This window comes from Micromonospora mirobrigensis, from assembly GCF_900091555.1.
In the GTDB taxonomy this organism is placed as follows: Bacteria; Actinomycetota; Actinomycetes; order Mycobacteriales; family Micromonosporaceae; genus Micromonospora; species Micromonospora mirobrigensis.
Genome location: NZ_FMCX01000008.1, coordinates 1 through 115343, shown reverse-complemented (window position 1 = coordinate 115343; position 115343 = coordinate 1). Strand labels below are relative to the sequence as shown.

At 74.4% G+C, this 115343-nt stretch carries 100 protein-coding genes and 3 pseudogenes (1 of these 103 running past the window's edge); 51 read left to right on the top strand and 52 right to left on the bottom strand.

Translation table 11 applies throughout. From position 1 onward, the window contains the following. Together GA0070564_RS23915 and GA0070564_RS23910 are read left to right on the top strand one after the other, a co-directional pair. Positions 1-1205 carry the 3' portion of a DUF58 domain-containing protein gene (locus GA0070564_RS23915; protein ID WP_091613163.1) on the top strand. 94 nt of this gene lie to the left of the window's left edge, so only the last 1205 of its 1299 coding nucleotides appear in the window; its start codon lies beyond the left edge, outside the window; its stop codon occupies positions 1203-1205. 16 nt (positions 1206-1221) lie between these two features. After that, the gene (locus tag GA0070564_RS23910; RefSeq protein ID WP_091613160.1) at positions 1222-3690 is read left to right on the top strand and encodes a transglutaminase TgpA family protein; all 2469 of its coding nucleotides are present in this window, start codon (positions 1222-1224) and stop codon (positions 3688-3690) included. A gap of 339 nt (positions 3691-4029) precedes the next feature. On the opposite strand, the gene GA0070564_RS23905 is transcribed toward GA0070564_RS23910, so the two are convergent. From GA0070564_RS23905 to GA0070564_RS23855, 12 genes and pseudogenes are all read right to left on the bottom strand, one after another. Further along, positions 4030-4425 carry a DUF3040 domain-containing protein gene (locus GA0070564_RS23905; protein WP_091613155.1) on the bottom strand — a complete coding sequence of 132 codons (396 nt, stop codon included), beginning with the start codon at positions 4423-4425 and terminating at the stop codon, positions 4030-4032. A 116-nt stretch (positions 4426-4541) separates the two neighbouring features. Beyond that, entirely contained in the window at positions 4542-5801 is a 1260-nt protein-coding gene (locus tag GA0070564_RS23900) for a DNA polymerase IV (RefSeq protein WP_091613150.1), read from the bottom strand. A gap of 37 nt (positions 5802-5838) precedes the next feature. Further along, the gene (locus GA0070564_RS23895; protein WP_091613146.1) at positions 5839-7002 is read right to left on the bottom strand and encodes an alkaline phosphatase family protein; all 1164 of its coding nucleotides are present in this window, start codon (positions 7000-7002) and stop codon (positions 5839-5841) included. Next, complete coding sequence (locus tag GA0070564_RS23890; protein WP_176730813.1) at positions 6999-7748, bottom strand: methyltransferase domain-containing protein; 750 nt, start codon at positions 7746-7748, stop codon at positions 6999-7001. The genes GA0070564_RS23895 and GA0070564_RS23890 overlap by 4 nt, the downstream gene beginning before the upstream one ends. A 9-nt stretch (positions 7749-7757) precedes the next feature. Next, entirely contained in the window at positions 7758-8681 is a 924-nt protein-coding gene (locus tag GA0070564_RS23885) for a carbohydrate ABC transporter permease (RefSeq protein ID WP_091613138.1), read from the bottom strand. Next, positions 8678-8854 carry a hypothetical protein gene (locus GA0070564_RS29485; RefSeq protein ID WP_176730812.1) on the bottom strand — a complete coding sequence of 59 codons (177 nt, stop codon included), beginning with the start codon at positions 8852-8854 and terminating at the stop codon, positions 8678-8680. Before GA0070564_RS29485 ends, GA0070564_RS23885 begins: the two co-directional genes overlap by 4 nt. After that, positions 8851-9801, bottom strand: coding sequence for a carbohydrate ABC transporter permease (locus GA0070564_RS23880; RefSeq protein WP_245670197.1), 951 nt, complete (start codon positions 9799-9801; stop codon positions 8851-8853). The genes GA0070564_RS29485 and GA0070564_RS23880 overlap by 4 nt, the downstream gene beginning before the upstream one ends. Before the next feature lie 8 nt (positions 9802-9809). Further along, entirely contained in the window at positions 9810-11162 is a 1353-nt protein-coding gene (locus GA0070564_RS23875) for an extracellular solute-binding protein (RefSeq protein ID WP_091613135.1), read from the bottom strand. A 114-nt stretch (positions 11163-11276) separates the two neighbouring features. Next, entirely contained in the window at positions 11277-14651 is a 3375-nt protein-coding gene (locus GA0070564_RS23870; RefSeq protein WP_091613132.1) for an error-prone DNA polymerase, read from the bottom strand. Positions 14652-14672: 21 nt separating this feature from the next. Continuing rightward, positions 14673-16235 carry a DNA polymerase Y family protein gene (locus GA0070564_RS23865; RefSeq protein ID WP_091613127.1) on the bottom strand — a complete coding sequence of 521 codons (1563 nt, stop codon included), beginning with the start codon at positions 16233-16235 and terminating at the stop codon, positions 14673-14675. Next, positions 16224-16972: pseudogene (locus GA0070564_RS23860) on the bottom strand (hypothetical protein); the annotation flags it as partial. The gene GA0070564_RS23865 and the pseudogene GA0070564_RS23860, both read right to left, overlap by 12 nt. Positions 16973-17117: 145 nt before the next feature. Next, positions 17118-17567 carry an SAV_6107 family HEPN domain-containing protein gene (locus GA0070564_RS23855; protein WP_088972379.1) on the bottom strand — a complete coding sequence of 150 codons (450 nt, stop codon included), beginning with the start codon at positions 17565-17567 and terminating at the stop codon, positions 17118-17120. A gap of 520 nt (positions 17568-18087) precedes the next feature. Here GA0070564_RS23855 and GA0070564_RS23850 point away from each other — a divergent pair. From GA0070564_RS23850 to GA0070564_RS23810, 9 genes are all read left to right on the top strand, one after another. Further along, a complete protein-coding gene (locus tag GA0070564_RS23850; protein ID WP_091613119.1) occupies positions 18088-19485 on the top strand; it encodes a ferredoxin reductase family protein in 1398 nt (465 codons plus the stop codon). Between the two features lie 20 nt (positions 19486-19505). Further along, a complete protein-coding gene (locus GA0070564_RS23845) occupies positions 19506-20021 on the top strand; it encodes an FMN-binding protein (protein WP_091613114.1) in 516 nt (171 codons plus the stop codon). A gap of 7 nt (positions 20022-20028) precedes the next feature. Continuing rightward, the gene (locus GA0070564_RS23840) at positions 20029-20835 is read left to right on the top strand and encodes an FAD:protein FMN transferase (protein WP_091613110.1); all 807 of its coding nucleotides are present in this window, start codon (positions 20029-20031) and stop codon (positions 20833-20835) included. A gap of 482 nt (positions 20836-21317) precedes the next feature. Then, a complete protein-coding gene (locus GA0070564_RS23835) occupies positions 21318-21806 on the top strand; it encodes a YbaK/EbsC family protein (RefSeq protein WP_091613636.1) in 489 nt (162 codons plus the stop codon). Continuing rightward, positions 21803-22552, top strand: coding sequence for a monooxygenase (locus tag GA0070564_RS23830; RefSeq protein ID WP_091613106.1), 750 nt, complete (start codon positions 21803-21805; stop codon positions 22550-22552). Before GA0070564_RS23835 ends, GA0070564_RS23830 begins: the two co-directional genes overlap by 4 nt. Then, positions 22549-23124, top strand: a complete 576-nt coding sequence (locus GA0070564_RS23825; protein ID WP_091613102.1) for a GNAT family N-acetyltransferase — start codon at positions 22549-22551, stop codon at positions 23122-23124. Before GA0070564_RS23830 ends, GA0070564_RS23825 begins: the two co-directional genes overlap by 4 nt. Then, a complete protein-coding gene (locus GA0070564_RS23820; protein ID WP_091613633.1) occupies positions 23124-23957 on the top strand; it encodes a carotenoid biosynthesis protein in 834 nt (277 codons plus the stop codon). The genes GA0070564_RS23825 and GA0070564_RS23820 overlap by 1 nt, the downstream gene beginning before the upstream one ends. Next, positions 23954-25081: a glycosyltransferase family 2 protein gene (locus GA0070564_RS23815; RefSeq protein ID WP_091613098.1), complete on the top strand. Its 1128-nt coding sequence runs from the start codon at positions 23954-23956 to the stop codon at positions 25079-25081. Before GA0070564_RS23820 ends, GA0070564_RS23815 begins: the two co-directional genes overlap by 4 nt. A 10-nt stretch (positions 25082-25091) precedes the next feature. Then, positions 25092-26579 carry a phytoene desaturase family protein gene (locus GA0070564_RS23810; protein WP_091613095.1) on the top strand — a complete coding sequence of 496 codons (1488 nt, stop codon included), beginning with the start codon at positions 25092-25094 and terminating at the stop codon, positions 26577-26579. Between the two features lie 65 nt (positions 26580-26644). On the opposite strand, the gene GA0070564_RS23805 is transcribed toward GA0070564_RS23810, so the two are convergent. Both GA0070564_RS23805 and metF read right to left on the bottom strand, forming a co-directional pair. Further along, on the bottom strand, positions 26645-27334 hold the full coding sequence (locus GA0070564_RS23805) for a CDP-alcohol phosphatidyltransferase family protein (RefSeq protein WP_091613092.1): 690 nt from the start codon (positions 27332-27334) through the stop codon (positions 26645-26647). A gap of 43 nt (positions 27335-27377) precedes the next feature. Continuing rightward, a complete protein-coding gene (gene metF, locus GA0070564_RS23800) occupies positions 27378-28295 on the bottom strand; it encodes a methylenetetrahydrofolate reductase [NAD(P)H] (RefSeq protein ID WP_091613089.1) in 918 nt (305 codons plus the stop codon). Between the two features lie 238 nt (positions 28296-28533). Here metF and GA0070564_RS23795 point away from each other — a divergent pair, with 238 nt between their 5' ends. The 6 genes from GA0070564_RS23795 (at position 28534) to GA0070564_RS23770 (ending at position 34297) form a co-directional block, all read left to right on the top strand. Further along, the gene (locus GA0070564_RS23795; RefSeq protein WP_091613084.1) at positions 28534-29874 is read left to right on the top strand and encodes an NsdA family TPR-like regulatory protein; all 1341 of its coding nucleotides are present in this window, start codon (positions 28534-28536) and stop codon (positions 29872-29874) included. 34 nt (positions 29875-29908) lie between these two features. Beyond that, on the top strand, positions 29909-30991 hold the full coding sequence (locus GA0070564_RS23790) for a polyprenyl synthetase family protein (RefSeq protein ID WP_091613079.1): 1083 nt from the start codon (positions 29909-29911) through the stop codon (positions 30989-30991). A gap of 123 nt (positions 30992-31114) precedes the next feature. Continuing rightward, positions 31115-31840, top strand: coding sequence for an ABC transporter ATP-binding protein (locus GA0070564_RS23785; RefSeq protein ID WP_091613074.1), 726 nt, complete (start codon positions 31115-31117; stop codon positions 31838-31840). Continuing rightward, the gene (locus tag GA0070564_RS23780; RefSeq protein ID WP_091613070.1) at positions 31840-32568 is read left to right on the top strand and encodes an ABC transporter permease; all 729 of its coding nucleotides are present in this window, start codon (positions 31840-31842) and stop codon (positions 32566-32568) included. The genes GA0070564_RS23785 and GA0070564_RS23780 overlap by 1 nt, the downstream gene beginning before the upstream one ends. Positions 32569-32588: 20 nt before the next feature. Next, entirely contained in the window at positions 32589-33695 is a 1107-nt protein-coding gene (locus GA0070564_RS23775; RefSeq protein WP_218104992.1) for a sensor histidine kinase, read from the top strand. After that, positions 33692-34297: a response regulator transcription factor gene (locus tag GA0070564_RS23770; protein WP_091613062.1), complete on the top strand. Its 606-nt coding sequence runs from the start codon at positions 33692-33694 to the stop codon at positions 34295-34297. The genes GA0070564_RS23775 and GA0070564_RS23770 overlap by 4 nt, the downstream gene beginning before the upstream one ends. Here the strand turns inward: GA0070564_RS23770 and GA0070564_RS23765 are convergent. Beyond that, a complete protein-coding gene (locus GA0070564_RS23765) occupies positions 34294-34680 on the bottom strand; it encodes an Rv2175c family DNA-binding protein (RefSeq protein WP_091613057.1) in 387 nt (128 codons plus the stop codon). The two genes, GA0070564_RS23770 and GA0070564_RS23765, sit on opposite strands and share 4 nt — an antisense overlap. 142 nt (positions 34681-34822) lie before the next feature. Between GA0070564_RS23765 and pknB the strand changes: the two genes are divergently transcribed. Both pknB and GA0070564_RS23755 read left to right on the top strand, forming a co-directional pair. Further along, the gene (pknB, locus tag GA0070564_RS23760; protein ID WP_091613052.1) at positions 34823-36796 is read left to right on the top strand and encodes a Stk1 family PASTA domain-containing Ser/Thr kinase; all 1974 of its coding nucleotides are present in this window, start codon (positions 34823-34825) and stop codon (positions 36794-36796) included. Further along, on the top strand, positions 36787-37677 hold the full coding sequence (locus GA0070564_RS23755) for a deoxyribonuclease IV (protein WP_091613048.1): 891 nt from the start codon (positions 36787-36789) through the stop codon (positions 37675-37677). Before pknB ends, GA0070564_RS23755 begins: the two co-directional genes overlap by 10 nt. A 132-nt stretch (positions 37678-37809) precedes the next feature. Here GA0070564_RS23755 and GA0070564_RS23750 read toward each other — a convergent pair whose 3' ends face one another. Both GA0070564_RS23750 and GA0070564_RS23745 read right to left on the bottom strand, forming a co-directional pair. Next, a complete protein-coding gene (locus tag GA0070564_RS23750) occupies positions 37810-38829 on the bottom strand; it encodes a threonine aldolase family protein (RefSeq protein ID WP_091613630.1) in 1020 nt (339 codons plus the stop codon). Between the two features lie 31 nt (positions 38830-38860). After that, positions 38861-40267 carry a class II 3-deoxy-7-phosphoheptulonate synthase gene (locus GA0070564_RS23745; protein WP_091613044.1) on the bottom strand — a complete coding sequence of 469 codons (1407 nt, stop codon included), beginning with the start codon at positions 40265-40267 and terminating at the stop codon, positions 38861-38863. A gap of 148 nt (positions 40268-40415) precedes the next feature. Here GA0070564_RS23745 and GA0070564_RS30000 point away from each other — a divergent pair, with 148 nt between their 5' ends. Together GA0070564_RS30000 and GA0070564_RS23735 are read left to right on the top strand one after the other, a co-directional pair. Then, the gene (locus GA0070564_RS30000; protein WP_091613040.1) at positions 40416-41336 is read left to right on the top strand and encodes a lytic polysaccharide monooxygenase; all 921 of its coding nucleotides are present in this window, start codon (positions 40416-40418) and stop codon (positions 41334-41336) included. A 142-nt stretch (positions 41337-41478) separates the two neighbouring features. Beyond that, positions 41479-42444, top strand: coding sequence for an AraC-like ligand-binding domain-containing protein (locus tag GA0070564_RS23735; RefSeq protein WP_218104991.1), 966 nt, complete (start codon positions 41479-41481; stop codon positions 42442-42444). A gap of 70 nt (positions 42445-42514) precedes the next feature. Here the strand turns inward: GA0070564_RS23735 and GA0070564_RS23730 are convergent, their stop codons facing one another. Continuing rightward, positions 42515-44164, bottom strand: a complete 1650-nt coding sequence (locus GA0070564_RS23730; RefSeq protein ID WP_091613032.1) for a glycosyl hydrolase family 18 protein — start codon at positions 44162-44164, stop codon at positions 42515-42517. 165 nt (positions 44165-44329) lie between these two features. On the opposite strand from GA0070564_RS23730, the gene GA0070564_RS23725 reads away from it, so the two are divergent. Beyond that, a complete protein-coding gene (locus GA0070564_RS23725) occupies positions 44330-44818 on the top strand; it encodes a glutathione peroxidase (RefSeq protein WP_091613029.1) in 489 nt (162 codons plus the stop codon). 62 nt (positions 44819-44880) lie between these two features. Here the strand turns inward: GA0070564_RS23725 and GA0070564_RS23720 are convergent, their stop codons facing one another. Next, positions 44881-47157 carry a glycoside hydrolase family 44 protein gene (locus tag GA0070564_RS23720; RefSeq protein WP_091613026.1) on the bottom strand — a complete coding sequence of 759 codons (2277 nt, stop codon included), beginning with the start codon at positions 47155-47157 and terminating at the stop codon, positions 44881-44883. A gap of 134 nt (positions 47158-47291) precedes the next feature. Next, positions 47292-48095 (bottom strand): SGNH/GDSL hydrolase family protein, encoded by an 804-nt coding sequence (locus GA0070564_RS23715; protein WP_091613022.1) that lies wholly within the window; start codon positions 48093-48095, stop codon positions 47292-47294. Positions 48096-48369: 274 nt separating this feature from the next. Between GA0070564_RS23715 and GA0070564_RS23710 the strand changes: the two genes are divergently transcribed. From GA0070564_RS23710 to GA0070564_RS23700, 3 genes are read left to right on the top strand one after another with little or no spacing between them, the layout of a single operon-like run. Continuing rightward, on the top strand, positions 48370-49230 hold the full coding sequence (locus tag GA0070564_RS23710; RefSeq protein ID WP_091613018.1) for a DUF4397 domain-containing protein: 861 nt from the start codon (positions 48370-48372) through the stop codon (positions 49228-49230). Further along, positions 49227-49928 (top strand): class F sortase, encoded by a 702-nt coding sequence (locus tag GA0070564_RS23705; RefSeq protein ID WP_245670194.1) that lies wholly within the window; start codon positions 49227-49229, stop codon positions 49926-49928. Before GA0070564_RS23710 ends, GA0070564_RS23705 begins: the two co-directional genes overlap by 4 nt. A 51-nt stretch (positions 49929-49979) precedes the next feature. Continuing rightward, entirely contained in the window at positions 49980-50927 is a 948-nt protein-coding gene (locus GA0070564_RS23700; protein ID WP_176730811.1) for a threonine ammonia-lyase, read from the top strand. A gap of 61 nt (positions 50928-50988) precedes the next feature. On the opposite strand, the gene GA0070564_RS23695 is transcribed toward GA0070564_RS23700, so the two are convergent. From GA0070564_RS23695 to GA0070564_RS23675, 5 genes are all read right to left on the bottom strand, one after another. Beyond that, positions 50989-51339, bottom strand: a complete 351-nt coding sequence (locus GA0070564_RS23695; RefSeq protein ID WP_091613010.1) for a DUF2203 domain-containing protein — start codon at positions 51337-51339, stop codon at positions 50989-50991. A 376-nt stretch (positions 51340-51715) separates the two neighbouring features. After that, positions 51716-52534, bottom strand: a complete 819-nt coding sequence (gene proC, locus GA0070564_RS23690; RefSeq protein ID WP_091613006.1) for a pyrroline-5-carboxylate reductase — start codon at positions 52532-52534, stop codon at positions 51716-51718. A gap of 71 nt (positions 52535-52605) precedes the next feature. Then, positions 52606-53634: a 6-phosphofructokinase gene (locus GA0070564_RS23685; RefSeq protein ID WP_088973899.1), complete on the bottom strand. Its 1029-nt coding sequence runs from the start codon at positions 53632-53634 to the stop codon at positions 52606-52608. Between the two features lie 177 nt (positions 53635-53811). Further along, the gene (locus GA0070564_RS23680; protein ID WP_091613003.1) at positions 53812-54315 is read right to left on the bottom strand and encodes a pyridoxamine 5'-phosphate oxidase family protein; all 504 of its coding nucleotides are present in this window, start codon (positions 54313-54315) and stop codon (positions 53812-53814) included. Positions 54316-54394: 79 nt separating this feature from the next. Further along, positions 54395-54892: a polyadenylate-specific 3'-exoribonuclease AS gene (locus GA0070564_RS23675; RefSeq protein ID WP_091613001.1), complete on the bottom strand. Its 498-nt coding sequence runs from the start codon at positions 54890-54892 to the stop codon at positions 54395-54397. A 265-nt stretch (positions 54893-55157) separates the two neighbouring features. On the opposite strand from GA0070564_RS23675, the gene GA0070564_RS23670 reads away from it, so the two are divergent. Continuing rightward, entirely contained in the window at positions 55158-55850 is a 693-nt protein-coding gene (locus tag GA0070564_RS23670) for a Crp/Fnr family transcriptional regulator (RefSeq protein ID WP_088972405.1), read from the top strand. A gap of 65 nt (positions 55851-55915) precedes the next feature. Here the strand turns inward: GA0070564_RS23670 and GA0070564_RS23665 are convergent, their stop codons facing one another. Next, positions 55916-56125 carry a hypothetical protein gene (locus GA0070564_RS23665; RefSeq protein WP_091612999.1) on the bottom strand — a complete coding sequence of 70 codons (210 nt, stop codon included), beginning with the start codon at positions 56123-56125 and terminating at the stop codon, positions 55916-55918. A gap of 150 nt (positions 56126-56275) precedes the next feature. Between GA0070564_RS23665 and GA0070564_RS23660 the strand changes: the two genes are divergently transcribed. Then, a complete protein-coding gene (locus tag GA0070564_RS23660; protein ID WP_091612996.1) occupies positions 56276-59881 on the top strand; it encodes an ATP-binding protein in 3606 nt (1201 codons plus the stop codon). Between the two features lie 31 nt (positions 59882-59912). Here the strand turns inward: GA0070564_RS23660 and GA0070564_RS23655 are convergent, their stop codons facing one another. Continuing rightward, entirely contained in the window at positions 59913-60614 is a 702-nt protein-coding gene (locus GA0070564_RS23655) for a lysophospholipid acyltransferase family protein (protein WP_091612993.1), read from the bottom strand. A 251-nt stretch (positions 60615-60865) separates the two neighbouring features. On the opposite strand from GA0070564_RS23655, the gene GA0070564_RS23650 reads away from it, so the two are divergent. Both GA0070564_RS23650 and GA0070564_RS23645 read left to right on the top strand, forming a co-directional pair. Continuing rightward, positions 60866-61708: a DUF308 domain-containing protein gene (locus GA0070564_RS23650; RefSeq protein ID WP_091612989.1), complete on the top strand. Its 843-nt coding sequence runs from the start codon at positions 60866-60868 to the stop codon at positions 61706-61708. Positions 61709-61868: 160 nt separating this feature from the next. Beyond that, complete coding sequence (locus GA0070564_RS23645) at positions 61869-63284, top strand: alpha,alpha-trehalose-phosphate synthase (UDP-forming) (protein WP_091613624.1); 1416 nt, start codon at positions 61869-61871, stop codon at positions 63282-63284. 30 nt (positions 63285-63314) lie between these two features. Here the strand turns inward: GA0070564_RS23645 and GA0070564_RS23640 are convergent, their stop codons facing one another. From GA0070564_RS23640 to GA0070564_RS23615, 6 genes are all read right to left on the bottom strand, one after another. Continuing rightward, positions 63315-64133 carry an alpha/beta hydrolase gene (locus GA0070564_RS23640; protein WP_091612986.1) on the bottom strand — a complete coding sequence of 273 codons (819 nt, stop codon included), beginning with the start codon at positions 64131-64133 and terminating at the stop codon, positions 63315-63317. Continuing rightward, complete coding sequence (locus GA0070564_RS23635; protein ID WP_091612982.1) at positions 64130-65536, bottom strand: flavin-containing monooxygenase; 1407 nt, start codon at positions 65534-65536, stop codon at positions 64130-64132. The genes GA0070564_RS23640 and GA0070564_RS23635 overlap by 4 nt, the downstream gene beginning before the upstream one ends. A 500-nt stretch (positions 65537-66036) precedes the next feature. After that, positions 66037-66738: an endonuclease/exonuclease/phosphatase family protein gene (locus tag GA0070564_RS23630; RefSeq protein WP_091612977.1), complete on the bottom strand. Its 702-nt coding sequence runs from the start codon at positions 66736-66738 to the stop codon at positions 66037-66039. Positions 66739-66748: 10 nt separating this feature from the next. Next, positions 66749-67705, bottom strand: coding sequence for an ROK family glucokinase (locus tag GA0070564_RS23625; RefSeq protein WP_176730810.1), 957 nt, complete (start codon positions 67703-67705; stop codon positions 66749-66751). Between the two features lie 64 nt (positions 67706-67769). Next, positions 67770-68531, bottom strand: a complete 762-nt coding sequence (locus GA0070564_RS23620) for a hypothetical protein (RefSeq protein ID WP_091613619.1) — start codon at positions 68529-68531, stop codon at positions 67770-67772. Positions 68532-68574: 43 nt separating this feature from the next. After that, positions 68575-69030 (bottom strand): SRPBCC family protein, encoded by a 456-nt coding sequence (locus GA0070564_RS23615; RefSeq protein ID WP_091612970.1) that lies wholly within the window; start codon positions 69028-69030, stop codon positions 68575-68577. Between the two features lie 173 nt (positions 69031-69203). Here GA0070564_RS23615 and GA0070564_RS23610 point away from each other — a divergent pair, with 173 nt between their 5' ends. The 7 genes and pseudogenes from GA0070564_RS23610 to GA0070564_RS29020 form a co-directional block, all read left to right on the top strand. Further along, the gene (locus GA0070564_RS23610; protein WP_091613615.1) at positions 69204-71012 is read left to right on the top strand and encodes an AMP-dependent synthetase/ligase; all 1809 of its coding nucleotides are present in this window, start codon (positions 69204-69206) and stop codon (positions 71010-71012) included. A gap of 14 nt (positions 71013-71026) precedes the next feature. Next, positions 71027-72721, top strand: a complete 1695-nt coding sequence (locus GA0070564_RS23605) for a sensor histidine kinase (protein ID WP_091612966.1) — start codon at positions 71027-71029, stop codon at positions 72719-72721. A gap of 7 nt (positions 72722-72728) precedes the next feature. Next, on the top strand, positions 72729-73397 hold the full coding sequence (locus GA0070564_RS23600) for a response regulator transcription factor (RefSeq protein ID WP_088972416.1): 669 nt from the start codon (positions 72729-72731) through the stop codon (positions 73395-73397). 203 nt (positions 73398-73600) lie between these two features. Continuing rightward, positions 73601-74410 (top strand): SAM-dependent methyltransferase, encoded by an 810-nt coding sequence (locus GA0070564_RS23595; RefSeq protein ID WP_091612963.1) that lies wholly within the window; start codon positions 73601-73603, stop codon positions 74408-74410. 86 nt (positions 74411-74496) lie between these two features. Next, positions 74497-76176: a putative bifunctional diguanylate cyclase/phosphodiesterase gene (locus GA0070564_RS23590; RefSeq protein WP_091613611.1), complete on the top strand. Its 1680-nt coding sequence runs from the start codon at positions 74497-74499 to the stop codon at positions 76174-76176. Positions 76177-76338: 162 nt separating this feature from the next. Next, the gene (locus GA0070564_RS23585) at positions 76339-76896 is read left to right on the top strand and encodes a hypothetical protein (protein ID WP_218104990.1); all 558 of its coding nucleotides are present in this window, start codon (positions 76339-76341) and stop codon (positions 76894-76896) included. Positions 76897-77017: 121 nt separating this feature from the next. Then, positions 77018-77179, top strand: a pseudogene (locus GA0070564_RS29020) (MMPL family transporter); the annotation flags it as partial. A gap of 406 nt (positions 77180-77585) precedes the next feature. Here the strand turns inward: GA0070564_RS29020 and GA0070564_RS23580 are convergent. From GA0070564_RS23580 to GA0070564_RS23565, 4 genes are all read right to left on the bottom strand, one after another. Next, entirely contained in the window at positions 77586-78710 is a 1125-nt protein-coding gene (locus GA0070564_RS23580; RefSeq protein ID WP_091612955.1) for a glycosyltransferase family 4 protein, read from the bottom strand. Continuing rightward, positions 78707-79966 carry a M48 family metallopeptidase gene (locus GA0070564_RS23575; RefSeq protein WP_091612952.1) on the bottom strand — a complete coding sequence of 420 codons (1260 nt, stop codon included), beginning with the start codon at positions 79964-79966 and terminating at the stop codon, positions 78707-78709. The genes GA0070564_RS23580 and GA0070564_RS23575 overlap by 4 nt, the downstream gene beginning before the upstream one ends. Before the next feature lie 298 nt (positions 79967-80264). Further along, positions 80265-80489, bottom strand: coding sequence for a hypothetical protein (locus GA0070564_RS23570; RefSeq protein ID WP_425412526.1), 225 nt, complete (start codon positions 80487-80489; stop codon positions 80265-80267). Between the two features lie 309 nt (positions 80490-80798). Continuing rightward, on the bottom strand, positions 80799-82244 hold the full coding sequence (locus GA0070564_RS23565) for an NYN domain-containing protein (RefSeq protein ID WP_091612948.1): 1446 nt from the start codon (positions 82242-82244) through the stop codon (positions 80799-80801). A gap of 127 nt (positions 82245-82371) precedes the next feature. Between GA0070564_RS23565 and GA0070564_RS23560 the strand changes: the two genes are divergently transcribed. The 5 genes from GA0070564_RS23560 to GA0070564_RS23540 all read left to right on the top strand — a co-directional run bounded on the left by GA0070564_RS23560 (position 82372) and on the right by GA0070564_RS23540 (position 87807). Continuing rightward, positions 82372-84126, top strand: a complete 1755-nt coding sequence (locus tag GA0070564_RS23560; protein ID WP_091613605.1) for a DEDD exonuclease domain-containing protein — start codon at positions 82372-82374, stop codon at positions 84124-84126. 129 nt (positions 84127-84255) lie between these two features. Continuing rightward, positions 84256-86046, top strand: a complete 1791-nt coding sequence (locus GA0070564_RS23555) for a RelA/SpoT family protein (RefSeq protein ID WP_091613600.1) — start codon at positions 84256-84258, stop codon at positions 86044-86046. A 53-nt stretch (positions 86047-86099) separates the two neighbouring features. Further along, positions 86100-86636: an NUDIX hydrolase gene (locus tag GA0070564_RS23550; RefSeq protein WP_091612945.1), complete on the top strand. Its 537-nt coding sequence runs from the start codon at positions 86100-86102 to the stop codon at positions 86634-86636. Further along, on the top strand, positions 86633-87523 hold the full coding sequence (locus GA0070564_RS23545; protein WP_091612942.1) for a nucleotidyltransferase family protein: 891 nt from the start codon (positions 86633-86635) through the stop codon (positions 87521-87523). The genes GA0070564_RS23550 and GA0070564_RS23545 overlap by 4 nt, the downstream gene beginning before the upstream one ends. Next, entirely contained in the window at positions 87520-87807 is a 288-nt protein-coding gene (locus tag GA0070564_RS23540; protein WP_088972423.1) for an Lrp/AsnC family transcriptional regulator, read from the top strand. Before GA0070564_RS23545 ends, GA0070564_RS23540 begins: the two co-directional genes overlap by 4 nt. 69 nt (positions 87808-87876) lie before the next feature. Here the strand turns inward: GA0070564_RS23540 and GA0070564_RS23535 are convergent, their stop codons facing one another. The 5 genes from GA0070564_RS23535 to ctaE form a co-directional block, all read right to left on the bottom strand. Then, complete coding sequence (locus tag GA0070564_RS23535) at positions 87877-88548, bottom strand: DUF4142 domain-containing protein (protein WP_091612938.1); 672 nt, start codon at positions 88546-88548, stop codon at positions 87877-87879. Positions 88549-88730: 182 nt separating this feature from the next. Continuing rightward, on the bottom strand, positions 88731-90353 hold the full coding sequence (qcrB, locus tag GA0070564_RS23530; protein WP_091612935.1) for a cytochrome bc1 complex cytochrome b subunit: 1623 nt from the start codon (positions 90351-90353) through the stop codon (positions 88731-88733). Continuing rightward, a complete protein-coding gene (gene qcrA / locus GA0070564_RS23525; RefSeq protein WP_091612932.1) occupies positions 90350-91438 on the bottom strand; it encodes a cytochrome bc1 complex Rieske iron-sulfur subunit in 1089 nt (362 codons plus the stop codon). The genes qcrB and qcrA overlap by 4 nt, the downstream gene beginning before the upstream one ends. 67 nt (positions 91439-91505) lie before the next feature. Continuing rightward, the gene (gene qcrC, locus GA0070564_RS23520; RefSeq protein ID WP_088972428.1) at positions 91506-92342 is read right to left on the bottom strand and encodes a cytochrome bc1 complex diheme cytochrome c subunit; all 837 of its coding nucleotides are present in this window, start codon (positions 92340-92342) and stop codon (positions 91506-91508) included. A 73-nt stretch (positions 92343-92415) separates the two neighbouring features. Then, positions 92416-93015 (bottom strand): aa3-type cytochrome oxidase subunit III, encoded by a 600-nt coding sequence (ctaE, locus tag GA0070564_RS23515; protein WP_091612927.1) that lies wholly within the window; start codon positions 93013-93015, stop codon positions 92416-92418. 108 nt (positions 93016-93123) lie between these two features. Here ctaE and GA0070564_RS23510 point away from each other — a divergent pair, with 108 nt between their 5' ends. From GA0070564_RS23510 to GA0070564_RS23495, 4 genes are all read left to right on the top strand, one after another. Further along, positions 93124-94107 carry a cytochrome c oxidase assembly protein gene (locus GA0070564_RS23510; protein WP_091612924.1) on the top strand — a complete coding sequence of 328 codons (984 nt, stop codon included), beginning with the start codon at positions 93124-93126 and terminating at the stop codon, positions 94105-94107. Between the two features lie 154 nt (positions 94108-94261). Further along, a complete protein-coding gene (locus GA0070564_RS23505; protein WP_091612919.1) occupies positions 94262-94657 on the top strand; it encodes a helix-turn-helix domain-containing protein in 396 nt (131 codons plus the stop codon). A 103-nt stretch (positions 94658-94760) separates the two neighbouring features. After that, complete coding sequence (gene trpD / locus GA0070564_RS23500) at positions 94761-95807, top strand: anthranilate phosphoribosyltransferase (RefSeq protein ID WP_091612915.1); 1047 nt, start codon at positions 94761-94763, stop codon at positions 95805-95807. Between the two features lie 193 nt (positions 95808-96000). Continuing rightward, positions 96001-96213: a hypothetical protein gene (locus GA0070564_RS23495; RefSeq protein WP_091612911.1), complete on the top strand. Its 213-nt coding sequence runs from the start codon at positions 96001-96003 to the stop codon at positions 96211-96213. Between the two features lie 572 nt (positions 96214-96785). Here the strand turns inward: GA0070564_RS23495 and GA0070564_RS23490 are convergent. Together GA0070564_RS23490 and ctaC are read right to left on the bottom strand one after the other, a co-directional pair. Next, a complete protein-coding gene (locus GA0070564_RS23490; protein WP_091612908.1) occupies positions 96786-97211 on the bottom strand; it encodes a cytochrome c oxidase subunit 4 in 426 nt (141 codons plus the stop codon). A 10-nt stretch (positions 97212-97221) separates the two neighbouring features. Then, the gene (gene ctaC, locus GA0070564_RS23485; RefSeq protein ID WP_091612905.1) at positions 97222-98175 is read right to left on the bottom strand and encodes an aa3-type cytochrome oxidase subunit II; all 954 of its coding nucleotides are present in this window, start codon (positions 98173-98175) and stop codon (positions 97222-97224) included. 171 nt (positions 98176-98346) lie between these two features. Here ctaC and GA0070564_RS23480 point away from each other — a divergent pair, with 171 nt between their 5' ends. Next, a complete protein-coding gene (locus GA0070564_RS23480; RefSeq protein WP_091612901.1) occupies positions 98347-99498 on the top strand; it encodes a cysteine desulfurase family protein in 1152 nt (383 codons plus the stop codon). A 26-nt stretch (positions 99499-99524) separates the two neighbouring features. Continuing rightward, complete coding sequence (locus GA0070564_RS23475) at positions 99525-99740, top strand: sulfurtransferase TusA family protein (RefSeq protein ID WP_091613595.1); 216 nt, start codon at positions 99525-99527, stop codon at positions 99738-99740. A gap of 109 nt (positions 99741-99849) precedes the next feature. On the opposite strand, the gene GA0070564_RS23470 is transcribed toward GA0070564_RS23475, so the two are convergent. From GA0070564_RS23470 to GA0070564_RS23455, 4 genes are all read right to left on the bottom strand, one after another. Then, on the bottom strand, positions 99850-100389 hold the full coding sequence (locus GA0070564_RS23470; RefSeq protein ID WP_091612897.1) for a P-loop nucleotide/nucleoside kinase family protein: 540 nt from the start codon (positions 100387-100389) through the stop codon (positions 99850-99852). Continuing rightward, on the bottom strand, positions 100386-101363 hold the full coding sequence (locus GA0070564_RS23465; RefSeq protein ID WP_091612894.1) for a carbohydrate kinase family protein: 978 nt from the start codon (positions 101361-101363) through the stop codon (positions 100386-100388). The genes GA0070564_RS23470 and GA0070564_RS23465 overlap by 4 nt, the downstream gene beginning before the upstream one ends. 221 nt (positions 101364-101584) lie before the next feature. Then, entirely contained in the window at positions 101585-101953 is a 369-nt protein-coding gene (gene erpA / locus GA0070564_RS23460) for an iron-sulfur cluster insertion protein ErpA (RefSeq protein WP_088972440.1), read from the bottom strand. A 138-nt stretch (positions 101954-102091) separates the two neighbouring features. After that, positions 102092-103228: a glycerate kinase family protein gene (locus tag GA0070564_RS23455; protein ID WP_091613590.1), complete on the bottom strand. Its 1137-nt coding sequence runs from the start codon at positions 103226-103228 to the stop codon at positions 102092-102094. A gap of 67 nt (positions 103229-103295) precedes the next feature. Here GA0070564_RS23455 and nadA point away from each other — a divergent pair, with 67 nt between their 5' ends. From nadA to GA0070564_RS23440, 3 genes are all read left to right on the top strand, one after another. Beyond that, a complete protein-coding gene (nadA, locus tag GA0070564_RS23450) occupies positions 103296-104495 on the top strand; it encodes a quinolinate synthase NadA (protein WP_091613586.1) in 1200 nt (399 codons plus the stop codon). A 212-nt stretch (positions 104496-104707) separates the two neighbouring features. Beyond that, the gene (murA, locus tag GA0070564_RS23445; RefSeq protein ID WP_091612891.1) at positions 104708-106063 is read left to right on the top strand and encodes a UDP-N-acetylglucosamine 1-carboxyvinyltransferase; all 1356 of its coding nucleotides are present in this window, start codon (positions 104708-104710) and stop codon (positions 106061-106063) included. Positions 106064-106249: 186 nt separating this feature from the next. Further along, a complete protein-coding gene (locus GA0070564_RS23440; protein WP_245670184.1) occupies positions 106250-106846 on the top strand; it encodes a DUF3043 domain-containing protein in 597 nt (198 codons plus the stop codon). An 85-nt stretch (positions 106847-106931) separates the two neighbouring features. Here the strand turns inward: GA0070564_RS23440 and GA0070564_RS23435 are convergent, their stop codons facing one another. From GA0070564_RS23435 to GA0070564_RS23425, 3 genes are read right to left on the bottom strand one after another with little or no spacing between them, the layout of a single operon-like run. Beyond that, complete coding sequence (locus tag GA0070564_RS23435; protein ID WP_091612883.1) at positions 106932-107912, bottom strand: ABC transporter ATP-binding protein; 981 nt, start codon at positions 107910-107912, stop codon at positions 106932-106934. Continuing rightward, entirely contained in the window at positions 107909-108745 is an 837-nt protein-coding gene (locus GA0070564_RS23430; RefSeq protein ID WP_245670183.1) for an ABC transporter permease, read from the bottom strand. The genes GA0070564_RS23435 and GA0070564_RS23430 overlap by 4 nt, the downstream gene beginning before the upstream one ends. Beyond that, complete coding sequence (locus tag GA0070564_RS23425; RefSeq protein ID WP_091613580.1) at positions 108738-109589, bottom strand: ABC transporter permease; 852 nt, start codon at positions 109587-109589, stop codon at positions 108738-108740. The genes GA0070564_RS23430 and GA0070564_RS23425 overlap by 8 nt, the downstream gene beginning before the upstream one ends. Positions 109590-109774: 185 nt before the next feature. On the opposite strand from GA0070564_RS23425, the gene GA0070564_RS29995 reads away from it, so the two are divergent. Then, positions 109775-114958, top strand: coding sequence for a WG repeat-containing protein (locus GA0070564_RS29995; RefSeq protein WP_245670182.1), 5184 nt, complete (start codon positions 109775-109777; stop codon positions 114956-114958). A 76-nt stretch (positions 114959-115034) separates the two neighbouring features. Here GA0070564_RS29995 and GA0070564_RS29480 read toward each other — a convergent pair. Further along, positions 115035-115343, bottom strand: a pseudogene (locus tag GA0070564_RS29480) (IS701 family transposase); the annotation flags it as partial.

The following is a 115343-nucleotide window of genomic DNA, read 5'->3' as shown; positions in this document are numbered from 1 at the left end:
AGGACCTGCTGCGGGTGGCCGTCCTGCTCGCGGTGCTGCCGCTGCTGGCCGCGGCGTACGTCGGGCGCAGCCGCTACAAGCTTGCCTGCAACCGGTCCCTGGAGCCGCACCGGGCGCCGGTGGGCGCGAGCTCCCGGATCGTGCTGCGCCTGCAGAACCTGTCCCGGTTGCCCACCGGGACGCTGCTGCTGGAGGACCGGCTGCCCTACGCGCTGGGCAGCCGCCCCCGGGTGGTGCTGGAACGGCTCGGCGCGCACCAGGCGAGCTCGGTGGCGTACACGGTCCGCGCGGACGTGCGCGGCCGCTACGAGGTGGGCCCGCTGGTGGTCCGGATGACCGACCCGTTCGGGCTCTGCGAGCTGTCCCGGGCCTTCCCCAGCATCGACCGGCTGACGGTGATCCCGCAGGTCGCCGCGCTGCCGTCGGTGCGGCTCCCCGGGGAGTACGCGGGCAGCGGCGACAGCCGGGCCCGGTCGGTGGCGGTGCACGGCGAGGACGACGCGGCCACCCGGGAGTACCGCCGGGGCGACGACCTGCGCCGGGTGCACTGGAAGTCCACCGCGCGCACCGGCGAGCTGATGGTGCGCCGGGAGGAGCAGCCCTGGGAGAGCCGGGCCACGGTCGTGCTGGACACCCGTGCGTACGGGCACCGGGGCGAGGGGCCGACGGCCAGCTTCGAGTGGGCCGTGTCGGCCGCGGCGAGCGTCGCGGTGCACCTGCGTCAGGCCGGCTACAAGCTGCGGCTGGTGACCGGGGCGGGCGCGGACGTGGACGCCAGCGAGGGCGCCGGTGACGGACTGATCCTGGACCACCTGGCCGACGTCCGGCTGGACAAGCGGGGCGAGTTGAGCAGCCTGGTGCAGCAGGTCCGCCAGCGCGCCGACGGTGGCCTGATCATCGCCCTGCTCGGCACGTTGAGCACGGCCGAGGCCGAGTTGTTGGCGAGCCTGCGGGGCAACGGCGCGACCTGTGTCGCGTTCCTGCTGGACAGCTCGACCTGGCTGAACCTGCCGACCAAGGCGCGGGCCGAGGCCGAGCACGCGCACGGCAGCGCGGCACTGGCCCTGATGCAGAGCGGCTGGCGGGTGATCAGCGTCGAGCACGGCGCCCGGCTGCCCGTGCTCTGGCCGCAGGCGGGACGCGGGTCGCAGGGTTTCGCGATGCGGGCGGCGATGGCCGAGACGGTAGCCGGTGGGATGCGATGACGTCGGGAGTGAGTTCATGATCGGGCAACGCAGCCTCGGATTCGTGGCGGCGGCAGCGACCCTGCTCGCGGCGGCCCCGCTGTCGGCGATCTTCCAACGCTGGACCTGGCTGATCCAGGCAGCCGTCGCGGTCACCGTGGTGGCCGGCGTCGCCGCGCTGGCCCGGATGCTCCGGGTGCCGCTCTGGGGGCAGATCCTCGGCATGCTGGCCGGCCTGCTGCTCGCGCTGACCTGGATCTTCCCGGGCGGCACGGAGCTGCTCGCCTTCCTGCCCACCCCGGCCACCATCGACCACTTCGGTGACCTGATGGCCGCGTCGGTGCAGGACATGCGGTCGTACGGCGTCAAGGTGCCGGACACCGACCCGCTGCTCTTCGTCACCGTGCTCGGGGTCGGCGGCGTGGCGATCGTGGTGGACGTGCTGGCGGTCGGGCTGCGCCGCCCGGCGCTGGCCGGGCTGCCGATGCTGGCGATCTACTCGGTGCCGGTGGCGGTCTACGTGGACAGCGTCCCCGCCGTGCCGTTCGCGATCGGCGCTGCGGGCTACCTGTGGCTGCTGCTCACCGACAACGTCGACCGGGTCCGCCGGTTCGGCCGCCGGTTCACCGGCGAGGGCCGCGACATCGACGTGTGGGAGTCCTCCCCGCTGGCCGCCGCCGGCCGCCGCCTGGCGGTGGTGGGTGTCGCGCTGGCCGTGGCCCTGCCGCTGGCGGTACCGGGGTTGAGCGGCGGCCTGCTCAACTCGTTGAACTCGGGCAACGGCACCGGCACCGGCCGGCCCGGACAGGGCGGCTCACCGAGCCGGATCGACCTCTTCGCGGCGCTCAGCGGGCAGTTGAACCAGTCCGAGACGACCGACATGGTCAAGGTGACCACCAACGAGCCGGAGCCGTTCTACCTGCGCTACGCGGTCGCCGACGATCTGCGGCCCAACGGTTTCCAGGTCCGCCAGCCCAACGGGCAGCCGGCCAACCGGAGGCTGCCGGACCCCACCGCGGAGCCCGGCCAGGGGGTGCAGCAGCGCAAGTACCGGGCCTCGGTGGAGGTCAAGAACCTCAACATGCCGTTCCTGCCCAGCTACGCCGAGCCGATCCGGATCGAGGACCTCAGCGGCGCCTGGCTGTACGACCGGGGGCAGCAGGTCCTCTTCTCCAACCGGGACAACTCCCGGGGCAAGAAGTACTCCTTCGACTACGTCCGCTCGATCTACAGCGAGGAGGCGCTGCGCCGGGCCCAACCGCTGGCGGCCGACAACCCGATCAAGCAGCAGCAGACCCAGGCCCCGGCCGTACGCGCGGTCGACCTGCTGGTCCGCAGGTTGGTGGAGGACAAGAACACCCAGTACGACAAGGTGCGCGGGATCTACGACTACTTCTCGGTGAAGAACGGCTTCAGCTACTCCAAGACCACCGAGGGCGGCAACAGCGACGAGATCACCAACTTCCTCACCAACAAGGTGGGCTACTGCCAGCAGTACGCCGTCGCCATGGCCTGGCTGGTGCGGGCCGCCGGCATCCCGGCCCGGGTGGCGTTCGGCTTCACCAACGGCAGCAACTCCTCCGGCGGCACCTACGTGCTGACCAACCGCAACCTGCACGCCTGGACCGAGGTCTACTTCGACGGGTTCGGCTGGGTCCCGTTCGACGCCACCCCCGCGTACGCGGTGCAGGGCTCGACCCGGTCGGCGTGGGCGCCGGACACCGACGCCCCGGACCCGGTCTCCCCCTCCGCCGGCAGCAGCGCGGCGCCGGGCCCCGCCGACCCCTCGCCCGGCGCGGCGGGGCGAGACAACAGCGACACGGATACCGACAACGGATTCAGCGGGAGCGCCGGCGGGCCGACGCGGGAGGCGCCGGTCTGGCCGTGGTGGACCGCCGGCATCCTGGCCCTGCTGGCCCTGCTCGCCCTGCCGGCGCTGCGCCGGATGGCGCTGCGTCGACGGCGTAGTGGCGGTCGGGCGGCCCGTCCGGTGGTGACCACCACCGCCGCCGGTCCGGCGGCGCCCGGCAGCGGCCCGATGGTGGTGGTCGAGGCGGACCCGGACCGGGCCCGGGCCGACGCCCATGCCGCCTGGGACGAGCTGCTGGACACCCTCGTCGACTACCGGGTCCTCGTCGACCGGACGGAGACCCCGCGGGCCACCGCCGACCGGCTGGTCCGCGACGAGTTGGGCGGGGACACCCAGGCCGACGGGGCGGTACGTCTGCTCGGCCGCGCCGAGGAACGGGCCCGGTACGCGCGTCAGCCGCTCACCGGTGAGGAGCTGCACCCGGCGCTGCGCGCCGTCCGTGGCGAACTGGCATCGCGGGCCGACCGGCGTACCCGGCTGATGGCCGCCGTGCTACCGCCGTCGGTGCTCCAGCGGTGGCGGACCCGCTTCACCGACCGGTCGTCCGGCCTGGTGTCGACGGTCAGCCTGGGCCGTTACCGGCTGGCCCGTCGGTTCAACCCGCGCCGGCTGCTGGCCGACCGGGCCGCCCGCTGACCCTCCCGTCACCCGGGTTCCTCGCAGTCCGGGTCCGTGGTGAGCTGGGGCCGTGGCTGAGCTGGGGCCGGCGGCAACATCGGTGAAGATGCTGCCTCGCGGCGTTCCGAGGCAGCATCTTCACCGAAGTTGTGCGGATCTCCCGGGCATCGACGTGTTCGGGACCTCGCGGCGGGATCACCTCGGCGCAGGTGGTCGGGCGGGCACGGTGCAGGGCGCACCCGGGATGCCTCAGTCCGCCGGCCGACCGATCCGGCCACCAGCCGAGGCACGGGCCCGGCCTGGGGATTCCGGCCGGGCTACGGTCCGGGGCGGCTCAGCCCCTGGGTCCTGGGCGGGTCAGCGGTGCCCCTCCGGGCGCTGTCGCCAGCGGTCCTCCAGCCGGTCAAGGAACGACGACCGCCGACCGCTGCGGCCACGCGGGCGCCGACGGCTGGTCGTGCCGCCCACCACGTGCAGGTCGGGCGACTGAGCCCGGCGTTGCGACTGCACCGCGTAACCCAGCGCGGCCAACATCACGACGAAGCCCGCCACCGCCAGGGGCGGCGTCTTGATCACCGCGCCGTAGACCAACAGGGCCAGGCCGACGATCACCACACCGGCAGCGACGAGCAGGCGACGCCGCGCGTGGAAGCGCGGATCGCTGGCGCGCACGGCCGAGGCGAATTTGGGGTCCTCGGCAAGCGACCGCTCGATCTGCTCGAACAGCCGCTGCTCGTGCTCCGAGAGCGGCACGGCACTCCTCCCCGGTCACGCTTGGTCGGCCCGGACGGGCCAACAGACCGTGGCAGCCAACCGGCTGCTTACCCGCAAGTCTACGAGGGGGGTCGCGCGTCGGAAAGCGGGACGACCTATGGCCGGGGTGGATTTTCATTTCGTCGATGATCACGGCGCCCCAACAGACTGGCCGGTCCTATGACGGATCGCCCGAATCGGGCAGCCGCGGCGTCCGCGGCGGCCTCCGCCTCCCGCCAGCCGCGCTCGGGTGCGCCCAGCGTGAGCTGCCGGGGCGTCTCGGCCACCCCGGTCAGCCCTTCGACGCGTACGCCGACGAGCCGGATCCGCTCGCCGGGGTCGAGGGCGGTGAAAAGCGCCCACGCGGTGTCGAAGATCTCCCGGGCCACGTCTGTCGGGGTTCCGACGGTGCGGGACCGGTTGACGGTGCGGAAGTCGGTCAGCCGGACCTTCAGGGTGACCGTCCGGCCGACCTGACCGGCCCCGCGCAGGCGTACGCCCACCTTCTCGCTGAGCGCCAGCAGGGACCGGCGGATCTCCACCGGGTCGGCGACGTCGGCGTCGAAGGTGACCTCGGCGCCGATCGACTTCTCCACGTGTTCCGGGGTGACCGCCCGGGGATCCCGGCCCCACGCCAGCTCGTGCAGGTGACCGGCGCCCGCGTCGCCGACCGCCCGGCGGAGCATGCCGTACGGCGCCTCGGCGAGGTCGCCGATGGTGGCCAGGCCCAGCCGGCGCAACGACTCGGCGGACCGCTCACCCACCCCCCACAGGGCGTCGACCGGCAGCGGGTGCAGGAACTCGAGCACCCGGTCGGCGGGGACCACCAGCAGACCGTCCGGCTTGGCCCGGGTGGAGCCGAGCTTGGCGACGAACTTGCTCGGGGCCACCCCGACCGAGCAGGTGATCCGCTGCTCCTCGGCGACCCGTCGACGGATCAGCCGGGCGATCTGCGCGGGCGGACCGAAGAGGCGCCGGGCGCCGGCCACGTCGAGGAACGCCTCGTCCAGGGAGAGCGGCTCGACCAGCGGGGTGACGTCCCGGAAGATCTGCATCACCGCCCGGGACGCGGCCGTGTACTGCGAGAAGTCGGGCGGCAGGTAGACCGCGTGCGGGCAGAGCGACCGGGCCCGCGCGGTCGGCATGGCGCTGCGGACGCCGTACCGCCGGGCCTCGTAGCTGGCGGAGCTGACCACGCCGCGCGGCCCGACGCCGCCCACCACCACCGGCCGGCCGCGCAGCTCGGGCCGGCGACGGACCTCGACCGAGGCGAAGAAGGCGTCCATGTCGACGTGCAGGATCGGGCTGCTCGAGTCGTCGGCGTCCGGCCCGAAGCGCGGATCACCACCGCGCGGCAACGACTGGCTCCGACCCATCCCCGCAGGCTAGCCCCCGGGTCCGACACCCCGGGAGTCAGCCGCGGACGACCAGCAGCGGAATGGTCATCTCGGCCGCCGTGTCCGCGCCGTGGTACGCCACCAGCCGCGCCTCGACCGGGTTCTCCGACCGGCTGGCCACCACGGCGGCGGTCCCCTGGCAGACGACCACCACGTCGCCGATGCGGCGCAGGTGCTCCTCGGGCACCGGCCCGAACCAGCCGGTGGCCACCGCCTCGTCGCGGGTGAGCACCCGCGCGGCCCCGCCCAGCACCGTCGCCCAGGCGGCCACCACGTCGTCCACCGCGCCCGGCTCGGCATGCAGGTAGCGGACCCGGGGCTCGCCGGCGACCACCCGCACCCCGGCCCGCAGCCGCGGGTCGGTGTCCAGGTCGAAGCGGTCGTCCCGGGGCACGTTCAGCTGCCCGTGGTCGGCGGTGACCAGCAGCGCCGCGTCCGACGGCAGGCCGTCGACCAGCCGGGCCAGCAGCCGGTCCACCTCTGTCGCGGCCAGCCGCCACGGCGCCGAGTCGACGCCGCTGAGGTGCCCGTGCCGGTCCAGGTCCGGGTGGTAGCCGGAGACCAGGGTGGGTCCGGCCCCGGCGGCCAGCGCGGTGAGCATCCGGGTCGCCAGCTCGTCGACGTCCGCGGCGCCGCGGTAGTCGCCGCCCCGGTTGGCGGCGAGGGTCAGCCCGCTGCCGGCGTGCTCCGGGCGGCTGACCACGGTCACCGCCACCCCGGCGGCCCGGGCCTGCTCGAACCGGGTGGCCACCGGCTGCCAGCGCAGCGGCTCCGGGTCGCCGGCCCACTCGATGTGGCTGAGCACCTGGTCCGTGCCGGGCACCCGCACCCGGAACCCGAGCACCCCGTGCACGCCGGGCGCCCGGCCGGTGCCGAGGGTGACCAGGCTGGTCGGGGTGGTCGACGGGAACCCCGAGGTCAGCGGCCGGCCGACGGTGGCGGCCAGGCCGGCCAGCGTCGGGGCGTACCGGGCGGCGGTGGGGATCTGGTACCAGCCGAGCCCGTCGACCAGCAGCACCGCGACCCGGCGTACGCCGTCCAGACGCGGCGCCAGGCCGAGCGGGTCGGCGACGCCGGGGACACCGAGCACCGCGAGCGCGCTGGGCAGCACGTCGGCGAGGCTGCCGCCGTCGTACGCGGGCGCCACCCGGGCCAGCGGGTCCACCGGCGGGGCGGTCATGCCGGGCGGCGGGCGAACAGGTGCAGCTGGGCGGCGAGGTCCCGGTACGGCGGCCGGGCGGCCAGCGCCCGCTCCAGCTCCACCAGGGCGGCCGGCTGGCCGTCGGCGACGGCGGCGGGCAGCAGGTCGGCGAGGACGCGTACCCCGTGGATCTCCTCGACGGTGAGCCCGGCGGCGGTGAGCAGCGCCGTGGCGCCGTCGGCGTCGTAGCGGCGGCGCAGGGTGTCCCGCGGCCCGGCGGCGCCGGCCGGGTCGGCGGCCAGCGCGGCGGCGGTGTCCAGGTGGCCGTTCATCGCCCGGCCGAGCACGGCGGCGGCCCGACCGGCGACCAGGACGCTGGCCGCCCCGCCCGGGCGCAGGGCGGCGGCCAGCGCGGCCACCACCGGCGCCGGGTCGTCCACCACCTCCAGCACGGAGTGGCAGAGCACCAGGTCGACGGCGGCCGGCTCGACCAGGCCGCCGAGCGCGTCACCGTCGCCCTGCACCGCGCGTACCCGGTCGGCGACGCCGGCCTCGGCGGCCCGGCGGGTCAGCGCGGCCAGCGCGTCGGGGCTGGCGTCGACCACCGTGACCTGGTGGCCGGCCTCGGCCAGCGGCACCGCGAAGCCGCCGGTGCCGCCGCCCACGTCGAGCACGGTGAGCCGCTCGCCGGCCCGGCGGTCCAGCTCGGCCGCCAGGACCGCCCAGATGACGGCGGTACGGGGGGTCAGCGTTCGGGTCTGCTCCACGCCGCCGAGCCTAGTCACCCGCGCCACTCAGCCCTTGCGGCCGGTGGTGGCGATGCCCTCGACGAAGTGCCGCTGGGCGAGGAAGAACAAGATGATCATGGGTACGGTGGCGATCACGCTGCCGGCCAGCACGATCTCCCACTGCTGCTCGCCGCCGTAGCCGAACCGGTCCAGCACCACCTTCAGCCCGCGCGGCAGCGTGTAGAGCTGCTCGTTGCGCAGGTAGATCAGCGGCTTGAGCAGGTCCGTCCAGCTGGCCTTGAACTCGAAGACGAAGGCGACCAGCAGGGCGGGGCGGATCAGCGGGAAGGCCATCCGCCAGAACAGCTGCGGATAGCTCGCGCCGTCCACCCGGGCCGCCTCGAAGTACTCCCGGGGCAGCGAGAGCAGGAACTGCCGGAGCAGGAAGATGTAGAACGCCGAACCGAACAGGTTGCCCGCCCAGAGCGGCACCTGGGTGTCGGTCAGGCCGAGCTTCGACCAGATGAGGTAAGTCGGGATCATGGTGACCGCGAACGGCAGCATCATGGTGGCCAGCACCAGCCCGAAGAGCAGGTTGCGCCCCGGGAAGCGGAAGTACGCGAACCCGAACGCCACCCAGGCGCTGGAGAGGGTCACCGCCGCCGCGGCGGCCACCCCGACCACCACGCTGTTCAGCAGCCAGGTGACCAGCGGCACCGAGTCCCAGGCCCGGGCGTAGTTCTCCGGGGAGAACGGCACCGGCAGGAAGCCCGGGGCGAAGACGTACTCGCGGGGGCGCAGGGACGCCGCGATCAGCCAGACGAACGGCAGCAGGAAGACCACCGCGGCGCCGAGCAGCGCCACCAGGAAGAGCACCCGCTGCCAGCGCGGCCGCCGCCCGTCCTCCACCGGCGGCCGGCGCGGCGGGGCGGAGGCCGGCTCCGGCGCGGAGACCGGCGAGGCCACGCCGCGCTCGACCGCCGCGGTCACGACTCGGCCCCGCCCGGCGCCTCGTCCTCCGCCCGCGACCGCCGGGCGTTGGCCACCGGCCCGTCGGTCACCTCGTGCTCCCGCGGCTCGGTGTGGTGCGTCGGCAGCCAGCCGGCGCCCAACCGGGTACGTCGCGAGTTGGCCACCCCGTTGTGGCCGTAGATCCCCGTCACTGGTCCTCCCCCTCGTAGTACACGAACCTGTTGCTGAGCTTCACCTGCACCAGCGTGATCAACAATATGATCAGGAACAGCACCCAGGCCATCGCCGAGGCGAAGCCCATGTGCAGGAACTGGAACGCCTCCTGGAACAGATGGATGACGTAGAACGACGCCGCGTCGCTGTTGAACCGGTTCTGCGTCTCCCGGTTGCCGAAATACATGGTGTAGACCTCGGTGAACATCTGCAGCGACGCGATCGTGTTGACGATCAGCGTGAAGAAGAGCGATCCCGAGATCATCGGCAGGGTGACGTGACGGAACCGGGCCCACGCGCCGGCCCCGTCGAGGTCGGCGGCCTCGTAGAGGTCGCGGGGCACGTTCTGCAGCGCGGCGAGGTAGATGATGACCGTCGAGCCGAGGCTCCACAGGCTCATCAGGACGATCCCGGGCATCACCCAGGTCGGATCGGTGGTCCAGCTTGGGCCCTCGATCCCGAACAGCGCCAGCCCGCGGTTGATCAGCCCGTCCTGGGTGTTGAGCAGCAGCAGGAACAGGATGCCGACGGCCACCGCCGGGGTCATCACCGGCAGGTAGAACACCGTCCGGAAGAAACCCTGGAGGCGGCCGACCCGCTTGAGCAGCAGGGCCAGGCCGAGCGAGATGGCCATCACCAGCGGCACGTGCAGCGCCGTGTAGTAGACCGTGTTGCCGAGGCTGCGGGCCACCTGCGGGTCGGCCATCAGCTCCCGGTAGTTGTCCAGCCCGGTGAAGCGCGGCGCGTTGATCACGTCGTACTCGGTGAAGCTGAGCCACAGGCTGGCGATCATCGGGCCGGCGTAGAAGACCAGGAACCCGACGATCCACGGCGCCAGGAAGAGGTACGCCCAGCGCGCCTCCCGCCGGGCCAGCGGCGTACGACGCCGCCGGCCCGGTGCGGGGGTGCTCACGGTGGTGGCCACGGCCGCTGCTACTTCGCGGCCTTGTCCAGCGCGGCGGTCGCCTCCTGCTGGGCCCGGCGCAGCGCCGCCTCCGGCTGTTCCTGCCCGGCCAACACCCGGTTCACCGCGTCGTACCACGCCTTGTCGAACTCGGCGCCGGCCGGCGAGGCCGGCATCGCGAACCCGGCCTCCTGCACGGAGCGGATGGTGGCCACCGCGTCGTCGAAGCGCTTGTTGCCGGTCGGCTGGTAGAGCTCGTCGAAGATCTTCTTGTCCGCCTCGGCGTTGCCGGTGTAGACGCCGGTGAACGGCTGGCCGGCGGCCTTACGGGCCTCGGCACGCGCCTTCGCGGCGGCGAACCAGGTGTCGGTGGCGGTCATCGTCTTGACGAAGGCGCAGGCCGCGTCGGGGTTCTTCGCCCCCTTGGTGATCACCCAGGCCTGCCCGGAGGACATGGTCAGCGGCTTGCCCTGCCGGTCGACGAAGGGCTTGACCACCAACTCGGCCTTGGGGCTGTTCTTGGCGGCCTGGTTGAGGAACCACTCCTCCATCGGCCAGGCGACGATCTGGTTCGTCGCCAGCGGGTTCTTGGCGCCGAAGAAGTCGAAGGTGTCCCGGAAGGACTTGAACTTTCCGAAGCCGCCCTGGTCGGAGATGAGCTTGACGCCGGTGGTCAGCGCCTCGACCACCTTGGGGTCGTCCAGGTTGGCCTTCGTGCCGTCGGCGGAGATCATGTCCGCGCCGTTGGCCTTGGCCCACATCGGCAGGAACTCGGGGATCTTCGGGTCGATGCCGATCCGGGAGAGCCGGCCGCCGGTGACCTTCGCCAGCCGGGCGTTGAGCGCCGGCAGCGCCGCCCAGTTCGACAGGTCCACCTGGTCGGCGGTGAGCCTGGCCTGCCTGAGCAGCGCCTCGTTCAGGTAGACGACCCGTACGCTGCTGAACTCGGGGATGGCGTACACGGTGCCGTCCAGGGTGACCTGGTCCTTCGCCGCCGGACGGTACTGGCCCATGTCGATGTTCTGCTGCTTGACGCAGTCGGTCATCGGCTGGATGGAGCCGCGCTTGGCGTACGTGCCGACCAGCTTGCGGTCCATGTAGACCAGGTCCGGCGGATTGCCCGAGGCGACCGCCGAGAGGAACTGCTGCTCGTCGAAGGCACCCTCGGTGATCTTCAGGTCGACGTCCGGGTCGGCCTTCTTGAAGGCGTCCACCCGGGTGGTGGCGATCTCGTCGGAGAGGCCGAAGCCCATGGTGGTCAGGGCGCCCTTGCCCGTGCCCCCACCGCCGGCGCTGTCGCCGCCGCCGCCCACTCCCCCGCACCCGCTGACCGCCAGGGTGAGCACCCCGGCGAGCGCGGTCACCCGCAGTGTCCGTGACATGGCACCTCCCGTGAACGCCCGGGCAACTCTGCCCGAGCGACCTGCACATCTCCGGTTGTCCGGTTCTTCAAACGTCGAGTGAGATATTCGCGTTCCCGGCGCCTGGTGCGGCGGTCAGCGGAAGTCCCGGGAGGCCGGGGTGACCGGTGGGTCGATCGCGTCGAGCCGGTCGGCGGTCAGGCTGGTCACCCCCTCGTGCCGCTGCAACCGGCCGCGTACCACCAGCGCCGCGCTGGTCCGGGCCACCCGCCGGTAGCGCTGCCACAACCCCGGCGAGCAGGTGACGTTGAGCATCCCCGTCTCGTCCTCCAGGTTGAGGAAGGTCACCCCGCCCGCGGTCGCCGGCCGCTGCCGGTGGGTGACGATCCCGCCGACCCGGATCCGCTGCCCCGGCTCCACCCGGCCCAGCCGGGCGATCGGCACCGCGCCCAGCGTGTCCAGGCGGTCGCGGATGAACCGGGCCGGATGGCTCTCCGGGGACAGGCCGGTGGCCCACACGTCGGCCTGGAGCCGGTCCACCGCCTCCATGCCGGGCAGCGTCGGCGCGGCCGCGCCGGTCACCGTGCCCGGTAACCGGCCCGGCCGATCCTGGGCCGCGGCGCCGGCGGCCCAGAGCGCCTGCCGCCGGGTCAGCCCGAAACAGGCGAAGGCGTCCGCGGTGGCCAGCGCCTCCAGCTGCCCGGCGGTCAGCCCGACCCGCCGGGCCAGGTCCGGCAGGTCGGCGTACGGGCCGTGGGCCGCCCGCTCCGCCTCGATCCGCTCGGCCACGTCGTCGCCGAGGGTACGCACGCCGCCCAGCCCCAATCGGACCGCCGGACCGCCCAGCCCCCAGGCGTGCGGCGGCTCCCCGGGCCCGCTGCCCCACCGGGTCTGCGGGGTCGACTCCAGCACCGCCTTCGCGCCGCTGGCGTTGATGTCCGGCCGGCGTACCTCGACGCCGTGCCGGCGGGCGTCGTCGACCAGGGTCTGCGGCGAGTAGAAGCCCATTGGCTGGGCGTTGAGCAGGGCGGCCAGGAACGGGGCCGGGTGGTAGCGCTTGAGCCAGGAGCTGGCGTACACCAGGTAGGCGAAGCTCATCGCGTGGCTCTCCGGGAAGCCGTAGCTGGCGAACGCGGTGAGCTTGCGGTAGACGTCGTCGGCCAGCTCCCCGGTGATGCCCCGCTCGGCCATCCCGGCGTAGAGCCGGTCGGCGATCTGCGCCATCCGCTCCACCGAGCGCTTCGCCCCCATCGCCCGGCGCAGCTGGTCGGCCCCGGCCGCGTCGAAGCCGGCCAGGTCGATGGCGAGCTGCATCAGCTGCTCCTGGAACAGCGGCACGCCGAGGGTCTTCTCCAGCGCGTTGCGCATCAGCGGGTGCGCGTACGTCACCGGCTCCTGGCCGTTCTTGCGCCGGATGAACGGGTGCACCGAGCCGCCCTGGATCGGGCCGGGCCGGATCAGCGCCACCTCCACCACCAGGTCGTAGAACTCGCGGGGCTTGAGCCGGGGCAGGGTGGCCATCTGGGCCCGGCTCTCCACCTGGAACACCCCGACCGAGTCGGCCCGGCAGAGCATGTCGTAGACCTCCGGGTCGTCCAGGGTCATGTCACCCAGGTCGAGGGTCTCGCCGATCATGTCGTAGCCGTAGTGCAGGGCCGAGAGCATGCCGAGGCCGAGCAGGTCGAACTTGACCAGCCCGACGGCGGCGCAGTCGTCCTTGTCCCACTGGAGCACGCTGCGGCCGGGCATCCGCCCCCACTCCACCGGGCAGACCTCGATCACCGGCCGGTCGCAGATCACCATGCCGCCGGAGTGGATGCCCAGGTGCCGGGGGAACGTCTGGAGCTCGTTGGCGTACGCCACCACCTGCTCGGGGATGTCCTCGACGTCGACCGCGGCGACCGAGCCCCACCGGTCGATCTGCTTGCTCCAGGCGTCCTGCTGACCGGGTGAGAAGCCGAACGCCTTCGCCACGTCCCGCACCGCCGACCGGGGCCGGTAGGAGATGACGTTGGCCACCTGGGCGGTGTGCTCCCGGCCGTAGCGGGCGTAGACGTGCTGGATCACCTCCTCTCGACGGTCGGACTCGATGTCCACGTCGATGTCGGGCGGCCCGTCCCGCTCGGGGGCGAGGAAGCGTTCGAAGAGCAGCCGGTGCCGGACCGCGTCCACGTTGGTGATCCGCAGCGCGTAGCAGACCGCCGAGTTGGCCGCCGAGCCCCGCCCCTGGCAGTAGATGTCCTGCTCGCGGCAGAAGCTGACCAGGTCGTAGACCACCAGGAAGTAGCCGGGGAAACCCAGCTCGTCGATCATCCGCAGCTCGTGCTCCAGCTGCGCGTACGCCTCCGGGTGCGCCTCGGGCGGGCCGTACCGCTCGTGGGCGCCGGCCATCGTCAGGTGGCGCAGCCAGCTCATCTCGGTGTGCCCGGCCGGCACCGGGTACGCCGGCAGCTGCGGCGCGACCAGCTGGAGGTCGAAGGCGAGCCCCGCGCCGAACTCGGCGGCCCGGGCCACCGCCCCCGGGTACGCGGCGAACCGGGCCGCCATCTCCGCGCCGCTGCGCAGGTGGGCGGTGGCGGCGGCGGGCAGCCAGCCGTCGATCTCGTCGAGGCTGCGGCGGGCCCGCACCGCGGCCACGGTGGTGGCCAGCCGGCGCCGGCCCGGGGTGGCGTAGTGCACGTTGTTGGTGGCCACGGTGGGCAGCCCGGCGGTGGCGGCCAGCTCGGCGAGGGCGTCGTTGCGGTCGGCGTCGACCGGGTTGCCGTGGTCGGTCAGCTCCACCGCCACCGTGTCGGCGCCGAAGAGCGCGGTGAGCCGGTCCAGCTCGCGGGCCGCCGCGTCGACCCCCTCGGTGAGCAGGGCTGCCGGCACGTGCCCCTTGCGGCAGCCGGTGAGCACCAGCACGTGGTCGCGCAGTTCGGCGGCGACCTCCTCCAGTTCCCCGTAGACCGGGCGGCCCTTCTCCCCACCGCGCAGCTGGGCCCGGGAGATGGTGGCGGCGAGCCGGGCGTACCCCTCGTGGCCGTGGGCGAGCACCAGCAGGTGCGCGCCGTGCGGGTCGGGTTCGCCGTTCTGCGGGCCGGGCAGCCCGAGGGAGAGCTCCGCGCCGAAGACCGTCGGCAGGTGCAGCGCGCGGGCCGCCTCGGCGAAGCGGACCACCCCGTAGAAGCCGTCGTGGTCGGTGACGGCGAGCGCGGTGAGCCCCAGCCGGGCGGCCTCCTCGGCCAGTTCCTCCGGGTGGCTGGCCCCGTCGAGGAAGCTGAAGTTGGTGTGCGCGTGCAACTCGGCGTAGGGCACGGCGGCGTCGGTTCGGGGCAGCTCGGGCGGCTCGTAGTGCTGCCGCTTGCGGCTCCAGGCCGGCGAGTCGCCGCCGTCGGCGTCGACCGCGAGCGGGTCCACCACGTGCAGGTGCCGCTCGCCCCGCCCCTTCGCGCCCCGGCCCGCCGGCCCGCCGCCGGAGAGCACCTGTTCCAGCTCCGACCAGGGCATCTTCGGGTTGTGGAAGCTCACCCGGCCGCTCCCCAGCGGTGCTCAGTCATAGATCGCCTCCACCAGCCACCGGCCGCCCTCGACGGCGAGCAGCAGGGCGGTGCCGTCGGCGAGGCTGACCTGGAACCGGGCCCGGCGGCGGGCCTCGGCCGGGGCCCACCAGCGCTCGTCCACCGGCCACGGGCCGGCCCACCCGACGATCTCGGCCGGCCGGCCGGTGTCGACGGTCAGCCGCGCGGGCGCGGCGCTCACCGCCAGCCGGGCGGTGACCACGACCGGCTCGCCGGCGGCGTCGTGCACGGTGGCCGACAGCGGGCTGGGCAGCACCACGGCCGGCGCGGGCGGCGGGATCCGGCCCGGCCACGGCGGCTGTCCGGGTCGGGCGGGCAGCCGTTCGTCGCCCCACGGGACCAACCGGGTCTGGTCGGCCGGGGACCGGCCGCCGCCGAGCACGGCGGTGACCACCGCCTCCGGCCCGAGGATGCCCTGCACCCGGCTCAACGCCCGGTGCGCCCGCTCCCGCTCCTCGCCGGCCTCCCCCCAGAGCCCGGCCTGCAACCCGGCCTGGGCGAGCACCCCGTCGGGGACCAGGCGCAGCCGGATGATCCCGGCCGTCGGCCGGGCCGCACGGGCGCCGCCGGCCCGGCCGTTGCTGCCGGAGAGCCAGCCGTCGAGCTGCCAGCGGACCCGGTCGGCGATCGCCGCGACGGTCAGCAGCCCGTCGTGCCGCCAGACCCGGTGCAGTTCCTGGCCGTGCGCGGTGACCGCCTCGATGCCGAGCCGGGTGCAGGCCAGGCCGTGCCCGGCCAGCCGCTCGTGCAGCCGCTCGGCCAGCGCCCGGGCGGCGAACGCCGCCGCGTCGACCCGGTCGATCGGCTCGTCGTGGTCGGCGGTCACCGCCAGGTCGACCGGGGGCTGCCGGACCGCGAGCGGCCGGTGGTCCCGCCCCGCGGCGAGCCGGTGGGCCAGGGCCCCGTCGAAGCCGAACCGGGCCAGCACGTCGCCCGCCGGCAACGCCGCGAAGTCGGCCAGGGTGCGTACGCCGAGCCGGCGCAGCAGGTCGGTCAGGGCCGGCCGGCCGAGCGCCTCCACCGGCAGGCCGGCCAGGAACGCGGGCGACCCGCCCGGCGGCACCACCCGCCCGGTACGCGCGGCCAGCCCGGCGGCGAAGACCCCGTCGGCGATCCCGACCTGGCTCTCCACCGCGCACGCCTGGGCGACCTGCTCGATGATCCGTTCGGCGGCCGCCTCCTCGCCGCCGAGGTAGCGGGCGGGGCCCCGGGCCGCCAGCGCGCAGGCGCCGGGGCGGACCACCTCGACCCCGGCGGCCACCTCCTCGACCGCGGCGACCACCGGCTCGAACGCCCGGGCGTCCCGGCCGGGATCGTGGTCGACCACGGTCAGCCGGGGGCAGCGCCCCTGCGCCTCCCGTCGGCGCAGCCCTCGACGCACCCCCTCGGCGCGGGCCTGTTCCGAGCAGGCCACCACCCGGTTGGCGTGCAGCACGGCCACCGGCCCGGTGGCCGGCACCCCGTCGACGATCTCGGCGGCGATGACCGGCCAGTCCGGGCACCAGAGCAGCAGGGTGCGTACCGGCGTGGTCACGCGGAGTCGACCAGGGTGAGCGCGCCCCGGCGGGACGGGACCGCCCGGGGCGGGGCGGGCGCGCCGGCGGACCGGGGGACGACCCGGGTCAGCGTGTCCCCGGGCAGCCAGACCTTGATCTCCTTGGGCCGGGCGGCCGCGCCGCGGCCCCGGGCCGACACGGTGACCTCGCGGCGGCGCAGCCGCCCCCGGCCCGCTCCGAGCCCCTCCCAGACCCCCCGGACCACCTGGAGGGTGACGTCCGCGCCGTCCCACCGCCCGTACGGGACGAGGACGCTGCCCCGCTGTCGGGCCCGGGCGGCCAGCCGGGTGGCCACCGACGCGGAGACGCTCGCCGGCACGGCGGTGACCACCACGTCCACCCCGTCGATCAGCGCGGCGACCACGGTCGACCATTCGGGGCCGGGGTTGGGCACCAGGGCGAGCCGGTCCAGGGCGATGCCGGCCTCGGCGGCCGCCCCGGCGCCGAAGGTCGGCACCCCCACCACGGCGCACCACGAACCGGCGCGGGATGCCTCGGCGAGCAGCGCCAGCACCAGCGAGGTGCCGCCGCTGCGCCGGGGCTGGCCGGTGGCCACCGCGACGGTGCTGCCCCGGCGCAGTCCCCGGTTGGGCAGCAGCCCGGTCAGCTCGGGCGCGACCGGCAGCACCCGGTGGCCGCCCGCCGGATCGGGTGCGCTCGCCGGACGCACCAGACCGGCCAGTGCGGCGGAACCGACAACCATGCGGCCCGCCATCGGACCAACCCCCCGTCGTGTGACCCCGGGGCGAAGCCCGGTCGTGCATTGCCGAATTGGCCGGCCGGAGCCCGGCCTGTCTGCTGGATCTGGATGCGTGGCGTCCGGCCACGGTTCTCCCGCCGGTGGCCGGACGCCACAGGCCTCAGGCGGCGAGCCCGTCGAGGGCGGGCTGGTGCGGCACGCCGAGCGCGTTCTCCACCACCGTCACGAACTCCTCGGCGGCGCGGAGCAGGTCGTCGGCCTCCCGGGCGGTCACCACCCGGGGGATGCCGGCCTCGGCGGCGGCCCGCTTGCCGGCGCCGGCGGCGAAGTAGCGCGCCCACTCGTCCAGCTCGGGGGCGACGGCGCTGAGCAGCACCCAGACGCTGGTGATCCGGTTGCGTCGGGTGGGCGCGGGACGGGCCCGGGCGGCGAGCAGGGCGGCGGCGGCGCGCAGCGCGGAGAGGTGGGCGGCGGCGTACCGGAGACCGTCGGGGCGGGTCTGGGCGGCCTCGACGAGGCCACGACGGGCCACCGCGAGCAGTTGGGCCGGGGTGCGGTGCGGCAGCACGTGCGCCGGCACCGTCGGTGCCTGGGCCGGACTGGTCGGCATGGGACGTCTCCTCCACGTGACCGGGACGGACGCGCCGTGCGGCGGACCGGAATCCGCCGGTGGTGCGCCCGGGGGCGGTGGTGCGGAGGAAGACGCACCTGGTGGCGGCCGGCCGGGTGTGGAGCTTCCCCACACCACACCCGGCCGGCGTACCGGCGGGTCCGTCGTCCGCCGCCCGGGGGTCGGTGGGCGGCGGACGACGGTCCTGCCTTGACGGGAACCGGGCTCGCGACTGCCCGGCGCCCCGGCGCGGTCCGCGGAACCGCGCCTCCCGGGAGGCGGTGCCGCGAAACACCGCTCCCGGAGACCGTTGGAACGGGTGTGCGACTCAATCGAACACTCGTTCTAACTACTGCTGACAGTACACCTCCCCTCCGACGAAAATGCAACGTGTGGCGCGCCGGCCGGGCGGATCCCCGGTCCGGATTCCCAGCTGGCGCACAGCGACGGCAAAGCAGGCGCAGAGTTCACCGGACCAGGGTGAGGTCATGAACGTGAGTCGTACCGAAACGACCGTCCGGTGACCGCCGCCGTCGCGGACCGGCGCACCGCCCTGCGGGCGCCGTCGGCCACGCCCCGGTGGTGGGCGGACGTGGCGGGCGCCGCCGCCTGGCTCAGCCTGCTGGTGGTCACCGCCCTCTGGACCGCCGACCGGGGGGTGCAGGAGCTGCTCTCCGGCCCGGCCACCGGCCTCACCTCCGCCGGCCGGCTCGCCGGCCTGCTCAGCGCCGACCTGATGCTCGTCCAGGTGGTGCTGATGGCCCGGGTGCCGCTGATCGAGCGCAGCTTCGGCCAGGACCGGATCGCCCGCTGGCACCGGCTGGCCGGCTTCACCTCCTTCCACCTGCTCCTCGCCCACGTGGCGCTGACGATCCTCGGGTACGCCGGCACCGCCCGGCAGGGCGTGCTCGCGCAGACCTGGGACCTGGTCGTCACGTACCCGGGGATGCTGCTGGCCACGGCGGCGCTGGCGCTGCTGGTCCTGGTCGTGGTGACCTCGGTGCGGGCGGCCCGGCGCCGGCTGCGCTACGAGTCCTGGCACCTGCTGCACCTGTACGCGTACCTGGGCATCGCGCTGGCGTTGCCGCACCAGCTCTGGACCGGCGCCGACTTCGTCGGCTCGGCGGCCGCCCGCGCCTACTGGTGGACGGTGTACCTGCTGGCGCTGGGCAGCGTGCTGCTGTTCCGGCTGGGGCTGCCGGCCTGGCGGACGCTGCGGCACCGGGTCGAGGTGGCCGCGGTGGTGCCCGAGGCGCCCGGCATCACCTCGGTCTGGCTGCGCGGGCGCCACCTGCACCGGCTGCCCGCCCGGGCCGGACAGTTCTTCAACTGGCGCTTCCTGGACGGCCCCGGCTGGTCCCGCGCCCACCCGTACTCGCTGTCCGCGCCGCCGTCGGGCGACCTGATGCGGATCACCGTCAAGCAGCTCGGCGACGACAGCTCCCGGGTGACCACCCTGCGCCCCGGCACGAAGGTGCTGCTGGAGGGGCCGTACGGGCGGCTGACCGGGGAGCGCTGGCGCGGCGGCGGGGTCACCATGCTCGCCTGCGGCGTCGGCATCACCCCGCTGCTGGCGCTGCTCTGGGAGCTGCCGTACGCCCCGGGCCACGCGGTGCTGCTCTACCGCGCGCGTACCGGAGAGGAGCTGGCCTTCCGCGCGGAGCTGGACCGGCTCGCCGCGGAGCGCGGCGTGGTGGTCCACCACCTGGTCGGGCCGCGCGCGCGGCGACCGTCCTGGCTGCCGGCGTACGCCGAGGGGCTCTCCGACGTCGAGGCGCTGCGCCGGCTGTCGCCGGAGATCGCCGGACACGACGTGTACCTCTGCGGTCCGGACGGCTGGGTCGACGCCGTCCGCGCCGCGACCCGGGCCGCCGGCGTGCCCGAGGCGCACCTCCATCACGAACGCTTCGCCTGGTGACAGGCGGGAAGGACGAATCCATGCGACGGATCACCCTCTGGCTGCTGTCCACGGTCGCCGCGCTGGTGCTGCTGTTCAGCTACAAGACCAGCACGATGGGGCCGGGCGGGGAGAGCAGCGCGATCGCCGCCGGCTCGGACGGCTCGACCGGCAGCTCCTGGAGCGGCACGGACGACGGCAGCGGCACCGGCTCCGCCGGCTCGCCGAACGACTCCTCCGGCGGCTCGCCCGACTCCGGCGGCTCGCCCGGCGGGGCTTCCGGCACGGCCACCGGGTCGGTGGCGCAGACCCGGTGGGGGCCGGTACAGGTCCGGATCACCGTCTCCGGCGGGAAGATCACCGACGTCACGGCGGTGCAGGTGCCGGACGGCAACCACCGGGACCAGGAGATCAACGACTACGCCGTGCCGGTGCTGCGGCAGGAGGCCATCTCGGCGCAGAGCGCGAACATCGACACCGTCTCCGGGGCCACCGTCACCAGCGAGGGCTACCGGGAGTCCCTCCAGTCGGCGCTCGACGCGGCGCACCTGAAGTGAGGACCCGATGAACCTGACCGTGGAAATCGACCGGCGCGCCTGGGTGGTGCAGGTGATGGGGCTGCCGGTCAGCGTGCACCTGCGCGGCCCCGAGGTGCGTACCGACGCGGTGGCGGAACGGGTGGAGCGGGTCTTCGCCGAGCTGCGCGAACTGGACGCGGTGTTCAGCACGTACCGGCCGGAGAGCGTGCTGGGCCGGCTCGGCGGCGCGCCGCCCGGCCCGACCGCCACCGCCGACCCGCTGGTGCGCGAGGTGGTGACGCTCTGCGAGGAGGCTCGCGCCCGGACCGGCGGGTGGTTCGACACCCGCCGCCTGCCGCTGCCCGGTGGGGGCGTCGGCTTCGACCCGTCCGGCCTGGTCAAGGGCTGGGCGGTGCAGCGGGCCGCCCGCTGGCTCGCCGACCTGGACGGGCACGACCGGTGCCTGAACGCCGGCGGTGACGTGCTGCTGCGTACCGGCCCTGGGCGCCCGTCGTGGCGGGTCGGCGTGGAGGATCCGGATCACCCCGAACGGCTGCTCGACGTGCTGGAGCTGGAGCGCGGCGCGGTCGCCACCTCGGGCACCGCGCGGCGCGGCGCGCACATCACCGACCCCCGCTCCGGGCGACCGGCCGAGGCCGTCCGGTCGGTCACCGTGGTCGGGCCCGAACTGCTCTGGGCCGACGTGTACGCCACCGCGGCGGTCGCCCGGGGCGCCGACGCCCTGGACTGGCTGGCCACCCTGGACGGGTACGCGGCCCTGTTGGTCGACGCCACCGGCCGGGTGGCCGCCACCCCCGGCTGGCCCGGCGGCAGGATGCTCCGCGCCGCCTGACGGCCGCCCACCCCGCAGGGTTCGTGGCTCTGCGTGACGCCCCCAGGCCAAAGGATTGGTGACGCTCCGTCGCTGCCTTTACCCGACCGACACGGACCCGGCCAACCCTTCCGAGTGGTTCCAACCCGCCTACCAGGGGATTCGCGCAGAACTCCGCCCGCCCCGGCGCAGCTCTGCGCGCCCCTTTGCTCTGCTGCCCTCCACGCACCAGTTACCGGGTGTACCTGTTGCGCCGGTGGCAGCAGAGCAAAGGGAGCGGCGGGGGTGGGGGCGGGGCAGCAGGGCTGATCGCTGTCGGTGACCGTCGGGATCGCCGGCGGCGCGGGGGTGAGCGTCCCGGGGGCGTCCGCTCGCCGCTCCGGGTGGAGGGGCTGCGGCGGCGCGGGCCGTGACGACAGGCCGACGGGGGCCGTGACGGCTCGCGGCGGCGCGCGGCGTGGCCGGCCGTACGGGGCGGCGGCGGACCGGGAAGAATGGTCGGCATGCAGCCACACCCGAACGTGCAGGCGGTGCAGAGGGCGCTCGACGAGGCGGGGGCGCGGGACGGCTCCGGGGCCGCCGCCCAGGTCCGCCTGCTGCCCGACGCGGTGCACACCGCCGCCGCGGCGGCCGAGGCGCTCGGCGTCCAGGTCGGCCAGATCGCCAACTCGCTCATTTTCGACGCCGACGGTGCTCCGCTGCTGGTGCTGACCTCCGGCGCGCACCGGGTGGACACCGCCGGCCTGGCCGCCTCCCTGGGCCTCACCCACCTGCGCCGGGCCACCCCGGAGTTCGTCCGGGAGCACACCGGCCAGCCGATCGGCGGGGTCGCCCCGGTCGGCCACCCGGCGCCGCTGCGCACCCTGGTCGACACCGCGCTGGAGGCGTACGACGAGGCGTGGGCGGCCGGCGGGGTGCCGCGGGCGGTCTTCCCCACCACGTACGCCGAGCTGCTGCGGATCACCGCGGGCACCGCGGTCGGGGTGGCGTGAGCGAGCCCCCTGCCACCGCGGTCCCCGACCTGGTCACCCTGCACGTGTGGCGGATCCCCCGCGCGGCGGTCCCCCGGGCGCTGGCCCGGATGGCGACGCTCCCGCCGCGGCTGCGCCGGCTGCCCGGCGTCCGGTTCGCCAAGCTGCTCGGCACCGGGACGGGCACCGGCTTCGGCCCGGGCGACGCCGACCTGACCCGCTGGGCCGCCCTGGTGGTCTGGGACACCGCCGCGGCGGCGGACCGCTTCGACGACTCCCCGGTCGGCCGCTCCTGGGCCCGGATCGCCCGTTCCTCGGTACGGGTCGACCTGCGTCCGGTGACCAGCCGGGGCGAGTGGTCCGGCCGGCGACCCTTCGGCGACCCGCCGGGTGGCCGGGTGGCCGGGCCGGTGCTGGCGCTGACCCGGGCCCGGCTGCGGCCCCGGCGGGCGGCCACCTTCTGGCGGGCGATCCCGCCGGTGGCCGCCGCGCTGCACGGCGCGCCCGGCCTGTTGGCCCGGTTCGGGGTGGGCGAGGCCCCGCTGGGCTGGCAGGGCACGGTCAGCGTGTGGCGCGACCCGGCGGACCTGGTGGCGTTCGCGTACCGTCACCCCGAGCACCGGGCCGCGATCACCCGCACCCCCACCGAAGGGTGGTACGCCGAGGAACTCTTCGCCCGGTTCGAGGTGCGTGACGTGGTCGGTGACCGGACGGTGCTGGGCTGGGTCGCCGAGGGTGACCAGGTGACGGGGAAGGAACACGCATGAGGCTGGTCCGGTGGACACCGGAGGATCTCGTCCGGCGGCTGGACGACGTGGTGGCCGTCTACGGCGAGGCGATGGGCTACCGCGCCGACCTGCTGCAGGCCCGGCGCGGCTACATCGCCACCCACGTCCGCCGCCCCGGCTTCCGGGCGGTGGCCAGCCTCTCCTCGGAGGGACACCTGGCCGGCTTCGGCTACGGCTACCTCGGCACGTCCGGCCAGTGGTGGCACGACCAGGTCCACCGCGCCCTGGACCCGGCGGCCCGGCAGCGCTGGCTCACCGACTGCTTCGAGGTCGTCGAGCTGCACGTCCGGCCCGCGGCACAGGGGCACGGGCTGGGGGCCGGCCAGCTGCGCGCCCTGCTCGGCATGGCCGAGGGGAGCACCACCCTGCTCTCCACCCCCGAGGCGGACGAACAGAAGTCCCGGGCCTGGCGGCTGTACCGCCGGTTCGGCTTCGTCGACCTGCTGCGCCACTTCCACTTCCCCGGCGACGAGCGTCCCTTCGGGGTGCTCGGCCGGGACCTGCCGCTGGAACCGTCGGCGGCCGGCCGGCCGCGCCCGGACACGCCGTGATCCGCCGGCGGTTCTGCTGGGCGCTGCTGGCCGTCCTGATCCTCGCCCAGATCTGCTATCCGCTGACCGGGGGCGGCGCCCGTAACCGGCTGACCGTCGCCACGGTCGTGCTGGGCTGGCTGCTCTCGGTGAGCCACGCCCTGCTCACCCGCGGCCCGCGTACGGCCGTCGCCCTGGTCGCCGTGGCCACCGGCGGTGGTTTCGCGATCGAGGCGCTCGGGGTGGCCACCGGCTTCCCGTTCGGCAGCTACGACTACTCCGGGCAGCTCGGCCCGAAGCTGGCCGGGGTGCCGCTGATCATCCCGCTCGCCTGGACGTGGATGGCCTGGCCGGCCTGGCTCACCGCCGTCCGGCTCACCACCACCCGGGCCGCCCGGATCGGGCTGGCCGCCGTCGGGCTGGCCGCCTGGGACCTCTTCCTCGACCCGCAGATGGTGGCCGAGGGGCACTGGCGGTGGCGGGACGCCACCCCGGCGCTGCCCGGGCTGCCCGGCATCCCGGTCAGCAACTACCTCGGCTGGCTGCTCTTCGCGGTGCTGCTGATGGCGGCGCTGCGTCCGCTGGCCGGGTCGACCGTGGACCGGACCGGGCCGGCGGACCGGCCGATGTTCGCGCTCTACCTGTGGACGTACTTCTCCAGCATCATGGCCCACGCGGTCTTCCTCCGGCTGCCCGCGTCGGCGGTCTGGGGCGCGCTGGGCATGGCGGTGACCGCCCTGCCGCTGGCCGTCGTGCTCGGCCGGGGACGTCGCCCGAACGCCGGGGACAGCCCGGCGGACGCCGCGCCGGACCGCGCGGGCGCCCCGGCGGGCGGGGTCGACGCGACCCGATGACCGCCGCTCTCGCGCTGCTGCTCGCCGTGGCCGCGCTGACCGCGCACAGCTGGCTCAACGCCACCCGCTGGCTGCGCCGCCCCACCGACCGGCCGGTCGAGGTCGCCGAGCCGGTGGCGGTGCTGCTGCCGCTGCGCGACGAGGCGGAGCGGGTCACCCCGTGCCTGCGGTCGCTGCTCGCCCAGCGGGGCGTGCCCGGGCTGCGGATCGTGGTGCTCGACGACGGCTCGACCGACGGCACCGCCGACGTGGTGCGGTCGGTGGCCGGCGACGACCCGCGGGTCACCCTGCTCACCGGGGTCGCCCCGCCGCCCGGCTGGCTGGGCAAGCCGCACGCCTGCTGGCAGCTGGCCAGCCGCGCCGATCCGGCCGTCACCGCGCTCGCCTTCGTCGACGCCGACGTGGTGCTCACCCCGTACGCGGTCGCGGCGGCGGTGACCGAGCTGCGCGCGGCGGAGGCGACGCTGCTGTCGGCGTACCCCCGGATCGTGGTGCGGTCGGTGGCCGACCGGCTGGTGCAGCCGCTGTTGCAGTGGTTGTGGCTGACCTTCCTGCCGCTGCGGGCGATGGAACGCTCGCCGCGGCCGTCGCTGGCCGCCGCGGGCGGCCAGTTCCTGGTGGTGGACCGGGCCGGCTACCTGCGGGCCGGCGGGCACGCGGCGGTCGCCGACAAGGTGCTGGAGGACATCGAGCTGGCCCGGGCCGTGAAGCGGTCCGGCGGCCGGATCGCGCTGGCCGACGGCTCCCGGCTGGCCGCCTGCCGGATGTACGAGACCTGGCCCGAGCTGCGCGACGGCTACACCAAGTCGCTCTGGGCCTCGTTCGGGCACCCGGCGGCCGCGGCGGTCGTGGTGACGCTGCTGCTCGCGCTCTACTCCGCTCCGCCGCTGCTGGCGGTGGCGGCGCTGCTGGCCGGCGCGCCGGCGGTGGCCGGGGTCGCCCTGACCGCCTACCTGCTGGGGGTCGCCGGGCGGATGGTCTGCGCCCGGGCCACCGGCTGCCGGGCGTGGCCCGACGCGCTGGCACACCCCGTGTCGGTCGTGGTCCTCGGTTGGCTGACCGGGCGGTCGTACCATCTGCGGAAGCGGCGCCGCCTGTCCTGGCGTGGCCGCCCCGTCACCTAGGAGGAGCGGCATGGCGCGGATCGTGGTCGTCGGCGCCGGGGTGGGTGGCCTGGCCACCGCCGCCCGGCTGGCCGCCACCGGGCACGAGGTGACCGTCCTGGAGCGGGCCGACACCGTCGGCGGCAAGCTCGGCCGGTACACCCACGACACCGCCGAGGGGTCGTTCCACTTCGACACCGGGCCCAGCCTGCTCACCCTGCCGCAGGTCTTCCACGACCTGTTCGAGGCGACCGGCGCGAAGCTCGACGAATACCTGGACCTGGTGCCGCTGGACCCGATCGTGCGGCACGTCTTCCCCGACGGTGTCACCCTCGACTCGTGCGCCGACCCGGACGGGTTCGCCGCCCGGATCGGCGCCGCGCTCGGCGAGCGCTCCGCCGCCGACTGGCGGCGGCTGTGGCGGCGGGCCGCCCGGGTGTGGGCGGCCTCCGAGCGGGACATCCTGCGCCGCACCGTGGACTCGCCGCGCGACCTGGCCGCGCTGGCCTGGCGGCTGGGTGACCTGGCCGCCATCGCCCCCGGGCGTACGCTGCGCGGGCTGGGCCGCGGCCACCTGTCCGACCCGCGGCTGCGGATGCTGCTCGACCGGTACGCCACCTACACCGGCGCCGACCCGCGCCGCGCCCCGGCCGCGCTGGTCGCCGTCCCCTACGCGGAGCTGGCGTACGGCGGCTGGTACCTGCGCGGCGGGCTGGGCACGCTCGCCGACGCGCTGCTCACCCGCTGCCTGGACCTGGGCGTGGTGGTCCGCACCGGCGCCACGGTCACCCGGATCGACGCCGCCGGTGGCCGGGTGCACGGGGTACGCGTCGCCGGGGCCGCCGCCCCGATCCCCGCCGACGTGGTGGTGGCCAACTGCGACGCGCTGACCCTCTACCGTGACCTGCTGCCGCACCCGCGCCGGCTGGCCGGGCTGACCGACCGCAGCCTCGCCGGGTTCGTGCTGCTGCTCGGCGTACGCGGCGACTCCGGGCTGGCCCACCACAATGTCTTCTTCCCCGGCGACTACGACGCGGAGTTCGACGCCGTCTTCGGCGCCCCGGGCCGGGGGGTACGCGCCCGCCCGGCGCTGGACCCGACGGTCTTCGTCACGGTGGCCCACGACCCGATGGTCCGCCCGGACGGGCACGAGGCGTGGTTCGTGCTGGTCAACGCGGCCCGCCACGGCACCGCCGCCGGGGCGGTGGACTGGCGCCGGCCGGGGTTGGCCGACGCGTACGCCGACCGGATCCTGGACGTGCTCGCCGAGCGGGGTGTGGACGTGCGGGACCGGCTGCTGTTCCGCGAGGTGCGCACCCCGGCGGACCTGGCCACCGCCACCGCCGCCCCGGGCGGGTCGATCTACGGCACCGCCGGCGGGCTGCTCCGCCCGGCCAACCGGGGGCCGGCGCACGGGCTGTGGCTGGTGGGCGGCTCCAGCCACCCGGGCGGCGGGCTGCCGATGGTCACCCTCTCCGCCCAGATCGTCGCCGACGAGATCGGCCCCGCCTGGGACTGAAGGAGGGGCCCCCTCTTAACGCCTGCGGTATAGGAAGGGCCCCCTCTTAACACCCGGGGAGCCGGTCAGCCGGCGTCGATCAGGGCCCGACGGACGGCCGACAGGAGCTGGCCCAGCCCGAAGCCGGCCAGCAGCACCCAGACGGCGGTCGCCATGGTCATCGTGCCGGCGGTCAGGTCCGGGTCGATCAGGCCGCTCACGCCGGCCAGCAGCAGCCCCAGCAGGGCCACGCAGACCCGGGTGGGCCGCTCCCCCACGGTGACCGCGCCCAGCTCCCGCATCCCGGCGGCGACCGCCCGGGCGCGGACGTACTCGTGCAGCCAGGACAGCGCGCCGGCCGCGACGACCAGCGCACCCGGCGCACCCACCAGCCAGAACGCGGTCAGCCAGGCCACCTCGCCGAGCCGGTCGGCCAGCGAGTCGTAGACGTAGCCGAGCCGGGTGGTCCGGGCGGTGGCCACCGCGACGGCACCGTCCACACTGTCCGCCACCGCGGCGGCCAGCACGAACAGCGCACCCAGGATCGGCCCGTTCACCGGTCGGACGGCGAACAGCGGCACGCAGAAGCAGAGCAGCACCCCGGCCGCCGTCACCGCGGTCGGGGTGACCCGCAGCCGGCCCAGGATGAAGCCCACGTGGTACGCGAAGCGCAGCCAGGCGCGGACCACCGGCGCCGCCACCCGCGGATCGAAACCGCCGTGCAACCGGGCCCAGGCGGTGGCGTACTCGTCCCAGCTCAGTTGTGTCCCCACCACCGGTCAACCGTCGCAGCAGGCTCCAGGTGTCGCGCAGCCGGGGTCACACCCGCGCGCCGACCTGGAGGTGCTGCCACACCTCGCGGGTCGCGGTGGAGCGGTTGAGGGTGATGAAGTGGATGCCCGGCACCCCCTCGTCGAGCAGTCGCCGGCACATCTCGCCGGCCTGCTCGACGCCGAGCCGGTGGACCGCCTCGGGGTCGTCGGCGACCTCGGCGAAGCGCTCGGCCAGCGCGGTCGGGAACGGCGCCCCGGAGAGTTGCACCGACCGTTCGATGGTGCCGATCTGGGTCACCGGCATCACCCCGGCCAGGATCGGGGTGTCGCAGCCGGCTGCGGCGACCCGGTCCCGCAGCCGCAGGTAGTCGTCGGCGTCGAAGAACATCTGGGTGATCGCGAACTCGGCGCCGGCCCGGCACTTGCGGACGAAGTGCGCGGTGTCGCTGGCCACGTCGGCGGAGCGGGGGTGCTTGTACGGGAAGGCGGCCACCCCGACGCTGAAGTCCCCCGCGTCGCGGACCAACCGGACCAGGTCCTCGGCGTAGCGCACGCCCTCCGGGTGGGCGATCCACTCGCCACCCGGGTCGCCCGGCGGGTCGCCCCGCACGGCGAGCACGTTGCGCACGCCCACCCCGGCCAGCCGGCCGACCACGTTGCGCAGCTCGGCGACGGAGTGGTTGACCGCGGTCAGGTGGGCCATCGGCAGCAGGGTGGTCTCGGTGGCGATCCGCTCGGTGACCGCGACCGTGGTGTCCCGGGTCGAGCCGCCCGCGCCGTAGGTGATCGACACGAACGACGGCCGCAGCGACTCCAGCTCGCGGATCGCCTGCCAGAGCAGCCGCTCGCCCTGCGCCGTCTTGGGCGGGAAGAACTCGAAGGAGAAGGTCGGCCGACCGGCGCGGATCAGCTCCCCGATCGCCGGCTGGGGATTGGGGAGGACGGAGGGAAGACCGAGCGCCACGTGACGACTCTAGCGGGCCACGGCCGCCACGCCGACGACCTTCCCACCGCGTGGAGCGCCCGCGTGGCACGGAAGCGTCGTACCCCCGGGATATCAATGGTCCAGCGCGGGTGGCGATGGTCGCAGGGCCACCGTCACGGGGGCCCGCGCGGGGGTCAGCACCGATCAGGCGACGTGTGTGCCGTCCCGCCCGGGACGGCCGGTGTCGCCCGCCGCGCCGACGCCTTCCGGAGGACCGATGACCCCGCCCCCGCTCGGCACGCTGCTGGCCCGGCTGCGGCACGACCGCGGCTGGAGCCAGCAGCGGCTGGCCGCCGAGCTCTGCGCCGCCGCCGGCGTGTCCACCCTCACCCGGCACGAGATCTCCCGCTGGGAGCGGCAGCTCCGGCTGCCCGGTGACTTCTGGCTGGGCTGGCTGGCGGTCGTCCTCGCGGTGCCGGCCGGCCTGCTCACCGACGCCGCCGCCCGGGACCACCACCGTGCGGCCGCGCCCGGGCCGGCCACCGGCTCCCGCCCGCGGGCGGCGCTGATCGCCGTGGCGCACCGCTGGGCGGCCGACCCGCGGGACGGGCTCCTCGCCGCCCCGACCGCCGCCCCGCTGGCCGGGCTGCCGGTCGGTGGGACGCCGGACCGGGTAGGCCCGCTGGCCGAGCTGCGCCGGCTGGACGACCTGGTCGGCGGCGCGGACCTGGCGCCGGCCGGGGCGTACCGGCTGGGTCGGGTGGTGCGCCGGTTGGCCGGGGCGGGGCCGGTCGACCGTCGCCGGCTGCTCCCGACGCTGGCCGAGTCGGCGCAGCTGTGCGGCTGGCTGGCGGCCGACGCGGGCGATGCCGCCGGAGCGCTCGGCGCGTACCGGCTGGGCCTGCGGGCGGCCGCGGCGGCCGGCGACCCGGCGCTCGGTGGGCACGTGCTCGCCTCGGCCAGCCACCTGCTGGCCGGGGTTGGCGATCCGCAGGGGGCGCTGCTGCTGGCCCGGCTCGGGTACGCCGGGGCCCGGCGGGCGGCCAGTCCGGGGCTGCGCGCCCTGCTGCTGCACCGGGTGGCGCTCGCCGCCGCGCTCGGTGGCCGGCACCGCGCGGCCGGTGCCGCGCTGGCGGCGGCCGGCCGCGCCACCGGCGCGCCCGAGCCGGGCCGGGAGCCGCCCTGGCTGTACTGGCTCGACGGCGCGGAGCTGGCCGCGATGACCGGGCGGACGCTGGTGGCGCTGGGCCGGCCCGGCCCCGCCGAGCCGCCGTTGCGGGCCGCCGCCCACCGGGCGGGGCGGCCCCGCAGCGCGGCGGTCTACGGCGCCTGGCTGGCCCGCGCCCACCTCCAGGCCGGTGAGGTTGAGCAGGCCTGCGCGGTGGCCGGGGCCGCGCTGCTCGACGCGGTCCGCGCCGGTTCTCCCCGCGCCGTCGGGCAGCTGACCGAGGTACGCCGCCGGCTGGCCGAGCATCCCGACCACCCGGCGGTACGCCGCTACGGCGCGCTCGTCGCCGCGGTCCGGCCGTGGCTGCCCCGCGGCGGACCGACCGGTCGGCCGGGTCCGCGTCGTCCTCGGGTCGGCCCGAGCCGGCCGACGCGCCGACCCGGCGGGTGAGGCGGGTCCGGCCGGGACCGGCTAGCGTCGGGGCGTGACCCACGCTGCTCCCGTCTCCCCCGTCGACCGCGCCGGCCTGCGACAGCGGGTCGACAAGGCCCTGGCCGAGTTCCTGGCGCACCAGCGCTCCTGGATGAGCGGGGTGGACGACGCCCTGGCCCCGGTGGCGGAGGCGATCGAGCGGTTCGTGCTGGGCGGGGGCAAGCGGCTGCGCCCGGCCTTCGCCTACTGGGGTTACCGGGGCGCCCGCGGGGTGGATTCGGACCAGGTGGTGAGCACCCTGGCCGCGCTGGAGTTCGTGCAGGCCAGCGCGCTGATCCACGACGACCTGATGGACCGCTCGGACACCCGGCGGGGGGAGCCCGCGGTGCACCGGCGGTTCGCGTCCCGGCACCGCGGCGCCGGCTGGGGCGGTGACGCGGACGGCTTCGGCGACGCCGCTGCGATCCTCCTGGGCGACCTGTGTCTGGTCTGGTCGGACGAGCTGCTGCACTCCGCCGGGTTGGACCCGCGCACGGTGGCCCGGGCCCGGCCGGTCTTCGACGAGATGCGCACCGAGGTCACCGTCGGGCAGTACCTCGACGTGCTGACCCAGGCGACCGGGGACTTCTCGCTGGAGCGGGCCGGCAAGGTGGCCCGCTACAAGTCGGCGAAGTACACCGTCGAGCGGCCGCTGCTGCTGGGCGCCGCGCTGGCCGACGCGCCGGCGGCGGTGCGGGACGCGTACTCGGCGTACGGGCTGCCGCTGGGTGAGGCGTTCCAGCTCCGCGACGACGTGCTCGGGGTCTTCGGGGATCCCGCGCAGACCGGCAAGCCGGCCGGGGACGACCTGCGGGAGGGGAAGCGGACGTACCTGGTGGCGGCGGCCGTACAGGCGGCCGACGAGGCGGGCCGGCAGCTGCTGCTCGGCGGGCTGGGCGATCCGGGGCTGGACGAGGCCGGGATCGCCCGGCTGCGGGAGCTGATCACTGCCACGGGCGCGCTGGACCGCACCGAGCAGCGGATCGCCACGCTGACCGAGACCGCCCTCGCGGCCCTCGGCACGGTGGACCTGGACACCGAGGCCCGGCAGGCCCTGGTCGACCTGGCCATCGCCGCCACCCGCCGCACCGACTGACCCCTCATCCGTCTCGGCCCCACCGATGAGCTGCTCGCCGGCCCGCCCTGAGGACATTTGTCACGGCGCATCCCGTATTCGCGGCTCTGCCCGTCGTCTGGACGTGCTCCTAGCGTCGTCGGCATGGATGACAGCGCTGTTCGTCTCACCCGGGTCGGCCGACGATTCGGATCCGTTCGGGCCGTCGACGATCTCGATCTGACCATCGGTCGGGGCAGCGTGGTGGCCCTGCTCGGCCCCAACGGCGCCGGCAAGACCACTGCGATCTCGCTCATGCTCGGTCTGGCACCGCCCGACACCGGTACGGTCACGCTGTTCGGCGGGACCCCCGACGACGCGGTACGGGCCGGCCGGGTCGGCGCGATGCTGCAGGAAGGCGCGTTCGTCCCCGGTGCGACCGTCCGTGACCTGGTCGAGCTGGCCCGGGCGCTCTACCCGCACCCGCTGGACACCGACCGGGTCCTCACGGTCGCAGGGCTCGCCGGCCTCGCCGGCCGGCGGCTCGACCGGCTCTCCGGCGGCGAGGCGCAGCGGGCCCGGTTCGCGTTCGCCCTGGCCGGCGACCCCGATCTGCTGGTGCTCGACGAGCCGGCCGCCGCGATGGACGTCGCCGCCCGGCGGTCGTTCTGGACCGCGGTCCGCGAGTACGCGGCCGGCGGTCGTACGGTCCTGTTCAGCACCCACCAACTGCACGAGGCGGACGAGTACGCCGACCGGATCGTGGTGCTCGCCGCCGGCCGGGTGGTGGCCGACGGCACACCCGCGCAGATCCGCGCTCAGGCCGGCGTGCGGGACGCGAGCTCCCTCGACCAGGCCTTCCTCACCCTGACCACCGAGAAGGATCACTGATGCGCGCCTACCTACGATTCGAACTGCGCCGGCTCGTCCGCGACCCTCGGCTGGCGTTCTTCTCGATCATCGGACCCGTCACCACGTACGTGATCTTCTCGGGCTGGTCCGCCGGCGACCGCCTGGAGGGCCTCGGCGCGCCGGTCGCGGTCATGATCGGCCTGGCCGGTTACGGCGCCGTCGCCGGTGTCCTCATGGTCGGCGCGGCGGTGGCGCAGGAACGCGCGGCCGGCTGGCTGCACCAACTCCGCGTGACCCCGCTGCCGCCCGGCGGAGTGGTCGCCGTGAAGGCGCTGACCGGCAGTCTCACCGCGATCCCGCCGGTGATCGCCGTCGGGGCCGCCGCGTCGATCCAGCACCACGTCCAGCTGCCGGCCGGCCGGTGGATCGGCCTGCTGCTGCTGATGTGGGTCGGCACCGTGCCGTTCACCCTGCTGGGTCTCGCCATCGGCTACGGCCTGGCCCCACAGGTCGCGGTGCCGGTCAACTTCCTGGTGTTCCTCGTCCTGTCGGTGCTCGGCGGCCTGCTGGCGCCCACCGCGTACTTCCCTGGCGTGCTGCGCGACCTGGCGCACGCGCTGCCGACCTACCGGTACGCCGAACTGGGCTGGCGCTCCGCCGCCGGGCACCCGCCCAGCGTGTCGGGGCTGGCCGTGCTGGTGGCGTGGACCGCGCTCTTCGCGGTCGTCGCGACCTGGGCGTACCGGCGCTCGACCGCCGGGCGCTGACGGCCGATACGGTGGCGATCGTGTCCGGTGACCGGAGTAGGCGGCGGCGCGGCCTGGTGCTCGTGGCCGCGCACACCGCATGGTTGTGGCTGCTGCTGCCGGCCGCCCGGGCGGGCGCTCGGGAGCCGGTGGCCGCGGCCGGGCTGGGTGTCTTCGTGCTGCTCTACCTGCTGTTGGTGGCGGTGCCGGTCGTCGACCTACCGGTCTCGTCGAGGCTGCACCACGCGGGCCTGGCTCTGCACGCCCTGCTCGGCACAGCGCTCGCCGCGGCGTTCACCGGAGTGTCGGACGGTGGGCTGATCGTTCTTCTGTACGTGTGCTCCGCCGGTGCGGTCGGGCTGACCCGCCCCGCTGCGGCGTTCGGGTGGACCGGCGGCAGCGTCGCCGCCGTGCTGGTGATCGGGGCCGTGCACCGGTCGCCAGCCGGCGACGTCGTCCCCACCGCCCTGATCACCGCGCTCGCCGGCGCGTCGACCATCGGCTTCGTCCGGTTGGCGCGCCTCGTCGAGGAGCTCCGCCGCACCCAGCAGGAGCTGGCCCGGACGGTCGTCGAACGGGAGCGGCTGCGCTTCGCCCAGGACCTGCACGATCTGCTCGGTCACACGCTCTCGCTGATCGTGGTCAAGGCGGAGGTGGTCCGCCGCCTCGCTCCGGCCGATCCGGCCCGGGCGGCGACGGAGGCGGCCGACATCGAACGGATCGGCCGCACCGCGCTCGGCGAGGTGCGCGAGGCCGTCACCGGGTATCGCGAGCAGGGTTTCGGCCGGGAGCTGGCGAATGCCCGCACCGTCCTCGACACCGTCGGGATAGCGGTCACGGTGCGGGGCAGCGGGCACCCGCTGAGCGTCGAGGCCGACGAGGCCTTCCGCTGGGTGCTGCGCGAGGGGGTGACGAACGTGCTGCGCCACAGCGGTGCCACCCGGTGCGAGATCACGGTCGCCGGTGACGAGGCAGGAGCCGTGCTGACCGTTCGCGACAACGGCGTCGGAGGCCGCCCGGAACCCGGCAACGGCCTGCGCGGTCTCGCCGAACGGCTGGAACGGGCCGGCGGCTCAATCGGGTTCGGCCGACCACCGGGCGGCGGCCTCGAACTCACCGCACGCCTTCCCGCACCGGTGCCGACATGATTCGGCTGCTGCTCGCCGAGGACCAGGGCATGATGCGCGGCGCCCTGGCCCTGCTGCTCGATCTGGAGCCCGACATCGAGGTGGTGGCCGAGGCGGGCACCACCGCCGAGGCGCTCGCGGCCGCCCTGCGCACCTGCCCCGACGTGGCCCTGCTCGACATCGAGATGCCCGACGGCAGCGGCCTCGACACCGCCGCCGAGCTGCGGAATCGACTGCCCGGGTGCCGCGTGCTGATCCTCACCACGTTCGGCCGGCCCGGCTACCTGCGCCGGGCCATGGAGGCGGGAGCGGCCGGCTTCCTGGTCAAGGACGGCCCCGTCGAGGAGCTGGCGGTGGCCGTCCGCCGCGTCCTCGCCGGTGATCGGGTGATCGACCCGGCCCTCGCGGCGGCCGCGCTGTCGGCCGGCCCGAACCCGCTCACCGACCGCGAGCGCGATGTGCTCGCGGCCGGTAGGGACGGCGCGACGGTCGCGGACATCGCCGCCCGTCTGCGCCTGTCCGAGAGCACCGTGCGCAACTACCTGTCATCCGCGATCGGCAAGACCGGCACCCGTAACCGGATCGAGGCGGCGCACCGGGCCCGACTCCACGGCTGGCTCTAGAAGCCGAGGGCCTGGGCGCGGCGCTTGACCTCCCGGGCGTGGTCCCCGCCGAGGGTCGCGGCGCCGGTGCCACCGGAGAGGGTGTCGTCGGGCTGATAGAGCCAGCGCAGCGCCGCCTCGTCGTCGTAGCCGGCGTCGGTGAGCAGGGTCAGCACGCCGGGCAGGTGCTTGAGCACCGTCTTGTTGGCCACCAGGTCGGCCGGGATCCGGCGCACGCCGTCGCGCCGGACGGCAAGCAGCTCACGGTCGCGGATCATCTGGTGCACCTTGCTGATCGACACGTCGAGGCGCTCGGCGACGTCGGGCAGGGTGAGCCAGTCGGCCGGGTCGGTCGGGCCGGCGAGGTCGGTGCCGGGAGCCTGGTCGGCGAAGGAATCGGTCACCCGAACACCCTGCCACGTCCCGCCGGCCCGGGCGCAGCGGCACCCCCGTGGCCTCGGTGAGCGCGCCGGGACATGCCGACCGGGCCCCCGGCTGTAGCATCCTGTTCAACCTTCACCCTCCGGACACATAGACTGCCTGCCGATGGACACACAGGTCGCCGACACGTTGCTGGGCTCGCTGATCGACGGGCGTTACCGCATTCGCGGTCGCGTCGCGCGTGGCGGCATGGCGACCGTGTACACCGCCACCGACGAGCGCCTGGAGCGCACCGTGGCGGTCAAGATCATTCACCCGACCCAGGCCCCGGAGCAGCGGTCCCAGCTGGCCGGCTTCGTGGCCCGGTTCACCGACGAGGCCAAGACGATCGCCCGGCTGACCCACCCGAACGTGGTCGCCGTCTACGACCAGGGCACCCACGGCGGGCTGCCGTACCTGGTCATGGAGTACGTCCGCGGCCGCACCCTGCGCGACGTGCTGGCCGAGCGGCGCCGGCTCAACCCGGACGAGGCTCTGGCGATCACCGAGCAGATGCTCTCCGCGCTGGCCGCCGCGCACCGGGCCGGCCTGGTCCACCGCGACGTCAAGCCGGAGAACGTGCTGGTCGCCGAGGCGCCCACCGGCGGGCCGGCCAACCTGGTCGACAGCGTGGTCAAGGTCGCCGACTTCGGGCTGGCCCGGGCCGTGGAGGCCAGCGAGGAGAACGGCAACCAGCTGATGGCGACCGTCGCTTACGTGGCGCCGGAGCTGGTCACCGAGGGCCGGGCGGACGCGCGTACCGACGTCTACTCCGCCGGCATCGTGCTGTTCGAGATGCTCACCGGTCGGGTGCCGTACGACGGGGACCGGCCGGTGGACGTGGCCTGGCAGCACGTCGACAAGGACGTGCCGGCGCCGTCGACGCTGGTGCCGGGGCTGCCGCGTGGGCTCGACGAGCTGGTGGCCCGGGCCACCCGGCGCGACCCGGGGGCCCGGCCGGCCGACGCGGGCGCCCTGCTGGCCGAGGCGCAGGTCGTCCGGGAGGACCTCGGCAAGCCGGACAACACCCACACGACGGTCCTTCGGCGGGTGACCGACGGGCCGCAGCCGGTGGCCGAGCCGACCATGGTGGTGGCCGCGGTGCAGCCGGCGCAGCGTCCGTCGTGGGCCAGGCTGCCCGAGACCGCGGCCCAGCCGCACCGGCGGCGGGCGGCGGCACCGGCCGAGGCGTCCGGTGGCCTCACCGCGCTGCGCGGCCGGTTCGGCGGCGGGCAGGGTCGGCTCGGCATCGCCGCCGTCGTGGTGGTGTTCGGGCTGGTCGCCGCGCTGGCCGGCTGGTGGTTCGGGGTGGGCCGCTACACCGTCGCCCCGGAGCTGGTGAGCCTGAGCAAGGCCGACGCGGAGGCGCAGGCCGCCCGGGCCGGCTTCAACATCGACTACGGCGAGCCCCGGTACGACGAGAAGGCCCCCCGGGACCGGGTCGTCGGGCAGAGCCCGGCCTCCGCGGCCCGGATCGTCAAGGGCGGCACGATCACCCTCGTCCTCTCCCTCGGCCCGGAGCGCTTCCCCCTGCCGGACGTGGTCGGCAAGGACTACGAGCTGGCCGTGGGCGACCTGAAGAACCTGAAGCTGGCGGTGGTCAAGGGCCCCGCCCGGTACGACGACAACCTGCCCAAGGGCGTGGTGGTGGCCACCAGCCCCAAGGCCAACGCCCAGGTCAAGCCGGGCACCAGGATCACCGTGGTGGTGAGCCGGGGCCGCGCGCCGATCACCGTGCCGCAGCTCGTGGGCAAGAACGTCGGCGAGGCGCGGGCGGCGCTGGCCCAGCTGGGCCTGGTGCCGGTCGAGACGTACAAGGACTCCGACAAGCCCAAGGACGAGATCCTCGGGCAGAGCCCGGCCGACGGCGCCGGGGTGGAGAAGGGCGCCCAGGTCAAGCTGGAGGTCAGCAAGGGCCCGGCCGCGGTGGTCGTGCCCCGGGTGGTCGACCTGCCCTGCCCGCAGGCGCAGCAGCAGTTGCAGGGGCTCGGCTTCGGAGTGAACGTGCAGTTCAACCCGAACGGCATCGTCCGGTTCCAGAACCCGGGCGAGAACGCGCAGGTCCCGCCGGGCACCCAGGTGACCATCGGATGTCTGTGACCACGACCGGTCCGGTCGTACCGGCCGCGCGCCGGGCGGTCGGCTCGCACACGCCGACCTCCGGCGGGCTGGCCCGGGCGGCCCTGCCGTACCTCGACGCGGCCGGCTCCCGGGTGGTGCAGGTGTACGTGTCGAACTCGCGGGGCTGGGCGCTGCCGCCGGGCGACCCGGCGCAGGACGTCCTGTTCCGGGACGGCTGCGGCGAGCGTGGCGTACCGGTCTACATCCACGCGTCCCTGCTGGTGAACCTCGGCTCCCCCACCGGCGACACCGTGCGGCGGTCGGCGGAGACGCTGGCGCACGCGCTGGGCCGGGGCGCCGCGATCGGCGCGGCCGGAGTGGTCTTCCACGCCGGCAGCGCGGTGGACGCCGGGCACGCCGAGGCGGCGATGCGGCAGCTACGCGAGACGTTGCTGCCACTGCTGGACGCCGCCGACGCGGCGGGCGGCCCGATGCTGCTGGTGGAGCCGAGCGCCGGCGGGGGCCGGTCGCTGGCCTCCCGGGTGGAGCAGCTGGGCCCCTACCTGGACGCGGTGGACCGGCACCCGATGCTCGGGGTCTGCTTCGACACCTGCCACGCCTGGGCCGCCGGGCACGACCTGGCCGCCGAGGGCGGGATGACCGCGACGTTGGACACCCTGGTGGCGACGGTCGGGCCGGGCCGGCTGAAGCTGGTGCACGCCAACGACTCGAAGGACCTGTGCGGCTCGACCCGGGACCGGCACGAGAACATCGGCAAGGGCAGCATCGGCGAGCCCGCCTTCGCGGAACTGATGCGCCACCCCGCCACCGAAGGCGTACCGATCGTGGTGGAGACCCCCACCGAGAAGCACGAGGGCCACGGCACCGACATCGCCACCCTCAACCGCCTCCACCCCTGACCACCCCACCCCCGGACCCGCCCCTGCGGACCCACCGGGTTGATCATGAAGTTGGCGTCGGAAAAGAGATCATTCACGCCGCCAACTTCATGATCAACGCATCGAGCGGGGGCCTGGCAGGGCCCCGGGGGGTCAGGCGCGGAGGGTGCGGGTGAGGGATTCGGTAGCGCGGGTGACCGCGTCGTCGGTGAGGTCCAGGTGGGTGACCAGGCGGGCGGTACGCGGGCCGAGCACCGAGACCAGGACGCCCTCGGCGCGGGCGGCCGCCGCGAACTGCCTCGCGTCGAGCGGGTGCTTGGTCAGGTCCAGCGGGACGATGTTGGTCCGGACCGGATTGGCGAGCACCCCGAACGGGGCGACCGCCTCGGCCAGCCGGGCCGCCCGGGCGTGATCCTCGGCGAGCCGCTGCACGTGGTGGGCCAGGGCGTACCGGCCGGCGGCGGCGAGCACGCCGACCTGCCGCATCCCGCCCCCCATCCGCTTGCGCAGGAACCGGGCCCGGGCGATCTTCTCCGCGCTGCCGATCACCAGGGAGCCGACCGGGGCGCCGAGCCCCTTGGAGAGGCAGACCGACAGGGTGTCGAAGAGCCGGCCGTACTCGCGCAGCGGCACCCCGTCGGCGACGTGCGCGTGCCAGATCCGGGCGCCGTCGCAGTGCAGGGCCAGGCCGTGCTCGTCGGCGACCTCCCGCAGCCGGCGCAGGGTGGGCAGCGGGATCACCCCGCCGCCGCCGCGGTTGTGGGTCTGCTCCACCGCGATCGCCCGGGTCGGCACCGCGAAGTAGCCGTCCGGGCGAATCATCGCCGCCACCAGGTCCGGGTCGATCTCCGCGCCGACGGCCGGCCAGGTCCGCGAGGAGATCCCACCGTACGCGGCCGCGGCGCCCACCTCGTACGTGACGACGTGCGCGTCGGCGTCGCAGAGCAGTTCGTCGCCGACGGGCACCACCAGCTGGAGGGCGATCTGGTTGGCCATCGAGCCGGTCGGGGCGAACAGCGCCGCCTCGTGGCCGAAGAGCTCGGCGACCTCGGCCTCCAGCGCGGCGACGGTGGGGTCCTCCCCGTAGACGTCGTCACCGACCTCGGCGGTGGCCATCGCCTCCCGCATGCCGGCCGTGGGCCGGGTCACCGTGTCCGAACGCAGGTCGATCAGGTCGGTCACTGTCATCCCCTCACTCCTCGCGTCAGCCACGGAGCATCTCCGCCACGAGGAAGGCCAGCTCCAGCGACTGCTGGGTGTTCAGCCGCGGGTCGCAGGCGGTCTCGTACCGGTCGGGCAGGTCGAGGTCCTCGATGCCCTGGGCGCCGCCGAGGCACTCGGTGACGTCCTCACCGGTCAGCTCGACATGCAGGCCACCCGGGTGGGTCTCCAGGCCGCGGTGCACCTCGAAGTAGCCGAGCACCTCGTCGACGATCCGGTCGAAGTGCCGGGTCTTGTAGCCGTTGGAGGACTCGTGGGTGTTGCCGTGCATCGGGTCGCACTGCCAGACGACCTTGGCGCCGGCGGCGGTGACCTTGGCGACGATCGGCGGCAGCGCGTCGCGTACCCGGTGGTTGCCCATCCGGCTGATCAGGGTGAGCCGGCCGGGGACGTTTTCCGGGTTGAGCTTCTCGCAGAGCTCGATCGCCTCGTCCGGGCTGGTGGTCGGGCCGAGCTTCACGCCGATCGGGTTGGCGATCCGGGAGATGTAGTCGATGTGCGCGCCGTCGATCTGCCGGGTCCGCTCACCGATCCAGAGGAAGTGCCCGGACAGGCCGTACGCCCGCCGGTCGGAGACCCGGGTGAGCGCCCGGTCGTACTCCAGGGCGAGCGCCTCGTGCGAGCAGTAGAGGGTGACCGTGCGCAGCGCCTCCTCCTCGGTCATCCCGCAGGCCCGGATGAAGGCCAGCGCCCGGTCGATCTCCCGGGCGATCGCCTCGTAGCGCTCGCCGGCCGGGGAGTTCTTGACGAAGCCCTTGTTCCAGTCGTGCACGGCGTGCAGGTCGGCCAGCCCACCGCCCAGGTACGCCCGGAGCATGTTCATCGCGGCGGCCGAGTTCGCGTACGCCCGGATCATGCGCTGCGGGTCGGCGGCCCGCGCCTGCGGCGTGGCCTCGAGCCCGTTGATCATGTCGCCGCGGTACGCCGGCAGCCCGCGCGCGTCGGTCGGCAGCGACCGGGGCTTGGTGTACTGCCCGGCGACCCGGGCGACCTTGACCACCGGCAGCGAGGCGCCGTAGGTGAGCACGATCGCCATCTGGAGCAGGGTGCGGGCGTTGGCCAGCAGGTGGCTCTCGGTGTTGTCGGCGAACGTCTCGGCGCAGTCACCGCCCTGGAGCAGGAAGGCCTTGCCCTCGCAGACCATGGCGAGCTTCCGCCGCAGCTGGTCCACCTCGTAGGGGGCGACGACCGAGGGGACGGTGTCGAGCACCTTGCAGACCTCGGCGACGGCGGCCGGCTCCGGCCACGGTGGGGTCTGCTCGCGGGGCAGCTCCCGCCACCGGTCCAGCCCGAGGGCGGCGTCCTCGGCGGAGTCGACGGTCGGTCGGCTGGTCTGCAGTCCCGGGCTGCCCACCGCGGGGTGACTCAACTGGTGCCACTCATGGCGCATGGGAGAAAGCGTACGGCGACCGGCCGGGTGACCCGACGTCGAGGGGGACGGTTCCGGCAGTTGGGAGCGGATCGCGGCGACCTCTTGCCGGGACCGGCTCCGTACCCGACACTCTTTAGTAAAGTTTGTTAACTGTAAGGAGGGATCGATGGATCGCAGACGTTGGATACCGGCCGTCGCGGTGGTCGGCGTGGCGCCCGCGCTGCTCAGTCTCACCCTGGTCGGGCGGGCCGGGGCGCACGGTTCCATGCAGTCCCCGGTCAGCCGCACGTACGCCTGCTTCCTGGAGGGCCCCGAGTCGCCCGACTCGGACGCCTGCCGCGCCGCCGTGGCGACCGGCGGCACCCAGGCGCTCTACGACTGGAACGAGGTCAACATCGCCGATGCCGCCGGACGGCACCGGCAGCTCATCCCCGACGGCCGGCTGTGCAGTGCCAACCGGGACAAGTACCGCGGCTTCGACCTGGCCCGCGCCGACTGGCCGGCCACCGCGCTCCCCTCGGGCGGGACCTGGACCTTCGCCTACCGCGCCACCGCGCCGCACCGGGGCACCTTCGAGCTGTACGTCACCCGGGACGGCTACTCCCCCACCCGGCCGCTGGCCTGGGCCGACCTGGAGCTGTTCCACACCGCCACCGACCCGGCGCCGACCGACGGGGCGTACCGGATGACGGCCCGGCTACCGCAGCGCACCGGCCGGCACCTGATCTACTCCATCTGGCAGCGCTCGGACAGCCCGGAGGCCTTCTACACCTGCTCCGACGTGACGTTCGGCGGCACACCCACCGGCTCCCCGTCCCCGACGCCGACCACCACCACCTCCCCCGGCCCGTCCCCGACCCCGACCCCGACCGGCACGCCGTCGCCGACCCCCACGCCCCCCGGCCCGTCGCCGACCCCCACCACGCCCGGCCCGTCGCCGAGCGCGCCGGCCTGGCAGCCGAACACCGGGTACGCCCTGGGCGCCCTGGTCAGCTACGCCGGGCGCACCTGGCAGTGCCGCCAGGCGCACACCTCGCTGACCGGTTGGGAGCCCCCCAACGTCCCCGCCCTCTGGCTCGCCCGCTGACCCGTCCGGCTCCGCCCCGTCGGATGCCTGGGTGCGGAAGCACCCGTCGCGACGGCGGGGCGGCGGCTGGCTACTCTGCCCCCGAGGGTGGGCATCCGGCCCCCCGTCGGGGAGGTGACCGGTCATCCTTGCCGTGGCGTCGGTGGACACCGGGCGGCTTCCCCATGCCGAACGGTTCGACTTCTGGCAGGACCTGGTCGCCCGCGAGTCGGCGCCGGCCCGGATCACCAGCGAGCACGCCGACGACTTCGCGGCCTCGGCACGCGCGGTCGACCTCGGGGTGGTCCGGCTGGGCGCCTGGCACTACCCGTCCCTGACCCTGGCGCGTACGCCGAGGATGATCCGCAGCTCCGACCCGGAGCTGTACCAGCTCGCCCTGCCCCTGTCCGGGCACGGCGTCGTGTCGCAGGAACGCCGGGCCGGCCCACTCGGTCCCCCCGGCTTCGCCCTCATCGACACCGTCCGGCCGCACGGCTCCACGCACCGGCCCGACGGTGGCGAGCGGGCGCCGGTGCACACGATCACCGCGCTGGTCCCGCACGACGCGCTGCCGCTGCCCGCGCGGCGGATGGACGCGCTGCTGGCCGCCGCCATCCCGGCCGACACCGGGTTGGCGGCGCTGCTGGCCCACTTCCTGCGGCAGGTCGTCGAGCATCCCGAGCAGTACGTCGCCTCCGACGCCCCGCGGCTCGACCGCATCGCACTGGACCTGATCGCCGGTACCCTGGCCGATCGGCTGGACGTCGAGGGTGAGCTGCCGGCAGAGGTCCGGATCAGCGGCCTGCGCAGCCGGGTGGAGGCGTTCGTCCGGCGACACCTGGCCGATCCGGAGCTGACCCCGACCACCGTGGCGACGGCCCACCACCTGTCGGTGCGGTCCCTGCACCGGCTCTTCGCGGGCACCGGCACGACCGTCGCCGCCCTGATCCGCACCGGCCGGCTGGAACACTGCCACCGCGACCTGGCCGACCCGCGACTCGCCCATCTCCCGGTGCACCGGATCGGCGCGCGCTGGGGCCTGCGCGACCCCGCCCACTTCAGCCGGGCCTTCCGGACGGCGTACGGGATCTCGCCGCGGGAGCACCGCGAACGGGCCGTGCGGGGGTGACCGGGCACGCGGACGGGGAGGGGCCGGCCGGCCCCTCCCCGTCGGGTGGGATGGTGCGTCGGCGCTCGGCTCAGCCGAGGCCACCCCGGATGGCGCCGATCAGCTCACCGTTGCCCGTGTCGCCGGAGAGCTCCCAGAAGAACGCGCCACCGAGTCCCTGGTTCTTCGCGTACGTCATCTTGCCGGTGATGGTGGCGGGGGTGTCGTAGCTCCACCAGTTGCTGCCGCACCTCGCGTACGCCGTGCCGCCGACCGTGTTCGTGGCCGGGCAGGTGTTCTTGAGGACCTTGTAGTCCTCGATGCCGGTCTCGTAGGTGCCCGGCGCACCGCCGGTGGCGCTGCCGCCGGGCGCGTCCTGGGTGACGCCGGTCCAGCCCCGACCGTAGAAGCCGATGCCGAGCAGCAGCTTGTCGGACGGCACGCCCTTGGACTTGAGCTTCTGGATCGCCGCGTCGGACCAGAAACCCTGCTGCGGAATGCCGGGGTACGAGTAGAGCGGCGAGTGCGGGGCGGTCGGCCCCTGGGCGTTGAACGCGCCGAAGTAGTCGTAGGTCATCGGCATCAGCCAGTTGAGGTTGGCCGCCGCTCCGGCGTAGTCGGTGGCGTCGATCTTGCCGCCGGTGCTGCCGTCGGCGGTGATCGCCGCGGTGACCAGGGCGTTGGCGCCGAACCTGGCGCGCAGCGCGCCGACGACGTTCTTGAAGGCGTTCGGCCCGCTGCCGTCGCACTGGAGGCCGCAGGCGTTCGGGTACTCCCAGTCGACGTCGATACCGTCGAAGACGTCCGCCCAGCGCGGGTCCTTGACCAGCGCGTAGCAGGAGTCGGCGAACGCCGCCGGGTTCTGCGCGGCCTGGGTGAAGCCGGCCGACCAGGTCCAGCCGCCGAAGGACCAGATCACCTTGAGGTTGGGGTACATCTTCTTGAGCTTGCGGAGCTGGTTGAAGCTGCCGCGCAACGGCTGGTCCCAGGTGTCGGCGACGCCGTCGACGCTGTCCGCCGCGGTGTACGCCCTGTCGTAGTCGGCGTAGCTGTCCCCGATGCTGCATCGGCCGCCGGTGGTGTTGCCGAAGGCGTACAGGATGTGGGTCAGCTTGGCGGCCGACCCGCTGGTGTGGATGTTCTTGACGTGGTAGTTGCGGCCGTAGACGCCCCACTCGGCGAAGTAGCCGACCACCTTCTTGCCCCCGCTCGGCGGCGGCGTGGTCGGCGTGGACGTCGGCGACACCGTCGGGGACACGGTCGGCGAGGGCGTCGGGGAGACGGTCGGCGAGGGCGTCGGGGAGACGGTCGGCGAGACCGTCGGCGACGGGATGGCGCCGCCGGCGCAGGACGCGCCGTTGATGGTGCAGTTCAGCGGCGCCTTGTACGGGCCGGTGCCGTTGTAGCCCCAGCTGAAGCTGGCGCCCGGGGCGAGCGGGCCGGCCCAGCTCTTCTTCACCGCGACGTAGTGGTTGCCGCTGCTGGTGACGTCGGCGTCCCAGAAGCTGCTGATGGTGGTGCCGGCCGGCAGGTCGAACTCGATGCGCCAGTTGTCCACACCGGCGCTGGTGCCGTTGCCGACCGTCACCCTGGCCTCGTGGCCGGTCCCCCAGTCCTGCGCCTTGGTGAACGTGGCGGTCACGGTGCCGGCGGCCGAGGCGGTGGCCACCGGCACCGCCGCGATCGCCATCGCGACCGCGGCGCCACCGGCCCAGAGGGCCCGGCGGAGCGATCTCTTCATGGCGCCTCCCCTAACTGTTAGGAAACTTTCCAGAATGGTTGCTGAGACGCTACTCACGCCGTCATGACTTCGTCAAGATGTGCATGCATCGATTTCTTCGGCCTCGCCGAGCCGGGTCGGGACGGTCACCGCCGGCCCCGGGCGGCGGGCGCGTAGCCTCGCCTCATGACCGTCTTCGACATCGAGATCGGGGCCCTCGCCGGTGGCCCCGCCGACCTCGGGCAGTACCGCGGCCGGGCCCTGCTGGTGGTCAACGTCGCCTCGCGCTGCGGCCTCACCCCCCAGTACGCCGGCCTCCAGGCCCTCGCCGACTCCTACGCCGACCGTGGGCTGACCGTGCTGGGCGTGCCGTGCAACCAGTTCGCCGGTCAGGAGCCCGGCACCGCCGCCGAGATCTCCGAGTTCTGCGAGGTCAACTACGGGGTGACCTTCCCGCTGACGGAGAAGGTCGACGTCAACGGCCCCGACCGGCACCCGCTCTACGCCGCGTTGGTCGGCACCCCGGACGCCGAGGGGCACACCGGTGACGTGCGGTGGAACTTCGAGAAGTTCCTGGTCGCCCCGGACGGCACGGTCGCCGCCCGGTTCGCCCCCACCGTCACGCCCGACTCCGCCGAGCTGCGCGCCGCGATCGAGAAGGTCCTGCCGGCCTGACCGTCGGCGGACACGGAACGGGCCCGGGGCGGTCACGCCCCGGGCCCGACCTGGCTCACCGGTCAGCCGCAGCGTTGACCGTTGAGGGTGAACGCGGCCGGCGCCGGGTTGGACCCGGACCAGGTGCCGTTGAAGCCGATGCCGGTGGACGCCCCCGGCGCGAGCCGGCCGTTCCAGCTCAGGTTCTGCGCGGTCACCGTGGCGCCGCTCTGCTTCCAGGTCGCCGACCAGCCCTGGCCGAGCTTCTGGGTGGTGGTCGGGAAGTCGAAGGCCAGCTTCCAGCCGTCGATCGCGGTGCTGCCGGTGTTGGTGATCGTGACGGTGGCGGTGAACCCGCCCGGCCAGCTGCTCGTCGTCCAGCCCACCGTGCAGCCACCGGTCGGCGTACCCACCGGCGCGGTCCGCACGGTCAGCCCGGGCGAGGCCGCCGAGACGTTGCCGGCCGCGTCCCGCGCGGTCACCACGAAGGTGTACGCCGTGTCCGCCGCCAGACCGCTGACGGTGTACGAGGTCCCCGTGGCGCTGCCCACCTTGACCGGGCCGGTGGCGTCGACCCGGTGCACGTCGTACCCGGTCACGCCGGTGTCGTCGGTGGACGGCGACCAGCTCAACGCGACGCTGTCACCGGTCACCGTGCCGGCGGTGGGCCGGCCCGGGGCGCTCGGCGGCGTGGTGTCGCCGGACGTGGCGCCGCGCGGCAGCACCAGGTGGGTGATGGAGTTGGCCGGGAAGGTGGCGGTGAACCCGGTCGGACCCACCTGCTGGTCGGCCTCCCGGACGACGCCGGCGAGGTTCGCCGCGCTGTAGCGGTACACCCGTGCGGTGCCGGCGGACGCGCCGGTGAGGGCCACCGGGCTGGTCAGATCGTCACCGGACTTGTTGACCACGACCAGGGTGAGCGCCTTGTCGGCGCCGCGCTCGGCCGCGTACACGGCCAGCTTCCCCTGGTCGGCGCTGGTGGCCCGCAGCGAGGTCTCGCCGAACGCGCCACCGGCGCCGTCGTAGTTGCGGTAGATCCGGAACGCGTTCGCCACCGGCTGGTCCGCCTTGGGGGCGGTCCAGAGGCTGGCCAGGTCGACCCCCTCGCGCCCGAGGATGCCGAGCACGTCGGCCTCGGCGAGCGCGCCGTTGAGCGAGCCGAAGCCGCCCCAGCTGTACTCGGTCATCGCGATCTTCGTACCCGGGTAGTGCTGGTCGACCAGCTCCCGCATCCGGGGGACGAAGCGGACCGGCTGGTTGATCCAGCTCTCGTCGACGTACGTCGGGTCCCAGAGCTGGCGGGTGGAGCGCAGCCGCAGCGCCTGGGTGGCGGCGTCGCCGGCCGCCTCGGCGCTCACCCCGGACTGCTGCGGGTAGAGGTGGATGTCGAAGTAGTCGAGGATCCGGGTGCCGTACTGCTGCTCGTACTCGCGCATCCGGTCCAGGTACCACGGGCCGAGGTCCTGACCCCCGTGCGCGGCCCTGTCCGGCGGGTTCGACCAGCACCCGGTACGCCCGCAGGTGTCCTGGTCCAGTCCCGAGTAGAAGATCGAGTTCAGCCCCCAGCCGACCGGGCCGAGGGTCAACGCCCGCGGGTCGGCCGCCTTGATCGCGGCGGCGTACCGGTAGGTGCGGTCGCGCAGCTCGTCGTAGCCGAGGCCGGTGGGACGCACGTCGCGGTGGGTGGCGTGCCAGAGGTCGGGCTCGTTGTCCAGGTTGTAGAACTGGACGCCCCCGTCGGCCGCCGACCCGAACTCGCCCTTGAGGTGGTTCACGAGGTCGGTGACGTACTCCGGTCCGGCCGCGACGCTGGTGTCGGTCGGGTCGTTGCCGGTGATCGGGGTGCCGTCCGGCTTCCTCCCGTTGCCGCAGTCGGGTGACCAGGGGTCGGTGGACTGCTGCGGGCCGTACTTCGCCACGCTGAAGCCGCAGGCCCGGCCCCGGTCCTTGGCCACCCAGCCGAGCAGTGGGACGGTCATGATGGTGGCGGCGCCGGTGGCCTTGTTGCCGGCGACGAACCGGTCGCCCTCGGAGCCCCGGGGCAGGCTCGCCGGGTCGGCGTTGTCGTTGGGGATGTTCTCGAAGTACCAGTCCGACGCCCGGTTGGTGGTGTCGGCGCGGAAGTTGTAGCGGGTGGTGGCGTTGCCGCCGTACCGGTGCACCGGCAGCCGGATGTCGCGGGCCAGGGCCTCGTCGGCGAAGTTCATGCCGTAGATGTACGGGCTGATCGGGTGCCGGCCGGCGGTGGCGTCGACGGCCAGGGCCGGTCCGGCGGTGGCGGCCTGGGCCGGTCCGGTCGGTACCAGGCCGCCGAGGGCGACGGCCAGGGTGAGCGGGAGCAGTGCTGTGGTGGGACGCACGAGCTTCTTCCCTTCCGAAGGAATCAAGCTCGCCGATGGGAGCGCTTCCACAGCATTGCCGGGTCGCGGTCGCCCGTCAACCCGCGCCGCCCGGGAGGCCGAAGCCTCCGCGGGCGGCGCGGGCGGCGCGGAGCTCAGCCGGCGGTGTTGCGGAAGACCGGGTAGTAGCCGCCGGACTGGCCGGCCGCGGTGGGGTGGTACGAGATCCCGATGTTGGTGTAGTTCAAGGCGTGCAGCCACTTGTCGCCGTAGCTGCACAGCTGGTGGCCGACGAAGATCGACCGGACGTCGGCGAACCGGAAGCCCGCGTTCCCGGCGGCCGTGCGGGTGATGTCGTCCACCAGGTTGATGCCCTCGTTGATCTTCGCGCGGGAGGTCGCGCTCAACCCGACGCAGAGGGTGCCGAGCTGGTAGAAGACCGGGTAGCCCACCACCACCACCCGGGCCGACGGGGACCGGCCGCGGATTCCGTTGTAGACGTTGGCCAGCAGGCCGGGGAGCTGGGCGCGGGCCTTGTCCTCGGCGGCCTGCACGGCGGCGACGCACTGCGACTCGCTGTACAGCACGCAGGTGGTCATGATGTTCGAGAAGCCGACGTCGTTGCCGCCGACGGTCACACTGACCAGCGTGGTGGCCGAGCTGAGCGCGCCGAGCTGACTGTTGATCACGTCCGTGGTGCGCGCTCCGGAGCAGGCCACCGAGCGGTAGGAGGCCGGCTGGACGTAGGCGTTGTAGAGCGCCGGGTAGGCGTTGGTGCTGCGCTGGCACGAGCCGCTCTCGGTGGTGTAGCTGCCGGCGCCGACGCCGGAGGCGTACGAGTCACCGAGGGCGACGTACTGGTCGGTGGGGGCGGCCAGGGCGGGGGTGGCCAGGGCGAACACGGCAGCCAGGGATGTCGCCGCGCTCAGGGCGAGGGTCACGAGACGGGATCTCCGCACGTCGCACTCCAGGGGGTGGGAAGTGGTGTGTGGGAGATTGATATCAATAAGATCGTACGCGACGGTAGCTCGGAGATTGACGACAGTCGTCCATAAAGATCATTGGCCACAAATCATTGCCAACCTGTTTCCGGGACTTGAAATTTTCCTGCAAAGGACCGGGAGCCGGAATGCCGGCGTACCGGACCGCCCTGCCGTGGCGGGTCGGGTTGCGCCGCAGTCCCGCCTACGAGACTCTGGTGGTCGTCCCAGCCGAGAACCGGGAGACGACCACATGCCCCAGCTCCGTACCGCGCCGCGCCGGCTGTTCGCCGCCGCCGCCGCGCTCCTGTTCGGCGCCGCGCTGAGCGGCGGACCCACGCCGGCCCGGGCCGCCACGGCGGCGGACACCGTCGGGTACGTCCGGCTGGCCCACCTCTCCCCCGACACTCCCGCGGTGGACGTCTACCTCACCGCGCCGGGCGCCGCCGAACCGCGCCGCTTCCCCGGCGTCGCGTACGGGGTGGTGTCGGCGTACCTGCCGCTGCCGGCCGGCCGGTACGCGGTGGCGATGCGCGAGGCGGGCGCCCCGGCCGACCAGCCGCCGGTGCTCACCACCGAGGTGGCGGTGACCGCCGGCGGGGCGTACACGGTGGCCGGAGTGGGCCGGCACGCCGATCTCGGGCTGCGGGTGCTCCGCGACGACCTCGGCGCACCCGCGCCGGGTCGGGCGAAGGTCCGCGTCGTGCAGGCGTCGGTGCGTACCCCGGTGCTCGACGTGGCCGCCGCCGACGGCCCGGCCATCGCCGACGCGGTCCGGTTCGCCACCACCACCGGCTATCGCGAGGTGCAGCCCGGCCGGTGGCGGCTGCGGCTGGACGGGCGCAACGGGCCGAGCGCCACCGCCGAGGTGACCCTCGCCGGCGGCGCCGTCTACTCGCTGCTGGTCCTGGACGCCAAGCGCGGCGGTCTCGTCGCCGAGCTGCGCGAGGACGCCCGGGGCGGCACGGTCGTGCCCACCGGCGGCGTGCAGACCGGCGCCGGCGGAACGGCCCGGCCGGGCGTCGGGGCGTACCCGATGCTGGCCGGCGGGCTGCTCGCGGGCGCCGCCGTGGCGGGTGCGCTGCTGCTGCGCCGGCGGCGCACCACCTGGTGACCACCGGCGCGGCGATCCGGCGGCACCGGGCGGGCCGCCGGAGCCGGGCCGCCCTGGTCGCGGCCGGCGCCGCGCTCTGCCTGGCCGCCGGCACCGGCGTCGGCATCGCCACCACCCGCACGCCCGGCCCGGCCGCCGTCTGGCTGCCCGGCTGCGCCGACGACTGCCCCACCACCGCGACAGCCGCCACCGCCACGCCGACCACCGCCGCGGCCCGCCGTCCCCAGGGTCCACCCACCCGGGTACGCGTCGCGCGGATCGGCGTCGACTCCCGGCTGGCGGTGCTCGGCCTGGACCGGGCCGGTGAGCTGGCGCCGCCGGCCGACTTCGCCGAGGCCGGCTGGTACGGCGGCGGCCCGGCCCCCGGCGACCCGGGCCCGGCGGTGATCGCCGGTCACGTCGACTCCCCCACCGGCCCGGCCGTCTTCGCCCGCCTCGGCGAGCTGCGCCCCGGCGACCCGGTCGAGGTGTGGCGTGGCGGCCGGCCGGTGACCTTCCGGGTCACCGGCTCGCTGCGCACCCCCAAGGACCGGTTCCCCACCGCCGCCGTCTACGGCCCCACCCCCGGACCGGAGCTGCGGCTGATCACCTGCGCCGGGGACTTCGACCGGCGCTCCCGCCACTACCGGGACAACCTGGTGGTCTTCGCCGTCGCGCAGTCCGCCGGCGAGCTGTTCCCCGACTCCGCGGCCGGCTGACCGGACCTCGCGGTGCGGCGGACCGGCCGGGGCGCGGCTAGGCTGCGCGGCGTGCGACTGGTCACCGAGGACGAGATCACGGCGGCGCAACGACGACTGGCCGGCCGGGTGGTGCACACCCCGCTGCTGCCCTGTCCCCGGCTCGGCGACGACCTCGGCCTGCCGCTCGCGGTCAAGGCGGAGAACCTCCAGCACACCGGCAGCTTCAAGACCCGGGGCGCGCTGAACGCCCTGCTCGCCCTCGCCGAGCGGGACGCCCCGCCGGCCGGGCTGGTGGCCTTCTCCGCCGGCAACCACGCGGCCGCCGTGGCGTACGCCGGGCACGCCTTCGGGCTGCCCACCGTGGTCTGCATGCCGACCTGGGCGGTCTCCACCAAGGTGGCGACGGTGCGCCGGTACGGCGCCGAGGTGCTGCTGACCGACGAGCTGGTCGCCACCGCCCGGGCCCTCGCGGCCGAACGCGGCTGGCACCTGCTGGAACCCTTCGACCACCCCGACGTCATCGCCGGCGCCGCCACCGTCGGCCGGGAGATCCTGGCCGACGGGCCCCCGCCGGACCTCGTCCTGGTGCCGGTGGGTGGGGGTGGACTGATCAGCGGCGTCGCCGCGGCCCTGCGGTCGACGTCGCCGCGGACCCGGGTCGTCGGGGTGGAACCGGCCGGCGCGAACGTCGTGTCGTACGCCCTGCGCACGGCCGGTGGCGTGCCGCCGCAGCGGCCGTCGTCGGTGGCGGACGGGCTGGCCGCGCCCTTCGCCGGCCAACACACCCTGGCCCACGTCCGGGCGCTGGTCGACGCGGTGGTCGAGGTTCCCGAGGAGTCCATCCTGCCCGCCTGGGCGGAGCTGCTGGACGCCACGAAACTGCTGGTGGAACCCTCGGCGGCGGTCGGGCTGGCGGCGCTGCGCGCCGGGCTGGTCGAGACCTCGCCGCACGGGCGGACGGTGCTGGTGCTCAGCGGCGGCAACGTCGCCCCGGCGACGCTGGCCACCCTGGGCTGAGCTGTTCCGCCGCTCAGGTCTCTCGCCGCTCAGCTCTCTCGCCGTGCGGACCGGCGGCGGCTCAGACCGGGCGGCGGCCCGCGAAGCCGCACTCGACCCGGTGGTACCAGCGCACGTCGCCGTCCCCCTCCAGCCAGCACCACAGCACCGGCCGGCCCCCGCGCTCGCCGGGGAAGTCCAGCAGCACCGGGGCGATCCCCTTGACCTGGATGTCGTGCTCGTGGAGCTCGTCCACGATGCCGTGCAGCCGGGCCTCCAGCGCCTTGACCTCGGCCAGCCCACCGTGGACGCTCATCCCGTGGCCGGCCAGGTCGGCCCGGAGCTCGGCCAGGTCGGCGCGCAGCCGGACCAGCTCGTCGATCCGCGGGCGCAGCGTCGCCACCAGGTGTCGCGACTGGGCGAGGGTGAACACCCGAGCAGTATGCGGCACGGGACCCGGCGACGAACTCCCCGAGGCGACCGCGGCCCGGGTCCGCCGGCACGACGGCGCGGTGCGCGAGTCGCGTTCGAGGCGCTGGGTGACCGGTCGATCGGTCACTGCCCGTATCCGTGGGGCGCCGGGGCGGCATCCTCCCGGCCACCGCTTTGCTCTGCTGCCCCCGACGCACCACCGCGATGACCTGGCGTCGGTTACCCGATCGGCCGCACGGCCCACGGCCACCCCGGTTACCTACCGCTACTGATGCGTGGCGGGCAGCAGAGCAAAGGCGGGCGCGGGCGGGGTCGGGCGGGCGCCTCGGGCCACCGCTGGTCCGACCGCGCCCCGGTCGGGGGGTGGGGCGCTCCGCTCAGTCGGCCTGGGCGGCCAGCTCCCGGGCCCGGTCCCGGGCCGCCTCCAGCGCGGCCAGCAGCGCCGCCCGCACCCCGTGCTTCTCCAGCTCCCGGATCGCCGAGATGGTGGTGCCGGCCGGCGAGGTGACCGCCTCACGCAACTTGACCGGGTGCTCGCCGGAGTCACGGAGCATGACGGCCGAGCCGATCGCGGTCTGCACGATCAGCTCGTGCGCCACCTGCCGGGGCAGCCCGAGCAGGATGCCGGCGTCGATCATCGCCTCGACCAGCAGGTAGAAGTACGCCGGGCCGGAGCCGGAGAGGGCGGTCACCGCGTCCTGCTGGGACTCGGGGACCCGGACCGTGGAGCCCAGCGGCTTGAACATCTCCTCGGCCAGCGCCAGGTGCTCACCGGTGGCGTGCGCCCCCGCCGAGATCGCGGTCATCGCCTCGTCCACCAGGGCCGGGGTGTTGGTCATCACCCGGACCACCGGGGTGCCCTCGGGCAGCCGGCGGGCGAAGAAGGTGGTGGGCAGGCCGGCGCAGAGCGAGATGACCAGCTTGTCGGCCGGCACCTTGGGACCGATCTCGTCCAGCAGGGTGGCCGCGTCCTGCGGCTTCACCGAGACGGCGAGCACCGCCGCCTCGTCCACGGCGGTGAGGTTGTCCACCACCCGGACGCCGTACCGGGCGGTCAGCTCCTCGGCGCGGGCGGGGCGCCGGGCCGTGGCGAGCAGCCGCTCCACCGGCCAACCCGAGCGCAGCAGCCCGGAGAGCATCAGCTCGCCGATCTTGCCCGCCCCGATCACCGCGACCGTGTGCCTGGCCGATCCCATCGGTCGTACCCCTTCCGTCGCCCGGGAACCAGGGGCGGCGCGGCGGTCGCCCGCCGCGCCGCCCGTCAGGATCAGCTGCCGAAGAAGACCTCGGCCTCTTCGTAGCGCTCGATCGGGACGGTCTTCAGCTCGGCGGTCGCGTCGGCGAGCGGGACGCGGACGATGTCCGTGCTCTGCATCGCGACCATCTTGCCCCAGTCGCCCTCGTGCGCCGCGTCGATCGCCTGCAGGCCCAGCCGGGTGGCGAGCACCCGGTCGAACGCGGTCGGGGTGCCGCCGCGCTGGATGTGGCCGAGCACCACGGTGCGGGCCTCCTTGCCGGTCTTCGCCTCCAGCTGCTCGGCGAGCCACTGGCCGATGCCGCCGAGGCGGACGTGACCGAACGAGTCCAGCTCCTGGTTGTGCAGCACCATCTGGCCGTCCAGCGGCTGGGCGCCCTCGGCGACCACCACGATCGGGGCGTACTGGTGCTGGAAGCGCTTCTCGACGTAGCCGGCGACCTGCTCGACGTCGAACTGCCGCTCCGGCAGCAGGATCACGTTGGCGCCACCGGCCAGGCCGGCGTGCAGGGCGATCCAGCCGGCGTGCCGGCCCATCACCTCGACGACCAGCGTGCGGTGGTGGCTCTCCGCGGTGGTGTGCAGCCGGTCGATGGCCTCCATCGCGATGTTGACCGCGGTGTCGAAGCCGAAGGTGTAGTCGGTGGCGCCGAGGTCGTTGTCGATCGTCTTCGGGACGCCGATCACGTTGACGCCCAGCTCGTGCAGCTTGGTGGCGACCCCGAGGGTGTCCTCGCCGCCGATCGCGATCAGGGCGTCGACGCCCTGCGCGGCGAGGTTCTCCTTGATCCGCTCCACGCCGTTCTCGATCTTGAACGGGTTGGTCCGGGAGGAGCCGAGGATGGTGCCGCCGCGCGGCAGGATGCCCCGGACCTCCGCGATGCCCAGGGGCTTGGAGAGGCCCTCCAGCGGGCCCTTCCAACCGTCCCGGAAGCCCACGAACTCGTGACCGTAGGTGGCGACGCCCTTGCGGACCACCGCCCGGATTACCGCGTTGAGACCCGGGCAGTCGCCGCCGCCGGTGAGCACGCCGATACGCATGATCTGCTCATCCTCCTGGAGCATCAGGTGAAGCCCGATTTGCCCCAGGATATGCGTCAGATCAGACCATCGGCGCCGTTGCCGGCCCGGGGCGGGCCGTCCGTGCGAACTGTAGTCGGCGCAGCTGTACGCCGACACCGCGCCCCGGACGGTCCCACCCGCCGGACCGGCTACCGGTCAGTAGCTGACCTCGTGGTTCTCGCCCGCCTTCGGCGGCTTCCCGGTCACCGCCGCCTTGGCGAACCCGAGCAGGTTGACCACCGTGCTGCCCGGCGAGTCCCAGTACTCCGCCGAGCCGGCGTGCACCCGCACCAGGGTCAGCCGCGGGGTCTCCAACCCCTCCGGGAACCACGTGGAGAGCAGCGGGTTCCACAGCTGCTCCGCCTTTGCCCGGTCGAAGCCCTCGCGGGCCGTGCCGGACAACGACACCCAGGCGTTGTGCCGCTGGTCGGAGAAGGCGACGTTGACCTCCGGGTTGACCCGGAGCTGGCGCACCTTCGCCGAGTCCGCGTACGCGAAGAACCACAGGTCACCGTCGAACTCGGCCTCCTGGAGGGCCATCGGACGGCTGACCATCCGGCCGTCCACCCCGGTCGTGGTGAACATGCAGATCCGGGCCTGCCGGATCAGCTCGGTCACCCGGTGGCGGGCGTCGGCTGCGGTGGTCGGCTCGTCGGTCATGGCACGTCCCTTCACGTCGGCTCGACGGAACCGGTGCCCGGGACGGAACGGGTCAAACCTGCGATCTGCCCGACGCCGGTCAGCGCCGGGTCATCGCCTGCCACCGGGCCAGGTTGTGCCGGGCGTCGACCAGCGCGTCGTGCCGCTCCGCGGCCGCGTCCGGCAGCTTCGGCCGGCCCCGGTCGTCCCAGAGCTGGCGCAGCTCCTTGGTGAACCGGGGGATCTCCCGGGGCAGCGCGGTCATCGACCCCCAGAGCTGGGCGAGCACCACGTGGTCGTACGCGGCGTACCAGGCCCACAGCTCCAGCTGCTCGCCCGGGCGGTCCCGGATCGGCTCGAGCAGGAACTCGTGCAGGTCGTCGCGGATCCGTTCGCGCGACCGCCAGGCCCGGTCGGCCGGCGACGGGAGCCGGTCCAGCACGTTGCGGCGCACCCAGGGCACGGCCCGGGAGTCGTCGAACTCGGTGGAGACCGCGTAGAACTCGCGGCCGTACTCGTCGACGACGCCGATCGACACCAGGTCGATGGTGCGGCCGTCCTCGATGAATTCGGAGTCGTAGAAATAGCGGTAGACCATCGGCACCATCCTGGCCCACCCCGGCACCGCCGCGGACGGCGGGGGCGCAGACGGCCGTCGGACCGCGCAGCCGCACGTCAGCGCGGTGTCAGTGCGGCCCCGGCCTGGTCACGGAAGTGATTTGAGGGGTGTACAGCAAGCGACCGGACCGTCATGATCTGATGTGTACCGCTACCGGACGCCGCACCGGTTCCGTCGACCTCGTGCCGGGGACTGTTCGGTTCACCCGGTGCGTGGAGGTCCTTTACCGGGGAGGGGTTGGGCCGTGGAGATGCGCCTGCCGGAGCCGGGCGACGCGCTCACCGGTGTCGAGATGTTCGCCGGCCTGGAGCCCGAGGTACGCCAGCGGGTGATCGCGGCGGCCGTGCCCCGCACGTACCGCAAGGGGCAGTTGCTCTTCGTGGAGAACGACCCCGGCGAGTCGCTGATCGTGCTGCGGCGCGGCGCGGTCGCGGTGTTCCGCACCGCGCCCACCGGCGAGCGGGCGGTGCTGTCGGTGATCAGACCGCCGGACGTGCTCGGCGAGGTGTCCCTGCTCGACGCCTCGACCCGCTCGGCCTCCGCCGAGGCGATCGAGGACTGCGCCGCGCTGGCCCTGTCCCGCCCCGCCTTCATGGAGCTGGTGCACTCCAACCCGCGCATCCTGGACGCGGTGATGCGCTCGCTGGGCGGGCTGATCCGCCGGCTGACCGAGCAGAACGCCGACCACGTCTTCCTCGACCTGCCCGGCCGGGTGGCCAAGACGCTGGTCCGGCTGGCCGGCGAGAGCCAGGCCCCGATGATCACCATCGAGCTGAACCAGAGCCAGCTGGCCGAGATGGCCGGCGGCTCCCGGCAGAGCGTCAACCAGGCGATCGGCTCCTTCGCCAGCCGGGGTTGGCTGCGCACCGAGGGCCGCCGGATCGTGGTCACCGACGTGGCCGCGCTGCGCCGCCGCGCCGGGATGAACGACCGCTGAACGACGGACGCGGCCGGTGCGCGGGTGCGCTCCGGCCGCGTCGCGGCGTGTTCCGGCCCCCGTGGTCAGGGGGTCGTGCTGGTCGGCCCGACCCAGTTGGTCCCGGTGGGCCCGACCCAGTCGGTGCCGTCCTTGCCGCCGCTCCTGCCCTCGCTGACGACCCCGTCGGCCTGCAGCGCGGCGAGCGTGGCGGCGTCCACGTCCACCGACTCGCCCGCGGAGTGCGTCACCCCGTCGGCGTCGGTCCAGTCGCTCTCCAGCTTGACGTACACCATGCCAGTCCCCTCGTGTCCGGTGATCGCGTTTCGGCCGCCTGAATGTAACGCCCGCAACCGGTCGGAGGACTGTCCACAAACCAACAGCCCGGTACCCGACAGCAGCGTGGACGGCGATACTCGCGGTGGGCGTCGACCAGCGGCGCACCGATCGGAGCCGGACGACCGGGTGGGAGGGGTGTCATCGCCGCGCAGTGTGACCGGTGTGGACGCACCGCCGCCGAGGGCGACCGCTTCTGCGGTGGCTGCGGCGCGGAGCTGGGCTCGGTCTGCCCGCACTGCCTGCGCCCGCTCGCCACGGACGTCGCGTTCTGCACCTCGTGCGGGACGGCGCGGGCGGGCGCGAAGCAGGCCACCCCGACGCCGCAGGAGGACCGCCGCCGGGTCAGCGTGCTCTTCGTCGACCTGATCGACTTCACGCCGTACGTCGAGCGGACCGATCCCGAGCAGGTCCGCGGCATGCAGACCGGCTTCTTCGCCGCCGCGCGCCGGGTGGTCGGCCAGTACGGCGGCGTGGTGGAGAAGTACATCGGCGACGCGGTGATGGCGCTCTTCGGCGCCCCGGTGGCCACCGAGACCGACGCGCTGCGCTGCGTACGGGCCGGGTTGGAGCTGCAACGGGTGCTCACCCGGTTCGCCCCCACCGGCGCCGACGAGCTGCGCTTCCGGGTCGGCGTGGCGACCGGCGAGGCGCTGGTCGACGTGGCCGCCGCCCGCGACGGCGGGCAGGCCATCGTGGCCGGCGACGTGGTCAACACCGCCTCCCGGATGCAGTCGGTGGCCCCACCCGGCGGGGTGCTGGTCTGCGGCACCACCCACGCGCTGACCAAGGACGCCATCCGGTACGCCGAGCAGCCGCCGGTCACCCTGCGCGGGCGCTCCACCCCCACCGAGGTGTGGCTGGCGCTCTCCCCGGTACGCCGCCAGCCCACCGACCGGGAACCGGACGTCACGCCGCTGATCGACCGCGAACACGAGCTGGGCATGCTGGTCAACGCCCTGCACCGCTCGCTGCGCGACCGCCGCCCGCAGGTGGTGACCGTCTTCGGGCGGGCCGGCATCGGCAAGAGCCGGCTGGTGCGCGAGCTGTACAAGCACGCCGGGCGGCTGGTCGACGAGCCGCTGACCTGGCGTACCGGCCGCTGCCCGCCGTTCGGCGAGAACGTCACGTTCGCCGCGCTGGCCGACGTGGTCAAGACCGAGGCGGGGATCCTCGACACCGACCCGGCGTCCACCGCCGCGCAGCGGCTCGCCGCGGCGGTCGGCGAACTGGTCGGCCCCGCCGAGCGGGACCGGGTGGTCGCCGCGCTGCGTCCGCTGGTCGGCCTCCCTGGCACGGCGCTGCCGGCCGAGGAGACCGAGTCCGCGTGGCGGCGGTTCCTGCTGGCGCTGGCCGCCCGCCGCCCCACCGTGCTGGTCTTCGAGGACCTGCACTGGGCCGACGAGGCGATGCTGCGCTTCGTCGAGCTGCTCGGCGCGGCCGCCCGGGACGTGCCGCTGATGCTGCTCTGCACCGCCCGTCCCGAGCTGGTGGACCGGGACCCGAGCTGGGCCGGCACGATCACCGGGTCGGTCACCATCACCCTGCCGCCGTTGCGGGACACCGGCATCGCCTCGCTCTACGCGCACATGTTCGGCCAGGCGGCGTTCTCGGCGGACATGCTCAACCCGCTGATCGAGGTGGCCGGCGGCAACCCGCTCTACGCCCACGAGTACGTCCGGATGCTGATCGAGCAGGGCACGCTGCGCCAGTCCGGCCGGGGCTGGTCGCTGGAGAAGCACCTCGAGCTGCCGATGCCGGAGAGCGTGCACGCGGTCATCGCCAACCGGGTCGACCTGCTCGACGCCAAGGACCGGGCGGTGCTGCTGGCCGCCGCCGTGGTCGGGGTGCAGTTCTGGCCCGGCGCGGTGGCCGCCGCCCTCGGGCAGCCGGTCGAGTCGGTGGAGCGGGCGCTGCGCCGGCTGGAGCAGCGGGACTTCGTGCACGAGCAGGCGGCCTCCACGATGGCCGGTCAGCCCGAGTACCGGTTCCGGCACGTGCTGGTCCGCGACGTCTGCTACCAGCGCCTGCCGCGCACCGAGCGGGTGGCCCGGCACGAGCGGACGGCGGACTGGCTCGACGCGCTGTCCGCCAGCCGGGACACCGACCTGGCCGAGGTCCTCGCGCACCACCGCTGGGCGGCGCACGAGATCGCCCGTACCCTCGGCATGCCCACCGGCCGGTACGCCGCGCCGGCCCGCCGCGCGCTGCACCGGGCGGCCCGCCGGGCGTACGCGCTGCACGGGCTGGACGCCGCGGCCGCGCACGCCGGTCGGGCGCTGGGCCTGGTCGACGACAGCGACCCGGTGGACCGGCTCCAGCTGGAGCTGCTGGCCACGGAGATCTCCTTCTATCGCGACGGCAACGCCTTCCTCTCCGGTGGCGGCCCGGACCAGCTGCACGCGCTGGCCGACCGGCTGCTGGCCCACGGTGACGACGCCTGCGCGGCCCGGGCCTGGACGCTGCTCGGCCAGGCCGCCTGGCTGCGGGCCGACCGGGGCGCGGCGGTGGCCTGCCTGGACCGGGCGGTGGCCCTGTTCGAGCCGTTGCCGGACAGCGCCCAGAAGGCGGACGCCTACGCCGAGCTGGGCCGGCTGCACATGCTCAACTACGAACGGGACGCGGCGGTCGCCGCGGCGGAGGCGGCGGCCGAGATCGGTGACCGGCTGGGCCTGATCGAGACCCACGTCAACGCCCGGATCACCGCCGCCACGGCCCGCTACCAGGCGGGTGACCGGGCCGGGCTGGACGAGTTGCACGCGCTGGCGGAGCTGAGCCGCGTCCAGCAGTTGCTCGCCCTGCCCCGGGCGGTGCGGAACCTCGCCTTCGCGGTCTGCGAGGAGGGCGACTGGTTGCGGCAGGAGGCGCTGCTGTCGGACTCGTCGGGGGCGGGTGGCGCCGGGCAGACCCTGGCCACCAGCTACTCGTGGGAGGCGGTCCGGGCGTACTTCGACGGTGACTTCGGGCGGCTGCTGAGCGCCGCCGACGCCTTCGTGGACACCCCCACCGGCGGGTGGGACATGCAGGTGCGCGGGTTGCGGGCGGCGCTGCGGGTGCTGCGCGGGCAGCCCGTTCCGCCCGAGCACCGGCCGGCGGGTCAGGAGCCGCGTACCGACCCGGTGCCGGTCGACGCCGGCCGGCGCGACGACGTGGCGGCGGCGCTGGACGCGGCCCGGCGCAGCGGCTTCCACCGGCCGTACTGGACGATGCTGGGGATGGCCGCGCTGTGCCGGTCGTTGCAGGGCCGGCGGGACGAGGCGGCCGCTCTGGTGGACGAGCTGGCCGGGGCCTGGCTGGCCGTGCCGGCGCTGGCCAGCGGCGAGTGGGTCGGCCCGGCGGCGTACGCGGCGGCGCTCGCCGGCCGGGACGCCGCCGTGGTGGTCCGCTCGATGCTGGACCGGCCCGGCCACCGGACGCCGTGGTCGGAGGCGGCGTTGCGGACGGTGACCGGGGCGCTGGCCGCGGCGGACGGCGACCACCGGCGGGCCGGTGAGCTGTACCTGGCCGGCGCGGAGATCTACGCGGGGATCCCGGACGTCACCAGCCGGATGCTGTCGCTGGCGCTGGCGGTGGCCGGGTTGGAGCGGGCCGGCGATCCGGCCGCCCGTGGCCTGCTGGCGGAGGTGCGGGCGTTCGCGCTCCGCAACGAGGCGCCCGGGCTGCTCACCCTGGCCGGCCGGCCGGCCGCGCCGGCCGGTGAGGCGCTGGCCTGCTGACCCGGGTCGGCGGTCTGGGCGCCGGCGGCGCTCAGGCGGCGACCGGCTGCCGGGGCACCGGCGGCTGGTTCTTCGCCTTCTGGGCGTAGACGTCGACGTACTCCCGGCCGGAGAGTTCCATCAGCTCGTACATGATCTCGTCGGTGACCGCGCGCTCGACGAACCGGTCGCCGGCCATCCCGGCGTAGCGGGAGAAGTCCAGCGGCGGACCGAACCGGATCCGGATCCGGCCGAGGTTGGGGACGATCTGCCCGGTCGGTTGGATCTCGTCGGAGTTGAGCATGACCATCGGGACCACCGGGGCGCCGCTCTCCAGCGCCAGCCGCGCCACGCCGGTCTTGCCCCGGTAGAGCCGGCCGTCCGGGGAGCGGGTGCCCTCCGGGTAGATGCCGGCGACGCCGCCGGCGCGCAGCACCCGCAGCTGGGTCTCCAGGGCGGCCCGGGCGGCCCGCCCGCCGGAGCGGTCCACCGGGATGGTCCCCGAGCCGACGAAGAACATCTTGGTGAGCCAACCCTTGAGGCCCTTACCGAGGAAGTATTCCGCTTTGGCGATGAAAGTGACTTTTCGCTTCACGATCAGCGGCGTGAAGATCGAGTCCGAGAACGACAGGTGGTTGCTGGCCAGGATCACCGGGCCGGTGGCCGGGATGTGCTCCAGCCCCTCGACCTGCGGGCGGAAGATCAGCCTCAGCACCGGGCCGAGGATGATGTACTTCAGCAGCCAGTACAGCACCGGGGTCCTTCCAGACGGGGGTCGTGACGGCACCGCTGCCGGGGTCGGCGGTGGGGCCGGCCGGGCGCCCCCGGCGACCCGTCCGGGGCGCCGTCGGCGAGCGGAACTGTCCCCGAGAGCCTACGAACCGGGAGCGGCACGCCACAACGCACTCCCGGAACCGGCCTCCGACGTGTCACGATTCAGGGCACGGCGTACGGGCGCCGGGGCGCGAGCGGACGCACCGCCAGGTGCGATGAGGAGGGTGTCCGGTGTCAGCGGGTGGGCCCCGCCGGGGACGGCGGGACAACGGCCTCGACGCGAGCGAGTACGCCGTGGCGGGCGACGTGGATCCGCGCGTCGGTGAGCACCTGCTCGACGTGCTGGCCGCCGGCGGCATCGCCGCGTACCTGCAACCCTCGGCCGACCTGAACCCGGTGACCCGCACCACCACCGTCCCCGCCCGGCCGGTCGACCGGCTCTACGTCGACCGTTCACACCTGACCACCGCCCGGGACTACCTCACCCAGCTCGCCGACGAGGCGGAGCCGCCGGCCCGCGACGACGAGCCGGACATCGAGGCCGAGTGGGCCCGGATCGTGGCCGGCTTCCACGCCGCGCCGAGCGCCGGCGAGCACCCCTGGCCGGCGGCGGAGGACGTCGACGACGACCCGACCGAGCCGACCGGCCCGACGGCCGGGTCGACCGGGCGCGGCAGCGGTGACGAGGGCGCCGGTCCGACCGCCACCGACGTGCGCCGGCTGCCGTACGCGGCGGACGTCTCCGGGGTCTCGGTGAGCCGGGGCCGGACCGACGAGCCGTCGCTCCTGGACGGCCTGGACACCTTCGGCGCCGACCTGCCGGGTGACGAGGAGGAGGGCTACACCCCTCCCCCGCCGCCCCCGCTGCCCCGGGTGTCGAAGTACGCGGTGGCCGGCGTGCTCTGCATCCTGGTCGGCTTCGTGCTCCTCCTCCGGCCGGGGCTGCTCCCGGCCGACCGCTCGGTGGTGACCCTGCTCGGCTTCGCCGGGATCGTCGGCGGTTTCGTCACCCTGGTCTGGCGGCTGCGCCCCGGTGACGACGACCACGACCCGGACGACGGCGCGGTGGTCTGAGCCCGGCCCGCATTCCGGGACGGCCCCGCACCCCGACCGAGGCGTAACAGTGGTGTAACTTACGGTCAGTAGGAATACGGCTGTACGTCACTTCCCCCACTGACTGCCCGGTTGTTCCTCGCTCGTGGTGGTCAGCCCTCTGCTGATCGGAATGCCCGAGATGCGACAGAGTTCCCTCGTGGTGGTGGCCAACCGCCTCCCCATCGACGACAGTGTGGCGCCCGACGGCGCCTGCGAGTGGCGCCGCAGCCCCGGTGGGCTGGTCAGCGCGCTGCACCCGCTGCTGCGGCACACCCCGGCCACCTGGGTCGGCTGGGCCGGCCGGACCGGCCCGGCGCCGACCCTGCCGGACGTGGACGGGGTCCGGATGCAGAGCGTCCCGCTCAGCACCGAGGACTTCCGGGACCACTACGAGGGCTTCGCCAACGCGACCCTCTGGCCGCTCTACCACGACGCCGTCGAGCAACCGGAATACCATCGCCGCTGGTGGGAGGCGTACCAGCGGGTCAACCAGCGGTTCGCCGAGGTGGCCGCCGAGGTGGCCGAGCCCGGTGGCGTGGTCTGGGTGCAGGACTACCACCTCCAGCTGGTGCCCGCCCTGCTCCGCGAGCTCCGCCCCGACCTGCGGATCGGCTTCTTCCTGCACGTGCCGTTCCCGCCGCCCGAGCTGTTCATGCAGCTGCCCCGCCGGGCCGAGCTGCTGCGCGGGATGCTCGGCGCCGACCTGATCGGCTTCCAGCGGGCCCAGGCGGCGCACAACTTCGCCCAGCTGGTGGCCAAGGTGCTGGAGCTGCCGGCCACCGACCGGCAGATCGCGGTGGACGACCGGGAGGTGCGGGTCGGCGCCTTCCCGGTCTCCATCGACACCGCCGAGATGGCGGCGCTGGCCGCCCGCCCCGAGGTGGCCGAGCGGGCCCGCCGGCTGCGCCAGGACCTCGGCGGGCCCGAGCACGTCATCCTCAGCGTCGACCGGATGGACTACACCAAGGGCATCGAGCAGCGGCTCAAGGCGTACAGCGAGCTGATCGCTGGCGGCCACGTCAAGGTCCGGGACACGGTGCTCGTGCAGGTGGCGATGCCCAGCCGGGAACGGGTCGGGCAGTACCAGATCCTCCGCGAGCGGATCGAACGCGAGGTGGGGCGGATCAACGGCGAGTTCGGCCGGGTCGGTGAGCCGGCCATCCACTACCTCACCCAGCCCTTCGACCGGGCCGAGCTGGCCGCGCTCTACCGGATGGCCGACGTGATGGCGGTGACCCCGCTGCGCGACGGGATGAACCTGGTCGCCAAGGAGTACGTGGCCGCCCGGGTCGACGACACCGGCGCGCTGCTGCTCAGCGAGTTCGCCGGCGCCGCCGCCGAGCTGTCCCAGGCGTACCAGGTCAACCCGCACGACCTCGAGGGGCTCAAGCAGGGGCTGCTGGCCGCGTTGCAGGCCGACCCGGCGGACCTGTCGCGGCGGATGCGCGGCATGCGCGAGCACCTGCACGAGCACGACATCCGCGCCTGGGCCCGCTCCTACCTCAGCGCGCTGGACGAGAGCGAATCGCTGACCACCCGGCTGCGCACCGACTGAGCGTCCGGCATCGTACGGCGACCCTCCCGGTCAGGCGCCGGGGCGGGTCGCCGGCTCCTTGTCCAGCCAGTCCAGCAGCGCGTCGATCGGCTCCCGCCACCGGGCGTCCAGCATCAGGTCGTGGCCCATGCCGGGGAAGAGCAGCGGCGCCGAGTCGTACCGGCGGGCCGCCCGGTTCAGCGCCGACAGCGGGACCACCTGGTCGTCCGGGCTGCCCAGCACCAGCACCGGCGGCCGGCCGACCGCCGCCTCCGGCTGGTCCGGGTTCAGCAGCGCCCACTGGGCCCGCCGGCCGGCCCGGCCCAGCCGGTCGGCGTACCGCCGGGCGTCGGCGTCCGGCAGTTCCCGACTGAACAGCTGCCGCGGCGTCAACCGCAGGCCACCGCCGAACGCCGCCGGCAGCGTGCCGGCCGGGTTGCGGCGCAGCGCCGCGCCGAGGGTCGACCAGCCGCCCAGGACCGGCGCCACCAGCACCGCCGCCCGGGCCGGGTACCGCGCCAGCGCGTGCCCCACCACCAGGGCGCCGGCGCCGTGCCCCACCAGCACCGCCCGCCGCGGCAGCTCCGCCGCCACCTGGACCACGTCATGGGCGTACGCCCGCAGCGTCGCCTCCGGCGCCGGCTCGCTGCCGCCGTGGCCGCGCAGGCTCAGCGCGTACGCGGGGAAACCCCGGCCGGCGGCGTGCTCCAGCCAGTGTTCGGCGAACGCCCACGCGCCGTGCCCGAAGCCCGGCACGAACAGCAGCGGCGGCCGGCCCTGCTCCAGCTGCGGGACCGAGCCGAGCACCTCCCGGCGGGCCGGCCGCACGGGGCGGGCCCACTCCCGCGCCCGCATCACCCGATCCGTCATTTACCACCCTCCAGCTCGTGCAGGGCGCGCTCGACGGCACGCAGGTAGTCGGCGTGACCGACCTCGAACCAGTGCCGGCTGCTGTCCTTGACCGCGCCCGAGTAGCGCTCCCCGGCCCGGGCGGTGACCCGCTGGGCGAAGGCGGCGGCCCGCTCCGGGCGGGCCGCCCGTGCGCGCAGCAGCCGGGCGAAGAGCACCGTCTGCCAGTGCGACAGAGTGAAGATCCCCGAGTCGGGCTGCACCAGGCCGGCCACCGCGAGGGTCGGGTGGCCGGGCGCGAACGCGTTGAGCCAGAGCCGGGGCCGCCCCTGACCGCCCTCGTCGCCGAGCAGCGCCGGGTCGAGGAACTCGAAGCGCGGCAGGTAGCCGGTGGCGAAGACGACCAGCTCCGGGTCGATCGAGCGGCCGTCGGCCAGCTCCACCGTCCGGTCGTGGAACCGGGCGATCTCCGGCACCGGGGTGATCTCGCCGTGGCCGACGTAGTAGACCAGCTGGCTGTTGGCGATCGGGTGGGTCTCGTACACCCGGTGGTCGGGCTTCGGCAGGCCGAACCGGGTCAGGTCGCCGACGGTCAGCCGCAGCGTCCAGTGGTAGAGCCACTGGCGTACCCGCAACGGCACCCGCAGCGCCAGCAGGGTGTCGTTGACCTGGTCGGCCGGGCGGCCGAGGACGTACTTCGGGGCGTACCAGTAGCCGCGCCGGGTGGAGTGCCAGCAGTGCGACGCCTGCTGCGCCGCCTCGACGGCGATGTCGCAGCCGGTGTTGCCGGCGCCGACCACCAGCACCCGCTTGCCGCGCAGCTGGGCCGGGTCCTTGTAGGACGAGGCGTGCATGACCTCGCCCCGGAACCCCTCCATGCCCTCGTAGCGGGGCAGCTTCGGCGACCAGTTGTGCCCGTTGGCGACCACCACGGCGGCGTACCGAGAGGTGCGTTCCGGGCCGTACCCGCCGGTGCTGCGGGTGGTGACGTCCCAGCGGTCACCCTCGACCGGCTCGACCCGGACCACCTCGGTGCCGAACCAGATGTGCTGGCGCAGGTCGAAGTGGTCGGCGTACCGCTCGAAGTAGGAGAGCAGCTGGCTGTGGTGCGGGTAGTCCGGCCAGGAGTCCGGCATCGGGAAGTCGGGGAACTGGGTGAACGGCCGGGACGAGATCAGGTGCGTGCTGGCGTACACCGGGCTGCGGTCGTGCCGCCAGTTCCACGCGCCGCCGACGCCGGTCTCCCGCTCGTAGCAGTCGACGCCGAAACCGTGCTCGCGAAGGTTCTTGACCGCGGTCAGGCCGCTCGCGCCGGCCCCGATCACGCAGACGGTGTCGCCGCGGTCGGAGACCGGGCGGCCGTCCCGGGTCGGGGCGACCGTCGGGTCCGGATCGGGGCGGCCGGGGTCGGTGGAGGAGGGCACCGGGGGACATCTCCTTTGTGCGGCACGCGGGCCGGGTCGGTGCGAAATCCTGCCGAGAATGCCCGCCGTTGTCCAGCCACCCCGACGCGACGGCGCGGTGCGGGTGCGGCCTCCGTGGCGCTGGGTGACCGGCCGGTCGGTCGCTCTCCGTAGGCCCGCCCCGCCGCCGCGGCATTGTCCCGGCCGCCGCTTTGCTCTGCTGCCCCCGACGCACCACCGCGATGACCTGGGGTCGGTCACCCGGTCGGCGGCACGACCGCCGCCACGCCGGTGACGTTCCGCGACTGATGCGTCGGAGGCAGCAGAGCAAAGGCCGGCGGGGACGGAGCCGTCCGGACGCCTCAGGTCACGGCAGGTCACCGTCGGTCACCTTGGTCGTCGGTCGTCATCGACGGTCACCGCCGGCCCCGGCCGCCGGGCCGACCCGCGGACTGCCGCCCGCCCTCCGCCGACCGGCGATGAGCGATCGGCGATGGGCGATCGGCGACCGCCGAGGAGGGTCAGGTGGCGGGCAGCAGCAGGTCGACCAGGATCGGGAAGTGGTCGCTGGCCCGGCGGGTCTGCGGGGTGTCCACCACGTCGTAGTCGACCACGGTGATCCGCGGGTCGACGAAGAGCGCGTCGATCCGGCGGCGCGGGTCCGCGCACGAGTAGGTGTGCCGGTCCGCCCGGTCCATCGCCACGGCGGTGTCGGTCAGCCCCTCGGCCACGCCGCGCCAGGCCGGGCCGTCCGGCCCCTCGTTGAGATCCGCCCCGGCCACCACCGGCAGGGTGGCGGCCGACAGCTCCCGCTTGAACGCCGCCGCCTGCCCGGGCCGCTCCGCCGGGTCGGTGGACAGGTGCGAGCCGGCCAGCAGGAACCGGGCGCCGCCGACCCGGCACTCGGCGTACGCCGCGCCGCGCAGGTGCCGCCCCGGGGTGAGCGGGAAGCGCTGGCACCGGGTCGCGGTCACCCGCACCCGCAGGCTGGTCAGCAGCAGGTTGCCCAGCGCGGGCAGCCCGCCGGCGGCGACCACCATGCCGAACGACTCGGCCAGCGTGGCGGACTTCTGCCGCCACCGGAACCGGCGGGGGCCCTCCTGGACGATCACCACGTCCGGTTCGGCCGCGCGGACCACGGCCGCCAGCGCGGCGGCGTCGTCGCGCTGCGTGTGGATGTTGTACGACACGACGCGCAGCGGCACGCCCCGGTCAGCCGTCACCCCGCCCGCCTCAGATCCGGCGGGCCAGGTCGGCGGCGCCGATCACGCCGGCGCTGTTGCCCAGCTCGGCCGGGCGGATCTCGGCGACCGGCAGCCGGCTGCGCTGGGCGAGCGCGTCCCGGTACGACCGGCGGGTCGGGCCCATCAGCAGGTCACCGGCCTCGACCACGCCACCGCCGACGACCAGCACCTGCGGGTCCAGGATCTGCGCCATGTCGGCCAGGCTGGTGCCGAGCCAGCGACCGACCTGGGCGAACGCCTCGGCGGAGACCGGATCGCCGCCCTGGGCTGCGGCGGTCACCATCGGCCCGGTGACCGCGTCGGCCTCGCCGCCGGCCAGTTCCAGCAGGGCGGTGGCCCGGTGCGGCTCCTGCCGGGCGGCGGCCCGGGCGAACCGGACCAGCGCGCTGCCGCTGGCGTACTGCTCGATGCAGCCGAGCCGGCCGCAGCCGCACTGGTGGCCGTCCGGGACGGTGAGCATGTGTCCCAGCTCGGCGGCGATGCCGTTGGCGCCGCGGACCAGCTCGCCGCCGAGCACGATCCCGCCGCCGACGCCGGTGCCGATGGTGAACATGACCATCGAGTCGTCGGCCTCCCGGGCCGCGCCGTGCCGGAACTCGGCCCAGGCCGCCACGTTGCCGTCGTTCTCGACGATCACCGGCTTGCCGACGGCGGCGCTGACGTAGTCGCGCAGCGGCTCGTCCCGCCAGGCCAGGTTCGGCGCGAACAGCACGGTGGAGCGGCCGGCGTCGATCCAGCCGGCGGCGCCGATGCCGACCGCGTCGACGGTGTGCCCGGCGGCCAGCTCGGTGACGACCTCGATGATGACGTCGCGGGTCTTTCCGACGTCATCCGCGGGGGTGTCCCGCCGGACCTGCACGAGAACCTTGCCGGCGTCGTCAACGACACCGCCGGCCACCTTCGTGCCACCGACGTCGACTCCGATGGTCAGCGTCACCGCTGCCACTCCCCTCTGCTGTGCTGCCCGGCATCGGCCGAACCGGCCGTGCGATGCCCGGGATGTCAGGTGGTCAGGCCCCGTCGCCTGCTGCGTCCCCGCCCACCTCTCCGGAGGCCCGCGACGCGGGCACCACGGGACGGCCGGCCGGCGACCGGATCGTTCCCGGCGCGTCCGGCCCGGCACCATCGGCGGGCTGCGACAACTCCGGCTCGGCGGGGCTGACGCCACGCCGCGACCCGGAGCCGTCCTCGGCACCCGGATCGGCCGCGCCCTCCCCCCGGGTGGCGGCCGACCACACGTCCTGCTCGGGTGCCGGCTGAGAATCATGCCCGGTCCGGGTGGCCTCGCGCCACACGTGGTCCCCGCCGGGGCCTCCCGCCCGGGGCGTCGGGTCCGACCCGGCCGCCCCGGCGTGGTCACCGGCGGTGGGCGCGGCGGCACGGGTGGTGCCCGGCTCGGCGCCCGTCGGGGCGAAGGCGCGCAACAGGCTGGCCACCCCGGCGGCCAGATCACCCGCGCCGGTGGCGAGCCGCTCGGCGAATTCCGGATCAGGGTCGCGCAACGCGGCGATACCGCGACAGACGGGGCAGATGCAGCATTCGGGGGTGCCGGTGGCGAAACCACCCCCACCCTCGCGCCCGGGGCGCGGAGCGCCGCTCCCGGCGGAGAACCGGTCACCGGTGTGACCGAGCACACCCGAGAGGATCCCACCGAGCGGACCCCAGGCGCCCCCGGCCGGCCCCGCCGCGGCGGCCAGCCGCGTGGTGGCCAGCAGCGCGGCGACCAGACGCTCCGCCTCTTCCCGGGCCGAACCCGGCTCCGTACCTGCCATCGTCGGCTCCTCTACCGTGGCGACCGGGCCGCCGGTGGTCGGGTCAGTGTGCCGCACCGGGTGTCTCTACCCGGCGCTTGAGCTGCTTCAACGCGGTATCCATGATCATCTTCTCGGCCTTGCGCCGAAACATCCCGAGCATCCCCACGGCCAGCTCCACCTCGAGGGTGTAGGTCACCGTGGTGCTGCCGTCCGGGTTGCCCACCAGGTCGTACGACCCGCGCTGGGAGCGCTGCATCTTCGACGGCGCGACCAGGTGCCACTCGATGCGGGACAGGTCCTCGGCGTACTCGTAGGCCAGGACGTACTCGTCGGCCATCACGCCCGCGTCGATGGTGAACCGGACCTGGCTGGCATAGCCGTCCTCGTACTCCTCGACCACCTCGGTGCCGCGAACCGCCTCGGTCCACTCGGGGTAGCTCGGGAAGTCGCAGATGACCGCCGCCACCCGCTCCGGTGGCGCGCCGATGACGATCGACTGGGTGGAGGTGTCCGCCATGGGGGGAGGCTACCCGGCGCCGGGCGCGCCCGCCCCGCTCCACCCCCGGACGCGGGTGTGTCCCAGCAGTCGGGCGGGCAACCTGGCTGTCGGCGCCGCCGGAGCGGACGGGTAGGTTTCGACAGAGCCGACCCAGCGGCCGGCCCGGCCAGTGCGAGCACGAGGGAGTGCAGGTGCGCGAGTTCTCCGTTCCGCCGATCGTCACCGTCGGCGACGCGGCAAACCTGACCGACCCGGTCTGGGACAACGCCGAGGCCGCGCCGGACGCGGTGCAGTTCGTCCGCCCGGTCCGCACCGGCGAGGCGGGCACGGGCTGGGTGGACGTGACGTGCCGGCAGTTCCGCGACGAGGTGGTGGCGGTGGCCCGCGGGCTGGTCGCCGCCGGCATCGGCGCCGGTGACCGGGTCGCGCTGATGAGCCGCACCCGCTACGAGTGGACGCTGCTCGACTACGCCATCTGGGCGGCCGGCGCGGTGACCGTGCCGATCTACGAGACCTCCAGCGCCGAGCAGGCCGCCTGGATCCTGGCCGACTCCGGCGCCACCGCCGTGGCCGTCGAGACCACCGCGCACGCCACGCTGGTGGCCGGCGTCCGCGACCGGCTGCCCGAGCTGCGCCACGTCTGGCAGATCGACCTGGGCGCCGTGGACGAGCTGGTCGCCGCCGGCGGCTCGGTCGACCAGGCCGACATCGAGGTACGCCGCACCAGCGTCCGGGCCGGTGACGTCGCCACGATCATCTACACCAGCGGCACCACCGGCCGGCCCAAGGGCTGCGTGCTGACCCACCGCAACATGTACGCCGACATCGCCAACGCGGTGCCGGTGCTGCCCAACCTGTTCAGCCCCGGCGCGTCGACGCTGCTCTTCCTGCCGCTGGCGCACGCCTTCGCCCGGCTCATCCAGATCGGCGTGGTGCAGGCCCGGGCCACCATGCGGCACTGCGCGGACACCAAGGACCTGGTCGGCGAGCTCCAAGAGTTCAAGCCGACCTTCGTGCTCTCCGTGCCCCGGGTCTTCGAGAAGGTCTACAACGGCGCCCGGCAGAAGGCCGAGGCGGACGGCAAGGGCCGGATCTTCGACCGGGCCGAGAAGGTGGCGATCGCGTACAGCGAGGCGCTGGAGACCGCCGACGGACCGGGCCTGGGCCTGCGCGCCCAGCACGCCCTCTTCGACAAGCTGGTCTACCGCAAGCTGCGCGCCGCCCTCGGCGGCCGGTGCCGGGACGCGATCTCCGGTGGCGCCCCGCTCGGCGCCCGGCTCGGGCACTTCTTCCGCGGCATCGGCGTGACCATCTGCGAGGGGTACGGCCTGACCGAGACCTCCCCGGCCGCCGCGGCGAACCTGCCCACCGGCACCAAGGTCGGCACGGTCGGCCGGCCGCTGCCCGGGGTGACCGTGCGGATCGCCGACGACGGCGAGATCCTGATCTCCGGCGACCTGGTCTTCGAGGGGTACTGGAACAACGAGTCCGCCACCGCCGAGGCGCTGGACGCCGGCTGGTTCCGCACCGGCGACCTGGGGCAGCTCGACGACGACGGCTACCTCAGCATCACCGGGCGCAAGAAGGAGATCATCGTGACGGCCGGCGGCAAGAACGTCGCCCCGGCCGTGCTGGAGGACCAGGTGCGGGCGCACCCGCTGGTCAGCCAGTGCCTGGTGGTCGGCGACCGGCAGCCGTTCATCGCCGCGCTGGTCACCGTCGACGAGGAGGCGCTGCCGAAGTGGCTGGCCGCGCACGGCCGGCCGGAGACCGTCACCGCGGCCGAGCTGCGCGACGACGAGGCGCTGCGGGCCGAGATCCAGGGCGCGGTCGACCAGGCCAACCAGTCGGTGTCCAAGGCCGAGGCGATCAAGGTGTTCCGGATCCTCCCGCACGACTTCACCGAGGCCACGGGCGAGCTGACCCCGTCGCTGAAGGTCAAGCGGCAGGTCGTGCACAAGACGTACGCGGCGGAGATCGCCGACATCTACCGCGGCTGACTACGATCCGTCACGTGCCCGCCTCGACACCCAGCCGACCCCTGACCCATCCCCTCGCCGCGGTCTCGCGGCTGGTGATGCTCGCCCTGGTCGCCCTGCTGACCTACGTCGCCACCCGCGACCCCGCCCAGCTCTGGTGGATCGCCCTGCTCGCGGTCGCCGGGCTGCCCGCCCTGCTGGCCCCCCAGCACCGGCTGCTCGGCCCGCTCAGCCGGGTCGCCGAGGTGGTGGTCCTCGGGCTGGCCGCCAGCCAGGTCGCCGCCGTCGCCGACATCGGCGGCCCGGTCGAGGGGCTCGGCGCCTCCGCCGTGCTGCCCTACCTGGCCGTGCCGGTGACGGTCACCGCCCTGCGCCGGCACTTCCGGGAGGGCGCCGGCCTGCTCGCGGTCACCGCGCTGACCCTGCTGGTCAGCGGCGCGCTCACCCGCGTCGACGGCGGCCGTCAGCTGGCCCAGCCCGGCTACCTGGCGGTCTGCGCGCAGTGGCTGGTCCTGGCCGGCCTCGGCCTCTACGCGGCGGCCAGCCTGCACCAGGTGATGCGGGTCCGTGGCGAGGGCAAGCCCCAGCCGTACGCCGAGGCGACCCGGCTGCTGACCCAGCTGCGCACGGTCGCCCGGCAGCTGCCCGGCGCCACCCTGGACCCGGGCGGCATCTCCGAGCACCTGCTGGAGGAGTTGCGGCTGGCCGCCCCCACCGACCGGGGCGCGGTGCTGTCGGCCAGCGGCGGCGGCCGGCTGGTGGTGCTCGCCCAGATCGGCGCCGACCGGGTCGACTGGGAGACCACGCTGGACGCCGACTCGGCCATCGCCGACGCCTGGGCCAGCCAGCAGCCGCACACCTCGGCCCGCTCGCAGGCCCGCTCGCACCGCGGTGGGGACGTCTCGGCGCTGATCGTGCCGCTGGTGGCCGGGGTGCGGACGGTCGGCCTGGTGGTGCTGGAGTCGGACACCGCGCAGGCGTACCCGGCGCCGGTGATGTCCCGGGTGACCGCGCTGACCGGCCCGGCGGCGCTGCGGCTGGAGGCGGCGCTGCTCTTCGACGAGGTGCGCTCGCTGGCCACCAACGAGGAGCGGCAGCGGCTGGCCCGGGAGATCCACGACGGGGTCGCCCAGGAGCTGGTGATGGTCGGCTACGGCATCGACAACGCGCTGGCGTACGTCGACGAGGACCCGAAGGAGACCGCCGAGGCGCTGCGGCTGCTGCGCCAGGAGGTCACCCGGGTGATCCAGGAACTGCGGCTGAGCCTGTTCGAGCTGCGCAGCGAGGTGGACCGGCACGGCGGGCTGGCCGCCGCCATCGCCGAGTACGCGCGCACCGTCGGCGCCTCCGGCGGGCTGCGGGTGCACCTGTCGCTGGACGAGTCGACCGCGCGGCTGCCCGCCGCCACGGAGGCGGAGCTGCTGCGCATCGCCCAGGAGGCGGTGACCAACGCCCGCAAGCACGCCGGCGCGTCGAACCTCTGGGTCACCTGTGAGGTGGACCCCCCGTACGCGCAGATCGAAGTGTCGGATGACGGTCACGGCATCGGTGACCAGCGCCCGGACGGGCACTATGGTCTTGCGATCATGGCGGAGAGGGCGGAACGTATCCGGGGCCGGTTGGAGATCAGGCCGCGGCAACCCAGCGGCACGACGGTGGCCGTGGTGGTCGGCTCCTCGCCCCGGCGCGATAAGGTGCGCGGCAGCGCGGCAGCAGCAGAAGGGGAGTAACCCGAGGATGACCACTAGCCCGACACCGGCGACCCGTACCAAGGTCCTCCTTGTCGACGATCACGACCTCATCCGCAAGGGGCTGCGGCACGCCTTCGAGCGGGACCGGCAGTTCGAGGTCGTCGGCGAGGCGGCCACCGCTGCGGAGGGCGTACGGCAGGCCGGTGCGCTCCAGCCCGACGTGGTGATCATGGACCTGCGCCTGCCCGACGGAAGCGGCCTGGAGGCCACCCGCGCGCTGCGCAAGTCCAGCGCCACCATGGGCATCGTGGTGCTGACCATGTATGCCGGCGACGACCAGCTCTTCGGCGCCCTGGAGGCCGGGGCGAGCGCGTTCGTGCCGAAGACCGCGCCGGCCGACGAGGTGGTCGCCGCAGCCCGGCACGCCGCCTCCTCCCCCAGCGCGTTCACCGCCGCCGACCTGGCCGAGGCGATGAAGCGCCGGCTGGCCCCGTCCGGCCCGCAGCTCTCCCCGCGCGAGGGCCAGGTGCTGCGGCTGCTCGCCGACGGCATGAGCGTGGCCGGCATCGCCAAGCAGCTCTTCGTCAGCGAGTCCACCGCGAAGACGCACATCTCGAAGCTCTACGAGAAGCTCGGCGCCGCCAACCGGGCCCAGGCCCTGATGACCGCGCTGCGGCTCGGTCTGCTCGAGGCGCCGGACGCCCCGAAGTTCTGATCCACCGCGCCGACCGAGAGGTCCGCGTTCCGCCCGGGTGACCGGGCGGGCGCGGGCCTCTCGCGCGTACGCGGGTCGATCGCCCCTGGTCGGCCGGGCGGGACGGCCCCGGCTCTTCTCAGCCGGGGCCGGGAGGGGCACAATACGCCGGTGGCCCGCAGGGCCGACCATTTCCCGCGTTGTCCAACCAAAAGGGGTCAGGCATGCAGCGGCCGGACTGGGCACCCGACACCATCGACATCGAACGCCCCAGCGCGGCCCGCATGTACGACTACTACCTCGGCGGCTCGCACAACTTCGCCCCGGACCGGGCCGCCGCCCGGGCGATGATGGCGGCCGTGCCGGAGGCCCCGCTGATGGCCCAGGCCAACCGGGCGTTCCTCCGCCGGGTGGTGCAGTACCTGGCCGAGTCGGGAGTCCGGCAGTTCCTCGACATCGGCTCGGGCATCCCCACCGTCGGCAACGTGCACGAGATCGCCCAGCGGGTCGCCCCGGACTCCCGGGTGGTCTACGTCGACGTCGACCCGGTGGCGGTGGCGCACAGCCGGGAGATCCTCGCCGGCAACGACGGGGCCACCGTGATCCAGGAGGACCTGCGCCGGCCGGCGGCGATCCTGGCCCACCCGGAGGTCACCCGGCTGCTCGACTTCTCCGAGCCGGTCGCCGTGATGATCGTGGCGGTGCTGCACTTCGTCGCGCCGGAGGACCGGCCGGCGGAGGTCCTGCGTACCCTGCGGGACGCGTTGGCCCCCGGCAGCCACCTGGTCCTCTCCCAGGCCAGCGACGACGGCCGGGACGGCACCGGCGAGCGGGCCGAGGCCGAGCGGGTCTACCGGCGCACCGACAGCCAGCTCTGGTTCCGCGGCCGACGCGATCTGGTCGACCTCTTCGACGGCTTCGACCTGGTCGAGCCCGGGGTGGTCTGGGTGCCGCAGTGGCGGCCGGAGTCGCCGGAGAGCGTCGAGGACGCCGAGCGGGCGGTGTTCATGGGCGGCGTGGGGCGGCTGTCGTGACCGACGGGCCGGAGAGCGACAGGTCCTGCCCGGGGGCGTTCGCCCGGGCCTGGGCCAAGGCCGTCTCGGGCACCAGCTACCTGCCGATGACCCAGGCCCAGTTGGAGGCGCTGCTGCACCGGCTCACCGGGCGGCTGGCCGAGGCGCTGCGCTCCGAGCCGTTCGACCAGCGCATCGGCCAGCAGGTCGGCGCGGAGTTGGTGGCCGCGCACATCGCCTCCGCCGAGGGGCTGGGCCGTACCGTCGAGGTGATCCAGCTGCGGCTGCTGCGCGACCTCGGGCTGGTCGCCGACGACGGTGAGGACCGGATGGCGCGGCTGCTGGCCACCGTCGCCACCGGGTACGCCCGCGCGTTGCGCGACCGCACCCTCGACGAGCAGGAGTCCATCCGGCGGGCCGCCATGGTGGCTCGGGCGCAGGCCGAGCGGGCGCTGCGGGACAGCGAGGCCCGGTTCCGGCACCAGGCCAACCACGACCCGCTCACCGGCCTGCCCAACCGGGCCCTGCTCACCGAGCGGCTCACCGCGGCCATCGCGGGTCGGGGGGCCGACCGGGTCGGCGTCTGCTTCCTGGACCTGGACCGGTTCAAGGTGATCAACGACTCGCTCGGCCACCAGATCGGCGACCTGCTCCTGGTCGCGGTCGGTGAGCGGCTGCGACAGGCCGTCGGTGAACACCTGGTGGCGCGGCTCGGCGGCGACGAGTTCGTCATCCTGGTCGAACGCAGCGGCGGCGCCGACGACGTGGTCCGGGTGGCCGAGACGGCGCTGGCCGCCGTCCGCCGGCCGGCGGTCGTCGCCGGACACGAGCTCACCGTCTCGGCGAGCATCGGCATCGTGGAGCAGCCGGTCGACGGCACCACCCCCGGCGAGCTGATGCGCGCCGCCGGCAGCACCCTGCACTGGGCGAAGGCCGCCGGCGGGGCCCGCTGGTCGGTCTTCGACGCCGACCGCAACGAACGCGAACTGGCCCGGTACGCGCTCTCCGCCGCCATCCCGGCGGCGCTGGAGCGCGGCGAGTTCCTGCTGGACTACCAGCCGCTGACCTCGCTGCGCGACGGCGCCGTCCTGGGCATGGAGGCGCTGGTCCGTTGGCGGCACCCCCAACGCGGGCTGCTGCGCCCGGACGCCTTCATCGGGCTGGCCGAGGAGACCGGGCTGATCGTGCCGCTCGGCGGCTGGGTGCTGGCCGAGGCCTGCCGGGAGGCGGCCGGCTGGGGCGACGGGTCCGCGCCGGCGCCGTTCGTCAGCGTGAACCTGGCCGTGCAGCAGGTCCGCCGACCGGGCCTGGTGGACGAGGTGCGCGGGCTGCTGCGGCGCACCGGCCTGCCGCCGGAGCGGCTCCAGCTGGAGCTGACCGAGAGCACCATGATGAGCACCGCCGAGGAGCCGGTCCGCGCGCTGCGGGTCCTGGCCGACCTGGGCGTGCGGATCGCCATCGACGACTTCGGCACCGGCTACTGCAACCTGGCGTACCTGCGGGGGCTGCCGGTGACCGAGTTGAAGGTGGCCGGCGAGTTCGTCACCGGCCTGCGCGCCCCGGAACCGGCGAGCCGCACCGACGAGCGGATCCTCGCCTCGCTGGTGTCGCTGGCCCACGCGCTGGACCTCACGGTCACCGCGGAGGGCGTGGAGACCGCCGAGCAGGCCGACCGGCTGCGGGCGATCGGCTGTGACGCCGCGCAGGGCTGGCACTTCGGCCGGCCCGGTCCGGCCGCGCGGCACCTGACCCGCTCCCCCGCGCTGTCGGGCACACCGGCCCGCTGAGTTCGGGGCGGCCGGCGCGGGTGGCGCCCCGCACATAAAATCGCTTCGATGTCGTACCCACACGGCGGCCGGCCGGCTCCGGCACCTCCAGGTCCCCGGTCACCGGGGGCAGGGCCCGCGCTGGTGGTGATCCTGGCCGTGCTCGGACTCGTGGTGGCGTGCGTGGCCATGATTCCCGACTGGGCCAGCCTGCTCGCCGCCGATCGGGAGCCAGTCCGCCTCGCCCCGACACTGACGCCGGTCGGCACCAGCCCCACAACGGGCAAGGCCACCGCACCGGCTCCGGCACCCTCCCCGGGCGGTGGCGCGTTCCTTCCGCCCGAGAACCTCGACCGCTTCGTACTGCCGGGGACGAATCTGGGTCTCGACCCGGCGGCCCGAGCCGACCTGGACAGTCGCCCGCCGCGGGCCTGGGTGGACGACTCCGGCACGCCCGGGGCAGACCTGGTGTACACGTACTTCGACCTTGAGCGGGGACGGGGGGTGGTGCTGGGCTCAGGGCCGGCCACTCGGCCCGGCAGTGCCGAGGACTGCCTCCGATTCACCCAGACCGAGTCACTGGGAGCTGGGGTGAGTAAGGGCGATCTCGCCCCCGGTGCGGCCTTCTGCCTGTCGACCGGGGACGGAAGTGTCGCCTGGCTGAAGCTGATGCGGATCCGCGACCAGCGGAGCCGCTCCTCGAGCCTGGAGTTCGAGGTGGCGGTCTGGCACCGCCGCTGACCGAGCGACCCCGCCCGCGGTCAGGCCCGCGTCGGGACCTGACGGCCGTCGTCGCCGTCGAGGTACGCCAGCACGGCCAGCACCCGCCGGTTCTCCTCGGAGGGACGGCGGCATCCGCAGCTTGGTGCTGGCGGCGGCCTTCGGCGCGCTGCTGGTGCTGCCGCTGGTGCCGTCGGTGCAGATGGGCGTCATCGTGGCCGTCGGCATCCTGCTCGACACGCTGCTGGTGCGTAGCCTGCTGGTCCCGGCGCTGACCCCCGACCTGGGGGCATGCACCTGGTGACCGGGCCGGCTGTCCCGCCGGTTGCCCCGTCCCACGCCCCCGCCCCTGGCCGAGCCGGCCCTCAGCCAGCGGTGACCGGCCCCGACCAGCCGGTGACCGGCCCTGGCCGCCGGTCGTGCCCCGACGGGCCGGCGTGACGGGCCGACGTGACGGGCCGACGTGACGGAAGTGGGACGTCCTCGCGCCGCCTTTGGAGCTGATGTCGTGAACGACTCAGCCGTCGTGAGCCGATGCGCCGGGCGGCCGGCCCGGTGGCCCTGAATCGTTTGCGACATCAGCTCCACAGGAGCCGGAGAGCGGCACCCTGGGCGGCTCGGACCGGGCGGGCTCGGACCGGACGGGCTCGGACCGGACGGGCTCGGACCGCGCATCAAGGAGGTGACCGGATGCGGAAGGTGGGACCGGTTCAGCCTGCGAGCAGGGTGGCCATCCGCTGGGCCTGGGTCTCCCAGCGCCACTCCCGCTCGACCCAGGCCCGCCCGGCCGCGCCGAACTGGCGGGCCAGGTCCCGGTCGGCGAGCAGGGTGGACACCCGGTCGGCGAGCTGGGCCACGTCCCGGCCCCGCACCACGTACCCGGTCTCCCCCTCGCGGACCGCGTCCGGCGCGCCGCCGGAGTCCCCGGCCACCACCGGCAGCCCGGTGGCCGACGCCTCCAGGTAGACGATGCCGAGCCCCTCGACGTCGAGGCCGCGGTTGCGGGTACGGCACGGCATCGCGTAGACGTCACCGGCCGCGTAGTGCGCCGGCAGCTCCGCGGTGGGCACCGAACCGGTGAACACCACGTCCCGCTCCACGCCCACCTGCCGGGCCAGCTTCGCAAGCGTCGCCCGGTACGGCCCGCCGCCGACCACCAGCAGCGCCGCGTCCGGCACCCGGCGCCGGATCTCCGGCATGGCCCGGATCAGCATGTCCTGGCCCTTGCGGGGCACCAGCCGGGACACGCACACCACCACCGGGCGGTCGGCCAGCCCCAGCCGCACCCGGACCGGGTCGCCGTCCACCGACGGATGGTAGGTGTCGGTGTCCACACCCGGCGCCAACCGCTCCAGGTCCGTCACCCCGTGCAGCGCCCGGGCCAGCCGCACCCGGGTGTACTCGCCGAGGAAGGTGACCACGTCGGTGCTCCGGCCGATCCGGCGCAGCAGCCCCCGGGCGCCCGGCAGCGCCGCCCAACCCACCTCGTGCCCGTGGGTCAGCGCCACCACCCGCCGGATCCCGGCCCGCCGGCGCAGCCCGCCCCCGAGCAGCCCCAGCGGCGCCGCCGCCCCGAACCACACCGTGTCGCAGTCGTACGACCGGGCCAGTTCCGCCGCCCGCCGGGCGACCAGCGGGGTGGGCAGCAGCACGCGGGTGCGTTCCCGGACCACCTCGAAGGGCTGGTCGGCGTCGAACTTCTCGGCTCCGCGCCAGCTCGACGCGTAGACCACCACCGAGCCGGACGGCTGCCGCACGGCGAGGTTGTGCACGAAGGACTGGATGCCACCGGGCCGCGGCGGGAAGTCGTTGGTGATCAGCAGCGTCCGGGTCATCGACCGGTCTCCCTGGCGTAGGCGCGGGCAGCGGCCATCCGCTCCACGGTGGACGGGTGGGACGCCGACCACAGGTGTTCCCAGCGGGGCGGGTCGGGGTCGGCCAGGTTGACCCCGGCCAGCCGGCGCTGCATCGCCTCGAAGGTCACCGGGTCGCCGGTCAGGGCGAGCGCGTGCGCGTCGGCCCGGGCCTCGATCCGACGGGACACCAGGGCCTGCACCGGCCCGGCGACCAGTCCGACCACGGTGACCAGGGCGAGCAGCAACGGAAACGCGCGCGGCTCGGCGACCGAGTCGACCCCGGCCTGCCGCAGCAGCGCCGACCAGGAGCCGAGCAGGTGGAGCCCGACCACGGCCGCCGCGGCGCCCAGCGCGCCGAGCAGGGTGCCGGTCCAGACGTCCCGGTCCTTCGCGTGCCCGAGCTCGTGCGCCACCACGCTTGTCACCTCGGCCGGGGTGGCCTCCCGCAGCAGGGTGTCGTAGACGACCACCCGGCGGGTCGGCCCGAGCCCCGAGACGTACGCGTTGACCGCCCGGGTACGTCGCGACGCGTCCGCCACCAGCACGTCGCGCACCGGCACCCCGTCCCGGGCCGCCATGCTGGTCAGCTCGGTGCGCAGCGGGCCGGGCTCCATCGGGGTGAACCGGTTGAACACCGGCTCGACCAGCACCGGCAGCACGAAGGAGAGGAGCACCACCAGCCCGGCCGCGCCGGCCGCGCCGAACGCCCACCACCAGCGCGGGGCGAGCCGGGTCACCGAGTAGAAGCCGAGCAGCGCGATCGCGGCGATCACCGCGCTGACCGCGTACGACCTGAGCAGGTCGCCCACCCAGCCGCCCCAGCCGTGCGTGCTCAGGCCGTAGCGGGTGAGCACGCTCTGCCGCCAGGCGGCGAACGGCAGGGTGAGCAGGTCGGCGAGGAGGGACACGGCGAGCCCGCCGAGCACCGCCTGGGCCACCCAGTGGTCGCCGAACGGCCGGCCGACGGCCTCGACCAGGCGGGAGCCCAGCGGGGTCAACCCCAGTGCCAGCGCCACCAGCAGGCCCACGGCCAGCGCACCGTAGCCACCGGGGCGCAGCGCGGCGTGGAAGGCCCGTCCCCGGGCGACCTGGTCGGCCGGGAGCTCCCGCAGCGCGGCGAGCTGGTCGGCCCGGGGCGCCGGCGGGCGGGCCCACGGAATCAGCAGGGCGGCGGCCAGCAGCAGCGCGACGACCAGACCGGCGAAGGCGAGCACCGCCCACCCGCGCGGGCTCATGCGCCGGCTCCGAACGGGCCGGCTCCGGGCCGGCCCGCTCCCAGCGGGCGCGCGTGCCCGGTAGACGGGCTCAACTGCCCGTTGGACGGGCTCGACTGCCCGGCCGCACGCCGTCCTCGCCCACGGTGCTGGGGACGCGCCACCCGCGCCGGTTGCCGCGCACCGTGGCGGGGTCGTGTCGCCGTACCCCCGGTCATGCCGCCGCTCCCCCCGCCGTGAGCGCCCATCCTATGGTCCGCGCCGGGCGGGCCCGGTCTCGGTGCTCGACCGGGGGCTCGGCGGCTGCGGCGGGGTCGACTCAGGCGACCCGGCGGTCGCGGTCGGCGCGCCGGCGACCCGCCGGCCGGGTCTCCGTCTCCAGCACCTCCACCTCGAACCCGGCGAGCGCGAACGTCTCGACGGCCCGCCGCTCGGCCGAGCCGAGCCGGGCCGCCGGCGAGTCCACGTCGAGCAGGGCGGTCACCAGGCAGTCGGAACAACCCCGGCCGCGGATCCCGCACCCGTCGCAGTCGATGAGCATCATGCCTCCTGACGCTGTGCGGCGGCGGGCGGAACGAACCTCGTCACCACCCGACCACCGTCGGTCAGGTCGGACACTAGCCCCGGGGTACGACACAACCGGACAACCAGTGATCAACAGCGACATGCGGCAACCCGCGCCACCGCACGGCAAGCGGGTCGGCAACTTCGGGGAAGATGCCGCCTCGGTGCGTCGCGAGGCAGCATCTTCGGGGAAGTTCTGCGGATCTCCAGTCCACTGGACCCTGCGGCGTTCGGATGGGACCGACCTGCCGCATCCCCGCGCCAACGGCAGGCGGGACCCGGCCCGGGGTCAGGAGCGGGACAGTCGCCGGAGCAGGGAGTCGGCCCCGAGCGGGTACGCGCCGTGCCGGCGTACCCCGTCGGCGACCTCGCGGTCCGAGGAGACCACGACGACCGGCCGCCCGGCCGGCTCGGCCCGGACCAGGCGCCGGATCAGCTCGTCGGCGGTCTCGCCCTTGCGGGAGAAGAGCACCCGCACGCCGCGCGGCGCGGGGGGCAGGCCGTGCATCCGCTCGGCGCCGTCGAAGACCACGGTGACCTCGTCGCCGGTCTGCGCGGCGATCCCCCCGAGCCCGGCGATCAGGCGTTTGCGCTGCTGCTCGAGGGACATCTCGCCGAAGCCGCGCTTGGTGACGTTGTACCCGTCCACCACCAGGTGGGCGCGGGGCAACGCGAGCAGCTGGTCGAGGCGGGCCGGGTCGTCGGTGTCCCGGGCCCGGGCGGCCGGGCCGGCCGCGCCGGCCGGGTTGTCGGCGAACGCGTCGGCCACGAAGTCGGCCGGCAGCCGCTCCACCGGGTCCAGGGCCAGCTCGCGGCGCAGGCCGACCGCGGCCTGGCCGATGGTCTCCAGCAGCAGCCAGAGCCGGGCGTCGTCGACCGAGCGGGCCTCCTTGGCGCTGGCCCGGGCGACCCCGGCCGCGGCCTCCGCCTCGGCCAGCCGGGCCCGGGCCCGGCGCAGCTCCGCCTCGGTGTCGGCGGTGGCGCGGGCCGTCCGTCCCCGCTCGGTGGCGAGCAGCTCGGTCGCCCTGCGCTCACGGGCCTGGGTATCGCGCAGGGTCCGGGTGAGCTGCCGGGCCTCCTCGCGCAGCTGGCCGAGCTCCTCGCGGACCCGGGCCAGCTCGTCGCGGAGCTTCTCCGCCTCGACCCGGGCCACCGCCCGGTCGTGCTCGGCGCGGGTGGCCCGCTGCTCGGCCTCGCGGACCAGCTCCGCCACCACCGCGCTGTCCGCCTCGGCGCGCACCGCCGCGCCGCTGGCCTCGATCAGCTCCCGCCAGCCCCGCGGCCGGGCGAGGTAGGCCAGCGCGGCCACCTCGACCGGGTCGGCGGCGGCGGGCGCGGTGCCCTCCACCACGGCGGCGCCGAGGTCGCCGGCGTCGGTGATCACCCGGGCGGTGACCCGCTGCCGGAACAGCGGGTCGGCGGTGAGCTGGGCGGCGATCATCGGGGCGCCGAGCCGGGCGCGCCGGTTGGGCGCGAACTTGGCCACCCGGCGCAGCGGCACCGGCACCTCGTCGAGGGGCAGGCCGGGCAGCACGGCGGCGGTGAGGGCCACGATCCGCTGCCGGACCGGCTCGGGCAGGACCGGCTCCGGCTCGGGTGGAACCGTGCCCTCGGCGGATCCGGGCCGCCCCGGGTCACCGTCGAGGGTCGCCGCGGAGTCCTCACCGGCACCCTGCGCGGCGACGACCGGCTCCTGCGGCGGGAGCTGATCGTCGGACGGGTCGGTGAGGGGCATGTGGCAAGTCTCCCACCGCGACCGGGCCCACCGCCTGATGAGTGAGCCGATCTCTCATCCTAGACCGGTGGCGACCCCTGGGGCCCGTGGGACGGGAGTGTCGGACCGGGGCGTTACCGTGCCGCACGTGGCGGAACGAGGGTTCGTCCAGGAGGCGCTGGCCGGCCTGGACCCGACGGTGAGCGGGGTGGATCCCGCGCTGCCGCTGCACGCGACCACCTTCGTCGTGGTCGACCTGGAGACCACCGGCGGGGCGCCGGACGGCGGCGGGATCACCGAGATCGGCGCGGTCAAGGTGCGCGGCGGCGAGGAGCTGGGGGTGCTCGCCACCCTGGTCAACCCGGGGGTGCCGATCCCGCCGTTCATCACCGTGCTGACCGGCATCACCCAGGCGATGCTGCTGCCCGCCCCGCCGATCGAGCAGGTGCTGCCGAGCTTCCTGGAGTTCCTCTCCGACGCGGTGCTGGTCGCCCACAACGCCCCCTACGACGTGGGCTTCCTCAAGGCGGCCTGCGCGAAGCACGGTTACCGTTGGCCCAACCCCCGGGTGCTGGACACCGCCGCCCTGGCCCGCCGGGCGTTGACCCGCGACGAGGTGCCCAACCGCAAGCTGGGCACCCTGGCGGCCTACTTCCGCACCACAGTGCAGCCCACCCACCGGGCGCTGGACGACGCCAGGGCCACCGTCGACGTGCTGCACGGGCTGATCGGCCGGCTCGGCGGGCACCGGGTGGACACCATCGGCGAGGCGATCGAGTTCGCCCGGGCGGTCACCCCCACCCAGCGCCGCAAGCGGCACCTCGCCGAGGGGCTGCCCAAGGTGCCCGGGGTCTACATCTTCCGGGCCGCCGACGACCGGCCGCTCTACGTCGGCACGTCCGTCGACATCGCCACCCGGGTGCGCAGCTACTTCACCGCCGCCGAGAAGCGGGCCCGGATGTCGGAGATGCTGGCCGCGGCCGAGCGGGTGGAGGCGGTCGAGTGCGCCCACCCGCTGGAGGCCGAGGTCCGCGAGCTGCGGCTGATCGCCGCGCACGCCCCGCCGTACAACCGGCGGTCGAAGTTCCCGGAGCGGATGGTCTGGCTGAAGCTGACCGACGAGGCGTACCCGCGGCTGTCGGTGGTGCGCAACCTCTCCCCCACCGACACCGCCTACCTGGGGCCGTTCCGGTCCAAGCAGGCCGCCGAGCTGGCCGCCGCCGGGTTCCACGACGCGGTCCCGCTGCGCCAGTGCACCCACAAGCTCTCCCGGCGCACCACCATCGCGGCCTGCGCGCTGGCCGAGCTGGGCCGCTGCCCGGCGCCCTGCGAGCACCGGATCACCCCCGAGGAGTACGACGACAGCGCCGCCGCCCCGTTCCGGACGGCCACCGTCACCGACCCGCAGCCGGTGGTGGACGCCCTGCTGGCCCGGATCGGCGCGCTCTCGGCCGACCAGCGTTACGAGGAGGCCGCGGTGGTCCGCGCCCGGCTGGCCGCGGTGCTGCGGGCGACGGTGCGGATGCAGCGGCTGGCGGCGCTGACCGGCATCGCCGAGCTGGCGGCGGCCCGGCCCGCCGCGCGCGGCGGCTGGGAGCTGGCGCTGGTCCGCCACGGCCGGCTGGCCGGCGCCGGGGTCTCCCCGCCGGGGGTGCATCCCCGGCCGACGATCCAGGCGATCCGGGCCACCGCCGAGACGGTGCTGCCCGGCCACGGGCCGGTGCCGCGGGCCTCGGCCGAGGAGTCCGAGCGCATCCTGTCCTGGTTGGAGCGGCCGGAGACCCGGCTGGTGGAGATGTCCTCCGGATGGTCCTCACCGGTCGGTGGCGCAGGGCGGTTCCACGACCTGTTGCGTAAGGCCGAGAACGGCTCGTCCGCCCAACTCTCGGCCGAAAGCTCATGAGCAAGTGACCATTCGGACCACCTCGATGCATCTACTCTGTTAGAGAAGTGCAGTCCTGCCCGATTCGTGGGCCTGCTTCCGGTTGTCGGGTCCGACCGCCGTGGAGCCAGGGGTGAGGAGGTGTCCCAGGTGGACGTCGACGCCGGACGCGGCGCCGCCCTGGGGGGCGCCCTCCCGACCCAGCCGGGCGAGCTGCCCCTGACCCGCCGGTTGCGCTCCCTGTTGAGCTGGCCGACCACCGACAACGACCCGGTGGGTCCGCTGGTCCGCAGCCACCGGGGCATCCACGCCAGCGCCGACGCGTCGGTGCTGCGCCGGGCCTACACGATCGCCGACAACATGCACCGCGGCCAGTTCCGCAAGAGCGGCGAGCCGTACATCACCCATCCGCTCGCCGTCGCGGAGATCTGCGCCGACCTGGGCATGGACACCACCACCCTGGTGGCGGCGCTGCTGCACGACACGGTGGAGGACACCCGCTACACCCTCCAGGCCCTCCAGGAGGACTTCGGCCGGGAGGTCGCCCACCTGGTCGACGGGGTGACCAAGTTCGACAAGGCGTTCTACGGCAAGAACGCCGAGGCCGAGACGATCCGCAAGATGATCGTGTCCGCCGGCAAGGACGTGCGGGTGCTGATCATCAAGCTGGCGGACCGGCTGCACAACATGCGTACGCTCGGGGTCCGCTCGGCCGCCTCCCGGGAGCGGATCGCCCGCAAGACCCAGGAGGTGCTGGTCCCGCTCTGCGACCGGCTCGGCATCCAGACCCTCAAGCGGGAGCTGGACGACGTGGTGCTGCTGCACCTGGAGCCCGACCAGCACGCCCGGCTGGCCCGGCACGTGCACGACCGGCCGGGCTGGGACGCGTACCTCGACTCGGTGGTGGCCAAGACCCGGGTGGCGTTGCGACGCAGCCGGGTCGACGCCGAGGTCGCCCCGCGTCCCCGGCACCTCTACTCGATCTGGAAGGACACCGTCGCCGGCGGCCACACCGCCCCCTACGACCTGCCCCGGATCGTGATCGTGGTCGACGGCCCGGCCACCGACTGCTACGCCGCGCTGGGTGCCGTACACGGGGTGTGGCGGCCGATCCCCGGCCGGTTCAAGGACTTCATCGCCTCCCCGAAGAACAACCTCTACCGGTCGTTGCACACCAGCGTCTGCGGCCCCCAGGACCGCACCGTCGAGGTGCTGATCCGCACCGAGGAGATGCACCGCGCCGCCGAGTACGGCGTCGCCGCCCAGTACCGCTTCCCCCGGACGAGCTGGCGGGACGCCGACCGGGCCGACGAGCTGGCCTGGCTGCGCCGGGTGCTGGACTGGGAGCAGGACACCGTCGACCCGACCCAGTTCATGGCGTCGCTGCGCTGCGACCTGTCCGAGGCGCAGATCCAGGTGGTCGCCGACGGCCGGCAGGTGGTGCTGCCGGCCGGCGCCACCCCGGTCGACCTGGCGTACGAGCTGGGCAGCGAGCGGGGCGACCACTGCCTGGCCGCCCGGATCAACGGGCGGTTGGCGCCGCTCGCCTCCGAACTGGAGGAGGGTGACGTGGTGGAGATCTACACCGAGACCGACGCGGAGAGCGGCTTCGAGGCGGACGTGGCGCCGCGCGGCCCCCGCCGGGAGTGGCTGGGCTTCGTCAAGTCGCCGCACGCCCAGATGCAGATCAACCGCTGGTTCGCCGAGCACACCGAGCCCGGCATCTCGCTCGCCGACAAGGTACGCCTCGGCCGGGCCACCATCGGCCTGGCGCTGCGCAAGCACGACCGGGGGCTGGCGAACGACCTGCCGCTGCTGCGGCTGTCGGAGGAGCTGGGCTACCCCGACCTGGAGACCCTGCTGGTGGCGGTCTTCGACCGGACGGCCGAGCCCGACACCGTCGTACGCCAGCTCATCGACCTGGTGGACAACCGCCGGTGACCGGTGCTCGGGGCGGACGCCTGCGGGCCGGCCCCGGCCACTAGCCTGGTGTCATGATCCCCCGCTCGCGCGCCACCGGACGGGCCGTCGCGTACCAGCTCTTCTACCGGCTGCCGGTGCCGGTCCGCCGCCGCCTGGTGCGGTTGGCCGTGCCGAAGTACGTCGTCGGCGCGGTGACCCTGGTCCGCGACTCCGAGGCCACCGGCGTCGGTCGGCTGTTGCTGCTGCGCCAGCCGCCCGGCCACAGCTGGACGCTCCCCGCCGGCCTGCTCCAGCGGGGTGAGGACCCGGTGGTGGGCGCCGCCCGGGAGCTGTTCGAGGAGAGCGGCATCCGGCTGCCCCCGGAGCGGCTACGCCCGGCCACCCCGAACGCGGTGGTGCACGCGAAGGGCTGGGTGGACGTGGTCTTCGAGGCGGAGGTGCCGGCGGCCACGACCGAGCTGGTGGTCGACGGCGCGGAGGTGTTCGAGGCCGCCTGGCATCCGCTGGACGACCTGCCCCGACTCAGCCGGGCCACCGCCCGGCTGCTCGGCGTCTACGGCATCGGCCCGCAGGCAGGTCAGCTGCCGCCCGGCGGCCGGCCGGCATGACCTGGCGGGCGGCGGTGCCGGTGTGCGCGGTGGTGCTGGCCGCGGGCGAGGGCACCCGGCTGCGTCCGTTGACCGAGCGGCTGCCCAAGGCGCTCTGCCCGGTCGGGAACGTGCCGCTGCTCGACCGGGCCCTGCACCGGCTGGCCGGGCTCGGCTTCACCGGGCCGGACCGGGTCGCGGTGAACGCCTGCTACCTGGGTGGGCAGGTGGTCGACCACGTCGGGTCGCGCGCCCACCTGTCGGTGGAGCCGGGCGACCCGCTGGGCACCGCCGGGGGCCTGGGCAACCTGCGGGAGTGGATCGCCGGCCGCGGCGTGTTGGTCGGCAACGCCGACGCCTACCTGGCCGATCCGCAGGCGCCGCCGGGCCCGGACGTCGCGGCGCTGGTGGACGGCTGGGACGGGCACAGCGTACGCCTGCTGGGTCGGCCCGCGGCGGACCCGGCGGCCCCCGGCACCTTCGCCGGGCACGAGTTCGTCGGTTTCTCGCTGCTGCCCTGGCACCGGGTACGCGAGCTGCCCGCCACCTTCGCCGACCTGGTCCGTACGGTCTGGCGCCCGGCGGAGGCGGACGGCGAGCTGACCGTGGTGCCCTACCGCGGCACCTTCTACGACACCGGCACCCCCGCCGACTACCTGGCGGCCAACCTGCACGCCGCCGGCGCCGGCAGCCTGGTCGATCCGACCGCGACCGTCACCGGCCGGGTGGAGCACTCCGTGGTGGGCGCCGGCGCGGTGGTCCACGGCGAGGTCGTCCGCAGCGTGCTCTGGCCCGGTGCCCGGGTCGCCGGGCACGAAGAGCTGACCGACACGATCCGCACCGCCGCGGTCGACCTGGGGACAACTAGCATGAGCGGCGACGCCGACGAACGGAGAAATGTCCAGTGATCACCGCGATCGTGCTGATCGACTGCGCCACCGACTCGATCCCCGAGGTGGCCGAGAACCTGGCCAACCTGCCCGGGGTCAGCGAGGTCTACTCGGTGGCCGGTCACGTCGACCTCATCGCCATGGTCCGCGTCCGGGAGTTCGAACAGATCGCCGAGATCATCGCCGGCAGCATCTCCAAGGTCCCCGGCGTGCTGAACACCGAGTCGCACATCGCGTTCCGGGCGTACTCGCAGCACGACCTGGAGGAGGCCTTCGCCATCGGGCTGGCCAGCGCGGACTGAGGCGGACACGACGACGGTGGCCGGCCCACCCCCGCGGGGCGGACCGGCCACCTTCTCGGCCGTACGACGTCAGCTGTTGCTCGGAGCCGGCGTCTGTGTGGTGGTGCCACCCGGGGCCGGCGACTCGCTGGTGCCGCCCGGGGCCGGGGACTCGGTGCCGCCCGGCGTCGCGGTGCCGCCCGGGCTGGGCGAGCCGCTGGCGCTGGTCTGCGGGACCGGGATGCCCAGCTGCTGGGCCAGGGCCACCAGCGCGTCGTAGTGCGCCTGAAGGACCGGCAGCGCGTCCTGGGCCAGCTGGACCACCGACTGCTCGGAGCCCTGCGAGATCTCGGTCTGGGTGGCCTGGATGGCCTGCACGTGACCGGCCAGCTCAGCGGTCACCCACGCCTTGTCGAACTCGGCGCCGCTGAGGTTCTTGAGCTTGTCCAGCACCTTTTGCTGGTCGGCGGTGGGCTTGTCCGGCAGCTTGACGTTCAACTGCTGCGCGGTGCTCTGCACCGTCTGGTCCAGCTGGGTGTGGTCGGTCACGAACTGGGCAGCCAGATCCTTGACCTGCTGGTTCTGGGCCTTCTGCTGCGCCACGCCGCCACCGGCGATCTCGGCGAGGTTCACCTGATGCACCGCCTGCAGGTACTGGGTGTCCTGCGTCGACGGCTGTGCCGCGGCCTGCGCCGCAGCTGCGGGCGCCAGCCCGACCACCACCAGGGCGGCCAGCAGACCGAGGCGTTTGATACCCAACATCTTTCCCCCCCTTTTTCGTTGGACCGCACGGATACCCGGCTGACCGGGGTTATTCCTGCGATCTCACCCGTCCGTGCCGGCCCCGTGACCGGCGGAGGGCGGCGGGGACGAGGGGGACGCAAACGGACGTGGCGCCCGCCGGGATCCGGCGGGCGCCACGTCTGCGGCCTTGCGGGGGTACGTCAGCGGCGCTCGCCGCTGGTGATCTCCTCGCGCTCCGGTCGGGGCTCGACCGGCGGGTGACCCGGCGAGACCGGCGCCTCGGCGGGCCGCTCGATCGGGTAGAAGAAGCCCCGGATGGCGGGCCCGAGGGCACCGAGCCGGTTCATCTTCTTCGGCACCACCCAGCCGACGTAGTCCAGCTCACCGTGGCCGTCGTGGTCCGCCGCGGCCAGCGGCTGGTGGACCTCGACGAACCGGCCGTCCGGCAGCCGCTTGATGATGCCGGTCTCCACGCCGTGGGCCAGCACCTCCCGGTCGTGCTGCTGGAGGCCGAGGCAGAGCCGGTACGCGACGTAGTACGCCAGCGGCGGGACGACCAGCAGACCGATCCGGCCCGCCCAGGTCATCGCGTTCAGGCTGATGTGGAACTTGTCGGCGATCACGTCGTTGCCGCCGGAGAGGGTCAGCACGATGTAGAAGGCGACCGCCATGGCGCCCACCGCGGTCCGGGCCGGAACGTCCCGGGGCCGCTGGAGCAGGTTGTGGTGCTTGTAGTCCTTGAGCTGGCGGGCCTCGAGGAACGGGTACATCGTCGACAGGCCCACCAGGATGCCGGGCAGCACGACCGTCGGCCAGAACAGCGGCGGGATGACGTACCCGTCGCCGATCGGGATGTTGATCTGCCAGGCCGGCATGAGCCGGGTCGAGCCGTCGAGGAACATGACGTACCAGTCGGGCTGGCTGGCCGCCGAGACCACCCACGCCTCGTACGGGCCGAAGTACCAGATCGGGTTGATCTGGAACAGGCCGCCCATCAGGGCGATCACGCCGAAGACGACCATGAAGAAGCCGCCCTGCTTGAGCGCGTAGCGCGGGAACATCCGCTCGCCGACCACGTTCTCGTTGGTCCGGCCGGGGCCGGGCCACTGGGTGTGCTTCTGCTTGAAGACCAGGCCCAGGTGGGCGCTGATCAGGGCGACCAGCAGACCCGGGATGAGCAGCACGTGGGCGATGAAGAACCGGCTGATGATGATCTCGCCCGGGAACTCGCCGCCGAAGATCGACGAGGTCAGCCAGGAGCCGATCACCGGGATCGACAGCATGATGCCGGAGGCGATCCGCAGACCGGTGCCGGACAGGCCGTCGTCCGGAAGCGAGTAGCCGGTGAAGCCGGCGAGGAAGCCGACCCAGAACAGCAGCGAGCCGATGATCCAGTTCGTCTCACGCGGCTTGCGGAACGCGCCGGTGAAGAAGACCCGCATCATGTGCACCACGATCGCGGCCATGAACAGCAGCGCCGCCCAGTGGTGCATCTGCCGCATGATCAGACCACCCCGGACGTCGAACGACAGGTCCAGGCTGGAGGCGTACGCGGCCGACATCGGCGTGCCCCGCAGCGGGGCGTAGCTGCCGTTGTAGACGACCTCGGTCATCGCCGGCTCGTAGAAGAAGGTCAGGAAGACACCGGTCATCAGCAGCACGACGAACGAGAAGAGCGCGATCTCGCCGAGCAGGAAGGACCAGTGGTCGGGGAAGACCTTGTTGAGCAGCTTGCGCAGCGGGGTGGCTACCTGAAAGCGGTCGTCCACCGCCCCGGCGGTCTTGGCCGGCAGCGCGGCCGCATCGAACTTTCGGCGCTTCATGGCCGCTCCCAGAAGTCGGGCCCGATGGTTTCGGTGTAGTCGGACTTCGCCACGAAGAAGCCCTCCTCGTCCACCTCGATCGGCAGCTGGGGCAGCCGCCGGCTCGCCGGGCCGAAGATCGGCCGGGCGTTGTCGGTGATGAGGAACTGCGACTGGTGGCACGGGCAGAGCAGCCGGTTGGTCTGCTGCTCGTACAGGCTGGCCGGGCAACCGGCGTGCGTGCAGATCTTGGAGAACGCCGCGTAGTTGCCCCACATGTAGTCGCCGTGGCCGGCCCGCGAGTTCGCCTCCCGGGACTTCTGCGCGTCGTCCTCACGGAGGTGGATGAGCAGGGTCGGCGAGTCGGCGTGCTTGTTGCTGACGCCGTGCTCGATGCCGGGGAACACGGTGAGCTGGCCACCGGCGCTGACGTCCGCCGGGCGGATCGGTCGGCCGTCCTCGCGGACCAGCCGGATCTTCTTCCCGCCCTCGGCCGGCGCGAAGCCGGTGGTGAACATCTGGTTGTTCTTGTGCGGGTTGGAGATCAGGCCACCGACCAGCGGGGCCGCGGCGACCGCGCCCACCGGCAGCAGGCCGGCGACCAGCGAGACACCGAGCAGGGGCCGGCGCTTCACACCCAGCTCGTCGGCCAGGTAGAGCATGGTCTCGCCGGTGATCTTCCGGTCCTCAGCGGGGCCTGGCTGGTCGTGCCGGTCCTGGATCGAGACCTCCTTGGGCAGCAGCTTCTTGCCCCAGGTGAGGATGCCGAAGCCGATGCCGAGCAGGGCCACGCCCAGGGTGAGGCCGAGCAGCGGGGTGTAGAGCTTGTCACCGCCCCGGCCGGCCTCCCACTTCCACGGCCACCAGATGTAGATCACCAGGAAGGCCGTCGCGGCCAGGCCGGTGAGCAGGAACATCAGGGCGACCGTACGGGTCAGCCGACGCTCCGCCTTGCTGCCCGGGACGACCTGCTCCTCGTAGTGGACGATCTCGATGTCGTCCCGACGCGCGCCCTCCTGGACGATGTCGAAGCGGGACGCGCGAGGGTCGTTGACGTCGAGCGGCTCCCGACCCTGCGGGGTCTGGTGCTCGGTGTGGATGCTCATGCCGTCACCTCGTTACGGGCGGTGCCGGCGCACGGCACCACGGCAATGGTACGCAGGATCTGCTCGGTCACGACTTGCCCGCAATCCACAGGCTCGCGAAGACCAGCGCGACGATGCCGATCAGGAAGATCGCCAGGCCCTCGGTGGAGGGGCCGTACCGGCCCAGGTTGAACCCGCCCTGGTCCTGGTCGTGCTTCAGCGTCTCCTGGATGTAGGCGATGATGTCCGCCTTCTGCTCCGGAGTGATCTGGTTGTCACCGAAGACCGGCATGTTCTGCGGGCCGCTCAGCATGGCGGCGTAGATCTGCCGGTCGCTGGCCGGCTTGAGGCTCGGGGCGTACTTGCCGGAGGAGAGCGCGCCGCCGCCACCGCCGAAGGCGTGGCACTGCGAGCAGTTGATCCGGAACAGCTCGCCACCGGCGGCCATGTCGGCGTTGCGGTGCAGGTCGTTACCGGCCGGCACCTGCGGGCCGCCGCCGAGTTCCTGGATGTACTGGCCGAGCTGGCGCACCTGCTCGTCGGTGAAGACCGGCGGCTTGCGCATCGCCTGGGCCTCCTGGCGGGCCATCGGCATCCGCCCGCTGCCCACCTGGAACTCCACCGAGGCGGAGCCGACCCCGACCAGGCTGGGGCCACGACCCTCGACGCCCTGCGCGTTACGGCCGTGGCAGGTCACGCAGCTCACGTCGAACAGCGCCTTGCCCTCGGCCGCGGCGCCGGTCAGCGGCGGGTTCTCCTGCGCCTGCACTCCGGGGGCGAAGACGGTGTAGGCCCCGCCGGCCAGCGTCAGCGCGGCGATCAGCCGGACCGCGGCGCCCAGCCGGCGGCGGCCCCTGCTGCGCGCCGCGGGCCGCCCGCGCAGCCGCGCGAGCAGACCGCCTCGGCGGTCGTTGTCAGAAGTCATGACCTGTGTCCTTAACCGGGTTGGACCTTGTCTCAGGGGACGGAGCAGCGGCGCGGTTCGTGACGCGCCAAGATCACTGAAGCCAGTAGATCATGGCGTAGAGCCCGATCCACACGACGTCGACGAAGTGCCAGTAGTAGGACACCACGATCGCCGAGGTCGCCTGGGCCGGGGTGAACCGGCCCATTGTCGTGCGGACCATGAAGATGATGAAGGCGATGAGACCGCCGGTCACGTGCAGGCCGTGGAAGCCGGTGGTCAGGTAGAACATCGACCCGTAACCGTCTCCGTTGATCTTCACGCCCTCGTGCACCAGCGTCCGGTACTCGTTCGCCTGGCCGAGCACGAAGATCAGACCCATCACGAAGGTGATCGTGAACCACCGCCGCAGGGCGTGGACGTCACCCTTCTCGGCCGCGAAGACACCGAGCTGGCAGGTCACCGAGGACAACACCAGGATCACCGTGAAGGTGGTCGCGTACGGGATGTTGAGGACCTCGGTGTGCTTCTCCCACAGCTCCGGCGCCGCCGCGCGGATCGAGAAGTACATCGCGAACAGCGCCGCGAAGAACATGAGTTCGCTGGAGAGCCACACGATCGTCCCGACGCTGACCATGTTGGGACGCGTCAGGGAGTGGATCCGGCTCTTGTCAATGGCTGGGGCCGCAGTCACGCCGTCATTATTGCCCTTGACCGGCGCGGGCGATCAGCGGGGTGGCAAACCCGTGCGATACCCGGCCCGATCGTGGCGGTCCGGTTCGCCTGGCCTAGCCTGAAAAGCGTGCTGCACGTCGATTCGATCTTCGCCGCCACCTCGGCCGGGGCACCGGCCGGGGCCTCCGCGCTCGCCGCCGGGGGCGCCGGCACGCCGCCGCCGTTCACCGTGGCCCGGATCTTCACCGAGTGGGAGCTGGACAGCTGGCTCGCCCTGGGCCTGGTGGTGGCCGCCGGGCTCTACCTCTACGGGGTGCACCGGCTGCGGCTGCGCGGCGACCGCTGGCCGGTCGCCCGGACGGTGTTCTTCCTCGGACCGGGGCTCGGCGGCATCGCCGCGGTCACCCTCTCCGGGCTGGGCGCGTACGACACCACGCTGCTGTCGGTGCACATGGTGCAGCACATGGTGCTCTCCATGGTCGCGCCGATCTTCCTCGCCCTCGGCGCGCCGGTCACCCTGGCGCTGCGCACCCTGCCGGTCGGACCGCGCAAGCGGCTGCTGGCGGTCGTGCACAGCCGGGTGGCCCGGATCTACACGTTCCCGCTGGTGGCGTTCGCCATCTTCGTGGCCAACCCGTTCGTGCTCTACTTCACCGACCTCTACCGGTTCACCCTGGAGCACGCCTGGGCGCACGAGCTGGTGCACGCCCACTTCATCGCGACCGGCTGCGTCTTCTTCTGGCCGCTGCTCGGCCTGGACCCGCTGCCGGGTCGCTGGCCGTACCCGGGCCGGGCCCTGCTGATGCTGCTCTCGGTGCCGTTCCACACGGTGCTCGGGCTGACGATCATGCAGAGCACCACGCTCTTCGGCGGCGACTGGTACCCGTCGCTCGGACTGACCTGGTCCGACCCCTGGGACGACCAGGTGGTGGCCGGCGGGGTCCTCTGGGCCGGCGGTGAGTTCGTCAGTGTGACCATGCTCGCCGTGCTGGTGGTCCAGTGGATCAAGCAGTCGGAGCGGGAGGCCCGCCGGCTCGACCGCGAGCTGGACCGGCAGGAGGCCCGCGAGCGGGCCGCCGCGGCCGCTGCGGGCGCCGCCGAGCCGGCCTGACGGGCGGGCGTCGTCCTCGTCACACCGGACCGCTACGATCAGCGGGCAGCTACGAGGTGGGAGCCAGCCAGCCAATGAGTGAGCGCAGCGAACGAATCATCAGGCTCAGTGCGATGGTGCCTCAGGACGGCACGGAGCGAAGCGGAGTGCCGTCATGAGCGATCGTCTTTGCACCGTCCTGCTCTACAGCGACGACCCGCAGGTCCGTGACCGGATGCGGATGGCCGTCGGCACCCGGCCCGCGCCCGGGCTTCAGATCGAGTTCGTCGAGGCGTCCGCCTACGCCGAGTGCGTCCGACTGGTCGACGACTACGAGATCGACCTGCTGCTGCTCGACGGCGAGGCCAGCCCGGGCGGCGGCATCGGGATCGCCCGCCAGATCAAGGACGACCGGGACGACTCCCCGCCCACCTGCGTGGTGATCGCCCGGGCCGCCGACCGATGGCTCGCCGCGTACGCGCAGGTCGACGCCACCCTGGTCCACCCGCTCGACCCGGTGACCACCGGCACCACCGTCGCCGGTCTGCTGCGCGCGCACGCGCCGGCCTGATCCGCTCCGGCGGGCGCCCGCCGCCCGCTCCACCGCGCCACCGGCACCGTCGCCGGTGGCGTCGGTGTCCCACCCGCATCCACGCCCGCTCGGGAGGCCCGCCATGGGCGAACGAACCTGGCCGCACCTGCTCAACGCGCTGCTGCGCGGCGAGGAGCTCTCCACCGCGGACACCGCCTGGGCGATGGACGAGATCATGACCGGCGCCGCCACCCCGGCGCAGGTCTCCGCCTTCGCCGTCGCGCTGCGGGCCAAGGGCGAGACGCCGGCCGAACTGGCCGGCCTGGTCGAGGCGATGCTCGGTCGCGCGGTCGAGGTACGCCTGCCCGAGGAGCTGCGCCAGACCGCGTTGGACGTGGTGGGCACCGGCGGTGACCTCGCCCACACCGTCAACATCTCCACCATGACCGCGCTGGTGGTGGCCGGCGCCGGCGTACGCGTGGTCAAGCACGGCAACCGGGCGGCCTCCTCGCTCTGCGGCACGGCCGACCTGCTGGAGTTCCTCGGCGTTCCGCTGGACCTCGGCCCGGAGCAGGTGGCGCGGTGCGTGGCGGAGGCGGGGATCGGCTTCTGCTTCGCCGCCCGTTTCCACCCCGGCATGCGGCACGCCGGCCCGGTACGCCGCGAGATCGGCGTGCCCACCGCCTTCAACTTCCTCGGCCCGCTGACCAACCCGGCCCGCCCCCGGGCCGGCGCGGTCGGCTGCTTCGACCTGCGGATGGCGCCCGTGATGGCGGCGGTCTTCGCCGCCCGCGGCGACTCCGTGGTGGTGATGCGCGGCGAGGACGGCCTCGACGAGTTCAGCACCGCGGCGCCGACCCGGCTCTGGGCGGCGCAGCAGGGGGTCGTGAGAGAGGCCCTGCTGGACGCCACCGAGCTGGGGGTACCCCGGGCCACCCTGGCCGACCTGCGCGGCGGGGACGCCGCGTACAACGCCGGCGTGGCCCGCCGGCTGCTCGCCGGGGAGACCGGCCCGGTACGCGACGCCGTGCTGGTCAACGCGGCCGTCGCGCTGGCCACCCAGGGCCCGCTGGACGGCGACCTGACCGAGGCGCTGCGGGCCGGGATGGGGCGGGCGGCGGAGTCCGTCGACTCGGGGGCGGCGGCCGCCGCGCTGGAGCGCTGGATCGAGGTCGCCCGGTCGCTCTGAGCCGGGTGCCTGGCTTCCCAGCCCTCCTGAGCTGCGCGGACGCCGGGCCGACCGGCGGCGTCGGGAATCGTGTCGGACCCGCGTGCCAAACTACAGGCGAGTAGTTCCCGCCGGCCGCGAACGCGGTGGCGCCCCGCCGGTCCTCGATCGGCCGGTCGGCTCCGGGCGGGACCGCCAGCGAGAGGAGACGCCCGTGTCGGACCGCGAACTGCACTGCGACAACTGCGAGGGCGTTCAGACGTTCGAGGTGCCGCCCTGCGTCGACGGCCACGGCGCCGACTGTCCCGAGCTGGTCTGCACCGGCTGCGGCACCGCCGTGCTGATCGCCACGTTCGCCTTCCCCGCGCCCCGCCTGGCCGACCGTCGCCCGGCACGGCGGCCCGCCCCACACCGCCGGGCCGCCTGAACCGCCACCCGGCCGTTCGGTCCCCGGCCGCACCGGTGAACGGAAGCCGCACCCGCACCCGCACCCGCAACATCGTGCTGGAACCTGGTTGTAGTGGCGTCCCGGCGGATGCGAGGCCACTACAACCAGGATCGAGTGCCCGTCAGGCGCGCACGCCCCGGAGGCCGGCATCCGGGATCGCGCGGATCACGGCCCCCGGCCGCCGACGAGCGGGGCGGCCAGCCCCACGCTCGCCCCGAACCCGCACAGCAGAGGCCGCTCGCCCCGCCTCCACTCCCGCCCCTGTGCATGATCAGGGAGTTCGCGTCGGCGTGGAGATCGAACATGACCCGAACTCCTTGATCACCGCACAGCGCGGGCAAGACCCCGGGAGCACGACCTGTCGCGCACCGCACCCCACAGCGGGCCGCGAACACCACGAGCCGCCGCAACCGGGCGTCCTTCAGCGGCAGGCCCACAGCCCGACCCGACAGGTCGCACCGCGCGCCCGACAGGTCGCATCCCGGGGGTGGGGAACGACGAAGGGCCCGCCTCCCGAGGGAGGCGGGCCCTTCGCGCGGATTGCGGCGGAGTCAGTGCTCCGCGGTGCGCCGGGTGCCGGTGTAGTACTCGAAGAGCAGGCCGCAGGCGCCGAACACGACCGCCACCAGGCCGAGGCCCAGCAGCCAGAACTGCCAGAACACCAGGCCGAGGCCGGCGATCGCGGCGGCCAGCGCCAGCCCGAAGGGCCAGTAGCTGCCCGGGCTGAAGAACCCGATCTCGCCCGCGCCGTCGGCGATCTCGCCGTCGGCCCGGTCCTCGGGGCGCAGGTCGATGCGGCGGGAGACGAACCAGAAGAAGCCGCCGCACATCGAGCAGAGCAGGAACGACAGCAGGAGCGCGACCGTGCCGACCCACTCGACGCGGCCGGACTCACCGGCGGTCCAGGCGCCGTACAGGACGGTCGCGAAGAGCAGGAATCCCGCGATCACCAGGAAGATACGCCACTCGGTCTTCATGCCCGCCTCCTCACTTGCTCGCGCCGGCCGAGGCCGAGTCGGGGTTGAAGTTGGCCGTGTTGCGCCGCGTGTCGAACGGCTTGGTGGTCTCGGCGTACGGCTTCTCGCCGATCGACTCGAGGGCCTCCTGCGTCGACTTGCCCGACTTCTTGGCGGCGAGGAACTGGTCGTACTTCTCCGGGGAGACGACCCGCAGCTCGAAGTTCATGAAGGCGTGGTAGCTGCCGCACAGCTCGGCGCAGCGGCCGACGTACGCGCCCTCCTGGTCGAGCTTGGAGACCTCGAAGACGTTGCGGATGCTGCCCGGCATGACGTCCCGCTTGAACAGCAGCTCCGGCACCCAGAACGAGTGAATGACGTCGCGGCTCTGCTCCTCGAACCGGATCGACCGGTCGGTCGGCAGCACCAGGATCGGGATGACCTCGCTGGTGCCGAGCACCGACGCCACGGTGTTGGCCTCGCGGCCCTGCCCGTCGCGGTAGTTGAACTGCCAGTTCCACTTGAACGCGACGACCTCGACGGTGACGTCCGGGTTCTTCGTGGTCTTGTCCACGTCCGTCTGCACGATGGCGGTGTAGTAGAAGAGCACCGACACGATCAGGATCGGGGCGATCGTGTAGAGGAACTCCATCGGCAGGTTGTACCGGGTCTGCACCGGCAGCTCGTTGCCGCGCTTGCGGTAGCGCACCACGCACCAGAAGATCAGGCCCCACACGAACACGCCGACGGCGAGCGCCGCGATGCAGGAGGCGATCCACAGGTCGTACATGCGGTGCGACTCGGGCGAGATGCCGCCCTGCGGCCAGCCGAAGCCACCGAACGTCTTGCCGACGTCACAGCCGGTCAGCAGGACCAGCAGCGCCGCACCACCGAGACCGAGCCCGGCGAGTCGACCGGCACCCCGTCCCCGACGCGCGCTGTGCCGTACGGCCGACGGCCGTACCTCCGAACTCCTTGCGACCACCTGGTCCTGCCTCCCTAGCGCGCCGTGATGGTGGCTTTCCCTCGACACCACGGCAAAGGCGTCACCGACGGTCGCAGATTACTCGACCATGACGGGCTCAACCGCCTTGGGGTCACTGTCCGCCCCCATCGGTGGGATCTTGGGCATAACGACGGGCTAGCGTGGGGACCTGTGAGCCCTTCCCCGGTCTACCTCGACGCGGCCACCGCCGCGCCGATGCATCCGGTGGCCCGGCAGGCGCTGCTGGCCGCCCTCGACGACGGCTGGGCGGACCCGGCCCGCCTCTACGGCCAGGCCCGCCGGGCCCGCCAGCTCCTGGACGCCGCGCGCGAGGCCGCCGCGCAGGCCATCGGCGTACGCGCGGACGAGCTCTCCTTCACCCCCAGCGGTACGGCGGCGGCGCACTCGGCGGTGCTCGGCGGGTTGACCGGTCGGCGGCGGGTCGGCGGCACGCTGGTGCACTCGGCGATCGAGCACTCGGCGGTGCTGCACGCCGCGCAGTGGCACGAGGCGCGCGGCGGCACGGCGGTGTCGGTGCCGGTGGACCGGCTGGGCGGGCTGGACCTGGCCGCCTGGGCGGCTGCGGTGGCCGCCCCCGGGGTGGCGTTCGCCACGCTGATCGGCGCCAGTCACGAGGTGGGCACCGTGCAACCGGTGCCGGCGGCGGCCGCCGCCTGCGCCGACGCGGGCGTGCCGCTGCACGTGGACGCCGCGCAGCTGGTCGGCCGGGTGCCGCTGCCGGCGGGGTGGTCGGTGCTGACGGCCAGCGCGCACAAGTGGGGCGGGCCGCCCGGCGTGGGGTTGCTGGTGGTCCGCAAGGGCACCCGGTGGGAGTCGCCGTGGCCGGCCGACGAGCGGGAGTCGGGGCGTACCCCCGGGGTGGTGAACCTGCCGGCGGCGGTGGCGGCGGCGGCGAGCCTGCGCGCGGCGGTGGCCGACGCGGCGGCGGAGGCGGCCCGGCTGGCGCCGCTGGTGGACCGGATCCGGGCCCGGGTGGCCGCCGAGGTGCCGGACGTGGAGGTGGTCGGCGACCCGGTGGACCGGCTGCCGCACCTGGTCACCTTCTCCTGCCTGTACGTCGACGGGGAGGCGCTGCTGCACGCGTTGGACCGGCGCGGCTTCGCGGTCTCCTCCGGCTCGTCGTGCACCTCGTCGACGTTGCGCCCGTCGCACGTGCTGGAGGCGATGGGGGTCCTCTCGCACGGCAACGTGCGGGTGTCGCTGCACCGGGAGACCACCGAGGCGGACGTGGAGCGGTTCCTGGCCGAGCTGCCGGGGATCGTCGCCGACCTGCGGGCCGAGGCGGGGGTGACGGGCCTGTGAGCGGAGCGGACCGCGCCGGCGGGCCGGTGCCGGACGAGGTGCTCGACTGCCGGGGTCAGCGCTGCCCGCTGCCGGTGATCAACCTGGCCCGGCGGCTGCCGGAGCTGCCGGTCGGCGCGGTGGTGCGGGTGCTCGCCGACGACCCGGCCGCTGCGGTGGACATCCCGGCGTGGTGCCGGATGCGCGGCCAGGAGTTCGTGGCGGCGCACCCGGACGCCTACGACGTCCGCCGCACCAGCTGACGCCTCCCCCGCCCGCGCAAGTTCGGGGAAGGTGCCGTCACCGGACGCGCGGAGGCAGCACTTTCCCGGAAGATGCCGCCCACCGTCGCCGGCAGCGCGGCGGACGGGGTCAGCGGAGGTAGGCGAGGATGCCGGGGAGGGGGTCGGTGTCGACCGCGGTGTCCACGACCAGGCGCGGACCGACATAGGGCTCGTACCCGGCCCGGCGGACCAGGGTCTGCTCCCAGGTCGGGTAGTGCTCGTCCGGCTGTCGGGCCTCGACCCGGCGGCGGTGCTCCGTCTCGTCGCCGCAGTGCACCTCGACCACCCGCAGCGGCACCCCGGCCCGCTCGGCCAGGTCGTGCCAGAGCCCGCGGGCGCTGGCCACCGGGTTGACCGCGTCCACCACGACGCTCAGCCCGAGCCCCAACTGCACCTCGGCCAGCCCGGCGACGGCGCCGTACGCGGCCATCCCCGGCACGTCACCGACCAGGCCGTAGCGGGCCATCGCCCGCTCGACCGGGTCCACCGGCAGCACCGGCGCGGACAGCGCCGCGCCGACCCGGGCGGCGAGGGTGCTCTTGCCCACGCCGGGCAGGCCGGCGAAGGCCACCAGCAGCGGCCCGCCCCCGGTGGGGGCGGCGCTCACGTCGGCCGGCGACCCGGTCACGGCAGCAGGTGCGGCCGCACGTCCTCGGCGGCGGCGTCGCCGTACGACTCGGCGAGGCGCTTGACGAACAGGTCGGGGCGCACCTCGTACTCCTGGCCGCCGAAGTTCTCCAGCACGAGGGTGGCGAGCAGGCAGCCGACCTGGGCGGCCCGCTCCAGGCCGACGCCCCAGTTGAGCGCGGCGAAGAAGCCGGCCCGGAAGCCGTCGCCGACGCCGGTGGGGTCGACGGCCTGGATCTCCCGGGCGATCGGAACGTGGATGGTGCCGATCTCCCGCCCGACGATCTCCACGCCCTGCTTGCCCAGCGTGGTGACCCGCACCTTCACCCGGTCGAGCAGCTGCTCGTCGGTGAGTCCGGCCTTGCTCAGCAGCAGCGACTTCTCGTACTCGTTGGTCATCAGGTATTCCGCGCCGTCGACCAGGCCGAGCACGTCGGCGCCGTCCATCCGGGCGAGCTGCTGCGACGGGTCGGCGACGAACGGGTAGCCCCGCTCCCGGCACTCGGCCGAGTGCCGGACCATCGCGGCCGGGTCGTTGGCGCTGACCAGCACCAGGTCCAGCCCACCCAGCCGCTGGGCGACGGGGGCCAGCTCGATGTTGCGGGCCTCGCTCATCGCGCCGGCGTAGAAGGAGGCGATCTGGCACATGTCGGTGTCGGTGGTGCAGACGAAGCGGGCGGTGTGCGCCACCTCGCTGACGTGCACCGAGTCGCAGTCGACGCCGTGCCGCTCCAGCCAGGAGCGGTAGTCGGCGAAGTCCGCGCCGACCGCGCCGAGCAGCACCGGGCGCAGCCCCAGCTGGGCCATGCCGAAGGCGATGTTGGCGGCGGTGCCGCCGCGCCGGAGGACCAGTTCGTCGACCAGGAAGGAGAGCGAGACCTTGTCCAGCTGGTCGGCGATGAGCTGGTCGGCGAAGCGACCGGGGAAGCTCATCAGGTGGTCGGTCGCGATCGAGCCGGTCACGGCGATCTTCATGTCAACCCTCGTGGTCGGGAGCACGGCGCGGTCAGCCTACCGGTCGGACCGGGACGACGGTCACCGGTCGGTGGAGAACCGGTCGCCGGACGCACATCCGGACGTCGCCGTACGGACACCCGCGCGGGTACGACAAACGGCGGACCGCCCCTGGTGGGGCGATCCGCCGTCGGGTCAGCTCGGCGCGCCGGACCGCTCGGCCCGGGCCCGGCCGGCGGGACTCAGCTGAACGAGTCGCCGCAGGCGCAGGAGTTGCCGGCGTTCGGGTTGTCGATGGTGAAGCCCTGGGCGTCGATCCGGTCGGCGAAGTCGATCGTCGCGCCGGCCAGGTAGGGCGCGCTCATCCGGTCGACGACCACCTCGACGCCGCCGAAGTCGCTGACGACGTCACCGTCGAGCGAACGCTCGTCGAAGAAGAGCTGGTACCGCAGGCCGGAGCAGCCGCCCGGCTGCACCGCGACCCGGAGCCGCAGGTCGTCGCGGCCCTCCTGCTCGATCAGGGCCTTGACCTTCTCCGCCGCGACGTCGGTGAGGACGATGGACGTAGGGGCCTGGGCCTCGGTCGACTCGGTCTGCGCTGGCGTGGTCACGTGGAAATCTCCCTGCGCGGTATGGGTCCGGACGTCACGGCCAACGTAGCGCGTCGGCCGGTGATTCCCGGTGTGGTCCAGATCCGATCGTACGCCGCACCGGCCGAGGTCACCTCCGGTGGCGTGCAGTCGCGGCGCTCAGCGGCTCCACTGCCGGGCCAGCCGGGCGCCGAGCGCGCGCAGCCCCTCGGCGGGGCGGCCCATCGCCGCCTCGACCCCGCCGTTCTCCTCCCCGCCGAAGTGCTCCACCAGGCTGTACGCGTCGGTCACGCCGGCGGCGGCGGCCTCCCGCCGGCCGGTGCTGACCCGCCCGGCGAGCACCACGCAGGGCACCCCCCGGTCCCGGGCCGCCCCGGCCACCCCGGCGACCACCTTGCCGCGCAGCGACTGGTGGTCGAAGGAGCCCTCGCCGGTGACCACCAGGTCGCAGGTGTCCAGCGCGGCCTCCAGCCCGATGGCCCGGGTGACCAGGCCGATCCCCGACTCGCAGCGGCCGCCGAGGGCGAGGATCGCCGCGCCGAGGCCGCCGGCGGCGCCGCCGCCGGGCAACGCGCCCAGCCCCGGCGGGCAGCCCGGCAGGTCGCGTTCCAGGACGGCGGCCCAGCGCTCCAGCGCGGCGTCGAGCAGCAGCACGTCGGCCCGGTCGGCGCCCTTCTGCGGGCCGTAGACGTTGCTGGCGCCGTGCAGGCCGAGCAGCGGGTTGTCGACGTCGGTGGCGGCGACCAGCCGGGCGTCGCGCAGCCGGGGCGCGCCGTCCAGCGCGGCGACCGCGGCCAGCGCCGCCCCGCCGTACGGCAGGGCCGTGCCGGCCGCGTCGAGCGGGGTGGCCCCGAGCGCGGTGAACAGGCCGGCGCCGCCGTCGTTGGTGGCCGAGCCGCCCAGCCCGATCACCACCGTCCGGGCGCCCGCCTCCACCGCGGCGGTGACCAGGGCGCCCAGCCCGTACGAGGTGGTGGCCCTCGGGTCGCGTTCGGCGGCGGTGAGCAGGTGCAGGCCGCAGGCCTGGGCGCTCTCCAGGTAGGCGGTGCCGTCGTCGGTGACCAGGATCTCACCGGTGACCGGCCGGCCGAGCGGGTCGACGGTGGGCACCGGCAGCCGGCGCCCACCGAGGGCGTCGGCGAGCACGGCGACGAAGCCCGGTCCCCCGTCGGCCAGCGGCCGGACGAGCAGGTCGTCGGCGGGGGCCACCTCCCGCCACCCGCGGGCCACCGCGGTGGCCACCGCCGGGGCGTCCAGGGTGCCGGCGAACTTGTCCGGGCAGAGCAGCACGCGCATGCCGAGCAGTGTGGCAGCCCACACCGGGGACGGCTGCGCGGCGGCGGCGCTGTGGGACCATGGGGGCGTGACTTCGACCTGGGTTGAGCCCTCCAACACCGCCACCGCGCTGCTGCTCCTCGGCCGTGGCAGCGATCCCGCCACCGAGCGTGGCGTGGAGTGTCCGGGTGACCTGCCGGCGCCGAGCGATCCGGACCTGGTGGCCCGGGCTGCGGCGGCCAAGGCCGCGCTCGGCACGAAGGTCTTCGTGCTGGGTCACCACTACCAGCGCGACGAGGTGATCCAGTTCGCCGACGTGACCGGCGACTCGTTCAAGCTGGCCCGGGAGGCGGCGGCCCGCCCGGACGCGGAGTACATCGTCTTCTGCGGCGTGCACTTCATGGCGGAGAGCGCCGACATCCTCACCTCCGACGCGCAGAAGGTGATCCTGCCGGACCTGGCGGCCGGCTGCTCGATGGCCGACATGGCGGTGCTGTCCCAGGTCGAGACCGCCTGGGACGTGCTGACCGAGCTGGGCATCGCGGGCGACACCGTGCCGGTGACGTACATGAACTCCTCCGCCGACATCAAGGGCTTCGTGGGGCGCAACGGCGGGGTGGTCTGCACCTCGTCGAACGCCCGGCGGGCTCTGGAGTGGGCGTACGAGCAGGGCTCCAAGGTGTTCTTCTTCCCCGACCAGCACCTGGGCCGCAACACGGCGGTGCTGGAGATGGGCTTCTCGCTGGACGACTGCGTGCTCTGGGACCCGCACAAGCCCAACGGTGGGCTCACCGCGGAGCAGCTGCGCGACGCCAAGATGATCCTGTGGCGCGGGCACTGCTCGGTGCACGGCCGCTTCACCCTGGACAGCGTCAACGACGTCCGGGAGCGGGTGCCGGGGGTGAACGTGCTGGTCCACCCGGAGTGCCGGCACGAGGTGGTCACCGCCGCCGACCTCGTCGGCTCCACCGAATACATCATCAAGGCCATCGAGGCGGCCCCGGCCGGCTCGGCCTGGGCGGTCGGCACCGAACTGAACCTGGTCCGCCGGCTGGCCCTGGCCCACCCGGACAAGCAGATCATGTTCCTGGACAAGGCCGTCTGCTACTGCTCGACGATGAACCGGATCGACCTGCCGCACCTGGTCTGGGCGCTGGAGGAGCTGGTCGCCGGCCGGGTGGTCAACCAGATCACGGTGGACCCGGACACCGCGCACCACGCCCGGGTGGCCCTGGACCAGATGCTCGCCCTGCCTGGCGCGGACACCCCGCCGCCCACCGCACGCTGATCACCCTCGGTGACGAGCTGACACGGAAACGTACCGGACACCCCAATTAAGGCCGTCCGGGTGATGTGACCGGGTCCATTCTCGTCACCGAGGGCTATGCTGCCTCAGGCGACGACACACGCGGGCCGTTTTCACCTGGCCGCATTCCGGGTAGCGATACAGATCGCGGGCCCACCCCTCACCCGGCACCACCCGACGCGCTGGAGGTTGCGTTGACCGACGACGTACTTGTCGTACACGGAGGTACCCCGCTCGAAGGGCGGATCCGCGTTCGCGGCGCGAAGAACCTGGTCTCCAAGGCGATGGTGGCGGCCCTGCTGGGCGACAGCCCCAGCCGGCTGTTCGACGTACCGAGCATCCGCGACGTCGAGGTGGTCCGGGGCCTGCTCGGCCTGCACGGGGTCAAGGTGACCGACGGCGACGAGGACGGCGAGCTGGTCTTCGACCCGGCGAACGTCGAGAGCGCCAGCACCGACCAGATCAACGTGCACGCGGGTTCCAGCCGGATCCCGATCCTGTTCTGCGGCCCGCTGCTGCACCGCCTGGGCCACGCGTTCATCCCGGACCTCGGCGGCTGCCACATCGGCCCGCGTCCGATCGACTTCCACATGCAGGCGCTGCGCGAGTTCGGCGCGGTCGTCGAGAAGACCCCCGAGGGTCTGCACCTGACCGCGCCCAACGGCCTGCACGGCACCAAGTTCTCCCTGCCGTACCCGAGCGTGGGCGCCACCGAGCAGGTGCTGCTGACCGCCGTGATGGCCAAGGGCGTCACCGAGCTGCGCAACGCCGCCGTCGAGCCGGAGATCATCGACCTGATCTGCATCCTGCAGAAGATGGGCGCGATCATCACCGTGCACACCGACCGGGTCATCGAGATCCAGGGCGTGCCCCGGCTCAGCGGCTACACCCACCGGCCCATCCCGGACCGGATCGAGGCGGCGAGCTGGGCGGCCGCCGCGCTGGCCACCCGCGGTCACGTCGAGGTGCTCGGCGCGCAGCAGGTCGACATGATGACCTTCCTGAACATCTTCCGGTCGATCGGCGGCGCGTACGAGGTCACCGACGCCCGCGCGCCGAAGCTGGGCGACCCGGGCCAGGAGGGCGGCATCCGGTTCTGGCACCCGGGCGGCGAGCTGAACGCGGTCGCGCTGGAGACCGACGTGCACCCCGGTTTCATGACCGACTGGCAGCAGCCCCTGGTGGTGGCGCTGACCCAGGCCCGCGGCCTGTCCATCGTCCACGAGACGGTCTACGAGCAGCGGCTGGGCTACACCGAGGCGCTGAACACGATGGGCGCCAACATCCAGGTCTACCGGGACTGCCTCGGCGGCACCCCGTGCCGGTTCGGCCGCCGCGACTTCAAGCACTCCGCGGTGATCGCCGGCCCGAGCAAGCTGCACGCGGCCGACCTGGTCATCCCGGACCTGCGGGCCGGTTTCAGCCACCTGATCGCCGCGCTGGCCGCCGAGGGCACCTCCCGGGTGTACGGCGTCGACCTGATCAACCGGGGCTACGAGGACTTCGAGAAGAAGCTCGCCGACCTCGGCGCGCACGTCGAGCGTCCGTAACATCACCGCGTCTTTCCTGCGCTACGACGGCTCCAGCTCGGCTGGCGGCCATAATTCGGCCTCCGCGCCGCCAGGCGGCACTCCGGCCCGAATGAGGGCCGGTCTCACGCCGCGCGTCGACCTGGAGCCGTCGCCGGTGCACCCGCGATGTGCACCGGGCACGGCTGGTTGGCTACCCTTGCCGGCGTGCCGTCGCTGTTTCGCCGCAAGTCAGCCGACCTCGTCGAGGAACCCGTCACCCCGGTGACCACCGACGAGGTGTCCGCCGCCCGTACCCGGGGCTACACCCCCGCCAAGGGCCGGGAGACGCCGAAGCGCCCGGGCGCCGGCCGGCGCCCGACCGCCCCGGCCCGGCCGCTGACCAAGGAGGAGGCCCGGGAGCAGCGCCGCAAGGCCCGCGCCGAGGCCGCCGCCGAGTTCCGGCGCGAGGGCGGACCGCGCGACCGCGGCCCGGAGCGCCGGCTGGCTCGGGACGTCGTCGACTCCCGGCGTACGGTGGGCACCTGGTTCTTCGGCGGCGCGCTGATCGTGCTGGTCGGTTCCAACCAGGCGATGCCGCCGATCGTCCGGCTCGTCTCCAACATCGTCTGGGGCGCGCTGGCGCTCGGCCTGGTGGTCGACTCGATCCTGATCTGCCGCAAGATCGGCGGGCTGGTCCGGGAGCGGTTCCCGCGCAGCGGCGAGCGGATGGGTTCGCTCTACCTGTACGCGATCATGCGGTCGATCACCTTCCGCCGGATGCGCGCGCCCGCGCCGCAGGTCGCCATCGGCGACAAGATCTGACTCGTTCGGCTCCACCGGCCCCTGCCCGCACCGCGGGCGGGGGCCGGGTCCGGTCCGTGTCGGCTCAGCCGCCGAGCCCGGGCGCTCAGCCGCCGGCTCGGGCTTCGGGGACCGGGGCTCGGTACAGCCGGGTGACCACGTCCTCGATCCGCGGCTCCTCGATCGAGATGTCCCGCAGGGCGGCCAGGCCGGCCAGCGCCGACACCACCTCGGCCACCCCGGCGGACTCCAGGGCGTACACCAGGCGGCGACCGTCGGCCTCCACGCCGACCAGCGGCGCGCCGGGCGGCGCCGGCGCCTCGGCCAGGGCGGCGTCCAGCTCGGCGACGACCAGCCGGCGGGAGCCGTACCGGCGGTGCAGCTCGGCGATCGTGCCGTCGTGCACCACCCGGCCGTGGTCGATCACCACCAGCCGGTGGCAGAGCCGCTCGATGTCGGCCAGGTCGTGGGTGGTGAGCACCAGGGTGGTGTCGCCGGCGCGGCCCAGCTCGGCGAGGAAGTCCCGGACGGCCTGCCTGCTGACCACGTCCAACCCGATGGTCGGCTCGTCGAGGAAGAGCACCTCGGGACCGTGCAGCAGGGCGGCGGTGAGCTCGCCGCGCATCCGCTGGCCGAGCGAGAGCTGCCGGACCGGGACGTCCAGGAAGCCGTCGAGGTCGAGCAGGTCGCGGCAGCGGCGCAGCCGGGCGGCGTGCTCGGCCGCCGGCACCCGGTAGACGTGCCGGAGCAGGTCGAACGAGTCCCGCAGCGGCAGGTCCCACCAGAGCTGCGAGCGCTGCCCGAAGACCACCCCGATCCGCAGCGCCAGCCGGGTCCGGTCCGGCACCGGGCGCAGCCCGCAGACGCGTACCTCCCCCGCCGACGGGGTGAGCACCCCGGTCAGCATCTTGAGGGTGGTGGACTTGCCCGCGCCGTTGGGGCCGATGTAGCCGAGCATCTCGCCCCGCTGGACCCGCAGGTCGATCCCGTCCACGGCGGTCACGGTCCGCTTCGTCCGGCGCAGCCGGCCGGCCTTCACCCGGACCGTGAACTCCTTGCGCAGTCCGGCCATCTCGATCACGCTCATGACCCCGTACTCCGGTAGTGACGGATCCCGGCGCGCCACGCCGCGGCCGCGCCGGCGGCGGCGACCAGCGCCACGCCGGGCGCGGCCCAGCCGGCCCAGGCCGGCAGGCCGAGCGGGTCGGCCCGGCCGAGCAGGGCCAGCGCCGGGTGGTAACTGACGAAGGCGAACCCCATCCCGTACGCGAAGATCGCGCGGAACCACCCGCCGTAGACGGTGACCGGGTACGAGGTGAAGTCGCGCCCGCCGTAGGTGACCGAGCTGGCCAGCTCCCCCGAGTCGATCCAGTAGAACGAGACGGTGGCGGTGGCCACGAAGACCGAGCCGAAGAACACCACCGCGGCCAGCGGGGCGGCCACCACCAGCGCCAGCCGGGCCGGCGTCCAGTCGATCCCGGCCGTGCCGACCGCGAAGACCAGCACCGCCAGCCCGAAGAGCGCCCGGGACACCTTGCGCAGCGGCAGATCCATCAGCAGCAGCTGGGGCAGCGCGCCCAGCGGGCGGACCAGCACCGCGTCGAACAGCCCGGTGCGCACGTAGCGGGGCAGCCGTTCGATGTTGCCGACCAGCAGGTCGGCGACGGCGAACGCCGAGGAGGACAGGCCGACGATCACCAGCGTCTCCCGCAGGGTGAAGCCGCCCAGCTCCCGGGTGACCCCGAAGATCACCAGCACGGTGACCACGTCGAAGACCGTGGCGCCCACGTTGCCCACCAGGTCCACCACGAACGAGGTCCGGTACGCCGTCTGCGACCGGGCCTGCGCCCTCAGCAGCGCCCGGTACGCGGCCAGCGCGCCCCGCACGCCCGGCCGGGCGGCGGACAGCGGCTCAGCCACCCTGCACGACCATCCGGCGCTCGGCCCGCCGCTGCACCAGCCGGCAGAGCAGCAGGATCGCCACGGCCCAACCGACCTGCAACCCGACCAGTTCGAGCTGGGTGGCCGGCGGGTCCCGCTCGACCAGCACGTCCAGCGGGGTCTGGAACAGGCTGGGGAACGGGGTGATCAGCCAGAGTGGACGCAGCAGCCCGTCGGGCAGGAAGCGCAGCGGGAAGTAGAGTCCGGCGAGCACGCCGGAGCAGAGGGTCCAGAGGATCATGGCGCCCCGCACGTCGTACAACCAGTACGCGGTGGCGTTGACCAGGTAGCGGCAGCCGAAGCAGAGCAGCACGGCGACCAGCACGGAGAACACGAAGAGCGGCCCGGTGGCCGCCCGCTGCGGCAGGTAGACGTCGAAGAAGAGCGGTCCGACCAGCACCGGAGGCAGCAGCCGGGAGAACGCCGCCCAGCCGGCCCGGCCCAGGTCGGTGGCAAGGTAGCTGGTCACCGGGTGGATCGGGCGGAGCAGGTCGGCGGCGATCTCGCCGGTACGGATTCGGTCGGCGAGCTCGGTCCAACCCCAGAGCAGGATCACCGCCAGCAGGCCCTGACCGACCCAGACGAAGGTGGCCAGCTGGGCCCGGTCGTACCCGGCGACGGTGCCGGCGGCGCCGACGGCGGCGAGGAGGACGTAGCAGCGCAGGAAGCCGAAGACCGTGTTGGTGACGACTCCGGCGACCGCCGCCTGCCGGTAGGTGGCGTGCCGACGAAAGCCCGAACCGACTATTGCGCTAAATGTCCGAATCCTTAGGATAACGTTTGTGCCCGTGGGTCGCGCCACAGTGGCGGTGAAGGAACCCACGCCGTTACCCTCCATCCGCAGCCAGACCCGGCCGGAACGTGCGACTCTACCGCCGGTTCCGGCGCCGGGCGCGACAATTTCCAACGAGGTGACACCGCCGTGAGCAAGCGACGCGAGCCGGCTACGGGTTCGGTCGTGAGCCGGCGACCGGGACCGACCGCCACACCAGTCGGCGAGGTCTCCCGATGAACGGCTACGACCGCTGGCGCGACCTGGGCGGCCCGTCCTGGGCGGAGGAGCCGACCCACGAGTGGCAGCCGCAGTTCCCCGGGCAGCGCTACCCGGGCGACATCGGCGCCCGCTCCACGCCCCCGGCGACCGCCCGGGCCCGCGCCGTCGTCGGCCGGGCCGAGGTGCAGCCGGTCAGCCCCGCGACCGGTGACGCGTACCCCGGCGGGCCGGTGACCGACGACCGTCGCGGCGCCCCGGACGGGCGGCGCAGCTGGGACGAACGCCGGGCGGCGCGTCCCGTCGAGCCGCCACACCCGGCGGCGGACCACCGCGGACCCGGGGACGGCCGGTCCACCCTCGACGGCCGACGGGACCGGACCGACCCGCGAGGCGAACCGGACGGGCGACGCGGCTGGGCGGACCGGCGTGCCGCCCACCCCGCACCGCCGCACCCGGCGGACCAGTCCACCGGCCGGCGCGCCGACCACGCCCGGCCCGAGCAGCACGGACCGGAGTGGACGGTCGACCGGGACCGGCCGGCCGGCTGGCACGGCGACCGGGAACCCGACCCCCGCCGGGACCGGCCGGCCGCCGGGCGCTGGGCGCGTCCCGAGGCCGCCGGCCACCCGGCAGCCGCCGGGCCGCTCCGGGGCGAGCCGGGCTGGCTGCCCGAGCCGGAGGAGGCGGCCCGACACCCGCGTACCCACGACCAGCCGGCCCCCGACCGGCGCCCGACCGACGGTCGGCCCGACCGAGACGTCGAGGGACGCGGCCGGGCGGGCGGGGAGCCCGGCGGGCGCGGTCCCGGCGGGGCGCCGCAGCGGCCGACACTGACGGAGTACGGCCCGGACGGCCGGGCCGACGGGTGGGACCGGCCGCAGCCCCGGGCGGCGAGTGGGCGCTCGGAGCCGTACCGGGCGGCCGACGGCCGTCCCGCCCCAGACCGCGACGGTGGGCTGCGCTGGCCCGAGCCGGGCCCGATCCGCCCTGGACGCCCCTACGACGACGGCGGGCGCCCCGGCGCGGGGCAGCCCCGCACCGAGGACCGTGGCGCGCCCGGACCGCGCCGGCCCGGCGAGTGGCCGGTCCCCGGGCGGCAGCACGCCCGCACCGGACCCGAGGCCCCGCCGGACGGCACCCGCCGCACGCCCGACGGGCGGCGGGTCGACGAACGTCACGGCCCCACTCCGGAGCTGCGCCCCACCGACGGGCGGACACCGCTCACGCCGGGTGGCCGGCCACCGGTGGACCGCCCGGGGTACGCCCCGGACACCCGGCCGGTGGACCGGCCCGCCGACGAGCGCGGCCGGTACCGGACCGACCAGACCGGCGCCCGGCCGCGCCCCGAACCTGAGCACCCCCGGTCCCGGCCCGACGAGCGCGCGGCCGGCTACCCGCCGGCGGCGCAGCACCCCGTCGCGGGGCCGAGCCGCCCCCGGTCGGACGAGCGGCGCCCCGACGAGCGCTGGGCCGAGGAGCGACGTCCGGAGCAGCGACGTCCCGACGAGCGTCGGGTCGAGCAGCGGCATCCCGACGACCGTCGGCCCGAACAGCGGCTTCCCGACGAGCGTCGGATCGAGGAGCGGCTTCCCGACGAGCGTCGGGCCGAGGAGCGACGGACCGAGCTGCGGCGCACCGAGGATGTCCGGCCGGAGACGCACCAGCCGGACCGACGGGTGGAACGGCCCGGGTTCGACGGTCAGCCTCGCCTCGACCAGCGGACCGGAGTCGATCCACGTGGGCCGGTCCACCCGGGCGGGCAACCGCCGGTGCCTGGCCCCCAGGGTGCAGACGGTCGCTCCCGGGTCGAGCACCGTGCCGACGTTCCCCCGGTGCGCCCCGCCTCCGCTCCCCCGTTCCCCATCTCGGGCGCCCCGGTGTCGGGTGTCCCGACGTCCGGCGCCCCGGTGTCCGGCGTGCCCGTGTCCGGTGCGCCCGTGTCCGGTGTTCCGGTGTCCGGCGCCCCTGTCTCCGGCGCTCCGGTGTCCGGCGGACCCGGGCCCGGTGTGCCCGTCTCGGGCAGGCCGAACTCGGCGGGGGACGCACCGCAGCGGCCGGCCGGCCGGGTCGGCGACCCCTCCGCCCAGCCGCTGGTGGGCGGGACGCCGCCGGCGGACCAGGGGCCGCCCGCGGCCCGAATGCGGGTCGAGTTCCTGCCTGCCCCCGGTCCGGGACCACGCGACGACGACCGATCCGACCAGGCCGCTCCGCAGACCGGCCCGGAGGCGGAAGCGGCCACGCCCGCGCCGGCCGACGCCCCGGCACCGGCACCGGCCGACCCCGACCCGACGGTCACCTCCGACCCGACGGTCGAGCCCGTGCCGACCGACGTGCCGGCAGCGGCCGGCGCCGACAGGACGTCCGCGCCCGCTCCCCGAGAGGGGTCCGCACCCGACGAGCCGCGGCCGGCGGCACCGGTTCCGCCGGCCGGTCCGGCCGCCGCGCCGACGCCGGTGTCCCCCGCCGCGCCGGTCGTACCGGTCTCCGGCCCACCGGCCGCCCCCGACCCGTCACCGCAGCTCGAACCAGCGGCCGCCGTGGACGACGTGCCGTACCCGGGACAGGCACCGTACGCGGGAGCGTCGCCGTACGCGGGTGTGTCGCCACGCCTCGACCCGTCGCAGCGTCCGACGACGCCGCCACCGGCGACCCGTCCCGACCGATCGACCGGTTCACCCGTCGAGCCGTCGGCGGATCCGCAGCCGGTCACCGGGCCGTCCACGGCCGACCGGGCGACGGCCGGGTCGGAGCCGGCGGACGTGCCGTTCTCCTCGGCGGGGCACGACGCTCCCGCCGTCGCCCGGGTCGCCGACGGTGTCGGTGCCCCGGCTCCTGCGCAGCCCGCGAGCGACCTCACCGAGCCGGCGTCGTCCGCCGCGACCATGGAGGACGCCCCTCGTACCGGGCCGTCGGACGAGCCGGCCGACTCTCCCACCGCACCCGGCCCGGACCCGGCAGCCCCCGTCATCGGCACACCCGGTCCCGTCGCGGCACCGGCCGGCAGCGCCACGACGACACCCGGACCCGCCACGACGACACCAGGACCGGTCCCGGTGGCCGTGGACACCGCCACGACCACGCCGCAACCGGCGGCCGAGGCTCCGGCGGCCCGGCCCTCGACGCCCGCCGAGGACGACGACGCCGGGGCCTGGTTCCGACCACGCCGCCCGACGCCCACCGCCCCGACGTCGACCCCGCCGGTTCCGGCGCCGTCCGTCGCGGACTCCGCTCCGCAGGCCGCCCCGGTCTCCACCACGGCCGACGCGCCCAGGCCCGACCCGGCCGGCACCGACGGCGCGACCGCCACAGCGTCCGACGACGCAACCGGCGCAGCGCCCGGCAAGGCCACCCCGGCCGTCGGCGGGCCCCCGGCCGACCCTCGAACCGGCACCGGCGGAGAGCCGGCCGGCTCGGACCGGCCCGGCGACGACAGCGCCCCGGCGGGCGGCGACGAACCCCGGCCGGCCGTACCGCGCACGGACGGCCCGGCCGCCGACCCGGCCGCAGACCCGACTCCGAGCAGCGACGCCCGGCCGGCCGTACGGACCGCCGAAGGCGCCGCCGAGCCGGCCGACGTACCGTCCGCGACGGCAGGCCGACCCGCGCCGGTCGCGCCCGCCACGGACCCCGAGGACCACCCGGCCGAGGCCACCGCGGGTCCGGCGCCGGAGATCGTGCCGTCGGTGGATACGACGCCCGTGGCCGACCGCCCGTCGACGGACCCGGACGACGCCGCGGCCGACCCGCTCCGCACCGGCTCGCCCGGCGATCCCCGCCCCGCGGCGCAGCCCGTGGCCGACGAGGCGCCGGCGGTGGAGCGGCGCCCGTCCGGCGGTACGCACCCCGCCCCCGAACCGCGTCGACCCGACGAGCCTCGACCCGACGTCCGGCAGCAGGACCCCGAGCAGGTGCTCGCCGGCCTCCGGTTCCGCCTCGACCCGCGGACCCTGCGGGAGGAGCCCGGCGACCCCGAGCTGCTGCGTACGGTCCGTGACCGGCTCACCGCCAAACTGGGCGCCGCCCTGGACAACCCGTCGCGGGCCCGGCTGCTCAGCCTTCGGGCGGTGGTGTCGCGGATCCTCGGCAACCTGGACGACGCGCTGGCCGACGGCCGGCTGGCCCTCACGTACGCGGAGATCACCGGCGAGTTGCGGCGGACCGCGCTGGCCCGCGCGCGGCTGGCCCAGGTGCTGCGCTGGCGGGGCGAGTACGCCGAGGCCGACCGCCTGTACGTCGAGGCGAACTCGCCCGAGCTGCCCGGTCGGCTGCGCGCCGCCCTGCACGAGCACGCCGCCCGCTGCGCCTACGACCAGGGACGGTTCATCGAGGCGTGCGACCACTTCGAGCGGGCCCTCGACCTCGGTCACGACGCCGATCCGGAGCTGGTCGCCCGGGTCCGGGTGGGGCTGGACGCGGTCCGCGACCGGATCACCGCAGAGGGCTTCGGGCCGTTCCCGCGGGACCGGGACGAGATCCTGCGCAGCTCCCGCTACCCGGTGCCGGCCTTCGACGGGCAGCGGGAGCGGTGGGGGTACGCCGACGCCGACGGCGAGCTGGTGATCGCCGGCGAGTACGCCGAGGCGCAGCCCTTCCACGAGGGCCTGGCCTGGGTACGTCGCCCGGAGGCCACCCGCTGGGCGCTGATCGACGAGACCGGGGCGGTACGCATCGAGTCGAACAACGGCTACCGGGCGGTCGGTCCGTTCTCCCAGGGGCTGGCCTGGGTGTCCATGGACGGCACCGGCAACTGGATGGCCGTGGACCCGACAAACATCGTGCAGATCCCGCCCGGCTTCTCCGACGTACGCCCGTTCTCCGGTGGGGTGGCGGCGGTGCGGCGGGGTGGCTGGGGCGCGGTCGACCGGGCCGGCCGGATGGTCGTGCCGACCCGGCACCAGGGGTTCGTCACCGCGCTCGCCGACGGTCGGCCCGTGGACGGCTTCACCGAGGAGGGGCTGGCCGTGGTCGAGTCGGACGGCCGCCGGGGCGTGGTCGACCGGACCGGCCGGGTGCTGGTGGAGCCGGTCTGGCCGGCGCTGCTGATCCACCCGGTGGCGTTCCTGGTGGCCGACGGCGGCGGCCGGTGGGGCGCGCTGGACCGGCGGGGCGAGCCGCTGATCGACCCGGTGCACCCGGGTCGGGCGGAGGTGCTGGTGGAGATCGACCGGCTGCTCACCGACGCCACCCCGGTGCTCTGAGCCGGCCGCCGCGGCGCGCTGAGCCCACCCGGCGGGGCCGGTCGGGCGGGACTAGTACGGCAGCCGCCGTTCGGGATCATGGCTGGAGTTCGAGGTTGAGGCGGCGTGTGTAGTGGGCTCGGCGGGCTCGGGCTTGATGCCGGCGTCGCCAGCCTGACCAGTGCAAACGGTGGGCGAGGTCGCTGATCGGGTGGATGATGCAGGCGTTGATCAGTCGGCGGATCTCGTTGACGGTGAGCTTGATCAGGCCGTTATCGGCGTGGTCCTGGTCGGCAATGTCGGCGGCGCAGATCGCCAGGACGGCGAGGGCGGCCAGGGCCAGGGTGGTGAACCGGTGCCAGGAGTCCCAACGGCGGACCTGGTGCTGGTCCAGACCGACCTGGCT

Excerpts from the sequence above, each read along its gene's own strand:
- GA0070564_RS23780 (WP_091613070.1), top strand. The coding sequence starts at position 31,840 with ATGCGCGCCTACCTACGATTCGAACTGCGCCGGCTCGTCCGCGACCCT.
- GA0070564_RS23785 (WP_091613074.1), top strand. The coding sequence starts at position 31,115 with ATGGATGACAGCGCTGTTCGTCTCACCCGGGTCGGCCGACGATTCGGA.
- GA0070564_RS23465 (WP_091612894.1), bottom strand. The coding sequence starts at position 101,363 with ATGAAGATCGCCGTGACCGGCTCGATCGCGACCGACCACCTGATGAGC.
- GA0070564_RS23845 (WP_091613114.1), top strand. The coding sequence starts at position 19,506 with ATGCGACGGATCACCCTCTGGCTGCTGTCCACGGTCGCCGCGCTGGTG.
- GA0070564_RS23855 (WP_088972379.1), bottom strand. The coding sequence starts at position 17,567 with ATGCCGACCAGTCCGGCCCAGGCACCGACGGTGCCGGCGCACGTGCTG.
- GA0070564_RS23615 (WP_091612970.1), bottom strand. The coding sequence starts at position 69,030 with ATGGCGGACACCTCCACCCAGTCGATCGTCATCGGCGCGCCACCGGAG.
- GA0070564_RS23435 (WP_091612883.1), bottom strand. The coding sequence starts at position 107,912 with ATGAGCGTGATCGAGATGGCCGGACTGCGCAAGGAGTTCACGGTCCGG.
- GA0070564_RS23685 (WP_088973899.1), bottom strand. The coding sequence starts at position 53,634 with ATGCGTATCGGCGTGCTCACCGGCGGCGGCGACTGCCCGGGTCTCAAC.
- GA0070564_RS23835 (WP_091613636.1), top strand. The coding sequence starts at position 21,318 with ATGCAGCCACACCCGAACGTGCAGGCGGTGCAGAGGGCGCTCGACGAG.
- GA0070564_RS23550 (WP_091612945.1), top strand. The coding sequence starts at position 86,100 with ATGATCCCCCGCTCGCGCGCCACCGGACGGGCCGTCGCGTACCAGCTC.
- trpD (WP_091612915.1), top strand. The coding sequence starts at position 94,761 with ATGGGCGAACGAACCTGGCCGCACCTGCTCAACGCGCTGCTGCGCGGC.
- GA0070564_RS23595 (WP_091612963.1), top strand. The coding sequence starts at position 73,601 with ATGCAGCGGCCGGACTGGGCACCCGACACCATCGACATCGAACGCCCC.
- GA0070564_RS23620 (WP_091613619.1), bottom strand. The coding sequence starts at position 68,531 with ATGGCAGGTACGGAGCCGGGTTCGGCCCGGGAAGAGGCGGAGCGTCTG.
- GA0070564_RS29995 (WP_245670182.1), top strand. The coding sequence starts at position 109,775 with ATGAACGGCTACGACCGCTGGCGCGACCTGGGCGGCCCGTCCTGGGCG.
- GA0070564_RS23730 (WP_091613032.1), bottom strand. The coding sequence starts at position 44,164 with ATGAAGAGATCGCTCCGCCGGGCCCTCTGGGCCGGTGGCGCCGCGGTC.
- GA0070564_RS23570 (WP_425412526.1), bottom strand. The coding sequence starts at position 80,489 with ATGATGCTCATCGACTGCGACGGGTGCGGGATCCGCGGCCGGGGTTGT.
- GA0070564_RS23810 (WP_091613095.1), top strand. The coding sequence starts at position 25,092 with ATGGCGCGGATCGTGGTCGTCGGCGCCGGGGTGGGTGGCCTGGCCACC.
- GA0070564_RS23665 (WP_091612999.1), bottom strand. The coding sequence starts at position 56,125 with ATGGTGTACGTCAAGCTGGAGAGCGACTGGACCGACGCCGACGGGGTG.
- GA0070564_RS23875 (WP_091613135.1), bottom strand. The coding sequence starts at position 11,162 with ATGTCACGGACACTGCGGGTGACCGCGCTCGCCGGGGTGCTCACCCTG.
- GA0070564_RS23770 (WP_091613062.1), top strand. The coding sequence starts at position 33,692 with ATGATTCGGCTGCTGCTCGCCGAGGACCAGGGCATGATGCGCGGCGCC.
- pknB (WP_091613052.1), top strand. The coding sequence starts at position 34,823 with ATGGACACACAGGTCGCCGACACGTTGCTGGGCTCGCTGATCGACGGG.
- GA0070564_RS23825 (WP_091613102.1), top strand. The coding sequence starts at position 22,549 with ATGAGGCTGGTCCGGTGGACACCGGAGGATCTCGTCCGGCGGCTGGAC.
- GA0070564_RS23600 (WP_088972416.1), top strand. The coding sequence starts at position 72,729 with ATGACCACTAGCCCGACACCGGCGACCCGTACCAAGGTCCTCCTTGTC.
- GA0070564_RS23640 (WP_091612986.1), bottom strand. The coding sequence starts at position 64,133 with ATGACGGATCGGGTGATGCGGGCGCGGGAGTGGGCCCGCCCCGTGCGG.
- GA0070564_RS23725 (WP_091613029.1), top strand. The coding sequence starts at position 44,330 with ATGACCGTCTTCGACATCGAGATCGGGGCCCTCGCCGGTGGCCCCGCC.
- GA0070564_RS23645 (WP_091613624.1), top strand. The coding sequence starts at position 61,869 with ATGCGACAGAGTTCCCTCGTGGTGGTGGCCAACCGCCTCCCCATCGAC.
- GA0070564_RS23575 (WP_091612952.1), bottom strand. The coding sequence starts at position 79,966 with ATGAGCCCGCGCGGGTGGGCGGTGCTCGCCTTCGCCGGTCTGGTCGTC.
- qcrC (WP_088972428.1), bottom strand. The coding sequence starts at position 92,342 with ATGACTTCTGACAACGACCGCCGAGGCGGTCTGCTCGCGCGGCTGCGC.
- GA0070564_RS23710 (WP_091613018.1), top strand. The coding sequence starts at position 48,370 with ATGCCCCAGCTCCGTACCGCGCCGCGCCGGCTGTTCGCCGCCGCCGCC.
- GA0070564_RS23675 (WP_091613001.1), bottom strand. The coding sequence starts at position 54,892 with ATGGTCTACCGCTATTTCTACGACTCCGAATTCATCGAGGACGGCCGC.
- GA0070564_RS23490 (WP_091612908.1), bottom strand. The coding sequence starts at position 97,211 with ATGAAGACCGAGTGGCGTATCTTCCTGGTGATCGCGGGATTCCTGCTC.
- GA0070564_RS23815 (WP_091613098.1), top strand. The coding sequence starts at position 23,954 with ATGACCGCCGCTCTCGCGCTGCTGCTCGCCGTGGCCGCGCTGACCGCG.
- GA0070564_RS23455 (WP_091613590.1), bottom strand. The coding sequence starts at position 103,228 with ATGCGCGTGCTGCTCTGCCCGGACAAGTTCGCCGGCACCCTGGACGCC.
- GA0070564_RS23680 (WP_091613003.1), bottom strand. The coding sequence starts at position 54,315 with ATGACCGACGAGCCGACCACCGCAGCCGACGCCCGCCACCGGGTGACC.
- GA0070564_RS23505 (WP_091612919.1), top strand. The coding sequence starts at position 94,262 with ATGAGCGATCGTCTTTGCACCGTCCTGCTCTACAGCGACGACCCGCAG.
- GA0070564_RS23840 (WP_091613110.1), top strand. The coding sequence starts at position 20,029 with ATGAACCTGACCGTGGAAATCGACCGGCGCGCCTGGGTGGTGCAGGTG.
- GA0070564_RS23590 (WP_091613611.1), top strand. The coding sequence starts at position 74,497 with ATGACCCAGGCCCAGTTGGAGGCGCTGCTGCACCGGCTCACCGGGCGG.
- GA0070564_RS23910 (WP_091613160.1), top strand. The coding sequence starts at position 1,222 with ATGATCGGGCAACGCAGCCTCGGATTCGTGGCGGCGGCAGCGACCCTG.
- qcrA (WP_091612932.1), bottom strand. The coding sequence starts at position 91,438 with ATGAGCATCCACACCGAGCACCAGACCCCGCAGGGTCGGGAGCCGCTC.
- GA0070564_RS23745 (WP_091613044.1), bottom strand. The coding sequence starts at position 40,267 with ATGCGCCATGAGTGGCACCAGTTGAGTCACCCCGCGGTGGGCAGCCCG.
- GA0070564_RS23755 (WP_091613048.1), top strand. The coding sequence starts at position 36,787 with ATGTCTGTGACCACGACCGGTCCGGTCGTACCGGCCGCGCGCCGGGCG.
- GA0070564_RS23545 (WP_091612942.1), top strand. The coding sequence starts at position 86,633 with ATGACCTGGCGGGCGGCGGTGCCGGTGTGCGCGGTGGTGCTGGCCGCG.
- GA0070564_RS30000 (WP_091613040.1), top strand. The coding sequence starts at position 40,416 with ATGGATCGCAGACGTTGGATACCGGCCGTCGCGGTGGTCGGCGTGGCG.
- qcrB (WP_091612935.1), bottom strand. The coding sequence starts at position 90,353 with ATGAAGCGCCGAAAGTTCGATGCGGCCGCGCTGCCGGCCAAGACCGCC.
- GA0070564_RS23535 (WP_091612938.1), bottom strand. The coding sequence starts at position 88,548 with ATGTTGGGTATCAAACGCCTCGGTCTGCTGGCCGCCCTGGTGGTGGTC.
- proC (WP_091613006.1), bottom strand. The coding sequence starts at position 52,534 with ATGGGATCGGCCAGGCACACGGTCGCGGTGATCGGGGCGGGCAAGATC.
- GA0070564_RS23580 (WP_091612955.1), bottom strand. The coding sequence starts at position 78,710 with ATGACCCGGACGCTGCTGATCACCAACGACTTCCCGCCGCGGCCCGGT.
- GA0070564_RS23900 (WP_091613150.1), bottom strand. The coding sequence starts at position 5,801 with ATGGGTCGGAGCCAGTCGTTGCCGCGCGGTGGTGATCCGCGCTTCGGG.
- GA0070564_RS23795 (WP_091613084.1), top strand. The coding sequence starts at position 28,534 with ATGACCCCGCCCCCGCTCGGCACGCTGCTGGCCCGGCTGCGGCACGAC.
- GA0070564_RS23565 (WP_091612948.1), bottom strand. The coding sequence starts at position 82,244 with ATGCCCCTCACCGACCCGTCCGACGATCAGCTCCCGCCGCAGGAGCCG.
- GA0070564_RS23895 (WP_091613146.1), bottom strand. The coding sequence starts at position 7,002 with ATGACCGCCCCGCCGGTGGACCCGCTGGCCCGGGTGGCGCCCGCGTAC.